Source organism: Arthrobacter arnarulunnguaqae (genome assembly GCF_051262515.1).
In the GTDB taxonomy this organism is placed as follows: domain Bacteria; phylum Actinomycetota; class Actinomycetes; order Actinomycetales; family Micrococcaceae; genus Arthrobacter_N.
The window spans coordinates 54,470-167,512 of sequence record NZ_JBIMER010000005.1; the positions used below are offsets into that span (position 1 = coordinate 54,470).

At 69.4% G+C, this 113,043-nt stretch carries 107 protein-coding genes, 1 tRNA gene, 1 pseudogene and 1 riboswitch (2 of these 110 only partly in view); of the genes and pseudogenes, 48 read left to right on the forward strand and 61 right to left on the reverse strand.

Annotated features, from left to right (window positions below; genetic code table 11):
- A protein-coding gene (locus ACHAAJ_RS06705) for a glycosyltransferase family 2 protein (RefSeq protein WP_435727221.1) crosses the window boundary here: on the forward strand, positions 1-430 show its 3' portion. The gene continues 1,907 nt to the left of window position 1, outside the view; 430 of the gene's 2,337 nt are visible here — the last part of the coding sequence; its start codon lies beyond the left edge, outside the window; it ends in the stop codon at positions 428-430.
- Positions 431-469: 39 nt separating this feature from the next.
- On the opposite strand, the gene gdhA is transcribed toward ACHAAJ_RS06705, so the two are convergent.
- The 3 genes from gdhA to ACHAAJ_RS06720 form a co-directional block, all read right to left on the reverse strand.
- Positions 470-1,810, reverse strand: coding sequence for an NADP-specific glutamate dehydrogenase (gdhA, locus tag ACHAAJ_RS06710; protein ID WP_435727222.1), 1,341 nt, complete (start codon positions 1,808-1,810; stop codon positions 470-472).
- A 168-nt stretch (positions 1,811-1,978) separates the two neighbouring features.
- Positions 1,979-2,491: an ArsR/SmtB family transcription factor gene (locus ACHAAJ_RS06715; protein WP_435727223.1), complete on the reverse strand. Its 513-nt coding sequence runs from the start codon at positions 2,489-2,491 to the stop codon at positions 1,979-1,981.
- A 70-nt stretch (positions 2,492-2,561) separates the two neighbouring features.
- Positions 2,562-3,764 (reverse strand): acetoin utilization protein AcuC, encoded by a 1,203-nt coding sequence (locus tag ACHAAJ_RS06720; protein WP_435727224.1) that lies wholly within the window; start codon positions 3,762-3,764, stop codon positions 2,562-2,564.
- Between the two features lie 157 nt (positions 3,765-3,921).
- On the opposite strand from ACHAAJ_RS06720, the gene ACHAAJ_RS06725 reads away from it, so the two are divergent.
- Positions 3,922-5,340, forward strand: coding sequence for a TrkH family potassium uptake protein (locus tag ACHAAJ_RS06725; protein WP_435727225.1), 1,419 nt, complete (start codon positions 3,922-3,924; stop codon positions 5,338-5,340).
- A gap of 25 nt (positions 5,341-5,365) precedes the next feature.
- Positions 5,366-6,004 (forward strand): potassium channel family protein, encoded by a 639-nt coding sequence (locus tag ACHAAJ_RS06730; RefSeq protein ID WP_435727347.1) that lies wholly within the window; start codon positions 5,366-5,368, stop codon positions 6,002-6,004.
- A gap of 36 nt (positions 6,005-6,040) precedes the next feature.
- On the opposite strand, the gene proC is transcribed toward ACHAAJ_RS06730, so the two are convergent.
- The 6 genes from proC to ACHAAJ_RS06760 all read right to left on the reverse strand — a co-directional run bounded on the left by proC (position 6,041) and on the right by ACHAAJ_RS06760 (position 14,024).
- Positions 6,041-6,910 (reverse strand): pyrroline-5-carboxylate reductase, encoded by an 870-nt coding sequence (gene proC, locus ACHAAJ_RS06735; RefSeq protein ID WP_435727226.1) that lies wholly within the window; start codon positions 6,908-6,910, stop codon positions 6,041-6,043.
- Positions 6,911-6,937: 27 nt separating this feature from the next.
- Positions 6,938-7,810, reverse strand: coding sequence for a sugar phosphate isomerase/epimerase family protein (locus ACHAAJ_RS06740; RefSeq protein WP_435727227.1), 873 nt, complete (start codon positions 7,808-7,810; stop codon positions 6,938-6,940).
- Between the two features lie 16 nt (positions 7,811-7,826).
- The gene (locus tag ACHAAJ_RS06745) at positions 7,827-8,846 is read right to left on the reverse strand and encodes a Ppx/GppA phosphatase family protein (RefSeq protein ID WP_435727228.1); all 1,020 of its coding nucleotides are present in this window, start codon (positions 8,844-8,846) and stop codon (positions 7,827-7,829) included.
- A gap of 18 nt (positions 8,847-8,864) precedes the next feature.
- Positions 8,865-11,606 carry a type I DNA topoisomerase gene (topA, locus tag ACHAAJ_RS06750; RefSeq protein WP_435727229.1) on the reverse strand — a complete coding sequence of 914 codons (2,742 nt, stop codon included), beginning with the start codon at positions 11,604-11,606 and terminating at the stop codon, positions 8,865-8,867.
- A 154-nt stretch (positions 11,607-11,760) separates the two neighbouring features.
- On the reverse strand, positions 11,761-12,396 hold the full coding sequence (locus ACHAAJ_RS06755; RefSeq protein ID WP_435727230.1) for an ArsR/SmtB family transcription factor: 636 nt from the start codon (positions 12,394-12,396) through the stop codon (positions 11,761-11,763).
- A gap of 11 nt (positions 12,397-12,407) precedes the next feature.
- A complete protein-coding gene (locus ACHAAJ_RS06760; RefSeq protein ID WP_435727231.1) occupies positions 12,408-14,024 on the reverse strand; it encodes a DUF7059 domain-containing protein in 1,617 nt (538 codons plus the stop codon).
- Between the two features lie 66 nt (positions 14,025-14,090).
- On the opposite strand from ACHAAJ_RS06760, the gene ACHAAJ_RS06765 reads away from it, so the two are divergent.
- Both ACHAAJ_RS06765 and ACHAAJ_RS06770 read left to right on the forward strand, forming a co-directional pair.
- A complete protein-coding gene (locus ACHAAJ_RS06765; RefSeq protein WP_435727232.1) occupies positions 14,091-14,645 on the forward strand; it encodes a hypothetical protein in 555 nt (184 codons plus the stop codon).
- 19 nt (positions 14,646-14,664) lie between these two features.
- The gene (locus tag ACHAAJ_RS06770; protein ID WP_435727233.1) at positions 14,665-15,321 is read left to right on the forward strand and encodes a GNAT family N-acetyltransferase; all 657 of its coding nucleotides are present in this window, start codon (positions 14,665-14,667) and stop codon (positions 15,319-15,321) included.
- Here the strand turns inward: ACHAAJ_RS06770 and trhO are convergent.
- Complete coding sequence (trhO, locus tag ACHAAJ_RS06775; protein WP_435727234.1) at positions 15,318-16,226, reverse strand: oxygen-dependent tRNA uridine(34) hydroxylase TrhO; 909 nt, start codon at positions 16,224-16,226, stop codon at positions 15,318-15,320. The two genes, ACHAAJ_RS06770 and trhO, sit on opposite strands and share 4 nt — an antisense overlap.
- 126 nt (positions 16,227-16,352) lie before the next feature.
- Between trhO and ACHAAJ_RS06780 the strand changes: the two genes are divergently transcribed.
- Positions 16,353-17,018, forward strand: a complete 666-nt coding sequence (locus ACHAAJ_RS06780; RefSeq protein ID WP_435727235.1) for a GNAT family N-acetyltransferase — start codon at positions 16,353-16,355, stop codon at positions 17,016-17,018.
- A 30-nt stretch (positions 17,019-17,048) separates the two neighbouring features.
- A complete protein-coding gene (locus tag ACHAAJ_RS06785) occupies positions 17,049-19,409 on the forward strand; it encodes a DEAD/DEAH box helicase (RefSeq protein WP_435727236.1) in 2,361 nt (786 codons plus the stop codon).
- On the opposite strand, the gene ACHAAJ_RS06790 is transcribed toward ACHAAJ_RS06785, so the two are convergent.
- From ACHAAJ_RS06790 to ssd, 7 genes are all read right to left on the reverse strand, one after another.
- Positions 19,406-19,870 (reverse strand): Rv3654c family TadE-like protein, encoded by a 465-nt coding sequence (locus tag ACHAAJ_RS06790; RefSeq protein ID WP_435727237.1) that lies wholly within the window; start codon positions 19,868-19,870, stop codon positions 19,406-19,408. The two genes, ACHAAJ_RS06785 and ACHAAJ_RS06790, sit on opposite strands and share 4 nt — an antisense overlap.
- The gene (locus ACHAAJ_RS06795) at positions 19,857-20,258 is read right to left on the reverse strand and encodes a TadE family type IV pilus minor pilin (RefSeq protein WP_435727238.1); all 402 of its coding nucleotides are present in this window, start codon (positions 20,256-20,258) and stop codon (positions 19,857-19,859) included. The genes ACHAAJ_RS06790 and ACHAAJ_RS06795 overlap by 14 nt, the downstream gene beginning before the upstream one ends.
- Positions 20,259-20,269: 11 nt before the next feature.
- Complete coding sequence (locus tag ACHAAJ_RS06800; RefSeq protein WP_435727239.1) at positions 20,270-20,464, reverse strand: DUF4244 domain-containing protein; 195 nt, start codon at positions 20,462-20,464, stop codon at positions 20,270-20,272.
- Positions 20,465-20,605: 141 nt separating this feature from the next.
- Positions 20,606-21,205, reverse strand: a complete 600-nt coding sequence (locus tag ACHAAJ_RS06805) for a type II secretion system F family protein (RefSeq protein WP_435727348.1) — start codon at positions 21,203-21,205, stop codon at positions 20,606-20,608.
- Positions 21,205-21,525, reverse strand: coding sequence for a type II secretion system F family protein (locus tag ACHAAJ_RS06810; protein ID WP_435727240.1), 321 nt, complete (start codon positions 21,523-21,525; stop codon positions 21,205-21,207). The genes ACHAAJ_RS06805 and ACHAAJ_RS06810 overlap by 1 nt, the downstream gene beginning before the upstream one ends.
- 488 nt (positions 21,526-22,013) lie before the next feature.
- Positions 22,014-23,273: a TadA family conjugal transfer-associated ATPase gene (locus tag ACHAAJ_RS06815; RefSeq protein WP_435727241.1), complete on the reverse strand. Its 1,260-nt coding sequence runs from the start codon at positions 23,271-23,273 to the stop codon at positions 22,014-22,016.
- Positions 23,270-24,535: a septum site-determining protein Ssd gene (gene ssd / locus ACHAAJ_RS06820; RefSeq protein ID WP_435727242.1), complete on the reverse strand. Its 1,266-nt coding sequence runs from the start codon at positions 24,533-24,535 to the stop codon at positions 23,270-23,272. The genes ACHAAJ_RS06815 and ssd overlap by 4 nt, the downstream gene beginning before the upstream one ends.
- A gap of 137 nt (positions 24,536-24,672) precedes the next feature.
- Here ssd and ACHAAJ_RS06825 point away from each other — a divergent pair, with 137 nt between their 5' ends.
- On the forward strand, positions 24,673-26,385 hold the full coding sequence (locus tag ACHAAJ_RS06825; protein ID WP_435727243.1) for a bifunctional 3'-5' exonuclease/DNA polymerase: 1,713 nt from the start codon (positions 24,673-24,675) through the stop codon (positions 26,383-26,385).
- Positions 26,386-26,615: 230 nt separating this feature from the next.
- Positions 26,616-27,245, forward strand: a pseudogene (locus ACHAAJ_RS15665) (WXG100-like domain-containing protein); the annotation flags it as partial.
- Positions 27,246-27,529: 284 nt separating this feature from the next.
- Here ACHAAJ_RS15665 and ACHAAJ_RS06830 read toward each other — a convergent pair.
- Genes ACHAAJ_RS06830 through ACHAAJ_RS06840 form a run of 3 tightly spaced genes read right to left on the reverse strand, consistent with a single transcriptional unit; the run spans position 27,530 to position 29,980 of the window.
- Positions 27,530-28,231 carry an NUDIX hydrolase gene (locus ACHAAJ_RS06830; RefSeq protein ID WP_435727244.1) on the reverse strand — a complete coding sequence of 234 codons (702 nt, stop codon included), beginning with the start codon at positions 28,229-28,231 and terminating at the stop codon, positions 27,530-27,532.
- The gene (gene nth, locus ACHAAJ_RS06835) at positions 28,228-29,055 is read right to left on the reverse strand and encodes an endonuclease III (RefSeq protein ID WP_435727245.1); all 828 of its coding nucleotides are present in this window, start codon (positions 29,053-29,055) and stop codon (positions 28,228-28,230) included. Before nth ends, ACHAAJ_RS06830 begins: the two co-directional genes overlap by 4 nt.
- Complete coding sequence (locus ACHAAJ_RS06840; protein ID WP_435727246.1) at positions 29,006-29,980, reverse strand: hypothetical protein; 975 nt, start codon at positions 29,978-29,980, stop codon at positions 29,006-29,008. Before ACHAAJ_RS06840 ends, nth begins: the two co-directional genes overlap by 50 nt.
- Before the next feature lie 243 nt (positions 29,981-30,223).
- Between ACHAAJ_RS06840 and acs the strand changes: the two genes are divergently transcribed.
- Entirely contained in the window at positions 30,224-32,209 is a 1,986-nt protein-coding gene (acs, locus tag ACHAAJ_RS06845) for an acetate--CoA ligase (protein WP_435727247.1), read from the forward strand.
- A 64-nt stretch (positions 32,210-32,273) separates the two neighbouring features.
- Positions 32,274-32,726 carry a type II 3-dehydroquinate dehydratase gene (gene aroQ, locus ACHAAJ_RS06850; RefSeq protein ID WP_435727248.1) on the forward strand — a complete coding sequence of 151 codons (453 nt, stop codon included), beginning with the start codon at positions 32,274-32,276 and terminating at the stop codon, positions 32,724-32,726.
- Here aroQ and ACHAAJ_RS06855 read toward each other — a convergent pair.
- Entirely contained in the window at positions 32,716-33,903 is a 1,188-nt protein-coding gene (locus tag ACHAAJ_RS06855; RefSeq protein WP_435727249.1) for a MarP family serine protease, read from the reverse strand. The two genes, aroQ and ACHAAJ_RS06855, sit on opposite strands and share 11 nt — an antisense overlap.
- A gap of 208 nt (positions 33,904-34,111) precedes the next feature.
- On the opposite strand from ACHAAJ_RS06855, the gene ACHAAJ_RS06860 reads away from it, so the two are divergent.
- Positions 34,112-34,789, forward strand: coding sequence for a Crp/Fnr family transcriptional regulator (locus tag ACHAAJ_RS06860; protein WP_435727250.1), 678 nt, complete (start codon positions 34,112-34,114; stop codon positions 34,787-34,789).
- A gap of 100 nt (positions 34,790-34,889) precedes the next feature.
- Here the strand turns inward: ACHAAJ_RS06860 and ACHAAJ_RS06865 are convergent, their stop codons facing one another.
- From ACHAAJ_RS06865 to sp36, 3 genes are read right to left on the reverse strand one after another with little or no spacing between them, the layout of a single operon-like run.
- On the reverse strand, positions 34,890-35,834 hold the full coding sequence (locus ACHAAJ_RS06865; protein ID WP_435727251.1) for an NUDIX hydrolase: 945 nt from the start codon (positions 35,832-35,834) through the stop codon (positions 34,890-34,892).
- On the reverse strand, positions 35,818-36,294 hold the full coding sequence (locus ACHAAJ_RS06870; protein ID WP_435727252.1) for a RidA family protein: 477 nt from the start codon (positions 36,292-36,294) through the stop codon (positions 35,818-35,820). Before ACHAAJ_RS06870 ends, ACHAAJ_RS06865 begins: the two co-directional genes overlap by 17 nt.
- A gap of 22 nt (positions 36,295-36,316) precedes the next feature.
- On the reverse strand, positions 36,317-36,472 hold the full coding sequence (gene sp36 / locus ACHAAJ_RS06875) for a Sp36 family protein (protein ID WP_435727253.1): 156 nt from the start codon (positions 36,470-36,472) through the stop codon (positions 36,317-36,319).
- A 37-nt stretch (positions 36,473-36,509) separates the two neighbouring features.
- On the opposite strand from sp36, the gene ACHAAJ_RS06880 reads away from it, so the two are divergent.
- The 4 genes from ACHAAJ_RS06880 (at position 36,510) to ACHAAJ_RS06895 (ending at position 43,605) form a co-directional block, all read left to right on the forward strand.
- Complete coding sequence (locus ACHAAJ_RS06880; RefSeq protein ID WP_435727254.1) at positions 36,510-38,870, forward strand: transglycosylase domain-containing protein; 2,361 nt, start codon at positions 36,510-36,512, stop codon at positions 38,868-38,870.
- Between the two features lies 1 nt (position 38,871).
- Positions 38,872-39,834 carry a metallophosphoesterase gene (locus ACHAAJ_RS06885; RefSeq protein ID WP_435727255.1) on the forward strand — a complete coding sequence of 321 codons (963 nt, stop codon included), beginning with the start codon at positions 38,872-38,874 and terminating at the stop codon, positions 39,832-39,834.
- Between the two features lie 100 nt (positions 39,835-39,934).
- Positions 39,935-41,800 (forward strand): ABC transporter ATP-binding protein, encoded by a 1,866-nt coding sequence (locus ACHAAJ_RS06890; RefSeq protein WP_435727256.1) that lies wholly within the window; start codon positions 39,935-39,937, stop codon positions 41,798-41,800.
- A complete protein-coding gene (locus ACHAAJ_RS06895) occupies positions 41,797-43,605 on the forward strand; it encodes an ABC transporter ATP-binding protein (protein ID WP_435727257.1) in 1,809 nt (602 codons plus the stop codon). The genes ACHAAJ_RS06890 and ACHAAJ_RS06895 overlap by 4 nt, the downstream gene beginning before the upstream one ends.
- A 96-nt stretch (positions 43,606-43,701) precedes the next feature.
- On the opposite strand, the gene ACHAAJ_RS06900 is transcribed toward ACHAAJ_RS06895, so the two are convergent.
- A complete protein-coding gene (locus tag ACHAAJ_RS06900; protein WP_435727258.1) occupies positions 43,702-43,848 on the reverse strand; it encodes a hypothetical protein in 147 nt (48 codons plus the stop codon).
- A gap of 158 nt (positions 43,849-44,006) precedes the next feature.
- On the opposite strand from ACHAAJ_RS06900, the gene ACHAAJ_RS06905 reads away from it, so the two are divergent.
- On the forward strand, positions 44,007-45,245 hold the full coding sequence (locus ACHAAJ_RS06905; protein ID WP_435727259.1) for a helix-turn-helix domain-containing protein: 1,239 nt from the start codon (positions 44,007-44,009) through the stop codon (positions 45,243-45,245).
- A gap of 27 nt (positions 45,246-45,272) precedes the next feature.
- Here the strand turns inward: ACHAAJ_RS06905 and ACHAAJ_RS06910 are convergent, their stop codons facing one another.
- Together ACHAAJ_RS06910 and purD are read right to left on the reverse strand one after the other, a co-directional pair.
- Positions 45,273-46,178, reverse strand: a complete 906-nt coding sequence (locus ACHAAJ_RS06910; protein ID WP_435727260.1) for a phosphoribosylaminoimidazolesuccinocarboxamide synthase — start codon at positions 46,176-46,178, stop codon at positions 45,273-45,275.
- Positions 46,178-47,446, reverse strand: coding sequence for a phosphoribosylamine--glycine ligase (gene purD, locus ACHAAJ_RS06915; RefSeq protein ID WP_435727261.1), 1,269 nt, complete (start codon positions 47,444-47,446; stop codon positions 46,178-46,180). The genes ACHAAJ_RS06910 and purD overlap by 1 nt, the downstream gene beginning before the upstream one ends.
- Positions 47,447-47,501: 55 nt before the next feature.
- Between purD and ACHAAJ_RS06920 the strand changes: the two genes are divergently transcribed.
- The 6 genes from ACHAAJ_RS06920 to purM are packed head-to-tail and all read left to right on the forward strand — an operon-like array spanning position 47,502 to position 52,691.
- Complete coding sequence (locus tag ACHAAJ_RS06920) at positions 47,502-48,182, forward strand: class I SAM-dependent methyltransferase (protein ID WP_435727262.1); 681 nt, start codon at positions 47,502-47,504, stop codon at positions 48,180-48,182.
- A 10-nt stretch (positions 48,183-48,192) separates the two neighbouring features.
- Positions 48,193-49,197 carry an asparaginase gene (locus ACHAAJ_RS06925; protein WP_435727263.1) on the forward strand — a complete coding sequence of 335 codons (1,005 nt, stop codon included), beginning with the start codon at positions 48,193-48,195 and terminating at the stop codon, positions 49,195-49,197.
- A gap of 17 nt (positions 49,198-49,214) precedes the next feature.
- Positions 49,215-49,598 carry a sterol carrier family protein gene (locus ACHAAJ_RS06930; RefSeq protein ID WP_435727264.1) on the forward strand — a complete coding sequence of 128 codons (384 nt, stop codon included), beginning with the start codon at positions 49,215-49,217 and terminating at the stop codon, positions 49,596-49,598.
- A 2-nt stretch (positions 49,599-49,600) separates the two neighbouring features.
- Entirely contained in the window at positions 49,601-49,930 is a 330-nt protein-coding gene (locus tag ACHAAJ_RS06935) for an adenosylcobinamide-GDP ribazoletransferase (RefSeq protein WP_435727265.1), read from the forward strand.
- Between the two features lie 50 nt (positions 49,931-49,980).
- Complete coding sequence (purF, locus tag ACHAAJ_RS06940; RefSeq protein ID WP_435727266.1) at positions 49,981-51,531, forward strand: amidophosphoribosyltransferase; 1,551 nt, start codon at positions 49,981-49,983, stop codon at positions 51,529-51,531.
- Between the two features lie 14 nt (positions 51,532-51,545).
- Complete coding sequence (gene purM / locus ACHAAJ_RS06945; RefSeq protein WP_435727267.1) at positions 51,546-52,691, forward strand: phosphoribosylformylglycinamidine cyclo-ligase; 1,146 nt, start codon at positions 51,546-51,548, stop codon at positions 52,689-52,691.
- A 417-nt stretch (positions 52,692-53,108) separates the two neighbouring features.
- Here the strand turns inward: purM and ACHAAJ_RS06950 are convergent, their stop codons facing one another.
- Together ACHAAJ_RS06950 and ACHAAJ_RS06955 are read right to left on the reverse strand one after the other, a co-directional pair.
- Complete coding sequence (locus tag ACHAAJ_RS06950) at positions 53,109-54,062, reverse strand: Sir2 family NAD-dependent protein deacetylase (RefSeq protein WP_435727268.1); 954 nt, start codon at positions 54,060-54,062, stop codon at positions 53,109-53,111.
- 21 nt (positions 54,063-54,083) lie between these two features.
- On the reverse strand, positions 54,084-54,311 hold the full coding sequence (locus ACHAAJ_RS06955) for a DUF3073 domain-containing protein (protein ID WP_435727269.1): 228 nt from the start codon (positions 54,309-54,311) through the stop codon (positions 54,084-54,086).
- A 206-nt stretch (positions 54,312-54,517) separates the two neighbouring features.
- On the opposite strand from ACHAAJ_RS06955, the gene ACHAAJ_RS06960 reads away from it, so the two are divergent.
- The gene (locus ACHAAJ_RS06960; protein WP_435727270.1) at positions 54,518-55,111 is read left to right on the forward strand and encodes a septum formation family protein; all 594 of its coding nucleotides are present in this window, start codon (positions 54,518-54,520) and stop codon (positions 55,109-55,111) included.
- A 27-nt stretch (positions 55,112-55,138) separates the two neighbouring features.
- On the opposite strand, the gene clpB is transcribed toward ACHAAJ_RS06960, so the two are convergent.
- From clpB to ACHAAJ_RS06980, 4 genes are all read right to left on the reverse strand, one after another.
- Complete coding sequence (clpB, locus tag ACHAAJ_RS06965) at positions 55,139-57,721, reverse strand: ATP-dependent chaperone ClpB (protein WP_435727271.1); 2,583 nt, start codon at positions 57,719-57,721, stop codon at positions 55,139-55,141.
- Between the two features lie 106 nt (positions 57,722-57,827).
- Positions 57,828-57,956 carry a hypothetical protein gene (locus ACHAAJ_RS06970; RefSeq protein ID WP_435727272.1) on the reverse strand — a complete coding sequence of 43 codons (129 nt, stop codon included), beginning with the start codon at positions 57,954-57,956 and terminating at the stop codon, positions 57,828-57,830.
- Positions 57,957-58,022, reverse strand: a complete 66-nt coding sequence (locus tag ACHAAJ_RS06975; protein ID WP_435727350.1) for a VOC family protein — start codon at positions 58,020-58,022, stop codon at positions 57,957-57,959.
- Between the two features lie 66 nt (positions 58,023-58,088).
- Positions 58,089-58,517, reverse strand: a complete 429-nt coding sequence (locus tag ACHAAJ_RS06980) for a YccF domain-containing protein (protein ID WP_435727273.1) — start codon at positions 58,515-58,517, stop codon at positions 58,089-58,091.
- Between the two features lie 71 nt (positions 58,518-58,588).
- Here ACHAAJ_RS06980 and ACHAAJ_RS06985 point away from each other — a divergent pair, with 71 nt between their 5' ends.
- On the forward strand, positions 58,589-60,586 hold the full coding sequence (locus tag ACHAAJ_RS06985) for a penicillin-binding transpeptidase domain-containing protein (RefSeq protein WP_435727274.1): 1,998 nt from the start codon (positions 58,589-58,591) through the stop codon (positions 60,584-60,586).
- A gap of 10 nt (positions 60,587-60,596) precedes the next feature.
- The gene (trmB, locus tag ACHAAJ_RS06990) at positions 60,597-61,451 is read left to right on the forward strand and encodes a tRNA (guanosine(46)-N7)-methyltransferase TrmB (RefSeq protein WP_435727275.1); all 855 of its coding nucleotides are present in this window, start codon (positions 60,597-60,599) and stop codon (positions 61,449-61,451) included.
- A 28-nt stretch (positions 61,452-61,479) separates the two neighbouring features.
- On the opposite strand, the gene ACHAAJ_RS06995 is transcribed toward trmB, so the two are convergent.
- The 6 genes from ACHAAJ_RS06995 to dnaK form a co-directional block, all read right to left on the reverse strand.
- The gene (locus ACHAAJ_RS06995) at positions 61,480-62,007 is read right to left on the reverse strand and encodes an SRPBCC domain-containing protein (RefSeq protein ID WP_435727276.1); all 528 of its coding nucleotides are present in this window, start codon (positions 62,005-62,007) and stop codon (positions 61,480-61,482) included.
- Positions 62,004-62,963, reverse strand: coding sequence for an alpha/beta hydrolase (locus tag ACHAAJ_RS07000; protein ID WP_435727277.1), 960 nt, complete (start codon positions 62,961-62,963; stop codon positions 62,004-62,006). Before ACHAAJ_RS07000 ends, ACHAAJ_RS06995 begins: the two co-directional genes overlap by 4 nt.
- An 11-nt stretch (positions 62,964-62,974) precedes the next feature.
- Complete coding sequence (locus ACHAAJ_RS07005; protein WP_435727278.1) at positions 62,975-63,403, reverse strand: heat shock protein transcriptional repressor HspR; 429 nt, start codon at positions 63,401-63,403, stop codon at positions 62,975-62,977.
- A 5-nt stretch (positions 63,404-63,408) separates the two neighbouring features.
- Positions 63,409-64,413 carry a DnaJ C-terminal domain-containing protein gene (locus ACHAAJ_RS07010; RefSeq protein WP_435727279.1) on the reverse strand — a complete coding sequence of 335 codons (1,005 nt, stop codon included), beginning with the start codon at positions 64,411-64,413 and terminating at the stop codon, positions 63,409-63,411.
- A gap of 100 nt (positions 64,414-64,513) precedes the next feature.
- Positions 64,514-65,197: a nucleotide exchange factor GrpE gene (locus tag ACHAAJ_RS07015; RefSeq protein WP_435727280.1), complete on the reverse strand. Its 684-nt coding sequence runs from the start codon at positions 65,195-65,197 to the stop codon at positions 64,514-64,516.
- Between the two features lie 13 nt (positions 65,198-65,210).
- Entirely contained in the window at positions 65,211-67,073 is a 1,863-nt protein-coding gene (gene dnaK, locus ACHAAJ_RS07020; RefSeq protein ID WP_435727281.1) for a molecular chaperone DnaK, read from the reverse strand.
- Positions 67,074-67,396: 323 nt separating this feature from the next.
- On the opposite strand from dnaK, the gene ACHAAJ_RS07025 reads away from it, so the two are divergent.
- Positions 67,397-68,374 (forward strand): trypsin-like serine peptidase, encoded by a 978-nt coding sequence (locus tag ACHAAJ_RS07025; RefSeq protein ID WP_435727282.1) that lies wholly within the window; start codon positions 67,397-67,399, stop codon positions 68,372-68,374.
- A 186-nt stretch (positions 68,375-68,560) separates the two neighbouring features.
- Here ACHAAJ_RS07025 and ACHAAJ_RS07030 read toward each other — a convergent pair whose 3' ends face one another.
- Positions 68,561-70,210, reverse strand: coding sequence for a DEAD/DEAH box helicase (locus ACHAAJ_RS07030; protein ID WP_435727283.1), 1,650 nt, complete (start codon positions 70,208-70,210; stop codon positions 68,561-68,563).
- A 265-nt stretch (positions 70,211-70,475) separates the two neighbouring features.
- A complete protein-coding gene (locus ACHAAJ_RS07035; protein WP_435727284.1) occupies positions 70,476-72,593 on the reverse strand; it encodes an MMPL family transporter in 2,118 nt (705 codons plus the stop codon).
- A gap of 92 nt (positions 72,594-72,685) precedes the next feature.
- On the opposite strand from ACHAAJ_RS07035, the gene ACHAAJ_RS07040 reads away from it, so the two are divergent.
- Genes ACHAAJ_RS07040 through ACHAAJ_RS07060 form a run of 5 tightly spaced genes read left to right on the forward strand, consistent with a single transcriptional unit; the run spans position 72,686 to position 78,012 of the window.
- A complete protein-coding gene (locus ACHAAJ_RS07040) occupies positions 72,686-73,147 on the forward strand; it encodes a MarR family winged helix-turn-helix transcriptional regulator (protein ID WP_435727285.1) in 462 nt (153 codons plus the stop codon).
- A gap of 12 nt (positions 73,148-73,159) precedes the next feature.
- Complete coding sequence (locus ACHAAJ_RS07045; RefSeq protein ID WP_435727286.1) at positions 73,160-74,773, forward strand: phytoene desaturase family protein; 1,614 nt, start codon at positions 73,160-73,162, stop codon at positions 74,771-74,773.
- Positions 74,774-74,792: 19 nt separating this feature from the next.
- Entirely contained in the window at positions 74,793-75,416 is a 624-nt protein-coding gene (locus ACHAAJ_RS07050; protein WP_435727287.1) for a LysE family transporter, read from the forward strand.
- Positions 75,417-75,437: 21 nt separating this feature from the next.
- Positions 75,438-75,941 carry a low molecular weight protein-tyrosine-phosphatase gene (locus tag ACHAAJ_RS07055; RefSeq protein ID WP_435727288.1) on the forward strand — a complete coding sequence of 168 codons (504 nt, stop codon included), beginning with the start codon at positions 75,438-75,440 and terminating at the stop codon, positions 75,939-75,941.
- Positions 75,931-78,012: a chorismate-binding protein gene (locus tag ACHAAJ_RS07060; protein WP_435727289.1), complete on the forward strand. Its 2,082-nt coding sequence runs from the start codon at positions 75,931-75,933 to the stop codon at positions 78,010-78,012. Before ACHAAJ_RS07055 ends, ACHAAJ_RS07060 begins: the two co-directional genes overlap by 11 nt.
- Positions 78,013-78,052: 40 nt before the next feature.
- Here ACHAAJ_RS07060 and cls read toward each other — a convergent pair whose 3' ends face one another.
- Positions 78,053-79,534 carry a cardiolipin synthase gene (cls, locus tag ACHAAJ_RS07065; RefSeq protein WP_435727290.1) on the reverse strand — a complete coding sequence of 494 codons (1,482 nt, stop codon included), beginning with the start codon at positions 79,532-79,534 and terminating at the stop codon, positions 78,053-78,055.
- Between the two features lie 75 nt (positions 79,535-79,609).
- Between cls and ACHAAJ_RS07070 the strand changes: the two genes are divergently transcribed.
- Positions 79,610-80,512: an aminodeoxychorismate lyase gene (locus ACHAAJ_RS07070; protein WP_435727291.1), complete on the forward strand. Its 903-nt coding sequence runs from the start codon at positions 79,610-79,612 to the stop codon at positions 80,510-80,512.
- Positions 80,513-80,536: 24 nt separating this feature from the next.
- On the opposite strand, the gene ACHAAJ_RS07075 is transcribed toward ACHAAJ_RS07070, so the two are convergent.
- Positions 80,537-83,011, reverse strand: a complete 2,475-nt coding sequence (locus ACHAAJ_RS07075) for an ATP-binding cassette domain-containing protein (protein ID WP_435727292.1) — start codon at positions 83,009-83,011, stop codon at positions 80,537-80,539.
- 15 nt (positions 83,012-83,026) lie between these two features.
- Entirely contained in the window at positions 83,027-83,644 is a 618-nt protein-coding gene (locus ACHAAJ_RS07080) for an ECF transporter S component (protein ID WP_435727293.1), read from the reverse strand.
- A 50-nt stretch (positions 83,645-83,694) separates the two neighbouring features.
- A riboswitch (TPP riboswitch) is annotated at positions 83,695-83,824 on the reverse strand.
- A gap of 70 nt (positions 83,825-83,894) precedes the next feature.
- Between ACHAAJ_RS07080 and ACHAAJ_RS07085 the strand changes: the two genes are divergently transcribed.
- On the forward strand, positions 83,895-84,164 hold the full coding sequence (locus ACHAAJ_RS07085) for a DUF4235 domain-containing protein (RefSeq protein WP_435727294.1): 270 nt from the start codon (positions 83,895-83,897) through the stop codon (positions 84,162-84,164).
- Between the two features lie 7 nt (positions 84,165-84,171).
- On the opposite strand, the gene mnhG is transcribed toward ACHAAJ_RS07085, so the two are convergent.
- Genes mnhG through ACHAAJ_RS07115 form a run of 6 tightly spaced genes read right to left on the reverse strand, consistent with a single transcriptional unit; the run spans position 84,172 to position 90,637 of the window.
- A complete protein-coding gene (gene mnhG / locus ACHAAJ_RS07090; protein WP_435727295.1) occupies positions 84,172-84,573 on the reverse strand; it encodes a monovalent cation/H(+) antiporter subunit G in 402 nt (133 codons plus the stop codon).
- Complete coding sequence (locus ACHAAJ_RS07095) at positions 84,573-84,842, reverse strand: MrpF/PhaF family protein (RefSeq protein WP_435727296.1); 270 nt, start codon at positions 84,840-84,842, stop codon at positions 84,573-84,575. Before ACHAAJ_RS07095 ends, mnhG begins: the two co-directional genes overlap by 1 nt.
- Positions 84,839-85,438, reverse strand: coding sequence for a Na+/H+ antiporter subunit E (locus tag ACHAAJ_RS07100; RefSeq protein ID WP_435727351.1), 600 nt, complete (start codon positions 85,436-85,438; stop codon positions 84,839-84,841). Before ACHAAJ_RS07100 ends, ACHAAJ_RS07095 begins: the two co-directional genes overlap by 4 nt.
- Before the next feature lie 26 nt (positions 85,439-85,464).
- A complete protein-coding gene (locus ACHAAJ_RS07105; RefSeq protein ID WP_435727297.1) occupies positions 85,465-87,114 on the reverse strand; it encodes a Na+/H+ antiporter subunit D in 1,650 nt (549 codons plus the stop codon).
- Positions 87,111-87,656, reverse strand: a complete 546-nt coding sequence (locus ACHAAJ_RS07110; protein WP_435727298.1) for a Na(+)/H(+) antiporter subunit C — start codon at positions 87,654-87,656, stop codon at positions 87,111-87,113. The genes ACHAAJ_RS07105 and ACHAAJ_RS07110 overlap by 4 nt, the downstream gene beginning before the upstream one ends.
- The gene (locus ACHAAJ_RS07115; RefSeq protein WP_435727299.1) at positions 87,653-90,637 is read right to left on the reverse strand and encodes a Na+/H+ antiporter subunit A; all 2,985 of its coding nucleotides are present in this window, start codon (positions 90,635-90,637) and stop codon (positions 87,653-87,655) included. The genes ACHAAJ_RS07110 and ACHAAJ_RS07115 overlap by 4 nt, the downstream gene beginning before the upstream one ends.
- 164 nt (positions 90,638-90,801) lie before the next feature.
- Here ACHAAJ_RS07115 and ACHAAJ_RS07120 point away from each other — a divergent pair, with 164 nt between their 5' ends.
- Positions 90,802-92,130, forward strand: coding sequence for an MFS transporter (locus ACHAAJ_RS07120; RefSeq protein ID WP_435727300.1), 1,329 nt, complete (start codon positions 90,802-90,804; stop codon positions 92,128-92,130).
- Between the two features lie 12 nt (positions 92,131-92,142).
- Here the strand turns inward: ACHAAJ_RS07120 and dcd are convergent, their stop codons facing one another.
- Positions 92,143-92,724, reverse strand: a complete 582-nt coding sequence (dcd, locus tag ACHAAJ_RS07125) for a dCTP deaminase (RefSeq protein ID WP_435727301.1) — start codon at positions 92,722-92,724, stop codon at positions 92,143-92,145.
- A gap of 186 nt (positions 92,725-92,910) precedes the next feature.
- Between dcd and ACHAAJ_RS07130 the strand changes: the two genes are divergently transcribed.
- Positions 92,911-93,729, forward strand: coding sequence for a M15 family metallopeptidase (locus ACHAAJ_RS07130; RefSeq protein WP_435727302.1), 819 nt, complete (start codon positions 92,911-92,913; stop codon positions 93,727-93,729).
- Positions 93,730-93,731: 2 nt separating this feature from the next.
- Here the strand turns inward: ACHAAJ_RS07130 and kynA are convergent, their stop codons facing one another.
- Entirely contained in the window at positions 93,732-94,586 is an 855-nt protein-coding gene (gene kynA / locus ACHAAJ_RS07135; RefSeq protein WP_435727303.1) for a tryptophan 2,3-dioxygenase, read from the reverse strand.
- A gap of 8 nt (positions 94,587-94,594) precedes the next feature.
- Positions 94,595-96,301 carry a fumarate hydratase gene (locus ACHAAJ_RS07140; RefSeq protein WP_435727304.1) on the reverse strand — a complete coding sequence of 569 codons (1,707 nt, stop codon included), beginning with the start codon at positions 96,299-96,301 and terminating at the stop codon, positions 94,595-94,597.
- 145 nt (positions 96,302-96,446) lie between these two features.
- Between ACHAAJ_RS07140 and ACHAAJ_RS07145 the strand changes: the two genes are divergently transcribed.
- Positions 96,447-96,917, forward strand: a complete 471-nt coding sequence (locus tag ACHAAJ_RS07145) for an SseB family protein (RefSeq protein WP_435727305.1) — start codon at positions 96,447-96,449, stop codon at positions 96,915-96,917.
- Between the two features lie 89 nt (positions 96,918-97,006).
- Here ACHAAJ_RS07145 and ACHAAJ_RS07150 read toward each other — a convergent pair whose 3' ends face one another.
- Positions 97,007-97,708 (reverse strand): type 1 glutamine amidotransferase domain-containing protein, encoded by a 702-nt coding sequence (locus ACHAAJ_RS07150; RefSeq protein WP_435727306.1) that lies wholly within the window; start codon positions 97,706-97,708, stop codon positions 97,007-97,009.
- Between the two features lie 104 nt (positions 97,709-97,812).
- Between ACHAAJ_RS07150 and ACHAAJ_RS07155 the strand changes: the two genes are divergently transcribed.
- The gene (locus tag ACHAAJ_RS07155) at positions 97,813-99,057 is read left to right on the forward strand and encodes a multidrug effflux MFS transporter (RefSeq protein WP_435727307.1); all 1,245 of its coding nucleotides are present in this window, start codon (positions 97,813-97,815) and stop codon (positions 99,055-99,057) included.
- A gap of 46 nt (positions 99,058-99,103) precedes the next feature.
- Here ACHAAJ_RS07155 and ACHAAJ_RS07160 read toward each other — a convergent pair whose 3' ends face one another.
- The 3 genes from ACHAAJ_RS07160 to ACHAAJ_RS07170 all read right to left on the reverse strand — a co-directional run bounded on the left by ACHAAJ_RS07160 (position 99,104) and on the right by ACHAAJ_RS07170 (position 100,942).
- Positions 99,104-99,286, reverse strand: coding sequence for a PspC domain-containing protein (locus ACHAAJ_RS07160; protein ID WP_435727308.1), 183 nt, complete (start codon positions 99,284-99,286; stop codon positions 99,104-99,106).
- Positions 99,287-99,408: 122 nt separating this feature from the next.
- Complete coding sequence (locus tag ACHAAJ_RS07165) at positions 99,409-100,185, reverse strand: SDR family NAD(P)-dependent oxidoreductase (protein WP_435727309.1); 777 nt, start codon at positions 100,183-100,185, stop codon at positions 99,409-99,411.
- 1 nt (position 100,186) lies between these two features.
- A complete protein-coding gene (locus ACHAAJ_RS07170; RefSeq protein ID WP_435727310.1) occupies positions 100,187-100,942 on the reverse strand; it encodes a FadR/GntR family transcriptional regulator in 756 nt (251 codons plus the stop codon).
- Between the two features lie 169 nt (positions 100,943-101,111).
- Here ACHAAJ_RS07170 and ACHAAJ_RS07175 point away from each other — a divergent pair, with 169 nt between their 5' ends.
- The gene (locus tag ACHAAJ_RS07175; protein WP_435727311.1) at positions 101,112-102,635 is read left to right on the forward strand and encodes a GntP family permease; all 1,524 of its coding nucleotides are present in this window, start codon (positions 101,112-101,114) and stop codon (positions 102,633-102,635) included.
- A 345-nt stretch (positions 102,636-102,980) separates the two neighbouring features.
- On the opposite strand, the gene ACHAAJ_RS07180 is transcribed toward ACHAAJ_RS07175, so the two are convergent.
- The 3 genes from ACHAAJ_RS07180 to ACHAAJ_RS07190 all read right to left on the reverse strand — a co-directional run bounded on the left by ACHAAJ_RS07180 (position 102,981) and on the right by ACHAAJ_RS07190 (position 105,031).
- Positions 102,981-103,766: a hypothetical protein gene (locus tag ACHAAJ_RS07180; RefSeq protein ID WP_435727312.1), complete on the reverse strand. Its 786-nt coding sequence runs from the start codon at positions 103,764-103,766 to the stop codon at positions 102,981-102,983.
- Entirely contained in the window at positions 103,763-104,014 is a 252-nt protein-coding gene (locus ACHAAJ_RS07185; RefSeq protein ID WP_435727313.1) for a hypothetical protein, read from the reverse strand. The genes ACHAAJ_RS07180 and ACHAAJ_RS07185 overlap by 4 nt, the downstream gene beginning before the upstream one ends.
- Positions 104,015-104,842: 828 nt before the next feature.
- A complete protein-coding gene (locus ACHAAJ_RS07190) occupies positions 104,843-105,031 on the reverse strand; it encodes a hypothetical protein (RefSeq protein WP_435727314.1) in 189 nt (62 codons plus the stop codon).
- Between the two features lie 601 nt (positions 105,032-105,632).
- Here ACHAAJ_RS07190 and ACHAAJ_RS07195 point away from each other — a divergent pair.
- The 9 genes from ACHAAJ_RS07195 (at position 105,633) to ACHAAJ_RS07235 (ending at position 111,968) form a co-directional block, all read left to right on the forward strand.
- Complete coding sequence (locus tag ACHAAJ_RS07195; RefSeq protein ID WP_435727315.1) at positions 105,633-106,115, forward strand: cation:proton antiporter regulatory subunit; 483 nt, start codon at positions 105,633-105,635, stop codon at positions 106,113-106,115.
- Positions 106,116-106,124: 9 nt separating this feature from the next.
- Complete coding sequence (locus ACHAAJ_RS07200) at positions 106,125-107,327, forward strand: cation:proton antiporter (RefSeq protein WP_435727316.1); 1,203 nt, start codon at positions 106,125-106,127, stop codon at positions 107,325-107,327.
- Between the two features lie 111 nt (positions 107,328-107,438).
- A tRNA-Gly gene (locus ACHAAJ_RS07205) sits at positions 107,439-107,509 on the forward strand.
- Between the two features lie 57 nt (positions 107,510-107,566).
- Positions 107,567-107,998: an aspartate 1-decarboxylase gene (gene panD / locus ACHAAJ_RS07210; RefSeq protein ID WP_435727317.1), complete on the forward strand. Its 432-nt coding sequence runs from the start codon at positions 107,567-107,569 to the stop codon at positions 107,996-107,998.
- A 3-nt stretch (positions 107,999-108,001) separates the two neighbouring features.
- Positions 108,002-108,928, forward strand: coding sequence for an AEC family transporter (locus ACHAAJ_RS07215; protein WP_435727318.1), 927 nt, complete (start codon positions 108,002-108,004; stop codon positions 108,926-108,928).
- Between the two features lie 93 nt (positions 108,929-109,021).
- The gene (locus ACHAAJ_RS07220) at positions 109,022-109,855 is read left to right on the forward strand and encodes an amino acid ABC transporter substrate-binding protein (RefSeq protein ID WP_435727319.1); all 834 of its coding nucleotides are present in this window, start codon (positions 109,022-109,024) and stop codon (positions 109,853-109,855) included.
- A gap of 38 nt (positions 109,856-109,893) precedes the next feature.
- Positions 109,894-110,559, forward strand: a complete 666-nt coding sequence (locus ACHAAJ_RS07225) for an amino acid ABC transporter permease (RefSeq protein ID WP_435727320.1) — start codon at positions 109,894-109,896, stop codon at positions 110,557-110,559.
- A complete protein-coding gene (locus tag ACHAAJ_RS07230; protein WP_435727321.1) occupies positions 110,546-111,310 on the forward strand; it encodes an amino acid ABC transporter ATP-binding protein in 765 nt (254 codons plus the stop codon). The genes ACHAAJ_RS07225 and ACHAAJ_RS07230 overlap by 14 nt, the downstream gene beginning before the upstream one ends.
- 394 nt (positions 111,311-111,704) lie before the next feature.
- Positions 111,705-111,968, forward strand: coding sequence for a CopG family transcriptional regulator (locus tag ACHAAJ_RS07235; protein WP_435727322.1), 264 nt, complete (start codon positions 111,705-111,707; stop codon positions 111,966-111,968).
- 17 nt (positions 111,969-111,985) lie between these two features.
- Here the strand turns inward: ACHAAJ_RS07235 and ACHAAJ_RS07240 are convergent, their stop codons facing one another.
- A protein-coding gene (locus ACHAAJ_RS07240) for a cystathionine gamma-synthase (RefSeq protein ID WP_435727323.1) crosses the window boundary here: on the reverse strand, positions 111,986-113,043 show its 3' portion. 163 nt of this gene lie beyond the right edge of the window; 1,058 of the gene's 1,221 nt are visible here — the last part of the coding sequence; its start codon lies off the right edge, out of view; it ends in the stop codon at positions 111,986-111,988.

A 113,043-nucleotide genomic window follows, 5' to 3' on the forward strand; every position in this document is an offset into this window, starting at 1 on the left:
GTCCATCCAGCAGGCCTTCACCGGCGCCAAAATCCCCTTCGCGCGCACGCCCAAGGTCCGCGACCGCACGGCGGCCCCCGGCGTCTACGTCTTGGTCCCGTACCTGATCGTCGCGTTCTCGCTACTCACGCTGTGGCGCGACATCGAGGGAGAAAACTGGGGCAACGCCGCCTTCGCGGGGATCAACGCGCTACTGGCCGCCTTCGCGATCCGCGCCTACATCGGCATCAAGAACTCCATCGCGGACATGTCGCTCGGACTCGTGTCCTGGCTCTTCGTGGCACCGCGGAAAAGGAGCGCCCCGGCGGCCGAGCGGCCCGAGGCCACACCGGAGACCGCGGATTGGACCACCATCCTGTATCAGGGCGACCGGCGGCTCAACCGCGACCTCCGCAGGAGGGGTGACCGCCGACGGCGGATCGGCGTGTAGTTCCGGCGCCGTCCCACGCCGCGGCGTCGGACGGCGCCGCTAAACGACGCCGAGGGCCAGCATCGCGTCGGCGACCTTGACGAAGCCGGCGATATTGGCTCCGGCGACGTAGTTGCCCGGCATGCCGTATTCCTCGGCCGTCTCGGCACAGCGAGCGTGGATGTCGACCATGATGTTGGCCAGCCGCTGCTCCGTGTAGTCGAAGCTCCACGAGTCCCTGCTGGCGTTCTGCTGCATCTCCAACGCCGAGGTTGCCACGCCTCCTGCGTTGGCGGCCTTGCCCGGGCCGAAGAGCACGCCGGCCTCCTGGAAGATCGCGGTGGCCGAGGCGGTGCACGGCATGTTGGCGCCCTCGGCAACGGCCACGACGCCGCGTTCGACCAGACGCTTGGCGGCGACGTCGTCGAGCTCGTTCTGCGTCGCCGACGGCAGTGCCACGGTTCCGTCGACGTCCCAGACGCTGCCGCCTTCGACGTACTTCACGGAGGCGCCGCGGCGTGCGGCGTATTCGCTGACGCGTCCGCGCTCGACCTCCTTGATTTCCCGCAACAGGGTCAAGTCGATCCCGGCCTCGTCGACGATGTAGCCGGAGGAGTCCGAGGCGGTGATGGCACGGGCGCCCAACTGCTGGGCCTTCGCGATGGCGTTCAGCGCGACGTTGCCCGATCCGGAGACCAGCACGGTCTGTCCGTCGAAGCTCGCCCCGCGGGTCTTGAGCATCTCCTCGGCGAAGAGCACGGCGCCGAAGCCCGTTGCCTCGGGTCGGACCAGGGATCCGCCCCAGCCGGTTCCCTTGCCGGTGAGCACGCCGGACTCGTAGCGGTTGGTGATGCGTTTGTACTGGCCGAAGAGATAGCCGATCTCGCGTCCGCCCACGCCGATGTCGCCGGCTGGGACGTCCGTGTACTCGCCGATGTGGCGGTAGAGCTCGGTCATGAACGACTGGCAGAAGCGCATGACCTCCGCGTCGGACTTGCCGCGGGGGTCGAAGTCGGATCCGCCCTTGCCGCCGCCGATCGGCATGCCGGTCAACGCGTTCTTGAAGATCTGCTCGAAGCCGAGGAACTTCACGATCCCCAGATACACGGAGGGGTGGAAGCGCAGTCCGCCCTTGAACGGCCCCAGCGCGGAGTTGAACTCGACGCGGAATCCGCGGTTGATCCGCACCCGACCGTTGTCGTCGGTCCACGCGACGCGGAAGATGATCTGGCGTTCCGGCTCGCACATGCGCTGGAGGACGGCGGCGTCGGCGTATTCGGGATGGCGTGCCACCACCGGGTCCAGACTCTCGAACACCTCGGTGACCGCCTGGTGGAACTCGGCTTCCCCCGGGTTGCGGAAGAAAACCTCTTCGCGGATCTTCGCTAGGTGCTGTTCCATGTGGTTCTCCCGACGTTGTGGGTCCCGACGCAATCTGTGCGTCTGCGCGTTTCTTTCGCCACGACACCCTTCCACGGAAGGCACCGGCGCGGCCAACGGGCGGCAACAAACGCCGGATCGACGCGTAACTCTGAGTCCACCGTCACATGGCGCGGAAGATGTTCGCCGCTAGCGCCTCCGCCCGAACTTGGGTTTCGGAAGCCGGTCCAGGAGGTCCTGCGCCCTGCCGGTGACCTGCTCCACAGTGCGGCCAACGGTCCGCCCAAGTTGCTGGCCGGGCTGGCCCGGCAGCGCCGGAACCGTGGCCAGTTCCGCGTGTACGCCCGGCGCCGATGCAACCATGGGTACGCGCGCGGTCCCGGGACGCGCCCGGGGCGCCGCGAACGGCACGGCGGGAACGACGTCGGCCGCGGCGTCCGCTACCGGAACAAACGACGTCAGCCAGGCCGCCGCATCCTGGAACACTCCGGGATCCACGGCGTAGAACCGACGTTGGCCGTCCGCACGGGTCGTCACCAGTCCGGCCTCGCGCAGCACTTTCAGGTGCTTCGAAACCGTCGGTTGGCTGACGCCCAGGGTGTCAACCAGTTCCCCTACCGAGCGGTCCCCCGGCCGCAGCGCGTCCAGGATGCGGCGCCGCGTGGGTTCCGCGATAACAGGGAAAAAATCGTCGATGGCCATCCCATCACCTTATCCGCATATACGCTGGCAAGCATTTTGCCGCGGGGGCAACAGGCATCCGGCCCAAGGGTCAGTCAAACCAGGGATCCAGCCCGTGCAGCGGGAAGATTTCCTTCCGGGTGGCCATGATCGTCCGGTCCACCGGATCGGCGGGATCGTAGCCGACCTCCCACGAACGCCACCAGACGTCGGCGTCGTCGCCCATGGTCACCGGCGCGGCGAGGCCATAGCGATCGGTAACGTACTCGCGCCAGGGTTCGGGAACCCGCATCGTCAGCGGCACGGGCTTGCCCGCCGCGATGGCCACCAGATGGCTCCAGGCCCTGGGAACGACGTGCGTGAGGTTGTACCCGCCGCCGCCGGTGGCGATCCAGCGACCGCCGCAGAAACGGTCCGCGAGGTCCCGGATGTCCAGCATGTTCTGGCGCTGCCCGTCGACGCTCAGCCGGAGGTTGCTCAGCATGTCCTCCCGGTGGCCGTCGCATCCGTGTTGGCTGACAATCACCTCCGGCGCAAAGGCCGCGGTCAGCTGCGGGACCACGGCGTGGAAGGCCCGCAACCACGCCGCGTCGGTCGTGCGGGCCGGCAACGCCACGTTCACGGCCGTGCCCGGCGCCCCGGGACCACCGGTCTCATTGGCGAATCCGGTACCCGGGAACAAGGACATTCCCGATTCGTGCAGCGACACGGTCATGACCCTCGGGTCGTTCCAGAAAAGGCTCTGCGTCCCGTCGCCGTGGTGCGCGTCGACATCGACATAGAGGACGCGCGACACCCCGGAATCGAGCAGCCGTGTGATGGCGACCGCCGTGTCGTTGTAGATGCAGAATCCGCTGGCCCGCCCGCGGGCGGCGTGGTGCATGCCGCCCCCGAAGTTGACCGCGTGCACGGCCGTTTCGTCGAGAATCGATTCGGCCGCCGCCAGCGATCCGCCGGCCAACCTCGCGCTGGCCTCGTGGATCCCCGCGAACAGCGGATTGTCGTCGGTCCCGAGTCCGCGTTCCTCGTTCGGCTCGTCGGGGTGTTCGCTGACATGGCGGACCGCTTGGATGTAGTCGCGGTCGTGGACGCCGGCCAGGATGTCGTCGCCCGCAACCCGGGGCTCGATGAGGCCGATGTTTGGCAAATCGATGAGTCCCAATGACCGCGAGAGCCGCATCGTCAGGTCCAGTCGCGCCGGGTGCATGGGATGGCCGTCCCCGAAGTGATAGGCCATCATGTCCGCACTCCAGACGATCCGCGTGGGCGGTGCCGGCACCGTGTTGTTGCTCATCACACCTCAGGCTACGCGAATGCGGCCCCCGGGCGCCCAGTGAGACGTGGCCGTCGTCACGGGCGGACTCCCGCCGGGGCGGCGTCGAGGTGGTTTACTGAGAACTGGCGACAGGAGGGTCCTGCGCCCGAGCACGCCACGGAGCCGACCGGTACCCATGCCCGCACCGCAACAGACGTCACGCCCCACGGGCCTCGGCGTGTTCGCGCGCGCCCTGACCGGCGTGCGGGACTTCGTCGATACGCTCGCGGCCGCGTCGCCGGCCCGTTTGGCACTCGCGGTGTTCTTCCTCGTCATCACGGTCTTCACGCTGCTGCTGTCTTTGCCGGCGTCCGCAGCCGACGGCGACATGACGCCGCTCCACGATGCGCTATTCACGGCGGTCTCCGCCGTCTGCGTCACGGGCCTGACCGTGGTCTCGACCGCGGACCACTGGTCCTTCTTCGGCCAGGTGGTCATCCTGGTGGGCATCTTCGTCGGCGGCCTGGGCATCATGACGCTGGCGTCGCTGCTGTCCCTGGCGGTCAGCAGGCGCCTGGGCGTGCGCGGCAAACTGTTGGCGCAGCAGTCGATGAACACGCAAAACGTCGGCCGCCTGGGCGAGGTCGGCACGCTCTTGCGCATCGTCATCACCACCTCCGTGGTGATCGAGCTTTTGCTGGCCGCCATGCTCACCCCGCGCTTCATGGTCCTCGGCGAACCGTTTGGACAGGCCCTGTGGCACGGAACCTTCTATGCCATCTCGGCCTTCAACAACGGCGGATTCACGCCACACAGCGACGGACTGATCCCCTACGAGACGGACCTGTGGATCCTGGTCCCGCTGATGATCGGCGTGCTGATCGGCAGCCTCGGCTTCCCCGTGCTGATGGTGTTGGTGACGTTCGGCCCCAAGATCCGGCAATGGACCCTGCACACCAAGCTGACGCTGACGGTCACCGGCATCCTCTTCGCCGCCGGTGCCCTGGTCTGGGGCATTCTCGAGTGGCAGAACGCGTCGACCATCGGGGGGATGAACGACGGCGACAAAGTCATCAACGCCGTTTTCGCCTCGGTGATGACCCGCTCGGGGGGCTTCAACCTCGTGGACCAGAACCAGCTCGAATCCTCCACCATGCTCTTCACCGATGCACTGATGTTCGCCGGCGGCGGTTCCGCGTCCACGGCGGGCGGCATCAAGGTCACGACCATCGCCGTCATGTTCCTGGCGATCGCCGCGGAGGCGCGAGGCGACACGGACGTCAAGGCGTTCGGCCGCCGCATTCCGGAGGGCACCATGCGCGTGGCGATCTCGGTGGTGGCGTTGGGCGCCACGCTCGTCAGCGTCGCGGCGGGCTTGCTCCTCGGCATCACCGACGAGCCGCTGGACCGCGTCCTGTTCGAGACCATCTCCGCGTTCGCCACCGTGGGACTCAGCACCAACCTCAGCGCGGAGCTCCCGCCGTCGGGCAAGTACGTGCTCTCCGCCCTGATGTTCGCCGGGCGCGTCGGCACCATTACACTGGCCGCGGCGCTCACGCTGCGCCAGCGCGACCAGCTGTACCACTTCCCCGACGAGAGGCCGATCATTGGCTGAGAACAAGACGAACCACAACGCCCCGGTGCTGGTGATCGGCCTGGGCCGGTTCGGTTCCGCCGTCGCGGAGCAGCTGGTTCGCCAGGGCCGCGAGGTGTTGGCCATCGAGCGCAACGCCGAACTGGTCCAGAAGTGGGCGGGGACCCTGACGCACGTGGTGGAGGCGGACGCGACGAACGTCGACGCCCTGCGCCAGCTCGGCGCCCAGGACTTCACCTCCGCCGTCGTCGGCGTGGGCACCTCGATCGAATCGTCGGTGCTGATCACCGTCAACCTCGTGGATCTGGGGATCGAGCACCTTTGGGTCAAGGCCATCACGCCTTCCCACGGCAAGATCCTCAGCCGGATCGGTGCCAACCACGTCATCTACCCCGAGGCCGACGCCGGTGTCCGAGCTGCCCACCTGGTCGGCGGCCGGATGCTGGACTTCATCGAGTTCGACGATGGCTTCGCGATCGTGAAGATGTACCCGCCCAAGGAAACGCAGGGGTTCACGCTGGGCGAATCGCAGGTGCGTTCCAAATACGGCGTCACGGTGGTTGGGGTCAAGAGTCCGGGCGAGGACTTCACCTACGCGCAGCCCGACACCAAGGTGACCCGGCGCGACATCCTGATCGTCTCCGGCCACGTGGACTTGCTCGAGCGCTTCGCGTCACGTCCGTAGGGGCGTTGGCCGGGCCGACAGTCCGGCCCGGCCGGCTTAGCCGGCCAGTTCGCGGCTGATCTCCGCCGCGCGCTCGGACGCCGCGCGGGCCCCGCGCGAGACGATCGCCGGCAGACCCTCCGCTTCGAACGTCGCGATGGCCTTTTCCGTGGTTCCGTTGGGGCTGGTGACGCTCTTGCGCAGCGCCGCGGGGTCGGCGGACTCGTCGTCGAGCATCAGTCCGGCCCCGGCCACCGTGGCGCGCGCCAGGTCCCGCGCCAAGTCCGCGTCGAGCCCCAGGTCCACGCCCGCCTTCGCCATGGCCTCGGCCAGGTAGAAGACGTAGGCGGGCCCGGAGCCGCTGACGGCGGAAACGGCATCCAACTGGGATTCGGGAACCACACGCACCAGCCCGGTGCCTTTCAGGAGCCCCACGACGGCCTCGACGTGTTCGTCGGTGGCGCTGGTGCCCCCGCTGAGGCCCACCGCGCCGCGGCCGACCGTCATGGGCGTGTTCGGCATGCTGCGGACCACCGGCTGTCCCGGGGCGAGCGACCCCTCGATCAGGTCGATGGTCACCGCGGCGGCGACGCTGACCACGACCGCGCCGGGGCGCAGGGCGCCCGAGATCTCTCGGCAGAGGTCCTGGATGCCCACGGGCTTCACCCCGAGGAAGACGACGTCGGCGCCCAGGACGGCGTTGGTGTTGGCGTCGGGGTCCTCGGACGTGGCCAGGGTGTGGACCCCGGTGTCCGCGGCAAGGGCCCGGGCCTTCTCCGCGCCCCGCACCGTGGCGACCACGCGGGTGGGATCCACTCCGGATGCGAGGATGCCGCGGAGGATGGCGCCGTTCATCGAGCCGGTGCCCAGGAAGGCAATGCGGTGAGGGAAGGTCTCTGTGGGGTACTCGTGGTTCGTGGCAGACATGGCGCCATTGTTCCACGGGTTGCGGCGCTAGGGTGCCCGCGGCACCTGGTCCGCGTCGGCGACCTGGCCACCCGGAACCGCGTCGGCCCCTTCCGCGTCGGACGCGGCGTCGTCGTTCGGCGCGAGGTGGCGGCGCGCGAACTCCAGGGTCTCGCCCAGCCATTCCTCGCGTTCGCCGGCGCCCTTGGCCCGTCGGGTCGACACCTCCACGGCCACCACGCCCTGCCACCGGCTGTCCCGCAGGTGCGTCATGGCCTCCGCGACGGGCTGCGTTCCGCGGCCCGGCACGAGGTGCTCGTCCTTGCTGTTGTTGCGGCCGTCGCACAGGTGTACGTGGCTCAGCCGCTCCCCCAGCTCGACCATCGCCCGGTGCGAGTCCATGTCAGCGATGGCCGCATGCGAGAAGTCCCACGTGACGTAGTCGTACGGCTGCGGAACGGGGTCCCAGTGCGGCAGGTACATCAGCGCCTCGCGGCCCCTGGCGCGCCAGGGGTACATGTTCTCGACGGCGATCTTCACACCGTGTTCCTCCATGATCCGCGCCACGCCCTCGGCGAAGCCCGTCGCATAGGTACCCTGCCAACGGAACGGCGGGTGCACCACAACCACGTCGCAGCCGACCTCCTCGGCCATCGCGGCGGACATCTCGATCTTGTTCCAGGCGTTGCCCCACACCTGCTGGGTCAACAGCAGGGTTGGGGCGTGGATGGCCATGATCGGCTGGTCGTAGCGGGCGCTGAGGTCCATGAGCTTCCCCGGGTGCTGGGAGATCTGGTTGCCCGTGACGAGCACCTCCACCCCGTCGTAGCCCAGATCGCTGGCGAGGGCGAACGCGTCGTGCACGTTCAGGGGGTAGACGGACGCGCTGGAAAGCGCCACTGGGATGTTGTCCTGGGTCATTCCTCGGCTTCCCGTCTCACTGGTGGGCATCCTTTTGGGGCAGGCCCGGCTGTTGCCCGAGCTCCACATGGCCGACTCCCACGCTACTACGCGGCGGCTCGGGACTGTCGAACATCAATTGGTCGAAGCGGCGGAGAATCAGTCCCTCGCGCAGCGCCCACGGGCAGATGCGCAGGCTCTTGATCCCGAAGGCCTTCATGGCCTCCTCCGCCACGACCGCGCCGGCAAGCAGCTGCGGCGCCCGGACCTCGGAAACCCCCGGCAGTTCGCTGCGCTGGTCCGCGCTCATGGCACCCAACCGGTGGCGCCACAGCTTCAGGTCCGCCAGCCGGAGCACGCGCTTGACGTAGGGTCCGTCGGCGCTCGGCGCCGCGCCGGTGACGCGGGCCAGCGAGCGGAACGTTTTCGACGTGCCGGCCACGAGCGTGGGGCGCCCGAAGGCGACCAGCTCCCCGACCGGCTCGGCCAGCGTCTCGGCCACGTGGGCCGACAGTGCCTTGACGGACTTCACGCCGGGCGGGTCGCCGGACAGCCGGTCCCGCGTGAGGCGGCCGGCGCCGAGGGGAACGGATCGCGCCACGGCCGGCAACTCGTCCGAACCGATCGCCATTTCAAACGATCCACCACCGATGTCCAGGTCCAGGATCGTCTCGTGCGACCAGCCGTACCAGCGGCGGACGGCCGAATACGTCATTCCGGCCTCCTGCTCTCCGGTCAACTCGGTCAGGCGGACGCCGGTCTCCGCCACGACCCGGTCCAGCACCTCCTGGCCGTTCGCGGCCTCGCGGATGGCCGACGTGCAGAAAGCCAAGAGGTCCTGGGCGTTGTGCCGCACCGCGAAGCGCGAGGCCTCGTGGACGAAGTCCAACAGTTCCCGCTGGCCCGCCTCCGTAATGGCTCCGTCCCCGTCGAGGTAGGCGACGAGGGACAGCGGCCGCTTGTGCGTGGCGAACGCCGCGGGACGGGCGCCCGGGTACGCGTCCACCAACAGCAAGTGGACCGTGTTCGAACCGATGTCCAGGACGCCCAGTCTCATCCGTTGTCCGCGCTCCCGCTACTTCTTCTTGGCCGGAGCGCGCCGAGCCGGGGTCTTGCCGGCACCGCGCTTGACCGGACCCTTGGCGCGCTTCTCCGCGAGAAGCTCCACGGCGCGTTCGCGGGTGAGTTCCTCGATCGCGGTGTCGCGCGGGACGGTGATGTTGGTGATGCCGTCCGTGATGTAGGGACCGAACCGGCCCTCCTTCACGACGATCGCCTTCTCCGAGACCGGGTCCGCGCCGAACTCGGCCAGCGGCGGGGCGGCCGTCCGCCCGCCACGCTGCTTCGGCTGCGAGTAGATTTCCAGTGCCTGCTCGAGGGTGATCGTGAAGATCTCCTCTTCGGTGCCGATCGAGCGGGAGTCCGTCCCCTTCTTCAGGTAGGGGCCGAAGCGTCCGTTCTGAACGGTGATCTCCACACCCTCGGCATCCTGCCCGAGGACCCGCGGCAGGCGGATCAGCCGCAGGGCCTCCTCCAGCGTGACCGTTTCCACGGACATCGATTTGAAGAGCGATCCGGTGCGGGGGCGCACCTTGGCGGGCTTCTTCGGCGGCTTCGGCTTTCCGTTCTTGTAGTACTCGACGGGCTGGGCGGCGAGTTCCTCCGGCGTCGGATCCGTGATGACCTCGGTGACGTAGGCGCCGTAGCGCCCATCCTTCGCCACGATCTCGCGTCCGGTCTCAGGATCCGTCCCGAGCACGCGCTCCTCGGGGCCCGGCGCCTCCATCAGCTCGAGTGCCTTCTCGGCGGTGAGCTCGTCCGGGGCCAGGTCCTCGGGGACGTTGGCCCGCTGCGGCTCCGTGCCCTCCGGCGCGTCCGTGGGCAGCGGCTTCTCCAGGTACGGGCCGAACTTGCCCACGCGCAGGACGATGCCGGGCGCAATCTCCACCGAGTTGATGGCCCGGGCGTCGATGTCGCCCAGGTTCTCCACGACACCCTGCAGGCCGTCCGCCTCCTGGCCCTCGCCGAAGTAGAACTTCCTCAGCCACGTCGTGCGGGCCAGGTGTCCCTTGGCGATCTCGTCGAGGTCGTCCTCGAGACGGGCGGTGAAGCCGTAGTCGACGTACTGGCCGAAGTGCTGCTCGAGCAGCCGGACCACGGAGAAGGCGACCCAGCTGGGAACCAGGGCGCCGCCCCGCTTCGTCACGTAGCCGCGGTCCATGATCGTGGAGATCGTCGGCGCGTAGGTCGACGGCCGGCCGATCTCGCGCGCCTCGAGCTCCGCGACGATCGAGGCCTCGGTGTAGCGCGGTGGCGGGGACGTCTCGTGGCCCTGGGCCTCGATCTGGCGACCCTGCAACGGGTCGGCGACTTTGAGGACGGGGAGCCGGCGCTCGGCGTCGTTCTCCGCCTCTTGCTCCGGCGAGATGTCCTTGCCCTCCTCGTAGGCGGCGAGGAAGCCGCGGAAGGTGATGACGGTGCCAGAGGCCGAGAACTCGGCGGTGCGGCCGTCGGTCGCGTCGCCGGTGAGGCGGACGGACGCCGTCGAACCCTTGGCGTCGGCCATCTGGGAGGCGACCGTGCGCTTCCAGATCAGTTCGTACAGCTTGAATTCGTCCGCGCCGAGCTGGCTGCGCACGTCGACCGGTCGGCGGAACGAATCGCCCGCGGGGCGGATGGCCTCGTGGGCCTCCTGCGCGTTGTCGTTCTTGGACTTGTAGACGCGCATCTTCTCCGGGATGGAGTCCGCTCCGTAGAGCTCGGCCGCCTGCTTCCGCGCCGCGTTGACGGCCTCGCCGGAGAGGAACACCGAGTCGGTACGCATATAGGTGATGTACCCGTTTTCGTACAGTCGCTGGGCCACCTGCATGGTCGACTTGGACGACCAGCGCAGCTTGCGGGAGGCCTCCTGCTGCAGCGTCGAGGTCGTGAACGGGGCCGCGGGGCGGCGGGTGTACGGCTTGGTGTCGACGCTCGCGACGGCGAACGCCGAGTCGGCGAGCCCCTCGGCCAGCGACGTGGCGGATTTTTGGTCCAGGGGCACGACGCCGGCGCCGGACTTGGGCGTCTTGACCTGGCCGAGATCGTCGAAGTCGCGTCCCGTGGCGACGCGAGAGCCGTCGACAGAGACGAGCTTGGCGCGGAAGGAATCGCCGGCGTCGGTCGCGAACTCGCCGGTCAGGTCCCAGTAGGAGGCGCTGCGGAAGGCCATGCGCTCGCGCTCGCGCTCGACCACGAGCCGCGTGGCCACGGACTGCACGCGTCCGGCGGACAGGCCGGGACCGACCTTGCGCCATAAGACCGGCGAAAGCTCGTAGCCGAAGAGGCGGTCCAGCACGCGCCGCGTCTCCTGCGCGTCCACCAGATCGGTGTCCAGGTCGCGGATGTTCTCCAGCGCCCGGGCGATGCCTTCCTTGGTGATCTCGGTGAACGCCATGCGATACACCGGGACCTTGGGCTTCAGGACCTGCAACAGGTGCCACGCTATGGCCTCGCCCTCGCGGTCCGCATCGGTTGCGAGGTAGAGGGCGTCCGCGTCCTTGAGCTGCGCCTTGAGGTCGGCGACCCGTTTCTTTTTGTCCGGGTAGACGACGTAATAGGGCTCGAAGTCGTTGTCCAGATCGATGGCGAACTTGCCGACCGAGGTCTTCTTGAGCTCCGCGGGGAGCTCCTTCGGCTGCGGCAGGTCGCGGATGTGACCGACCGACGCGTCCACCACAAAGCCCTCGCCAAGGTACTTGGCGATCGACTTGCTCTTAGCAGGAGACTCCACGATCACGAGTTTCTTGCCGGTCTTTTCCTTGGCCTTCGGGGGCACAACACTCCTATTTGCAACCGGTGGCGCGCCACAACGACGGCCTGCTCATACCTGCTCTAGGGTAGCCGCATCCGGGACCCCACCAGCAAGTGGGGCCGAAAGGAGTGGGGAATGCCGCGCCGACGACGGCCGTGCGTCGCGGTGCGCGGACGGATCAGTGGGCCCGGATCTCGGGCAGGAACGACAGCATGTAGTAGACGCGTTCCCCGTCGATGCCCCGGTCTTCGGGCACCGCCAACGCCTCGTACTCGTCGACCAGCGCGTAGACGCGTTGGACGAACTCCTCGCGCTGGTCCTCCTTCAGGAACACCATCCCCGTGGTGAGCACGGGCGCGCGGCCCGGGGCCGGCTCGATGCCGGCCTTGCGCTCGATGTCCCGGCGTTCGATCTCGGCGCTGAGACGCTCGCGGAAGGCGTTGAGTTGGACATTAAGGAACGCGTTTTTCGCCGCGCTCGAGCCGCTCAGGGAGCCGACCACGAGCTGGTCGCCGGCGGCTTTCCAGCGGCGTTCGCGGCCGTCGCCCTCGTTGGCGGCGCGCTCCACGTAGCCGTACTTCTCGAGGGCGCGCAGGTGGTAGCTCATGGCGCTGGGGGTGAGGTTGCAGCGCGAGGCCAACTCGGTGGCCGTGCGGGTGGATTGGGAGGCGAACAGCTCCTCCAGGACCTCCAGCCGAGCCTCGTGCGCCAGCGCCCGGATGGCCTGTGGATCGCTGATGACCACGGGGTTGGCCGTCTGCCGCCGAACTGCCCGCGGTTCCGCCGACTCTTGTGGGACTGTGTTCTGCGTCATGTCGAAAAACTTTAGCCGTTGTTTCGCATCTCGCACAGAAAGCCACCGGTAACAAGTCGGACAACACTGGCACTCAGGTCCCGCAGCGTCTCGTCGGGGTCGCGGTCCAGCAGCGCCGCGATGGCCAGCGCGATCTGCCGGACCGTCAGTTGGCCGTCGCAGGCCGAGACGAACCCGGCCTCCTCCGTACTCAAAAGCGTGGTCCGCCGCAGACCCGCCCCCTGTCGCAGCAGGATGACGCCGGGGTGCTCCGCGCCGGGACGCTGGTGGCGCTCCTCCGTCACGTCCTCGGCACAGACCAGCAGGAGGTCCGCGACCTCCGCTCCGGCCACGAACCCGGCCGCCTCGACGGCTGCGTCCAGGTGCGGACCGATCGGCTGTTCGATCGGATACCCGATCTCCTCGAAGCGCCGTCCCACGGGCATCCGGCCCGGATCCCGCGCCCGCCGCAGCCAGACCATGCCGAAGCCGACGGCGAGCACCGAGCGCGAGGCGAAGTCCTCCAGGTACTCGACGTACCGTCGCCGGTAACGATCCGGGTCACGCGCTTCAGACGAATCGCGGAGCCACGTCTCGGCGTATTCCTCGGGCGAGGCCGTCTCCCGCTGGATGAACCACGCCTCCGTCCCCTCGGGCACCCACGAGCGCGGCCGCCGCGCCCAATCCGGGTCGCCGGCGTCGTCCGCCGTAATCTCCCAGTTGGCCAGCAACTGCGCGGTGCCACCGGGCGCCAGCACCGCGGGAAGCCCGGCGACAAGCCCGGCCACCAAACGATCCCCCGGCAGGCCGCCGTCGCGGTAGGTGTAGCGCTCGGCGTCGAATTCGCCGGCCGGATGCGGCGTAATGACGAAGGGCGGGTTGGACACCACGAGATCGAACTGTTCCCCGGCCACCGGATCCAGCAGACTGCCGAGCCGGAGGTCCACCCGGTCCCCGGGGGCGGCGGGATCCACGTCCAGCGCGCGGTGGTTCAGCAGCAAGTTGAAGCGGGTGAACGCCAGCGCGCGTTCGGAGACGTCCGTGGCCACGACGCTGTCCGCGTGCGAGAGGAGGTGGAACGCCTGGATGCCGCAGCCGGTGCCGAGGTCCAGCGCCCGCCGGACATCGCGCCGGATGGTCGTCTGGGCGAGCGTCAGCGACGCGCGTCCGATGCCAAGCACGTGGTCGTGTCGCAGCGGACCGGGACGCTGGTGGGCGCCGAGGTCGCTCGCGACCCAGATCTCGGCGTCGGCGTCCGACGCGTGCGGGCGCAGGTCCGCGGTGGCCCGCATCAGGTCGGCGCCCTCCACCGGTGCGGCGAGCCCGAGTGCGACGAGACCGGCGGCGCCACACCGGGGGAACGCCCGGTCCACGGCCGCGGTCGGCTGTTCCAGGCCCAGCATCCACAGCCCCACGACCACGGCCAGGGACGGCGGCGCGGGCAGGGCGAGTTTTCGCTGGACCGCCACGAGCGCCGGAACCACCTGGTCGCGGTTCAACGCCGCATGGGCCTCCTCCCCGACGAGTTCCGTCACGGCGTCGTGGAGGTATCCGGCGGCCAAGAGGTCCCCGGCGAGCGCGTCAAGCACTGTCTGGTCGTGGCTCTGCGGGGCATCCGGAACGCGGGAGAAGTCGTCGGTGGGGTTCACCCGAGGATTCTACCGAGGCGTCGTCATGGGGAGCACCGTCCGGGGGCACCGTCATAGGATTGGCTCATGCCACACACCCGCCGTCCGGCCCACCTCCGCCCCGCCGCGCCCAGGGCATTCGCCACAGCCACTGCCCTGGCATGCTGCGTGGTGCTGGCGAGCGCCTGCACCCCGACCCCGCAGCCGGGTGTGGCGACAGTTGACGGCGAAGCGGCCCCGGCACCGAGCTTTTCGAGGGCCTCCGTCGAACCCGTGGAGCCCGCGCCGCCCATCGCATCCTCTTTCTCGGCCGGCGGTCCGTTGCTGGTCGGCGCCAACGACCTGACGGGGCCGACGTCGACGTCGACATCGCTGACGATGGACAGCCCGGCGCTCCAGGGCGGCCAATACACCCTGACCTTCGCCTGCTCCTCGCCGGACAAGACCGCGGTGGTGACGGCGCTGGTGCAGGATCCGCAGCTGAACGTGGTGGCGGTGCAGGAGGGCGAATGCGCGGTCCACCCCGAATCCAGCGAACACGCCGTGGACTTCATCCTCGACGCCGAGGGCGTGAACATCATGCTCGATTCCTCCAGCCCGGGCCTGGCGCTGGCGGGCCGCGTGGATTCGTCCGTCAAGTAATCAGGGAGAGCGAAACCACATGACCCGCGCGGACGAAACGCGAACGCACTCCCTGTCGGCTCCCGTGGCCCCGGCGGTATGCGTCACCACGACCCACCTGCAGCAGCTGGATCCGGGCGATCTGGTCCCCGCGTCGCGGTCGCTGCCTCCGGGTTGCCGGATCGAACGGGCCCGGGGCATCACCGCGGATTTCAGCAGGTTCCTGTACCGGAGCGTCGGCAGCGGCTGGAACTGGACGGACCGCCTCGGGCTCGCCAGGACCGAGTGGGACGCGCTGTTGCGCGAGCGCGGCTCGGAGACGTGGGTGCTCTACGCCGGCGGTGCCCCGGCGGGGTACGCCGAGTTGGCCGGACGCGCGCGGCAGGCTGGGTCGACGCCGGATGCGACAGCGGGCACGGAGGTGGAGATCGTGTACTTCGGCCTCTTCCCGGAGCGCATCGGCCAGGGACTGGGCGCTCCGCTGCTGGAGGAGGCCACGAGGCGCGCCTGGGACCTGGCGTCCCGTTGGGCCGGGCTCGCGCCGGTCGAGCGCGTGTGGGTCCACACGTGTTCCCTGGACGGGCCCGCCGCGCTGGCCAACTACCGGGCTCGCGGCTTCAGCATCCAGCGGACGGAATCCGAGGTCCTGACGCCCGGGGACGCGGCCGCCGGCCTGTGGCCGTCGCCGAACCCCTAGACCGCCGTCGCGCCGGCCGACGCGCAGTCCGGACAGACGCGCAGGGCCTCGTCCGCCGCACAACCGGCGCAGAACAGGCGCAGGTTGCGGCAGGCGAGGTTGGAGCAATTCTCGAACTTGTTGGTGGCGGCGTCGCAGGCCACGCAGCGGCCGAGGCTTTTGGACTCCGGGCTGAATTCGACGTGCATCCGCTGGTCGAAGACGTAGAGCGAGCCGTCCCACAGGCCCTTGTCGCGGTATTTCTCCCCATAGCGCGCAATCCCGCCCTGCAACTGGTAGACCTCGCTGAACCCGCGGTTCACCATCAGCGACGAGAGGACCTCGCAGCGGATCCCGCCGGTGCAGTACGTCACGATCGGCTTGTCCTTGAGGTCGTCGTACTTTCCGGAATCGAGTTCGCGGATGAAATCGTGGGTGGTGGCTACGTCCGGCACGATGGCGTCGCGGAACCTTCCGATCTGGGCCTCGAATGCGTTGCGGCCGTCGAAGAACACGACGTCCTGACCGTCGCGCGCCTTCGCGTCCACGAGTTCGTGCACCTGCTCGGGCCTGAGATGCGTTCCGCCGCCCACCACTCCATCGGAGTCCACGCGGAGTTCGCCGGGCGCGCCGAAGGAGACCAGTTCGTCCCTGACGCGGACGGAAACCTTCGGGAAGTCCTCGGCTCCGCCGTCGCTCCATTTGATGTCCATCTTGTGGAACGCGGGATACTCGCGGGTGGCCTTCACGTAGGCCTTGACGTTCTTGATGTCGCCACCCGCGGTGCCGTTGATTCCGTCCTTGGAGACGATGATCCGGCCGCGCAGGTCCCAGCGTTCCAAGAGGGTGCGCTGCCAGAGTCGCACGGCCTCCGGATCGGTCAGTGGCGTGAAGGCGTAGAAGAGTACGATGCGGTTTTGGGACACCGCTTAAGGGTACGTGCAGCGCGGCCGCGGGTCCGCGTGTCGGCCGTGTTAACGGATTCTTTCGGAACGGCAACGGTTGCCCCATGGCACTCCACACCCTCCGTGACTTGGGGGTAGTGTCGTGCCATGGGATCCTCAGCGAGCGATGAACTGATCGGCAACTGGGTCACCGGCTGGGCCGGCGCCCGCGGTTACGAGTGCCGCCACGAGGGTCGCGTGCACGCCGCCCTGCGCCATGACACCACCGGCGATTGGGAATACGTCATCTACGAGCCGACCTCGGAGGAGCTCGTGGCCGTGGGCGAGACCCTGGGCAAGCATCCGGCACGGAGGTTGACGGCCTTCGCCGAAGATTCGCAGGCCCTCGCGGACGCCGCCGTCGCCGCCGGGCTGTCCGTCGTGTTCGCCGAGGAGGCCCTCATGGTCGCCGAGATGGACGGCCAGGACGTGGAGGACCCGCGCGCGCCCGAAGGCTTCACGATCGACGTTCAGCGGGACGCGAAACACGCGTTCGTCTCGGTCCACACGGAGGACGATCCCGACGTGGTCGCCGCCAGCGGACACGTCTCCGTCGTCGGCGACTACGCCGTGTTCGACCGGATCGTCACCGCCACCGAGTTCCGCCGTCGCGGGCTCGGCAGCCTGGTGATGCGGGCGCTGGTGGCCGCCGCGCTCGAGCACGAGGTGGACGAGGGGCTGCTGATCGCCTCCATCGACGGTCAGGCGCTCTACCAGTACCTCGGATGGACACCGCTGGGCACCGTCGTCACGCTGGAGGGCAAGCGGTCCTAGAGCGTCCGTACCGGGTGCCAGAATGATGCGGTGACAGATTTCCGCACGCTGGTCCCGCTGCTCGGCCACGGCTCCGATCCCGAGGCCCTGCGCCACCTGCGGATTCTGCCTGCCCGCGACGCCGTCCACGGCCCCTGGCCCGAGTGGGTGCATCCGGACGTGGTGGAGGCCTACGGCCGTCTGGGCGTCCAGGAGCCGTGGCTCCACCAGGTCCAGGCCGCGATGTCGGCGCACGACGGGCACCACACGATCGTCTCGACCGGCACGGCCTCCGGGAAGTCGCTGGCCTACCAGCTCCCCGCGGTCGACGCCATCCACCGCTCCGTGTTGGAGGGATCGGTCACGCTGGAGGCCAGCGGCGCCGTCGTCCTGTATCTGTCGCCGACCAAGGCGCTCGCGGCGGACCAACTGACCGCGCTCAACGCGCTGGGGCTGAAAAGCGTCAGGGCTTCGACGTACGACGGCGACACCGAAGCCGGCGAGCGCCGGTGGATCCGGGACAACGCGAACTTCGTGCTCGCGAACCCGGACATGCTCCACTTCGGCATCCTTCCCAACCATCCGTGGTGGGCGCGCTTTTTCCGCCGGCTTTCCTACGTGGTGATCGACGAGGCGCACAGCTACCGCGGCGTCTTCGGCGCCCATGTGGCGAACCTGCTCCGCAGGCTGCGCCGTATCTGCACGCACTACGGAGCGGATCCGGTGTTCATCGGAGCCTCGGCGACGAGCGCCGATCCGGAGGAGTCGTTCGGCCGTTTGATCGGTGCGCCGGTACGGGCAGTGACCACCGACTTCTCGCCGCACGGCGAGACGGCCGTCGCCCTGTGGGAGCCGCCGCTGACGGAGGCCCGCGGCGAAAACGGTGCGCCGCGCCGGCGTACGGCCATCGCCGAGACCTCGAACCTGCTGGCCAACCTGGTGTGCTCGCAGGTGCGCACCATCGCCTTCATCAAGTCGCGCCGGGGCGCCGAAACGATCTCCACCATGGCTCAGCGCCATGTCGACGAGGTCCACCCGAGCCTGCCGGGACGCATCGCGGCCTACCGTTCCGGTTACCTGCCCGAGGAACGCCGCGAACTGGAGCGGCGGCTGCGCAACGGCGAGCTTCTCGGCATCGCCTCGACGTCGGCACTGGAACTCGGCATCGACATCGCGGGCCTCGACGCGGTTCTGGTGGCCGGCTGGCCGGGCACGCGCGCATCCTTCTTCCAACAGATCGGACGGGCCGGTCGGGCCGGGCAGAACGCTCTCGCGGCGTTCGTGGCCAGCGACGACCCGCTGGACACGTACCTCGTCAACCATCCCGAGGCGATCTTCGATATCAGCGTCGAGGCGACGGTGCTGGATCCCGCCAATCCGTATGTGCTGGGGCCGCACCTGTGCGCGGCGGCGGCGGAGCAACCGCTGCGGCCCGAAGAGGCCGCGCTGTTCGGCCCGACCGCCGCGGGGTTGCTGGATTCCCTGGTCGAGCGGGGCTACCTGCGGCGCAGGCCCTCCGGCTGGTTCTGGACCCATCCGGAGAGCGCCGCGTCCATGGTGAACCTGCGCGCCGATGGCGGCGGGCCGATGAGCATCATCGATTCGGAAACGGGATCGCTGCTGGGGACCATGGACTCCCCCCAAACCCACTACCAGGCCCACACCGGGGCCATTTACGTGCACCAGGGAGCCAGCTATCTGGTGGACGAGCTGAACGAGGAGGACCACTGCGTCCTGGTCCACCGCGCGGCCCCGGACTTCTACACGCAGGCCCGGGACATCACCACCGTCGAGGTCCTGGAGACGCTCCGGACTCAAGGGTGGGGAGAGGTGACCGCGCACTTCGGCGAGGTCCGGGTGACGACGCAGGTGGTCTCCTTCCAGCGGAAGGCACTGATCAGCAACGAGATCCTGGGCGAGGAGCCGCTCGATCTCGGCGCCCGCGACCTGTTCACTAAGGCGGTGTGGTTCACGGTCCCCGAAAGGAGGCTGGTTTCGGCCGGGATCGTCCCCGGCTCGATCCCCGGCGCCCTTCATGCGGCCGAACACGCGGCGATCGGCCTGTTGCCGCTGGTCGCGTCCAGCGACCGCTGGGACATCGGCGGCGTGTCCACGGCCCTGCACGCCGACACGGAGATGCCCACCATCTTCGTGTACGACGGCCACGCCGGCGGTGCGGGATTCGTCGAGCGCGGATACGAGCGCGCCACCACGTGGCTGGGTGCGACACGCGACGCGATCTCGGCATGCGAGTGCGACGCCGGCTGTCCGTCCTGTGTGCAGTCGCCGAAATGCGGAAACAAGAACAACCCGCTGGACAAGAACGGGGCCGTGTCGCTGATCGGATCCCTGCTCAGGAACGCGCCACGCGCCCGAAGCCTTGGGGCACGGCGGGACCGCAACCCGCATTAGCTGGCGGGAGGACGCCAGGGCTGCGGTGGCGGGCCGGCCCGCGACCTCCCCTCTGCGCGCACACCCAGCCGCTCCATCCATCCCCAGCCGGCGGCCGGTTCGACCCGCGTGCGGATGTCGACGATGTCGCCCGTCGGCCCCGTGCGCTGGCACAGGATCAGAAGCGCCCCGTTCCGCGCCGCCGTCTGCGCGGCGACGGCGCAAGGATCGCCCGTGGTGAGTCCGCGGGCGGCGTCGGCCGCAGCGAGCGCGGCCAGGTCCGACGCCGTCGCGGCCCGACCCGCCGCCGCGGCAGCCTGGGTGACGGCCAAGATCGCGACGAGTCCGAGGCAGAGCGCGGCCACCAGAGCGAGCACCAGGGCGGTGCCCGCGCCCCTCTCGCCAGGGCCGTCCGCGCTGTCCGCCGCGTCCGTCCGGGCATGCGGGCGGACGGGTCCCTCGGGCGCGCTACGGGAGCACATGCCCCGCACCCTGTCCTCCCTCGGCGTCCCCGCCCGTTTCGGCTCGGGCTTCCGCCTCGGCGGTCAGAACGAGGAGTCCCGAGACTCCGCCTCCGCCGAGCACGGGCAGCCACGAATCCGCGGACACCCGAACCCGGCGGAACTCGGTGCCACCGCCGACGGTGACGGCCGCACCGTCTCCGGCCAGCCGTCTGGCAGTCCGGACGGCGGTCGCGTCGCTTTCCCCTCGTGCCAATTCACGCGCAGCGGCGCGGGCCGCCTGTTCGATGCGCACCTGCGTGGCACCGGCGGCTCCGACGCCCAGCGAAACCACCAACAGGCCGGCGACCGCGGGCAGCAGCACGGCGACCTCCGCCGTGCTGCTCCCGCGTTGCCTCCAGTGGTCCACCGGGCCGGCCCCTAGTACGACAGTGCCTGGCGGACCAGGCCCATCAGGAGTTCGCGGACGTCGCCGCTGCTCAGAATGGTGACAAGCAGGCCGGCGAACCCGACCGCCGCCAATGTGACGATGGCGAACTCGGCCGTGGCAATACCTTCCTCATTCGCCTCGGCGGCATGCGGCCGCTGGTCGTGTTCCTGGCTAATGTGCTCCATGTGCGTGCTCCTCGTCGTTCGTCACGGTCCCGCACCGGGACCTTCCTCCAGCATCCGCGGGCGTGCGCCGGCATTTCGGTCCATCCGCCAAATTCTGGATGAGCAGGGAGGTCGCGGGCATGTTGGGGGGAAGTCGGTTCGCTACCCGAGGTCCGGGAGCAGGGAAATGACCACTGGAACGATGCCCAGGCAGATGAAGGCCGGAAGCGCGCACACACCCAGCGGCAGAACGAGTCGAACGCCGAGCTCGGCAGCGCGACGTTCCGCTTCGCGGATGTCGGAGCGGCGTCGCTGATCGGCGGCGGCGTTCAAAAGCGCCGCGGTGGCCGCGCCCGTCAGGTGCGAGAACGCGAGCGCGTCCCCCAACGACGCCAGCGGCTCCGGTACCTGTGCCCATGCCCTTCCCCACGGCAAGGACAGGTCCAGCGAGCGCACGACAGTGTGGAGGGCTCCACAGCCCGGCACCTCGCGGGCGAGCACCGCCAGCACGCCAGTGACGGGCAGCCCCGCCTGGAGCAGCATGGCGCTCAAATCCAGGACGAGGGCTGTGTCGTCCTCCGCCAAAACCTCTTCGCCCGGGGCGCTCTGCCGGCCTCCGCGAACGCCCGTCCCCGATGGACCGCCGACTCCGCCGGCGAGAGGATGGGCCGGCGCCTCATTTCTGTGGCGACGCCGAGCAATCCCGTTGGCCAGCACCAGCCACACCGCGAGTGCGGCGGTGAGCGACGCGACCAGGACCATCACCTGCGGCCCCCGGAGACCGCTGCGCCCGCGACCAGGCGCCGGCCCCAGGCGCGGTTTGCCCACCACAGTGCCATGCCCGCAACCAGACAGAGGCGACCGGCCGGATGCAGCGTGAGAACCGCCAACGGTTCCGCGCCGACCAGCTGTGCGAGTCCCAATCCGAACACCGGCAGCCAGGCCAGCATGCGCTGCGTCGCGCGCGGTCCGGCCAGGGCCGATTCCAGGGCCAGACGCCGGTCCTCGCTCGATTCGAGTTGGCCCGCAAGACGCTCGAGCAGGTCCGAAAGCGCGGCCCCCGTCGTCTCCGAGAGGCGCACGCACCAAAGCAGTCGAACCCAGATGCGCGAGTGTCCCCCGGGTTGCGCCCGGACGTGCCGTTCTATTCCGGAGGACGGGGCCAAACCCATCTCATGGGCGCTGCGTGCCGCGCGGCAGGCGGCGAGTATGTCCCCGGCCGGACCGGCCTCCGCCGCTGGTCGCGGATCCGGGTACAGTCCACCCCACGTCTCCCCGAGGAGCGCCCATGCTTCGGCGGGCGTGCGGCCGGAACGCAGTAAGGACGCCAACTGGCGCAGAGCACGAACATGCTGGTCGGCCGGCATCGCCGGCGTTCGCCAACGACCGCGACCGTCGACGACCGCGCGGACAACCCTCCGCCAACGCGCCGCTTCCCCGTCTCCCCCGGTGCGGTGAACGTGCGTGTGCCCGGTGCCCACTCCGCGCGCTCGCGGCCCTCCCTCGAAACGCCGCGTCGCGGTTGGCAACGCGCACCAGACGCCCACGCCGGACAGCAGCGCGGCCACGATCACCACTTCCACGGAACGGACCTCGCGATCAGCTCGTCGCGGAGCCAGGGCGCAGCCGGACCGTAGCGGATGCCGCAGGCGTCATCCGCCTCCGCCACCACTTCGGTGTCCAGGGACGGCCCCGGCGCCGGCTTTATGCGGCTCAGGCGGACCGGTCCCCGCTGCCCGTCGGCGCGGGCCACGTGCACCACCAGGTCCAGCGCGCTTGATGCCTGCACCGCCACCGCCTCGGCGCTCATGCCGGCGAGCGCTCCCATGGCCGCGAGCCGCGCCGGAACCGCTGCCGTGGAGCTGGCATGGATGGTTCCGCCCGCCCCGTCGTGACCCGTGTTCATGGCGGCAAGAAAGTCGCGGATCTCCGAGCCCCGGCACTCGCCAACGACCAACCGGTCCGGCCGCATGCGCAGGGCGTGGCGCACCAGGTCCCCCATGCCGACTTCGCCCGCTCCCTCGATGTTCCCCGCCCGACATTGCAGACCCACCACATGCGGATGGGCCGGTGCGAGCTCCTGCGAATCCTCGACGATCAACAGGCGCTCGGCCGGATCGGCCTCCGCGAGCATGGCACCGAGCAGTGTGGTCTTGCCGGACCCGGTGCCGCCGCTGACCAGGAAGTTGAGCCGCGCGGCGACGATCGCGCGCAGCACGGGGATCCAAGCGTCCGCCCGCGTCCCCGACATCAGCGCGTCCAGCCGCGGCGAAACGGAACTGCGGATGCGCACGGACAACAGCGGTCCTCCGGTGGACACGGGGGGCAGTACCGCATGGATCCTGTACCGCCCCACCACGACGTCGGCAAAAGGCTGGGCATCGTCCAGTCGCCGGCCCCCGGCTGCGGCCAGGCGCACCGCCAGCCGCCGGACATCGTCCGCCTCGGCGAAGCGCATGCCCGTCGCAGCCAGGCCGTTGGTGCCGTCGGACCAGACGAGTCCTTGGGCATCGACCAGGACGTCGGTGGTCCCATCCTCGTCGGCGGCCTCCTGAAGCGGCCCGAGTCCACGGAGGTCCTCCTGCAGGAGCTGGATGACCCTCGCCGCGCTACCGCTGCCGACCACCAGCCCGGAGGCCCGGACCGCCCCGGCCAAGTCGGCGCCGGAGAGCTCGCCCGGTGCCCGCAGTGCACGGTTCCTGACCTCCTCCAAGACGCGTGCGTCTACGGCTTCCGTGGCGGCGTGCGGCCCCGCGGACCAACTCCGGCGGCCATGCCGGCGCGGCCCGCCGGCGGGTTTCGGCGAGTCGGCGGATCCGTCGGGGATCACGCCGCCAGTCCCCTTCGCGGCGCGACCGCCGATGCACGGCATGCGGCCACCAGCGGCCGGAGCATGGCGCGCACATTCCGTCGTCCGAGGCACGACAACAACCGGCCGTCCGCGGCTGCGTTGCGGATCGCCCTCAGGTCGGGAAGGAAACCCGCCGCTTCGAGTCCGGACGCCGAGGCAATGCGCGCCGCGTCGGCCCCCGCCGGGAGCCTACCCGTGACGACCGCCTGCCACCGCAGCGCGTCGACGGCCGGGTCGGGGAACCAACCCGGGGACGCGACCGAGCGGCTCGGCACCACGGCAAGCGCGAGGTCGGCCACGGCCACGAGGGAGGCGTCCAGGCCGGCCACGCGTCCGGCGTCGACCACCACCGCGTCGAAGATTCGCCGCGAGGCGGCCACCACCTCCCCCAGCACGCGGCCGGGAAGCTCACCGCTGGGGCTGCGGTCGGCCCAGGTCAGCACCGCCATGCCCTGGACAACGGGGAGGATCTCGGCCAACTGCGAAGGGGCCACCTGGCCGCGCGACAGCGCGAGGTCCTCCCACCCCACCGTGCCCGACGCAGCGGGCCGGAGCATGGGCCACAGACCGGGGCTGTGTGGATCGGCGTCGATGAGCAGCGTGCGCTGTCCCTCGAGCGTGGCGGCGGCCGCGGTCAGCGCCGCGATTGTGGTCGTGCCCGCCCCGCCGGCAGTTCCGGCCACCAGCAACACGCGACCGGGACCCCGACGTAGGCCAAGTTCGCCCAGGAACTCACCCAGCCACGCCGCTGCCCTCGGCAGGACGGCCACGCGTGCCCCGGGCCGGCGCGCCGCCGCTTTCCACAGACCGTCCTCAGATTCCGCATAACCCACCAGGATGACGGTCCCGGCCCCTCGCTGAGCCGTCTCAGCGTCCGCGGCATCCGGACCCAGAAGGATGACGCCCCCGGGATCCGGCCGGCCCAAGGAAGGACCGCGCGCGACGTGCAGGACTGCGCCGGCCGCCGCGGCGACGAGTGCCACATGGTCCGCCAGTGCCTCGTCACGGGTCACGAGCAGGCAGTCCCCGGCCGTCCGCGTGCCCGAACCGGAGGTGTCCGCGGGGGGCTGATCCGCGCTGCCGGCATCGGGTTCGGGAAACGGACCAACGGTTGCGCCGTGTCCGGTTCCGTGTCTGGATCCGGCCCCAGGGCCCGGGCCCGTCGTCGACGCCGATGCGCCGGCCTGCGCTCCGCCTCCGCGCGGGTGCGGATTGGCCACGAATCTCATCGGTTCCCTCATGGATCCAGCCTTGCCCGGTTTGCCTGGCCCGGAGGTTCGTCTTCGCGCATTGTGGATAACGCGCGTCCGGCAGGGTTCCGCCGTGTTCCTGTGGAGGCCGGGTCGGGGTCCCGTGGCGATGCTGACAGAATGGGCCGGTGCCCCGATACGCCCTCCTGGCGACCCATTCCACCGGCCAGCCCGCCCCCGAGGCCGGTGCGGCCACCGCCGTCGTGCAGTTCGTCGACGCTCAGGCGGAGCCGGAAGGGCCCGCCATATTGGTTTTCCGCGACCAGCTCCCGGCGGTCGTGGCCGACATCGAGGCACGTGGCGTGCGCTGGGTCTGGGAAAGCACCGTGGACTGGTACCCGCGGCTGCTCGCCGCGGGCAGCCGCGTGGAACGGGCCCACGACCTGACGCTCTGCCGCAACATCATCAGGCACTCCACCTCGACACTGGACACCGGCTATGTTCGCGCCTTGCGCCGGGAAGCGGCCCCCGCCACGGGCGCCGAGCCGCCGCAGGCCCTCCTGCCGCCCCGTCCGCCGGAAAACCAGGGCACGCTGTTCGAGGAGCCCAAAGCGGCCGGCGGGTCCGCAGAGACTCTCGCCCAAGAATTCGCGGACCAGCTGGCCGCGGTGCCGCGGAGTCTCCGGGGACGCCGGCTCCAACTGTTGCTTGCCGCGGAGTCCGCGGGCGCGCTGGCCGCGTCCGAGATGCAGCACCACGGCATCCCGTGGAGGCGCGACATCCACGAGGCTCTCCTGCTGGAGGCGCTGGGACCCCGGACCGCGCCCGGCATCCGGCCCGCGCGGCTCGAGGATGCTGCCCGCGAACTCAGGACCTCGCTCAACGCGCCGGCGCTGAATCCCGATTCGTCCCAGGAGCTGCTCCGCGCACTGCATCGGGCCGGCATCAATGCCAAGAGCACCAGCCAGTGGGAGCTTCAGGAGTTCAGCCATCCCGCGCTCGATCCGCTGGCGCGGTACAAGAAGCTGTCGCGGCTGCTCACGGCGAACGGATGGACGTGGCTGGACGCGTGGGTCGCCGACGGCCGGTTCCGGCCCGAGTACGTCGTCGGCGGCGTCGTGACCGGCCGCTGGTCATCGCGTGGCGGCGGTGCGATGCAGATACCGCACACCGTCCGCGACGCGGCCCGCGCGGACCCCTGCCACCGGTTGGTGGTGGCCGACGCCGCGCAGCTGGAACCGCGGATCCTGGCGGTCCTCGCCAACGACGACGCGCTCGCGGACGCGGCCCGCGGCCGGGACCTCTACCAGGGGATTGCCGACCTCGGGTTCGGCGGGGACCGGGCCAGCGCAAAAGTCGCCATGCTGGGTGCGATGTACGGTGCCACGACCGGAGAGGCCGGACGTCTGATGCCGCAGCTCACGCGCACGTTCCCCAAGGCGGTGGAGGTGGTCGAACACGCCGCCCGGGTGGGCGAGGCCGGAGGGACGGTCTGTACGTTTCTGGGCCGATGTTCCCCGCCGGCGTCCGAGGCGTGGCTGGCCGCCCAACGGACGTCCGACGCCGAAGAGCAGCGGCGTGCCGACCAAATGGCACGCACCCGCGGACGCTTCACCCGCAACTTCGTGGTCCAGGGCACCGCCGCGGAATGGGCCCTGTGCTGGCTGGGCGAGCTGCGCCGCCGCCTCCATGCCGAGCGCCTGTCGGGGAGGGACACCGGCGGGCTGGCCTTCTTCCTGCACGACGAAGTGGTCCTGCATGTTCCGACCGGTCGCGCCGAGGCCGCGGCCGGAATCGCCCAGGACGCCGCCACGGCCGCCGCGGAGTTGATGTTCGGCCGAACGCCCGTGGAGTTCCCGGTGGGCGTGGCCGTCGTCGAGTCCTACGCGAACGCCAAGTAGTGTCCCGCGCCGGGTTATCCACAATCCCGACGACCGGGGCGGCCACTCCCCACCGATGCGCCTAGGCTCGGTTCCGGGCCCACGGTGGGCGCGGTGGGGAGGAAGCATTGGCACAACTGGCGATCGATCCGGCGGCCTTGTACGACGCCGGCAAAACGACGGCGCGGCTGGTCGGCGAGCTCGACGCCGCGGCGTCGGCGTCCCTCGGCGGGCTTGGGGGCACCCTCGGCATGGCGGGTACCGACGAGACCGGCCGCGACTTTGCGACTTCCTACGACGACGCCGCGGCCGCCGTGTTCGCCGGTCTGGACTGCGCGGCGGCAACCCTCGCGGGATTGGCCGAGGCCCAATTCCTCTGCGCGGCGGTGTACTCCGCGGTCGAGGCCGCCAACGCCGGCGTCGAACCGGTCCCCCGGTCAGTGCCCGCCGTGGGGCGCCCCGCACCCCGACCCTCCCCGCCACCTCGTGCCGCCGGGGCGCCGGTGATCGGCGAAGCCGTACTGCACCAGTGGGTGCTGGACATGAGCGGCGTCGTGTGGCCCGGCGCCTCACCGGTCCTGCTGCGGGCAGCGGCCGATGTCTGGGAACACGCGGGCGGCCGGCTTCGGTCGCTGGCCTGCTCACACCCGCCCGGCGCCATCCGGCAGCTGTCCGGTTGCGCATCCGCCGATACGAGATTGATCGCCGATGCCCTGCGGCTCGGGGCCGAGGACATCCATACGCTCGCCGACGTCTGCCAGGCTCTCGGGGAGTCGTGCGCGGAATTCGCCGGGCACGTGGACGCGGCGCATCAGGAGGTCCGAAACGAAGTGCTGCAGGTGGCCGTCGCGAGCGCCGCCGTCGCGTGCGTATCTGCCCTCGCCGCATCACTGACCGTCGGCGTTTCGGTCGGCGTGGGCGCCGTGGTGTCGGCCGCGCGCCTCACATTCGTCGCCGCCCGGCTCGGAGCCATAGTGCAGCGTTTGGCGCGGCTCGGCGCAGCGGCGTCCGGGCGTCTGCGGCCGTTGGCCGCGCAATGCCGGTCTCTCGGCCGTCCGGCCACCCGGTCGGTCCGTGCCGTGGTTGGCGGCACGGCAACGCGCGTGCGCCACGCCCCGCCTCGGTGGGCCGGGGGGGCGCGCCTGCCGCCGGGAAACGCAGGCTTTCAGATGCGGGGAGGCGCTAGTTCCACGGTCTCGTCCCACGGTTGCGTCCAGCCGAGTTCGTCGAACAGCCGGGACAGCACGACGCCGGTGAACCCCCAGATCAGTTCGCCGTCCACGACGAACGCCGGCGACGAATGGCGCCGGCCGTCCCTCCTCAACACCACGGTCCCCCGCTTCCCCGGGTCGAGGAGGTCCGCGACGGGCACGCGGAACACCTTGGCCGACTCGCCGGGATCGACCACGAATACCTCGGACGGCCTGGCCCACCAGCCGACAACGGGCGTCACCAGGAAATTGGTGACGGGCAGCTCGGCATCGGGCAGGACCCCCAGAACCTCCACGCCCCCCGGATCAAGGCCCGTTTCCTCCTCGGCCTCACGGAGCGCCGCCGCGATCCGCGAGGCGTCGGTATCGTCCACGGCGCCGCCGGGGAAGGCAATCTGGCCGGGGTGCTGGCGCAGGGTGTCGGCCCGCTGGACGAACAGCACGTCGAGATCGGCGGGGACGGCCGTCGATCCGTGCCGGGCCGGCACGTCATCGAGGCGCCCGAACAGGATCAGCACGGCGGCCCGCCGAGCCTCGGCGACGTCCATCTCGCGGAATATCCAGGAGTCCGGCATCGCGGTGGTCCCTTCGGCGCCGGCATCCAGGGCCTGTCGGCGCCGTGCGACCACCGCTTCGAGCTCCGCGCGGGCGCTCACGCGTCCAGCCCGTGGCCCAGCGCGCGCAACTCCCGGCGCGTCTTGCCAGCCCTCATCAACTCGAGTAACTCGGTGCGGGCCGGCGACAGCTCGTATTTCAGCAATTTCGCGGCGGCGACGGGATCCGTTTCACCCTCGCCGTAGGAGGGGCAAAGGTTGGCGACGGGGCAGGCCCCACAGGCGGGTTTGCGCGCATGGCACACGCGGCGTCCGTGGAAGACCACCCGGTGGGACAGCATGGTCCAGTCCTTCGGTTCGAACAAGACCCCGACGGCGTGCTCGACCTTCACGGGATCGGTCTCCCGGGTCCATTCGAAGCGCCTGGCCAATCGGCCGAAGTGCGTGTCCACGGTGATCCCCGGAACACCGAAGGCGTTGCCAAGCACCACGTTCGCGGTCTTCCGGCCCACGCCCGCCAGCGTGACCAGGTCCTCGAGGCGTCCCGGGACGACGCCGTCGTACTCGTCCACGACCCGGCGGGCGAGCGCCCGGAGGTTCTCGGACTTGGCCCGGAAGAATCCCGTCGGCCGGATGAGGTCCTGGAGCTCCGCCGAATCAGCCTCCGCCAGTGCGCGGGCATCCGGATAGCGGGCGAAGAGCTCCGGCGTCGTGGCGTTGACGCGGACGTCCGTGGTCTGTGCCGAGAGGACGGTCGCCACGAGAAGTTCGAAGGCGTTGTCGAAGTCCAGCTCGGGAACGGCGTACGGATAGGCGTCCGCCAGAAGACGGTTGATCCGCCGTGCCCGCCGTTTGAGCGCGAGGGTGGATTCCGCGCTAGGCACGTTCGACGTTCGCGAGATCCCGCAGCACGCCGATCCTGCCATCGGTGTCTTGGATCAGATACTCGTGGCCGCGGTCTTCCAGGGCCAGGATCCACGACCCGGGTTCGGCCGTGAAGACCGTTCTGCCGGTGTCCTCGTCGACGACCTCCCGCGGCCGCGGGACGGCGAACCAGAACGCCTGGTAGGAGTGTTCCTCGTCCGCACCACGGCTGGCCTCGAACGGCTCGTCGTCGTCAGGGGAAGCGGCCGCGTCGGGGGCGGATGCGAGCGCCGCTTCGTCGGGGGACGTCGCCACCTCCTCGCGGCGCGGTTGGGCCGACGCCGGAACCGCCTCGTGCTGGCCGGTAGCCGCGGACGGCCCGACGGGCTCGGTCGCGGTGCCCACGGTGGAGTCGACCGTGGGCGGCCAGGTGGCGGCTGCCGCCTTCGGATCGGATGCACCTATCGCCGGCGCATCCGCGCGGCCCGCCCGGGGTGTCACCGGGCTCGCCGCGCGGACCGGGCGCGTCAGCAGTGGGCCGTCGCCCGGCTCGAAGTCGGCTGCGAACCCGGGAATCACCGGCGCCGTCGTCGTTCCGGCCAGAAGCGCCAAGGCCCCGACCAGGCCGAGCAGGAATCCCGCGTTCATCGACATCACGGTGCCGAGAAAAAAGTAGACGACCGTCAATACGGCCACGACGGAGCCGAGCTGGTCCAGCGTCAGCGATCCCACCACCACGCGCCGGCGTCCACTCAGACGCCTCCAAGCGAACGCGCCGGCGATCAGCATCGGCAGGGCCAGGGAGAGGAATTGATTGAAGACCATGGAGCTGAATAGCCACAGGTTCACGAAAGTGCCCGCCACCTGGAAGGGCAGGACGGACCCGAGCAACAGCAGGACGCCGCCGGCCATCACCACCACCTCGCGCAGCGTGAACGGCCCGGCGAGCGCAGTGGCGGACGCGTGGTCCTGGTCGGTTTGGTACACGATGGTGACTCCTTCTCCCGCCTCACGGCGGTCCACATAAGGGCTTCTCGCCCCAGCTTAACGGCGCTGGCGCGCCCCGGCACCACCGCCGCCGCCCGTGGCGTCCGCCCGAGGGGCCCCGTCCGACCGCTTACCGCAGAATCGGTGCGCTTCACGGCCGTGCCTGTGAGCGACGACACCACACGCCACGGGACGCCTGTAACCTGAATCACAGCACAAGATTCCGTTCCGAAAGGACCCCCCGTGTCTGAAACACATGCCTCAGCCCTGGACAACCTGCTGCACGAGGAACGCCGGTTCGCGCCCAGCGCCGACTTCGCAGGCAACGCGGTCGCCAGCGCCTCCCTCTATGAGCGTGCTGCAGCCGACCGGCTCGGCTATTGGGCGGACCGAGCCCGCGAAATGCTCACCTGGGACACCGAATTCACGGAGGCCCTCGACTGGTCCGGCGCACCCGTGGCCAAGTGGTTCGTCGGCGGGACGGTCAACGCCGCGTACAACGCCCTGGACCGCCACGTCGAGGCCGGGAACGGCGACCGCGTGGCCATCCATTTCGAAGGCGCCATGGGAGACACCCGCAGCTACACATACGCGGAGCTGACGGACGAGGTGAAAAAGGCAGCCAACGCGTTCGAATCACTCGGCGTCTCCAAGGGAGACCGTGTGGCCGTCTACCTTCCGATGATTCCGGAGGCGGTCATCACGATGCTGGCCTGCGCCCGCATCGGCGCCGTCCACTCCGTGGTGTTCGGCGGGTTCTCCGCCGACGCCCTGCGCTCCCGCATCGACGACGCCGAGGCGAAGCTGGTCGTCACCGCCGACGGCACTTGGCGCCGCGGCAAGCCGAGCCCGCTGAAGCCGGCCGTGGACGAATCCCTCGCCGCGGACGGCCACAGCGTGGACAACGTCCTGGTGGTCAAGCGCAACGGCGAGGACGTCGCCTGGAACGACGGGCTGGACAAGTGGTGGGACGACGTCGTGGGGTCCGCCTCGAGAGAGCACACAGCGGTGGCCCACGATTCCGAGCACCCGCTCTTTGTCCTCTACACCTCAGGCACCACGGGCAAGCCCAAGGGCATCGTGCACACGACGGGCGGGTTCCTGACGCAGACGGCGGCCACCCACAAGGACACCTTCGACCTGCACGCCGAGACGGACGTCTACTGGTGCACGGCGGACATCGGCTGGGTCACCGGCCATTCGTACGTCGCCTACGCCCCCCTGGTCAACGGTTCCACCCAGGTCATCTTCGAGGGAACCCCGGACGCGCCGCACCGCGGCCGCTGGTGGGAGATCGTGGAGAAGTACGGCGTCACCATCCTCTACACGGCGCCCACCGCCATCCGCACCATGATGAAGTGGGGACGCGAGATACCGGACGGCTACGATCTCTCCTCGCTGCGGGTGCTCGGTTCCGTCGGGGAACCCATCAACCCCGAGGCATGGATGTGGTACCGCGACGTCATCGGCACCAACGGCGGGAAGAACGGCGAGCGCAAGGAACACCCCACCCCTATCGTGGACACGTGGTGGCAAACCGAAACCGGCGCACACATGATCGCCCCGTTGCCGGGCGTCACCGAGACGAAGCCGGGCTCCGCGCAGGTTGCCGTCCCCGGTATCACGGTGGACGTCGTCGACGAGGCCGGGGCGTCGGTCGGCAACGGCGAGGGCGGCTACCTGGTCATCCGCGACCCGTGGCCGTCGATGCTGCGCGGCATCTGGGGCGACATGGACCGCTACCGCGAGACGTACTGGTCGCGCTTCGAGAACATGTACTTCGCCGGCGACGGCGCCAAGAAGGACGAGGACGGCGACATCTGGCTCCTCGGCCGCGTCGACGATGTCATGAACGTCTCCGGGCACCGCCTCTCCACCACGGAAATCGAATCCGCGCTCGTGTCCCACCCGCTCGTGGCCGAGTCCGCCGTCGTCGGCGCCAAGGACGAGACGACCGGCGAGGCGATCGTCGCGTTCGTGATCCTGCGCGGAGAACCGGCCGAGGGTCCCGACGTCGTGCAGATCCTGCGCGACCACGTCGCCAAGGAGATCGGCCCCATCGCCAAACCGAAGGTCGTGCTCGTCGTCCCCGAGCTGCCGAAGACCCGCTCGGGTAAGATCATGCGCCGCCTGCTCAAGGACGTCGCCGAGGGACGCGACGTCGGCGACGCGTCCACGTTGGCCGACAACACCGTGATGGCCCAGATCGCCGAGTCGCTGCGCAAGTAGCGCGGGCGACCCCGGGAGGGCCCCGGCACCATGGTGCGGGGCCCTCCCGGGGTTTAATGGGGGCATGACTGAAGCCAACGCCGCTCCCCGCAAACTCCTGGTCCTCAACGGGCCCAACCTCAACCTGCTTGGCACGCGCGAGCCGGAGGTTTACGGGCACCAGACGCTCGCCGACGTCGAGGACCTGTGCCGGGCGTCAGCCGCGGACGCGGGGTTCGCGATCGACTTCCTGCAGTCCAACCACGAGGGCGTGCTCATCGACGCGCTCCACGCCGCGCGCGGCCAGGTCGCCGGCGTCGTCTTCAACCCTGGCGCGTTCACACACACCTCGATCGCGCTCGCCGACGCGGTTTCCGGCGTCGAGCTGCCGGTCGTGGAGGTGCACATCTCCAACGTGCACAAGCGCGAGGCCTTCCGCCACCACTCCTACATCTCTCCGGTCGCCGCCGCCGTCATCGTGGGTGCGGGCACCAACGGCTACCGGCTGGCCATCGCCCACCTTGCCGCTAGCTGCTAGAGCACGCCCCGGTGGAAACCGTGTCGATGTAGCCGGCCGCGCCGTCGACCACGGGTTCGACCTCGGTCAGCGACAGCGCGTAGCCCACGTCGAGGTCGCCCTTCGCCTTGGCGAAGACGACGCCGGACAGCCCGCCGTCCTCGTCCAGCAGCGGACCGCCCGAGTTGCCCTGTTCGACGTCGGCGCCCAGCTGGTAGATCTCCAGCGGCGAGGGATCCGCGCCGTAGATGTTGTGGACCATGACCTCGCGCAGCGACTGGACGGTGGCGCCCTGGCTGCTGAAGGGCCCACCGGCCGGATAGCCGAGGAACGCGCCCGTGTCGCCCGTGGACAGGTCCTCGCCGACCGGGATCGGGTTCAGTTCCAGCTCGTCCACCGCCAGCACCGCAAGGTCCGCGACGGAGTCGAAGTAGACGACCCGGGCCGGGAGCGCGCGGCCGTCACGCGTGTTGACGACGGGCTCGCTGATGCCCGAGACGACGTGGGCGTTGGTCACGACCCGGTTGTCGGCCGCGGCGAAACCCGTGCCGGTCTGGTTGACACCGCAGGCGAAAGCCGTGCCGGTGATCTTCACGACGGAATCACCGGCTGACTCCAGCGCGGCGGAATCGGGGGCCGCCTCCGGGGCGACGTCCCGGTCCGTCGGCGCGAAGGGCTCGAGCAGTTCGGGGATGGTCTGTCCCATGACAGTGGAACGGGCCTGGGCCATCAGTGCGGCGACCGGATCCGGCGTCCACGTGCGGATGCTACGGATCACGCCGGACGAGGCGATTGCCTGGGACAGCACCGACACGCCCATCGTGGCCGCGGAAAAGGCGATGGCGGAGACCACGAGCGCCGCGACGGCCGCGTTGGCGATGCCGCCCAGAAGGCGGTCGAAGGATCTGAGGACCTGGAAGTTGAGGCCGAGGCGGATGCGCGCGCCGATGGCGACGCCTATTCCCTGGCCCATCAACATGAGGACGACGGCGGTGGTGACGACCCAGAACAGCCGCCAGCCCGTCTCCGGGACCCAACCGGATACCAGCGGAATGGCGAAGAAGGTGGCCACGCCCCCGGCAAGCAGTCCCGCGATGCCGCCGAGCGTGACGAAAAACCCCTTGCGGAGGCCGGAGACGAAGAAGGTCACGAGGGACACCGCCAGGAGGATATCCAACCCACTGATCCCGTAAAACACGCTCAGACTCCAAACCCGCCGCGGCCGCGATTTCCCTCCGGCCGGTCACGTGCCGGCGCGGTCGCCACGGCTTCAGTCTATGCGGAAACGCCTTCCCCGCCCCGCCCCGATCGCACAAAACCCGCCGTTCACCGTGTGGAAGGTGTCACATGACCTCTGACTACGGCACAATAAGTAAAAGCGCCAACGACACTTGACAGGAGATTTCATGGACATCGAGGTACTTCGCCGGGCCCCACTTTTCACGACGTTGGGCGACGAGGTGTTCTCGGCACTGACCGAGGAACTGACCGAGGTCGACTTGTCCCGCGGGGCGTCCGTCTTCCGCGAGGGCGATCAGGGGGACCAGCTGTACTTCATCGTCTCCGGCAAGATCAAGCTGGGGCGCACCGCCCCGGACGGCCGCGAGAACCTCTTGGCCGTGCTCGGCCCGGGCGAGCTTTTCGGCGAGATGGCGCTGTTCGATCCGAGCCCGCGCAACGCCACGGCGACCGCCGTTTCAGAGACGCGGCTCGCCGGACTGCGCCACGAGAACCTGCGCAAGGTCATTCAGTCCAGCCCCGAGGTGTCCGTGCAGCTGCTGCAGGCGTTGGCGAGGCGCCTGCGCCGCACCAACGAATCCCTGGCCGACCTGGTGTTCTCCGACGTTCCCGGACGCGTGGCCAAGGCACTGCTGGACCTCGCCGACCGTTTCGGACGCCCGGCGACGGACGGCATCCTCGTGGCACACGAGCTCACGCAGGAGGAGCTGGCACAACTGGTCGGCGCGTCCCGTGAAACCGTGAACAAGGCGCTGGCCGAGTTCGTGCAGCGCGGGTGGCTGCGCCTTGAGGCGCGTGCCGTGGTGATCCTCGACATCCAGCGCCTTCGCCAGCGTTCCCGCTAGGCCGGAAACGGCCCCGCTGGCCCAGCACGACGGCGCCGCACCCTTCCGGGGGTGCGGCGCCGTCGTTTTCCGTCAGTTGGGCGGCGCCGTCCCGCCGGCCCTACCGGCCGCGCGGGGTCGCCCCGCCCTCGGCGGCGGTGTCGACCGTGACGTCCAGGAACTTTCCGTCGTCGGCCTCGAGGAGCGACGGGTGGTGGTATTTCAGTTCGCGCCGGTGGGACAGGTAGGCGACAGTGCCCCGGGTGGTGGCGAGCTTCTCGAGGATGCATTCGACGGCGGGAGTCGTCAGCTCGCTCAGGGTGAGTCCGACGGTGTCCGGCTGGCCGACCCTGTCTCCGAGCGTCGTCGCGTCGCGACCCGCGAGCACCTCCGCCGCAGGCATCCACTCGGCCCACCGGCCCTTCCCGCGCAGGAGGCTGACCCGCTGGTTCACCGGGACCGCCGCGGCGAAGTACCACGTGTCGAACCGTCGGTGCGCGAAGTCGGGACTCACCCAGTGGGACAGCGGACGCAACAGGTCGGTGCGGAGGCCGAGCCCGCGCTTGGCCAGCACGCTGGTGAAGGACTTGTCCTGCACCGCCACCGCCTCGCGCACGTCCATCCACTCCTGGGTGGAGCAGTTCTCCACGATGGAGAGCTCGTCCGCCCCGGCCAGCAGCACGCCGGTTTCCTCGAAGAGTTCCCGCACCGCGCACATCAGGTGGCTGCGGACCAGCCGGTGGTCGAGGATGCCCAGGCGTCTGGCCCAGAAGCCGACGTCGGGTCCGAACCACTGCACCGCGTCCTCGTCGCCGGGCTCGACGCTTCCGCCGGGAAAGGCGACGGCTCCCAGCGGGGAGCCCCCCGGCCGGTATCCGAGGTACGTCTCGGTGCCGCGGGGGCTATCCCGCACCAGGACGACCGACGAGGCCCGCCGGGCGCCGCGCGGGGTGCGTTCGCCGTAGGCGACCCAACTCTCGGCGGCGCCTAGCTGCCCCGGCGGCACCGGGAAGAGCCGACGGCGCTGTCCCGCCACGGGGCGTCCGGCGTCAGCTGAATTCGGCAACCAGTTCAACCTCGACGGGGGAATCCAACGGGAGAACGGCCACGCCGACGGCGGAGCGGGAGTGGACGCCGGCGTCGCCGAAGACCTTGCCCAGGAGCTCCGACGCGCCGTTGATGACGCCCGGCTGTCCGGTGAAGGCCGGATCCGAGGCGACGAAGCCCACGACCTTGACGATCCGGGTTACCCGATCGAGATCGCCGATGACGCTCTTGACGGCTGCCAGCGCATTGACGGCGCAGGTGGCCGCCAGCGCCGCGGCGTCCTCGGCGGCAACACCCGCGCCGACCTTTCCGGTTGCTGGGAGTTCGCCGTTAATAAACGGCAGCTGTCCCGAAGTGTAAACGTGGTTGCCCGAGACGACGGCCGGGACGTATGCGGCCACCGGTGCGGCCACCGGCGGCAGGTCGATCCCGAGTTCCGCGAGGCGACGCTCTACTGCTGATGTTGGCTGGTTATCCACGGTTTCTCCGGTATCTGTGCGGCTAGGACTTGGGACGCTTGAGATAGGCCACGGGCGCGTTGCCGTCGGGGCCGGAAATGACGGTGACAAGCTCCCAGCCGTCCTCGCCCCATTGGTCGAGAATCTGCTTCGTGGCGTGGATGATGAGCGGTAAGGTGGCGTACTCCCATTTGGTCATAACCGATAGGCTATCCGCTCCGGCTAAACTGGTGTGCATGGCAGGTCGAAAGTCACCCTTTTTTGATACAGCAACCACCCTGGGCAAGATCGTCGCCTTCTTCGGGGTGAGTTCCGTCTGTGGCGTCCTCGCCGCCGGGCTCTTGGTCCCCGCGGCCGCTTTCGCCGGCTCGAGCGCCACGGCGGGCATCGAATTCTTCGAGGCGCTGCCGGCGGAGCTGAGGGAGGAGCCGCTGTCGGTGCCCTCCCGAATCCAGGCGAAGGACGGCTCGACCATCGCCTCGTTCTATGCCGAGAACCGCGTTCCCGTGACGCTGGACAAGGTCTCGGAGAACATGCGGAACGCCATCGTCTCGATTGAGGACGAACGTTTCTTCCAACACAACGGCGTCGACATGCGGGGCATTACCCGGGCCGCCATGCACAACCTGACCAGTTCCACGCAGCAGGGCGCGTCGACGCTGACCCAGCAGTATGTGAACAACACCCTGATCAACGCCGACAGCCTCCGCGGGGTGGACAAGAGCGACCTGACCATCTCCGGCTCCAAGTCCATCGGCGACAAGCTCCGGGAAGCCAAGCTCGCCATCGCCGTCGAGAAGGAGTTCAGCAAGGAGGAGATCCTCCAGGGCTACCTCAATATCGTGCTTTTCTCCGGAACCACCTACGGCGTGGAAGCCGCGGCGCAGCGCTTCTACTCGGTGCCGGCGTCCGAGCTGGACATCCAGCAGTCGGCGATGCTGGCCGGCATGGTCCAGCTGCCGAACGTGTTCAACCCCAGCACCAACCCCGAGGCCAGCACCAAACGCCGCAACGTGGTCCTCGGTGCGATGAAAAAGACCGGAGCCATTACCGACGCGGAGTACCGGGAAGCCGTCAAATCGGGCCTGAACCTCAAGGAGAAGCAGCTCAAGTCCGGCTGCATCTCAGCCAATAGCGCCGCGTACTTCTGCGACTACGTGACGCATCTGGTGCTTTCCGACCCGGCTTACGGCAAGACCCCCGAGGATCGCACGGCCTTGCTGTACCGCGGCGGCCTCACCATCAAGACCACCCTCGATCCGCGCCTCCAGAAGGAAGCCGAAAAGGAAACGTCCGCCGCGATCCCGGGCAAGGACAAATCCAACCTCGGGACGTCCATCGTTTCCGTGCAACCCGGCACGGGACAGATCCTGGCCATGGCGCAGAACAAGACCTACGGTCCGCAGGACGGGACGCAATACACCGAATACAACTTCAACGTCGAGTCCGGCATGGGCGGCTCCGGCGGTTTCCAGGGCGGCTCGACCATGAAGCCGTTCACCACGTTGGCGTGGCTCGAGTCCGGCAAGAACATGTGGGACAACGTCGACGCCCGGCGCGATTCCTACCCGGACGACTATCGCTGGCAGGCCTCGTGCCTGCCCAAGGGATACACGCGGGCGGTGACGGACGACGGCCAGTGGGAGGTCAACAACGCCACCGACGGCTTCAAGCGGACCATGTCCGTCGACTACGGACTGTACTGGTCCATCAACACGGCGACCGTCGCCCAGGCCGCGCAACTGGACCTGTGCGACATCGTCGACGCGACAGAGCGGCTGCGCCTGGTCGACGGCCGGACCGGCGAGACCCAGACGCCGACCCCCGCCTTCGTGCTCGGCACCACCAGCGTGACGCCGCTGGCCCAAGCCGCCGCGTTCGCGGCCTTCGCCAACAAGGGCGAATGGTGCGCCCCCCGCGCCCTGACGTCGGTCTCCGACGCCGCCGGCAACAGCTACAAGGTTCCGGCCGAGGCCTGCTCGCAGGAGATCGACCCGCAGGTCGTGGCCAACCTCAACGGAACGCTGTCCAAGATCGCCGGTGAACGCATCGCCAAGGGAACCATGGACATGCCGATCGCCGGCAAGACCGGCACCAACAACGGGGCATCGTCCACCTGGTTCGTCGGCTACAGCACCGGCGTCTCCACGGCCGCATGGGTGGGCCGCAACACCGGCAACAAGGCCATCTTCGGCGAACGCATCAACGGCGAGATCTACGACTACGCGGACTCAGCGACGTTCGCCTCCCCCATGTGGCTCGCCTACATGCAGGACGTTTCGCAGTACTACCCCGGCGAGGACTTCGGGACCCCGGATTCCCGCCCGTCCGCCCCGGCACCCGCGCCGGCACCGGAAAACAACGACCAGAACAACGAGCGAAACGACAACCGGAACGACGACGCCGGCGACGCCGAGGAGGACAACAGGGAGGCTGCCGCCCCGGTCGAGACCTCCGCTCCGACCGCAGCCACCGCACCGGCCGAGGCCTCCGCTCCGGCGGACGACAATTCCGGACCGGGCAACGGCCGCGGCAACGGCAACGGCGGACAGGGATCGACGCCCGAACCGCCCCGCCAGGACGGCGAGGACAACTAGCATGCCGGCCGCGCGGGAGATCGGATCGTACGTGGGCGCCCTGGCTCAACGGGCCGCATGGGGAGCCGGAGCGGCGGCCGCCGCAGGCGGTCTCGTCGCCGGCTACGGCTTGCTGGAGCGCAACCGCTTCGGAGTCCGCCACGAATCCGTCGCTGTCCTCCCCCCGGGGATGTCGGACCTGCGCGTGCTCCACCTCTCCGACATCCACATGGTGCCGGGCCAGGAGGCAAAACGCCGCTGGCTCCGCTCCCTGGCCGACATGGAGCCGGATCTGGTGGTCAACACCGGGGACAACCTCAGCCACCGGACCGCCGTGGCACCCCTGCTCGAGGCCCTAGAGCCCCTGATGAAGTTCCCCGGCGTCTACGTTCCGGGTTCGAACTGCTATTTCGCCCCCCGCCCGAAGAATCCCTTGCGCTACCTGCGTGGCCCGTCCAAGCCGCCGTCGGACAACCCGAACATCGAACTGCCGTGGCGGGACATGCATGCCGCGTTCGGCGCCGCCGGGTGGCTGAACCTCGCCAACCGCAACCTGTCCCTTCCATGGGGGCCCCTCCGGCTGGACTTCTCCGGCGTCGACGACCCGCACCTCGAACTCGACAGCTATGCCGGGTGGCCCCATGGGTCGGCCACCTCCGCGCTGGCGCCGCACGTGCGCATCGCGCTCGCGCACGCCCCGTACCAACGGGTCCTCGACACGTTCACCGCGGACGGCGCGGATATCATCTTCGCCGGACACACGCACGGGGGCCAGGTCTGCATACCCGGCTATGGCGCGCTGGTCAGCAATTGCGACCTGCCGACTTGGCGTGCGCGCGGCCTGACGCGGTGGGAGTTCGACGGACGTTCGGTCCCCCTGAACGTCTCCGCCGGGATCGGAACCTCGCGGTTCGCGCCGGTGCGCGTCGCCTGCCCGCCCGAGGCCGTCATCGTGACGCTGACTGCGCGCGAATCCCGGGCCTAGTTCCCCGCCCCGTTCCTGCGCCCCGCACGTCGATTGATGAACGTCAACCAGTCGGGGTAATCTTGAAATGATTGCTGCAGGCAAATAAGACGAATCGGGGATGCCACTCGTGGTGCAACACCAGGTGGGCCATGCCGCCCACTCCAGCCAGTCTTCGCTCTTGAGTACCTTTCGCCGGTTGGGACCGCAGCTGAAACCGATACTGCCGCGCCTGGTCCTGGGATTCCTCTGCGCCCTCACCGCGGGACTGGTCGCCCTAGCCATCCCACAGGTCCTCCGTGAACTCGTGAACTCGGTGCTGCACAGCGGCGGCTCCGGACGTGCCGTGTGGATCAGCGCGCTGGTCGTCACGGGACTGGGACTGCTGGAGGCGGGCCTGCTTTTCCTTAGGCGGGTCTTCGTCATCACTCCGGCGGCCCGGATCGAATCGTCGCTGCGCATCGGGTTCTTCCGGCACCTGCAGCAGCTGCCCGTCTCCTTCCACGACAAGTGGGGTTCCGGCCAGCTCCTGTCCCGCTCGATGGCGGATCTCAGCCTCCTGCGGCGCTGGCTCGCGTTCGGCTCCATCATGCTGGTCGTCGCGACCGTCACGGTGGTCGTGGGCGTGGCGCTGATGTTCAGCAGCCACTGGCTTCTGGGGTTGATCTACCTTGCCGGGGCCCTCCCCATCACCATCCGGGCCTTCCACTTCCGCAACGTGTTCCGGGACGCCAGCCGCCTCAGCCAGGACCAGGCGGGAGATCTGGCGACCGCCGTCGAGGAATCCGTGCACGGCATCCGCGTGATCAAGGCCTTCGGCCGCGGCAGGCAGTCCCTCGAGGGGTTCAGCACCCAGGCCCAACGGCTTCGGGACACGGAAATCCGGAAGGCCCGCTCGCTCTCCGGCTTCCTCATGTTCGTGGTGTCCGTTCCGGAGCTGACGCTCGGGGCCGGGTTGTTAGTCGGGATCTGGCTGACGGCCCAGGATCAGCTGTCGGTCGGGGAACTCGTGGCGTTCTTCGCCACGGCCGCGGTCCTCGCCCAGCCGGTCGAAGGCATCGGCATGCTGCTGGGCATGACCCTGACCACCAAGACCGCGTTGGACCGGCACTTCGAGGTCATCGACACCCGGAGCGACATCGTTGCCCCCGCGCGGCCCACCACGCCGCGGAACCCGCGTGGGCATGTTCGGCTTAGCGGGGTCGAATTCAGGTACCCGGACGCGAAACCGGGCACGGCTCCCGTTCTGGCTGGCATCGACCTCGAGATCCGCCCCGGCGAAACCATGGCCCTGGTGGGCGCCACCGGAAGCGGCAAATCGACGCTCCTGCAGCTCGTTCCGCGGCTCTACGATGCCACCGCCGGCTCGGTGGAGATCGACGACGTCGACGTGCGGGACTACGACCTCGACGTCCTGCGGACCGCCGTCTCCGTCGCCTTCGAGGACACCACGCTCTTTTCGGCATCGATCCGGGACAACGTCCTCCTGGGCGCGCGCCCCGTCCCGGGACAGACCGCGGACGAGGCGCTGGCGGAGGCCATCGACGTCGCTCAGGCGGGATTCACCCGCGACCTGCCCCTGGGCGTCGAAACCGTCATCGGCGAGGAGGGACTCTCCCTCTCGGGCGGCCAACGCCAACGCATCGCCCTGGCGCGGGCGATTGCTTCCCGCCCGCTGGTCCTCGTGCTCGATGATCCGCTCTCCGCCCTGGACGTACGCACGGAGGAGAAGGTGACCGAGGCCCTGCGGTTGGTCCTGGCGGGCACCACGACGCTCATCGTCGCCCACCGACCCTCCACGGTGATGCTGGCGGACCGGGTCGCCCTGCTGGAGAACGGCCGGATCCTCGACGTCGGAACCCACTCGGAACTCCTCGATCGCAGCGACCACTACAGGTACGTCATCGCGAGCCTCGACGAACCGCCCACCGTCGAGGACGTGCTCGACGAATCCATCGACAGCGACGAAGAGGAGGCCTCCCGATGAGCAAGCCCGTCGGCGTCGCCAACGAGGACCGGATCGACTTGGACAAGACGGACCGCCTGCGCGTGCGGTCCCGTTCGTGGGCCCTGCTGAGGCTCCTTGCCTCGCCCCTGCGCCGGATGCTGGTCCTGACGGTCGCCCTGGTCGTCGTGTCCAACGCGGCCCGTGCCTCGTTCCCCATCATCATCGCCTGGGCCATCAACTGGGCGCTGCCCGAACTTCTCGCGGACCGTCCCCTGGCCCTGGGCGTCACGGGCGGGATGTACCTGGTCTCGGCCGTGCTCGCGGGCGTCCTGCTGGGCTGGTACAACCTCTGCACGGCCAAGGTCAGCCAGGCGATGCTGCTGGACCTGCGCCTGCGCGTATTCCGGCATACGCAGCGGCTCAGTCTCGAGTTCCACGAAAAGTACACGTCCGGCAGGATCATCTCGCGCCAGACCTCGGACCTCGAAACACTGCGCGAGCTGTTGGACCAGGGGGTGTCCCAACTCGTATCCGGGATCGTCTTCGTCGTCTTCACCGCCGCGAGCGTGTTCCTGTTGGACTGGCGCAGCGGAATCGTGGTGCTCTGCGCCGCCGTGCCGATCTCCGTCATCTTCAACTGGTACCAACGGCGTTCGGAGCTCGTCTACCGGGAGTCGCGTGTCGTGTCGGCAAGGCTCATCACGTCGTTCGTGGAGACCATGACGGGCATCCGCGCCGTCAAGGCCTTCCGCCGCGAGCCGGCCAACGACGCCGCCTACACCACGGTGGCCCAGGAGTACCGGGACAACTCGATCCGCTCCATCAACCTCTTCGGCATCCTGCAGCCGTGTCTGGTGCTGATCGGCAACCTCACGGTCGCGGCGGTGCTGCTCCTGGGTGGGTTCCGGGTCATCGACGGCACACTCGCGGTCGGGACTCTGGTGGCGCTGCTACTCGCGTCCAAGCGGGTCTTCCAGCCCGTCGAGTCCATCGCCATGTTCTACAGCTCGCTGCAGGCCGCGACGGCGGCGCTGGAGAAGGTTTCGGGCCTGCTCGAGGAGGAACCGACAGTCGTCGAGCCCCAGCGGCCGGTGCCGCTCGCGACGGCGAGCGGCCACATCGAATTCTCCGACGCCGCGTTCGGCTACGGCGACGGACCGCTCGTCATGCATCGGTTCAGCCTGGACATCCCCGCCGGCCAGACGGTCGCCGTCGTCGGGCAGACGGGCGCGGGTAAGTCGACGCTCGCCAAGCTGATCGCGCGCTTCTACGACCTCAGCTCCGGATCGCTGACGCTTGACGGCGTCGAGTTGCGCGACGTCTCCAACGCCGACCTCCGCCGCGCCGTGGTGATGGTAACGCAGGAGGCGTTCCTGTTTTCGGGATCGGTCGCGGACAACATCGCGCTCGGGGAGCCGGAGGCGTCGCGCGAGGAGATCATACTGGCCGCCCGCGCGGTCGGGGCCCACGAATTCATCCTGGCCCTGCCCGACGGCTACGACACCGACGTCAACAAGCGCGGCGGCCGCGTGTCCGCGGGACAGCGCCAGCTCATCTCCTTCGCCCGCGCTTTCCTCGCCGATCCGGCGGTGCTCATCCTCGACGAGGCGACGTCCTCGCTGGACATCCCCAGCGAGCGGATGGTGCAGGACGGGCTGCACCGGCTGCTCGGGGAAAGGACGGCCGTGATCATCGCGCACCGCCTGTCCACCGTGGAGATCGCCGACCGCGTGCTGGTGGTGCACGACGGGCGCATCGTCGAGGACGGCACCCCGGACGCGCTCGTTGCCGCAGGTGGACGGTTCGCCGCCCTCCACGCCGCGTGGCGCGAGAGCCTGGTGTAACGCAAGACGCGGAGAACCTCCCCTGACCGCGTGGTCCGGGGAGGTTCTCGTTGGTTGATCCGGTGCCCGGTGCCCGCTGGCACCGATCCGGTTTGCCTACTTGTGCGGCCAGTCCCCCACCGACTGAACCGTATGCGGCCAGTCCCCCACGGCCTGCGCGTCGTGTGGCCAGTCCCCAACGGCCATGATGCCCACCCCGGCCAAGGCGGTTGCGGCGGCAAGCGCTGCGATGAACTTTTTCATGGTTCTCCTTCTGGAGCTCAGAGTTTCGGTCGATCAAGTGGCGAAGCACTTCACATTCATTGTAAATTGACCCGAACACGTTTCGTCAAGGGCTGGTAGGGTCGGCTTTCAGCGAAGATGGATTTGACTGGAAATCCACATGAATCAAGGGGGAACCATTGGGCATCAAATTCGGAGAGAAACTCCGCCACGCGCGTCTGAAACAGAAGCTGACGCAGGCGCAGCTGGGCGCGGGCAAGTACTCGACGAGTTACATTTCCCTTCTGGAAACCGGTAGCCGCGAACCGACCGCGGACATCATCACGGAGCTGTCCGGCCGGCTGGAGATCGACCGCGAGGTCATGGAGTCCTGGAACACGCCGGTCTCCGCCGACGAGGCCGAATTCGTGCTGCTGGAGCACCGCGCGCGGCAGTCCTGGACGGCCCGCGAATACACCGACGCCGAGGCCACGGCCACGGAGGCGGCCGCCGTCGCCCTGCGCCTGAAGAACTCCAGCGCGTGGTGGAACATGATGTTCCTCCGCGCCGAGTCGCTCCGCGACCAGGGCCGCCACGACGAATACCGCGCCGCCGCGGAGGAGGTCTTGGCGCACCCGCTGACGGACGAGTCGCTGGCCCTGAAGGTCCGGGCCGAGACGCTGGTCGCCAACGCCTACCTGGGCCTGGGCAAGCTGCACATCGCCGTCGACCACGCGCTCACCGCCGTCGCACTGGGGAAGGACCTCCCCGGCGACTCGCTCATCTACATCGGCGGCCTCTTCTCGCTCATCGCCTCGCTGGCGGAATCGGGCCAACTGGACGAGGCCTGGAAGACCTGCGAAACGCTCTCCGAGGCGGTAGCGTCCGGCTCGCCGAGCCAGACGGCCGGCAACGCGTACTGGGCCATCGGCAACGTGGCGTTCAAGCGCCAGGACATCGCCTCCGGACTGGCGAACCACCAACTCGCGGCGCAGCGGCTGCTGCCGGCCAGCGACATCGAACTGTGGGCCCGGTTCAACAAGGCGTCCGCCTCCATGCGGCTGTCCGCGGGCGTGGTGGAGGCGGAAACGCTGGAGTGCATCGAGAAGGCCGAACTCGCCCTCAGCGTCATCGGCGGCAACCCGGCGGAAGCTTTGGAGCTGCGCCTGATCCGCGCCCGCTGGCTGCACCTGAACGGGCAACCCACCGAGGCGCTGGAGCAGCTCGGCCCGGTGGACGAGGAACGCGGGGCCCTCTCGCAGCACCTGCAGGGCGAAGTCGACCTGCTCACGGCCCGCTGCCTCGTCGCCACCGGCAAGGGCAAGGACGCGCTGGCGCACCTGGCGACCGCCCAGACGGCCTTCGCCTCCGCGGGGTCCCCGGACCGCGCCTCGCTGGCGATCGAGCTCGCGACCGAGATCCGCTCGGCGAACCGCTAGGAACCGCCGGCTGCGCCTCTCCTGGCGTTAGGCCGTGAAGCGCTCCCCGGTGATGCGTTCGTACGCCTCCACGTAGCGCGCTCGGGTGCGCCGGACGACGTCGGGGGGCAGAGCCGGCGGCTCCTGGCCGGAGGCCTTGTCCCAACCGGACTCGGGACCCGTCAACCAGTCGCGAACGTACTGCTTGTCGAAGGACGGCTGCGCGCGGCCCGGCGCGTAGGCCTCCGCGTCCCAGAACCGCGAGGAGTCCGGCGTCAGGACCTCGTCGCCGAGCGTGATCTTCCCGCTGTCCGGGTCGATCCCGAATTCCACCTTCGTGTCGGCGAGGATCACTCCGCGTTCGCGGGCGATCTCCTCGGCCCGTGTGTAGAGCGCCAGCGTGAGCCGCCGCAGTTCCCCGGCGGCGTCGGCGCCGATGCGCTCCTGAACTTGGGCGTAGGAGATGTTCTCGTCGTGCTCCCCCACCTCCGCCTTGGCCGAAGGGGTGAAAATCGCCGGCCGCAGGCGCGATCCGTCGACGAGGCCCTCGGGCAGCGGCAGGGAACACACGGTCCGGGACTCGCGGTACTCCAGCAAGCCCGTGCCGGTCAGGTAGCCGCGGGCGATGCATTCGATCGGGAACATGTCCAGCTTGCGGCACACCATCGCCCGGCCGGCGACGGCCTCGGGAACATCCGTGGAGATCACGTGGTTGGCGATCCCCTCCAGCTGGCGGAACCACCACAGGCTCAGCTGCGTCAGGACCTTGCCCTTGTCCGGGATCTCGGAGGAGAGCACGTAATCGTAGGCACTGATCCGGTCGCTGGCGACCACCAGCACGCGATCCGCGTCCGCCTGCGTGGAGCCGGCCGGGACGTAGAGGTCGCGCACCTTGCCGGAGTAGACGTGGGTCCAACCCGGCAACTCGCGCGTCTGCGTGTCGAGACCGGCCATCAGAGCGCCCCGCCCCGCGCTGCCTTGAGCGCGATGTCACCGCGGTGCTGGCCACCCTCGAGGGTGATCAGGTCCATCCCCGCGTAGGCCGCGTCCCGCGCGGCTTTCAGGTCCGTGCCCAGGCCGACGACGGCGAGGACACGACCGCCCGCCGAGACGACCTCTCCGGCGTCGTTCCTTGCCGTTCCGGCGTGCAGGACGCTGACGCCCTCCAACGCGGCGGCGTCCTCGAGCCCGGAGATCGGGTCCCCGACCACGGGCTTGTCCGGGTAGTTCGCGGACGCGAGGACGACGCCGACGGCGGACTCGGTCCGCCAGCGCAACGTCTCGGCGTCGTCGAGCGACCCCGTTGACGCGGCCATCAGCAGGCCGCCGAGCGGGGTCTTGAGCCGGGCCAGGACGGCCTGCGTCTCCGGGTCCCCGAAGCGCGCGTTGAATTCGATGACGCGAATGCCGCGACCGGTGATCGCCAGGCCGCAGTAGAGCACGCCCACGAACGGAGTCCCGCGGGACTCCATTTCACGGATGGTCGGGTACGCGACGCGTTGCATGACCTCGTCGACGAATCCCTCCGGCAGCCACGGAAGCGGAGTGTAGGCGCCCATGCCGCCGGTGTTCGGGCCGGCGTCGCCGTCGTGGATGCGCTTGAAGTCCTGCGCGGGAGCAAGCGGGACGGCGTGCTTGCCGTCCGAGATGACGAACAGCGACACCTCCGGTCCGTCGAGGAACTCCTCGATCACCACCGTGCCGCCGGCGGCGAAACAGGCCTGGGCGTGGGCGAGCGCCTCGGCGCGGTCCTTCGTGACGACCACGCCCTTTCCGGCGGCCAGGCCGTCGTCCTTCACGACGTAGGGGGGCCCGAAGGCATCCAGCGCGTCGGCGGCCTCCCCCGCGTTCTCGGCGACACGGGCCATGGCGGTGGGCACGCCTGCCTCGGCCATGACCTCCTTGGCGAACGCCTTCGAGGCCTCCAGCTGCGCGGCCGCCCGGGACGGACCGAACACCGGGATATCCGCCGCCCGCACCGCGTCGGCGACGCCCGCGGCCAGCGGGGCCTCCGGGCCCACCACCACCAGGGAGGAACCGAGCCCGCGAGCCAACGCGACGACGGCCGCGGGGTCCTGGGCGTCGATGGCGTGCACGGGGACGTCGGCGGCGATCCCGGCGTTCCCGGGCGCGCAGTGCACCTCGGAGACGTAGGGGTCTGCCAGCAACGCACGGACAATTGCGTGTTCGCGGCCACCGGGGCCGATAACGAGTACCTTCACGATCCCCCAGCCTACCGGGGCGCACGGCCCGGCGCCGGGGCGTTACGCTGGTCCCGTGCGCAAGGAAACGTTGTGGGAAGCCAAGGTCCGTGAGAATCCCGGGCACTCCCAGTGGTACATCGACCGGTTTGCGGCCCTGCGCGACGAGGGCGCCGACCTGCACGGCGAAGCCCGGCTGATCGATGCGATGGCAGCCCGCGGGAGCCGCATCCTGGACGCCGGCTGCGGTCCCGGCCGCGTCGGCGGGGAGCTGGCACGGCGCGGGCACCGGGTGGTGGGCGTCGACGTCGACCCCACGCTGGTCGCCGCCGCCGAACGCGACCACCCCGACGGACGCTGGCTGGTCGGCGACCTCACCGAGCTGAACGCCGTGCTGGGCGCCGGCTCCCCCGCGGACCGCGCCGGCGAACCCGCCGTTGCGGATCCCCACGGCCCCTTCGACCTGATCGTCTGCGCCGGCAACGTCATGGCGTTCCTCGCCCCCGGGTCGGCCCCCGAAGTCCTCGCCGGCTTCGCCTCCCGTTTGGCGGTCGACGGGCGCGCAGTGGTGGCGTTCGGCGCCGGACGCGGCTACGACTTCGACGCGTTCCTGGACGACGCCGCCCGCGCCTCGCTGGCGGTGGACGCCACGTATTCGACGTGGGACTTGCGTCCGCTGGCCGCCGATTCCGATTTCCTGGTCGCGATACTGTCCCGGGGTCCCTCCGCCGAGCCCGTGGAGCCCGGAAGTCACTAGACTGGTCGGCATGCCAGAAACCTTTTCCTCGGCGGACGCCGTCGACCTTGCCATCGTCGAGCGCAACGGGTTCATCGAGTCGCGGCACCGCGGCTCCGCCGTCGTGCTGGACGGCGACGGCGACGTGGTCGCGGCCCTCGGGGACATCGACGCGCCGGTGATACCGCGCTCCTCGCTGAAGCCGTTCCAGGCGCTCGCCTCGATGCAGTCCGGTGTCCCGCTGCGCGGGGCCGAGGTGGCGCTGGCCTGCGCGAGCCACGTCGGCAGCCGCGAGCACATGGACCTAGCCGCGACCATGCTGGCCAAGGCCGGGCTGTCCGAGGCGGACCTTCAATGCCCCGAGGCGTGGCCCGGACGCGAGGAAACCCGCAACGAGCTGGTGCGCGGCGGGCACGGCAAGTCCCGCCTGGCCTTCAACTGCTCGGGCAAGCACGCGGCCTTCCTGTGGGCGTGCACCGAGAACGGCTGGGACACCACCACCTACCTGGATCCCGAGCACCCCCTGCAACGCCGCGTCGTCGAGGTCGTCGAGGACTACGCCGGCGAAAAGATCGCCCACTTGGCCGTCGACGGCTGTGGAGCCCCGGTCCCGGCGATCTCCCTGCGCGGCCTGGCGCGCGCCACCGGGCGGCTCGCGAAGTCCCCGGGCAACAAGCACGCGGATGCGCGCGCGGCGACGATCGCCACGGCCATGCTCGACTACCCGTGGGCCGTCCATGGCCACGGCGAGGAAAACACGGTGGTCATGGAGGAGCTCGGCGTCATCGCCAAGCTCGGCGCCGAGGGCGTGCTGATGCTGGGCACGGAGTCCGGCCACGCCTGCACCCTCAAGATGCTCGACGGCAACGGCCGCGGCGCCACGCTCGTCGGCCTGACCCTGCTGGCGAACGCCGGCGCCATCGACGTCGGTCGCGTCGCTCCGGTGCTCGAATCCGTCGTGAAGCCGATCCTCGGCGGCGGGGTGCGCGTGGGCAGCATCCGCCTGGCCGCCCCCGTGATGGAACTGCTGGACTAGCGGCGGGGAGACGCAGGATGGGTGTACGACGCCGGATCGCCGCCGAGGAGGGCCGTGGGGCGCTCCGCGTTTGGCTCGCGGCCGCGCCCGCGGACCGTCCGGCGCTTCCGCGGAACGTCACCGCGACGGCGGTCCGGTACGCGCTCGAGGAGCTCTCGGCCGTGGCCGAGGGGAATTCGGTGGAGGTCCGCGTGCCGCCGTTCGGCGTCGCCCAGTGCGTGGAGGGTCCGCGGCACACCCGCGGAACGCCGCCCAACGTCGTCGAGATGCCGGCCCAGACCTGGCTGGCGCTGGCGACGGGATCCGCGTCGTGGGACGACGCACGCGGATCCGGCGCGGTGGGCGCCTCCGGCCTCCGGGCGGACCTGTCCGCGCACCTGCCCCTGTTCGGTAAACTTTAGGCATGGATTCACCGCAGCAGGACCCCCAGCACACCCCCCGGCCGGTCCCGCCGAACGGCTCCGTCGAGGTCCGGCTGCGGCGCGCGCCGAAGTTCTGGCCGTTCGTCGGAATGGGCGCCGCACTCGGGATCCTGGTCGCCATCGTCTCCGCCTTCACGGGCCCCGAGAGCGCCGAGTTCACGCGCAACACGGTCGCCGCCTTCCTCTCCGTCTACTACGGGATCGCGGGCGTCCTGGTGGGATGCGTCACCTACCTCATCGTGGACCGCGTGACATCCAAGCGGGACCGACGCACCACCGCGGTGCCGGTGGACGAACCAGAGGAACGCTAGGCCCTACCCGAATGCGCCGCACCCCGTCGCCCCGTGAGAGAATGGACCCCATGGCGCGTGGTGACGGAATGCTTTCTCATGATCTCTTGCCCAACGAAAAGGGCCCGCAGGACGAATGCGGTGTCTTTGGCGTGTGGGCCCCCGGCGAGGACGTCGCCAAATTGGCGTACTACGGCCTCTATGCGCTGCAGCACCGCGGGCAGGAGTCCGCGGGCATCGCGACCTCCGACGGCCAGCGCATCAACGTCTACAAGGACATGGGCCTGGTCTCCCAGGTCTTCGACGAGAACACGCTGAACTCGATGACCGGCCACATCGCGGTTGGCCACTGCCGCTACTCGACCACCGGGGCGAGCCACTGGGCCAACGCCCAGCCGACCCTTGGCGCGACGTCCGAGGGAACGGTGGCCCTGGCCCACAACGGCAACCTGATCAACTCCGCCGAGCTCATGGACATGGTCGTCGCCGAGCAGGGCGCCAAGTTCCGCGGCGAGCTCGCGCAGGGCAACACCACGGACACCGCGTTGGTCACCGCGCTCATGCGCGGAGAGGAGGGCACGTCCCTCGAAGAGACCGCCATGGAACTGCTGCCCAAGCTCCAGGGCGCCTTCTGCTTCGTGTTCATGAACGAGGGAACGCTCTACGCGGCCCGCGACCCCCACGGCGTCCGTCCCCTGGTGCTCGGGCGGCTCTCGCGCGGCTGGGTGGTCGCCTCCGAGCAGTCCGGCCTCGCCACGGTCGGCGCCAGCTACATCCGCGAGATCGAGCCGGGCGAGCTCATCGCCATCGACGAAGACGGCATCCGCTCGCGCCACTTCGCTCCGGCGACCCCCGCGCACTGCGTCTTCGAATACGTCTATCTGGCCCGCCCGGACGCCTCCATCAACGGCAGATCCGTCTACGAGTCCCGCGTGGAGATGGGCCGCCAGCTGGCCCGCGAGAACAGCGCAGAGGCCGATATCGTCATCCCCGTCCCGGAGTCCGGGACCCCCGCCGCGATCGGCTACGCGGAGGAGTCTGGCATTCCCTTCGCCCACGGCTTCGTGAAGAACGCCTACGTGGGCCGCACGTTCATCCAGCCCTCGCAGACGCTCCGCCAGCTCGGCATCCGGCTGAAGCTCAACGCGTTGGAGCCCGTGATCAAGGGCAGGCGCGTGGTGGTCGTCGACGACTCGATTGTGCGCGGCAACACGCAGCGCGCCGTGGTGCGGATGCTGCGCGAGGCCGGCGCGGCCGAGGTACACGTCAAGATCTCCTCGCCGCCGATCAAGTGGCCGTGCTTCTACGGCATCGACTTCGCCTCCCGCGCGGAGCTGATCGCCAACGGTGCCGCCGTGCACGAGATCACCGCGTCGATCGGCGCCGATTCCCTGGCCTACATCTCCCAGGACGGCATGATCGAGGCCACCGAACAGCCGCGCGAGCGCTTGTGCACGGCGTGCTTCACCGGCGAGTACCCGATCAAGCTGCCCACGTCCGACCGGTTGGGAAAGAACCTGCTGGAGCGGTCGATGGACAGCAGCGACGGCTGCGACCCGGGACCGGACGCCGAATTCGAGGCATCGCTCACCCCCGCCGACAAGACCCCCAGCACCAAGTAAAGGACGCCTGCCTCATGACTTCCTCCACGCCCGAGCAACCGACCGGCATCACCTACGCGTCCGCCGGCGTCGACGTCGAAGCCGGGGACCGCGCCGTCGAACTCATGAAGGGTGCCATCAAGGCCACCCACAACGACTCGGTGCTCGGCGGCGTCGGCGGCTTCGCCGGCCTGTTCGACGCGTCCCGCCTGCTCACGTACACCAGGCCCCTGCTGGCCACCTCGACGGACGGCGTCGGCACCAAGGTCGCGATCGCGCAGGCCATGGACATCCACCACACCATCGGCCACGACCTGGTGGGCATGGTCGTGGACGACATCGTGGTCGTCGGCGCCGAACCGTTGTTCATGACCGACTACATCGCCTGCGGCAAGGTGGTTCCGGAGCGCATCGCGGACATCGTGCGCGGAATTGCCGAGGGGTGCACCATCGCGGGCACCGCGCTCGTCGGCGGCGAGACGGCCGAACACCCGGGCCTGCTCGGCGAACACGAGTACGACGTCGCCGGCGCCGCCACGGGCGTCGTCGAGGCCGACGCGCTGCTCGGCCCCGACCGCGTCCGCTCGGGGGACGTGGTCATCGCGATGGCTTCCTCGGGAATCCACTCCAACGGCTATTCGCTGGTCCGCCGCGTCATCAACCACGCCGGATGGGCACTTGACCGCGAGGTCTCCGAGTTCGGGCGCACGCTCGGCGAGGAACTGCTGGTGCCGACCAAGGTCTACGCCGCGGACTGCCTCGACCTGATCCGCGCCCTGAACGTCCCGGGCGCGGCCCCCCTGCACGGCTTCAGCCACGTTACCGGAGGCGGCCTGGCCGCCAACCTGGCGCGCGTTCTCCCGCAGGGTCTCATGGCCACGATCGACCGCTCCACGTGGGAGCTGCCCGCCATCTTCAAGCTCGTCGCCGAGCTCGGAGGGGTTCCGCAACCCGATCTGGAGCGCACGCTGAACCTGGGCGTGGGCATGGTCGCCATCGTCGAGGCGTCCGCCGCGGACGCCGCGCTGGCACGCCTGAACGAACGCGGAGTCGCCTCCTGGGTCATGGGCACGGTCGGCGCTGTCGATCCCTCCGGCGCCTCGGCCGGGCCGGACTTCGTCCAGGGCGCCAAGGGCGTCGACGGTGGCGCCGTGCTACTTCGGGGCGCCTACGCCTCCTAGTTACTCAAGCGCAGTCCCCCGCGGGCCCGGCATCCTGAATGGTGCCGGGCCCGCGGCCTGTCCTGCCGGAATCCGCCTCGGCAGACTGGGCACATGGGAAGCTACCTTCTGGTGGTCTTCATCTCCCGGCTCACGGAGGGAACGGCGTTTGAGCGCACCCGCTGGCCGTTGCACGCGACGATTTTGCGCTTCGACTCCGAAGAGGACACGGGGACGCTGTGCCGCCGGAGCGGCGCCTCGCTCTCCGGGCACCACGCTTTCACAGCGGACATCGGCGAGGACGCCGCGTTCGGACGAGATGGCATGGTGCCCGTGTTCCTGGTGGACGGCGATTCGGGGTTGGCGGACCTGCACGTGGCGATGCTCGGGACCCTCGGGGACGGCGCGTGGTTCTCTCGTGTGGGAGCTCGCCGCGGCCTAGCCGGCGGGATTCGCCGGACCGGCGTCGACGACGGAGAGCAATTGGTCCAGTGCGGGGCCGACTCGCGTGCGCCACAGCCACGTCGCCTTGGCGTCCCCGCGTGTGGGGCCGCCGTTGATGATGCCGATCTGCTTGCCGGACTTCTCCGCGTCCAACACCAGGCGGTAGCCGCTCATCACCGCGAGACTCGAGCCGACCACCAGCAGACCGGTGGACTTGTCTTCTAGTTCACGAACGTCGGCCTTCCGCTGAACCGGGACGCTCTCACCGAAATACACCACATCGGGTTTCAGTTCGACGCTCCCGCAGGACAGGCAGCCCACCATGGTGAATTCGTCCACGTGGGCCTGGTCCAGCGTGACGTCGCCGTCGGGGTTGACCAGCGCGGGATCCAGGCGGATGCGCTCGACGAAACCGGGATTCGCCACGGCCAGCCGGGTGTCGAGCTCCGCACGGTCCTCGACGAAACCGCAGCTCAGGCACATCACGGTGTCCAGGTCCCCGTGCAGCGGGACGACGACCCGGGAACCGCCGCGGACGTGCAATCCATCGACATTCTGCGTCACGACGCCGCTGAGCAGCCCCAAGCGCTCCAACTCGGCCACCGAATGGTGCGCGGTATTCGGCTCCGACTTGGCCATGTGCCGCCAGCCGACGAAGCTGCGCGCCCAATAGCGGTGCCGTGCCGCGGGATCGTGTTGGAACTCTTGGAACGTCATCGGCCGGTGTCGGCGCAGGGACCCGTTGGGTCCCCGGTAGTCCGGAATGCCCGAATCGGTGGAGACGCCGGCGCCGGTCAGGAGCAGCACCGGCCCGTTGGACAGCATCGATGCGATGCCGGCCAAGGCGGTGAGCGGGTCCTGTGGCGCCGCGGTCTCTCCCACCACGCGCTCGATGGAGCGAATGGCCGTGCGGTGCGCGTTGGCTATGGGAAGATCCGCGAAATCCACGCTCGGAGTGTCCGGGTGTGATCAGCCGATGCGGCGCTGATCGTCCTCGTCGTCGTCATCCGAGTATTTGTCGCCGTAGTCCGAATAATCCGGCTCGAACGGTTCTTCGACATGCGTCGCCTGGGTACCGGCGTGTCCGCGGGTGTTCCCAAGCTCGCGCTGGAGGGCAGACAAGTCAGTGGCCGGGGAATAGTACTTGATATCCCTGGCCTGCCGAGTTGCTTTTGCCTTCTGACGGCCGCGCCCCATGGCGTGACCCCCTTTTTCGGTAGATCCGGAGGTGGTCCACCTTTACAAGGTAGAGGCCCCGGAATTTGCGACTGATTCTTTCGTGCTTCTAGGTTAACATGATTCGGCCCCAATCGCCGTCTCGGCGCACTCCGCGGGCGGGGCTCCGCGGACGACTAGAGTTGAGGCAAATGCCCCCTACGAGACATCAAGGACAGGGAGCCGTTGTGGTCGACCCAGTGACGCCGGAGCCCTCCCCGTACCAGCCCGCACGATCGGCGAACACCGAGACCCGCCACCGCTTCGGCCTGTCCCCGGTGTGGATGGTCATCGGGGCGGTCGGCATTGTCCTGATGCTGGTCTATGGCACCGGAAAACTCATGGACGCTGCCACGCCGACGCCCGCACCGCCGTCGGAAGTCGTGCGGGACTCGGATCCGGGCATCGACGGAATCATCGCCCGCAACGCACCGGCGTCCCAGTTCGAGATCGGCGATTGCCTGACGGGCTTCACCGGCCCACTCGAACAGGCGACCATTGTCACGTGTCGCACTCCCCACGCCGCCCAGCTCATCGGCGTCGCGGAGCTCGACGACGCCCCCTACCCCGGCGACGAGCGCACCGCGACCAAGGCCGAGGCCGCCTGCAAGGCCATCACCCTGGACCCGGCCGCGCTCTCCGCCGGGGCATGGAACTACGAATTCAGCAGTCCGTCCCAGGGCACGTGGTCCGAGGGGGACCGGAGCGTCGCCTGTTTCCTGGCGCTGTCCGAGGGCACCGTCAGCCAGTCCCTGCTCCCGGACGGCGCCCGGAGCACCTAGCCGTCCGTCCGCAGCATCAGGCCGAACCTACTGCCGACTGACGGAGAGCCCTCCACCGTCCACGGCTTCCACTAGTACCCCGTCCCCGTCGGCAATCGTCCCCGCCAGCAGTTCCCTGGCCAGACGGTCGCCGATCTCGCGCTGCACCAGGCGACGCAGCGGCCGGGCACCGAAGGCGGGATCGTAGCCGGCCAACGCCAGCCACTCCCTGGCCGCCTCTGTGACGCTGAGCGTCAGGCGACGGGCAGCCAGCCGCCGGCCCAGCGCATCGACCTGGAGGTCCACGATGTTCCCCAGCTGGTCGAGGGACAGTGGATCGAACATCACCACGTCGTCGAGCCTGTTGAGGAACTCCGGCTTGAAAGAGGCGTTGACCAGGTTCATGACGGCGCTCCTCTTGTGTTCGGCCTCCAGCGCCGGATCCACCAGGAACTGCGAACCGAGGTTGGACGTCAGCACGAGGATGGCGTTGCGGAAGTCCACGGTGCGGCCCTGGCCGTCGGTGAGCCGGCCGTCGTCGAGCACCTGAAGCAGGATGTCGAAGACCTCCGGGTGCGCCTTCTCGACCTCGTCCAGCAACACCACGGAGTAGGGTCGGCGGCGGACGGCCTCGGTGAGCTGGCCGCCCTCCTCGTAGCCCACGTACCCGGGAGGGGCCCCGACCAACCGCGAAACCGAGTGCTTCTCGGAGTATTCGGACATGTCGATGCGGACCATCGCCCGGTCGTCGTCGAACAGGAAATCAGCGAGCGCCTTCGCCAGTTCCGTCTTTCCCACGCCGGTGGGCCCCAGGAACATGAACGAACCGGTGGGCCGGTCCGGATCCGAGATCCCGGCGCGGGCCCGGCGGACGGCGTCGGACACCGCGCCGACGGCCTTTTCCTGGCCGATCAACCGCTTGCCGAGGAACTCCTCCATGTGCAGCAGCTTCTGGCTTTCGCCCTGCAACATGCGACCGGCCGGAATGCCGGTCCACGCGGAGATCACTTCCGCGATGTCGTCGGCCGTGACCTCCTCCGAAACCATCAGCTCCGTGTCCCCACCCTGCTGTTCCGCGGCCTGCGCGGTCTCCAGCTCGCGCTGCAATTCGGGGATCTCTCCATACAACAAGCGGGAAGCCTGCTCCAGATGGCCGTCGCGCTGGAGGACCTCGGCATCGGAACGAAGCTCCTTGATACGCGACTTGAGGTCGCCAACGCGGTTGAGTCCCGCCTTCTCCGACTCCCAGCGGGCATTGAGGCCGTCAAGGGCCTCCGTCTTGTCCGCCATATCCGCCCGCAACGCCTCCAGCCGGTCGACCGATGCCTCGTCGGTGGCCTTCGCGAGCGCCAACTCCTCCATCTTCAACCGGTCGACCGACCGGCGGAGCTGGTCGATCTCCTCGGGTGCCGAGTCGATTTCCATGCGCAGCCGGGAGGCGGCCTCGTCGACGAGGTCGATCGCCTTGTCCGGCAGCTGGCGCCCGGCGATGTAGCGGTTGGACAGGGTCGCCGCGGCCACCAGCGCCGAGTCCCCGATGGAGACCTTGTGGTGTGCCTCGTACCGCTCCTTGAGCCCGCGCAGGATACCGATGGTGTCGTCGACCGACGGCTCGCCGACGTACACCTGTTGGAAGCGGCGCTCGAGGGCGGCGTCTTTTTCGATGTTCTTCCGGTACTCGTCCAAGGTCGTGGCGCCGATGAGCCGGAGCTCGCCGCGCGCCAACATGGGCTTGAGCATGTTCCCGGCGTCCATGGCCCCCTCGGAGGCCCCTGCGCCGACGACGGTGTGGATCTCGTCGATGAAGGTGACAATCTGGCCGTTGGATCCCTTGATCTCCTCCAGCACGGCCTTGAGCCGCTCCTCGAACTCGCCACGGTATTTGGCCCCGGCGATCATCGAGCCGAGGTCCAGAGCGATAAGAGTTTTCCCCCGCAGAGACTCCGGAACGTCGCCGGCGACCATCCTTTGGGCGAGCCCCTCCACCACGGCCGTCTTGCCGACGCCGGGCTCGCCGATGAGTACCGGGTTGTTCTTCGTGCGGCGGGAAAGCACCTGCACCACGCGGCGGATTTCGGCGTCGCGGCCGATCACCGGGTCCAACTTTCCTGAACGGGCGATCGCCGTGAGATCCGTGCCGTACTTCTCCAGCGCCTGGAACGTGTTTTCGGGATCCGGGTTGTCCACCTTGCGGTCTCCACGGATGCCGGGCAGGCCCGCACGGAGCGCCTCGGGACTGGCCGCGGACCCGCGGAGCGCGGAGCCCGCCGCCCCGGTGTCCGAGGCCAGGCCCAGGAGCAGGTGCTCGGTCGAGACATAGGTGTCGCCCAGCCGTTCCGCCTCCTGCTGGGCAGAAGCGATGACCTGCAGCATCCCACGCGAAAACTGCGCCTGTGCCACGGACGTACCCGACGACGCCGGCAGCGATTTGATGGCGGCGCTGGCCTGCGCGGAGACGACGTCGGGATCAACTCCGGCTGCCCGCAGGAGCGCCACGGCGATGGATTCGCGCTTGTCCATCAGCGCCTTGAGCAGGTGCGCCGGCTCGATCTGCGGATTTCCGGCCGTGGAGGCGTTCATTCCGGCGGCCGAAAGCGCCTCTTGGCTTTGGGTGGTGAATTTGGAGTCCACGACGGTTCCCTTTCTCTGCGCTAACAGTCGGTGTCAGACTTGAGTCTACATCGCTCAACTTTAGTGCAGCGCGGATTATTCCGCCGGCGAAGGGCCGCACGGTGGCTTATCCCGCCGCTGCGGTCTCGATGACTGCCAGATCCAGCTTGCGCATCGGCATGAACGCCTCGACGACCCGGCGGGACACCTCAGGATCCCCGCCGGCGAGCAGCTCGGTCAGCCGGCGCGGCACCACCTACCAGGACACACCGAAACGGTCCTTGAGCCAGCCGCACCGGCTCTCATCGCCACCGGATGTCAATTGACGATGTCCTGCATGGTGAAGCCCTTCCGGAACCCACGGAGACGTCGTGGCGGACGGCGTCGCTCAGCGGCGCCGTGCCATCGCCGACGTCCCGAAGGGACCTTGCGCCGAGGGAACGATCTCCTTGCCGAGAGGCACCAACGACACGGGGATCAGTTTGAGGTTGGCAATGCCCAGCGGAATGCCGATGATGCTCACAAACATCGGGATGGCGGTGACCACATGGCCGATGGCAATCCAGAGGCCCGCCACGAGGATCCAGATGACGTTGCCTATCGTCGAGAAGGCCCCGGTCCGGCCGCCACGGTCCACGATGGTCCGGCCGAACGGCCAGAGGGCGTAGCTCGCGATCCGGAACGAGGCGATCCCGAAAGGAATCGTCACGATCAGGAGGCAACACACGATGCCGGCGAGGAAGTACCCGAGGGCCAACCAGATTCCGCCGAACAGCAGCCAGATGACATTGAGGATGATGGCAAGCGGTCCGTTCATGGAACCATCCTCCCGCATGCGCCCCCGACCCGCCATCGGGAAGTCCCCCAATTAATGGACATAATGGGTGCATGACCCCCACCCCCCGGTCCATCGCCGCCGTCGTCCTCCTGCTCCTCGCCTCGTCGCTGGCCGCATGCAGCGAGCAGGCGCCGGATCCCGCGCCCGCCGCAGCGGCACTGGCACAGGGTCTGGCCGAAGCGGAACTGTCGGCTGTTCCGGTCGTGGGCGGGGACGGCGCGGGTGCGACCGACGCGCTCGAGCTCGCCTACGGCCCACTGACCGACGTGCCCCGGACGGTAACGGTGGAATCGGTGGCGATCGACGGGCGGCCCGACGACGACGGGCCGGCCACCGCGACGGCGACTTTGCGCAGCGTGTGGGATGTCGACGATTCGGACGAGGACTGGTCCTACACCACGGAGGCCACGCTGGAATACAACACGGAGGCGGAAGCCTGGGAGACGCGCTTCGCCCCGGACGTGGCCGTGAAGGGGCTCCGCGACGGCGAGACGCTCCGGCTGCGCACGGCGACCGCCGAACGCGGCGACATCCTCGGCGCCGACGACGACGTCCTGGTCACCAACCGCCCGGTGTTGCGCCTGGGCATCGACAAGAGCCGGCTCGACGGCGGCTCGGCCGCCACCAGCGCCCAGGCCCTGGCCGGGCTCGTGGACATCGACGCGCAGGACTTCGCCCAGCGCGTGGAGGCCGCTGGCGACAGGGCGTTCGTCGAAGGCATTGTGCTCCGGGATGACGACTCCCTGGCGATCACCGAAGCCGACGTCGCGGAGATCCCGGGGGGCCGGGCCATTCCGGACGAACTGCCACTCGCACCGAGCCGGACGTTCGCCCGCGCCATTCTGGGCACGGTCGGCCCGGCGTCGGCCGAGCTCGTCGAGAAGTCCGAGGGCAGGCTGTCCGCCGGGGACGCGGCCGGGCTGTCGGGAATCCAATCGACCTACGACGAGCGTCTGGCCGGGACACCGGGCCTGTCAGTGTGGACGGCCCCGGCGCCTTCGGGGGACTCCGGGGGCGACACCAGCGCGGAGCCGAATGCGGCCGAGGGCGCCGACGCGGCCGGGGAACCGCGCCAGCTGTTCAGCCGACCGGCGGTGGACGGCGAGGCCATCAAGACAACGCTCGACCCGTCCCTCCAGAGCGTGGCGGAGGACATCGTCTCCGCGCCGGACTCGCCCAGCGGGATCGTCGCACTGCGGCCGTCGGACGGCTCCGTGCTGGCCGCCGCCAGCGGACCCCAGAGCAACTCCTACAACACGGCCATGATCGGCCGGTATGCCCCCGGGTCCACGTTCAAGGTGGTTTCCGCGCTGGCGATGCTGCGTTCCGGCTACACGCCCCAAAGCGAGGTCGAATGCCCGCAGACCACCGTCCTGGATGGCCGGAGCTTCAAGAACTACACGGGATACCCGGAGGCGGGCTTGGGCACCATCACCCTGTCCGAGGCCATTGCGCAGTCCTGCAACACCGTGTTCATCCAGGCCAGCGACAAGGTGGACATGGCAACAGTCGCCGAGGCGGCCGGATCGCTGGGCCTCGCGGAGGAACCCAGCGCGGGCGCACCGGCCTTCCTCGGGTCCGTACCGACGGACTCCACAGGCACCACGCACGCCGCCAACATGATCGGGCAGGGCGTGGTGGAGTCCTCCGTGCTGGGCATGGCCACGGTGGCGGCCTCGGTCGCGAACGGAGCAACCGTCTCCCCGCGGATCGTGGAGGACCCCGCCCCCGCGGCCGCCAGGCAACCGTCCACCCCCCTGACCGAGGACGAGGCCGCCCAACTGCTGGACATGATGGGCGGAACCGTAGACCACGGCACCGTCACCGAACTCCAGGACGTGCCAGGGCCGGCGGTCGCCGCCAAGACCGGAACGGCCGAATACGGCGACGGGACCGAGGACCTCCGGCACACCTGGGTCATCGCCGTCCAGGGCGATCTGGCCGTCGCCGCCTTCGTCGAGACGGGAACCTCCGGGGCCGAAACCGGCGGCCCGTTGATCAAGGAGTTCCTCACCCGGGCGCACGTCCTCGCCGCCGCGGACGGCTAATCTTGATCCAATGGACACCCACGACCCCAAGCCGCCGCAAAGCGGGCGCGCCGTCGACGACCTGAGCTACTACCGCACCGAACCGGTCTCGTTCGTGCGCCGCGGAACGCGCCTGCACGGCAGGCGCCAGGAGGCCTGGGAGCGCCAGTCCGGCCGATTCCTGCTGGAGGTCCCGCGCCACCACGCCGACACCTCGGTCCACGCGAACTTCGGCTTCGACGCCGCCGCGGCGTTCGGACGGGTTGCGCCGCTGACCGTGGAGATCGGTTCCGGGCTCGGGGAGGCCGTGGCCGACGCCGCCGAACGGCATCCCGAACGCGACTTCCTGGCCGTCGAGGTGTACCGCCCCGGCCTCGCGCAACTGATGGTGCGGATCGAGCAAAAGGGCCTGACCAACGTCCGGGCCGTTCAGGCCAACGCCCCGGAGGTCCTGGACGTGATGCTGCGCCCCGGCTCCGTTGACGAACTGTGGGTGTTCTTCCCCGACCCGTGGCACAAGGTGCGGCACCACAAGCGTCGTCTGGTGAAGGCGTCGTTCGCGGACAAGGCTGCGCGTGTCTTGGCGCCCGGCGGCACGTGGCGCCTGGCCACCGACTGGTCCAACTACGCCGAACAGATGCGCGAAACGCTGGATTCCTCCGCGGATTTCAAGAACCTCCACCCGGGCGGCGACGCCGGCCCGGAAGGAACCCTGACGCGGGTGCGCCGCGGCGGACTCGAAGGGCACGAGGGCGAATCAGAGTTCACGGACGAACGCGGCGGCTGGGCTCCGCGCTTCGACGAACGCGTCCTCACCAGCTTCGAGGGGAAGGCGCTGAAGGCCGGACGGCTGGTCTTCGACCTGGCCTACCGGCGAACGGCCTAGGTCCTCCGCTCGTCGGCCTCGCGCGGGGTTAGCCGGCCGCTTGCGGGGGCAACGCCGTGGCGGCCTCCGGGCCGAATTTGGCCGCGTACGCGTCGAACAACGGCTTCCAGTCCTTGTCGGCGTCCTCGACGTATCCGCCGACCGATTCGCGCAGGTTGGCCAGGCAGACGTGCCATCCCGCGCCGTCGCGCGCGCCCCGTCCCCGATCGTCGAGCGAGGCGGCGAACACGAGGCGCGTTCCGGCGTCGTACTCCTGAAGCGCGATGCGCAGGGAATCGCTCTCCCACCGGAAGGCCAGGCTGCAGCCGGATTCGACGTCGACGACCTCGCCGCGCATCGGCTCCGCGTCGGGTTCGGCGGGGAACGTGAAAACGAGGTCGCGCCCCGGCGTCCACTCGCCCACGATGGCGGCCGGAAACCAGTCTCGCAGCCCGTCCCGGGTGGTCACCGCGATCCAGGCGTCCCAGCGGTTGACCGGCAGGTCGATTCCGTAGGTCAACACCCAGCGCTGTCCCGCCGGCGCGAAGGTGGCCAAGTCCATTGCGTACCCCGTCATGGCCACAGTCTACGGCTGGCCGGCCGCGCGCCCACCGGTTCGCGGCCCGTGGTGACCAGGGCCAGGTTCCGCAGCGACTGCGTTCCCGGGTCGCGGTAACCATGGCTGGCCCGGCGCGCCCCGGGCACGAACCGCGACGTGTTGTGGCCGGTGACCGGCAACAGGCCAAGGTCCGCCGCGCCGTCGACGCCGAAACCGCGGCCCGGCACGAGGGTCCGTCCGCTCAAAGCGCGCCCGGCGCGCGCCAGCCAGTCGTCTGCCGCGACGCCTTCGAACACGGCATCGCCGGCGAGCCCCATCAGGGACGGTTCCAGGGCCAGCTGCCGCGGCACTCCGGCGGAGCCGGTCGTCGCCAGGACGTCCACGCGGATCCGGGGCGTGCCGGGGCCGTCCGGCTGCGCGGCCAGACGCTCCAGGGCGTGGGCGGCGAGGGTGGCCCCGTAGGAGTGTGCCTCGATGGCGGTGCGCGGCGCGTCGGGCCGCAGCCGGGCGTAGCGACGCAGATCGTGGGCCAAACGTTCGACGGCGGCGCGGGCCGTCCGGTTGAAAACCGCCCGCAGCAGGCCCGGGGCGGGATAGGCGAGCCAGGCGACGACCGCCGGGTCCGGTTCCCCCACCAACCGCTGTTCGAGCAGGAGCTGCCCGGCCTCGCGCGTGGTGCCCCACATCGCCGTCGTCGCCCGGATCCCCGCGCCGGAGAGTTGCCAGGTCACATGGGTGGCCGTGTCCAAGTTGCCGACCGCGACGGCGGCCAGCGGCTCTGGCCCCGCGAGGTCCAGGTAGAGCAGCCGGCGGCGCGGAATCGCGGCGTCCATGGACGAGGGCCGCAACGCGTGGACCACCCCGTCGATGGCGGCCTTGTGCCGTTGCGGCAGGCTGTCCCGCCGCCCCTTGAGGACGTCCAGGCGCGCCTCCGCCGCGTCGCACAGCTCCGCGTAGCCCGTGGGCACCGGCACGGCCGGACCCCCTACTGCTGGGGCCGCCAGACCACCACGGCCTGGCTGCGTCCGCGGGGGCGCTTGCCGCGCGCCAGGGGGACGACGTCGCCGCCCGCGCCCGCCGCGAACACCCGGAAGAGTTCGGCGTTGCGCCGGCCGGACCGCGTGGCGTCCAGTTCCTGGGTCAGCTCGGTCACGCGGGCCCGCAGGGCCGCGACCTGGTTCTCGAGCTCGAGGACGCGGCGGATGCCCTCCAACGAGACGCCGTCCTTGGAAAGGCGCTGCACCTCGCGGAGGAGGTCGACGTCGTGCTGGCTGTAACGACGCTGCTTGCCGCGCTGCCGCGACGGGGAGACCAGGCCCATCCTGTCGTACTGGCGGAGGGTCTGCGGGTGCATCTCGGCGAGCTCCGCGGCAACGGAGATGACGAAAATGGGCACAAACCGGTCCGGCATCATGGGCGCTACAGCACCGCCTTGGCGGCCAGACCGGCCCGTGGATCGGCGTCCGCGGTGGCCTCGGCGAACGCCTTGACGGCCGCCTCGGCTTCGCCGCCGAGCTTTTGCGGTACGACGACGTCGATCGTCACCAGCAGGTCGCCGGTGGCCTTGGACGTCTTGATCCCGCGTCCCTTGAGGCGCAGCGTGCGCCCGGAGGCGGACCCGGCGGGAACCTTGACCTTGACCGTCTCGCCGGTCAGTGTCGGCACCTCGATCTGGCCGCCCAGTGCGGCCTCGGGGAACGTCACCGGCACGTGGATGCGGATGTTGGCGTCCTCGCGGATGAAGAACGGGTGCGGCCTGACGGAGACCTTCACCATGAGGTCGCCGTAGCCGGCCTGTCCGCGCTGGCCCTTGCCCTTGACCCGGACCGTCTGTCCGTCCTTGATCCCCGCGGGAACCCGGACGTCGATCACCTCGCCGCTCGGTTCGCGCAGCCCGATCGTGGTCCCGTTGACGGAGCCGGCGAAGGAGATGGTCGTGCTCGCCGTGCGGTCCGCGCCCTTGCGGGGGGCCTGCTGGTACCCGCCGGCGCCGCCGAAACCGCCGCCGCCGAAGAGGTCCGCGAACTCCGGCGGCACCTGTCCGGACTGAAAACCGCCCTGCGGGAATCCACCGCGACCGCGGGCCCCCGCGGGTCCGCCCGGTCCCCCGAAGAGGTTGCCGAACATGTCGTCGAATCCCGCACCCTGCCCGTGCCCGCCGGGACCGCCCGCCGTGAAGCGGGCTCCGGATCCCATGGCTCGGATCGCGTCGTACTGCTGGCGCTCCTCGGGGTCGGAGAGCACCGAGTGCGCCTCCGTGATGTCCTTGAACCGCAGTTCGGACGCCGCCTCCCCCGAGTTCGTGTCCGGGTGGTGCTGGCGCGCCAGCTTGCGGTACGCCTTCTTGATGTCGGCGTCGCTCGCGTCCTTGGAGACGCCGAGAATGGCGTAGAAGTCCTTGTCGGCCCAATCCTGACTTGCCATCGGGCGCCTCCTCTCAAAATCCTTCGTGCATTTCTGCCGGTTCGGGTGGGCCGGGGCATGTGCCCCGGCCCACCCGGGCCCTATCTGTTGTCCGCCGTCGCTACTCGCCGGTGGACACGACCACCTGGGCTGCGCGGATCACGCGGTCGCCCTTGCGGTAGCCGGGACGCAGGACCATGCCGACGTGCTCGGCAGGGATCTCCGCGTTCGGCTGCTGCATCAGCGCCTCGTGGATCTGCGGGTCGAACGCCACGCCGGCCTCGGCGATGCGCTCCAGCCCCTGGGCGGCGAGGATGCCGTCCAGCTTGTTCGCGATCGACGCGAACGGGCCGTCCGCGAGGTCGCCGTGCTGCCGTGCCGCGTCCAGGTCGTCCAGCACGGGCAACAGCCCGGACAGGACGGACTGGACCGCGAGTTCGCGAACCGCTTCCCGGTCGCGTTCGACGCGCTTGCGGTAGTTCACGTACTCGGCCTGCAGCCGCAGCAGGTCGTTGCGCAACTCGGCCTCGAGGCCGCCGGACTCGGCGGGGGCCTCCGCGTCCTCCGCGGACACCTCGTTCAGGATCCTTTCGGCCTGCGCGAGCGCGTCCTCGGAGTCGTGGGCCTCGTCGGTCGGCGTGAGGTCCTCGTGGTGGCCCCCGACGGGTGCCTCGGCACCCTCCTGAGGCGAACCGGCGTCGTCCTGGCCGCGGACCTGGCCGGTCTCGGGGTCGATCTTTCGCTTGTCGGTGAAGCGCACGGGTTCTTCGGTGCCGTGCTCCTCCTCGTTGCCGTGGTGCGGCATGGGCACTACCGCCTTACTTCTTCTCTTCTTCGTCGACCACTTCGGCGTCGACGATGTCCTCGTCCGCGGCGTCGGACGCCCCGGCCCCGGACTCGGCTCCGGGCTCGCCGGCGGGCGACTCGGACTGGGCCTGGGCGTAGATGGCTTCGCCCAGCTTGGTCTGCGAGGCCTGCAGCTTCTCGTACGCCACCTTGACCTCGTCGTCGTTGTCCTGGCTTTCGAGGGCGGCCTTCAGCGCGTCGACGTCGGCCTGGACCTCGGTCTTGACGTCCTCGGGCAGCTTGTCCTCGTTGTCCTTGATCAGCTTGTCCACGGAGTACGCGGTCTGCTCCGCATGGTTGCGGGTCTCCGCCGCCTCGCGGCGCTGCTTGTCCTCGGCCGCGTGCTCCTCGGCCTCGCGCACCATGCGGTCGATGTCCTCCTTGGACAGGCTCGAGCCGCCGGTGATAGTCATGGACTGCTCGGTGCCGGTGCCCTTGTCCTTGGCGGACACGTGGACGATGCCGTTGGCGTCGATGTCGAACGTGACCTCGACCTGCGGGATGCCGCGCGGGGCCGGCGCGATGCCGGTGAGCTCGAACGTGCCCAGCGGCTTGTTGTCGCGGGTGAACTCGCGCTCGCCCTGAAACACCTGGATGGACACCGACGGCTGGTTGTCGTCGGCCGTGGTGAACGTCTCGCTGCGCTTGGTCGGGATGGCCGTGTTGCGCTCGATGAGCTTGGTCATCACGCCGCCCTTGGTCTCGATGCCGAGGGACAGCGGGGTGACGTCGATGAGCAGGACGTCCTTGCGCTCGCCCTTGAGGACGCCGGCCTGGAGCGCCGCGCCGACGGCGACGACCTCGTCCGGGTTGACGCCCTTGTTGGGCTCCTTGCCGGCGAGCTCCTTGACCAGTTCGACGACGGCGGGCATGCGGGTCGAGCCGCCGACGAGAACCACGTGGTGGATGTCGGAGACGTTGATGCCGGCCTCGGCGATGACGTCCTTGAACGGCTTGCGGGTGCGCTCCAGCAGGTCCTTGGTCAGGTCCTGGAACTTGGCGCGGGAGAGGTGCTCGTCCAGGTGGACCGGGCCGTCCGCGGTGACGGAGAGGTACTGCAGCGAGATGTTGGTGCTGGTCGCGGAGGACAGCTCCTTCTTCGCCTGCTCGGCGGCCTCCTTGAGGCGCTGGAGGGCGATCTTGTCCTTGGACAGGTCGGCACCCTTGGACTTGGCCTGCGCGAGCAGCCAGTCGACGACGCGCTGGTCCCAGTCGTCGCCGCCGAGGCGGTTGTCGCCGGAGGTGGAGCGGACCTGGATGGTGGAGAACTCGTCCTCGTCCTTGCCCACCTCGAGGAGGGAAACGTCGAACGTGCCGCCGCCGAGGTCGAACACGAGGATGAGCTCGTCTTCCTTGCCCTTGTCCAGGCCGTAGGCCAAGGCGGCCGCGGTCGGCTCGTTGACGATGCGCAGCACGTTCAGGCCCGCGATCTCGCCGGCCTCCTTGGTGGCCTGGCGCTCGGCGTCGTTGAAGTAGGCCGGGACGGTGACGACGGCGTCGGTGACCTTCTCGCCGAGGTACGACTCGGCGTCGTGCTTGAGCTTCATCAGTGTGCGCGCGGAGATTTCCTGCGCGGTGTACTTCTTCTCGTCGATCTCGACGGACCAGTCGGTGCCCATGTGGCGCTTGACCGAGGCGATGGTGCGGTCGATGTTGTTGACGGCCTGGCGCTTGGCGATTTCGCCGACCAGAACCTCGCCGGACTTGGAGAACGCGACCACCGAGGGGGTGGTGCGCGCGCCCTCCGCGTTGGCGATGACGGTGGGCTCGCCGCCTTCCAGAACGGACACGACGGAGTTGGTGGTTCCGAGGTCGATGCCTACGGCACGTGACATGGTGTTTCCTTCTTTCCTTGGAAAACTTGCTGGTATCCGCCCGGCCAACCTCTGGCTTGAGCGTTCTGCACTCAAGTCTACGCATGCCGCATTCGATGTCAATTCACACTTGAGCGAACCCGACTCAAGTACGTTTATGCCCCGGCGCCCATGCGGCCTACCGGGCTTGGAGGGCCGAGTTTTCCCGGGCGGCTATTTCACAAGAACCGGCGGAATGTTGACTGTCAAGCAAGGCCTTTACAACACATGTCCCACTGGGTAGGTTCTTCACCACACACGGCGATGGAACCTCCGTCGCCGCCTGCATACGAGAAGGGCTTCCCATGGGAAAGCAACACATGGGCCTCGGCATCGCCGCCGTGGCCGCGCTCGTCACCTCGCTGGCCGCCGGCATTCCGGCGCAAGCCGCACCGTCCGGCGGGTCCGACGTCGTCAGCCACACGGTCGCCGCCTCCGAGAAGGCCGGCGGGTACTGGACCGCGGAGCGCATGCGCAACGCCATTCCGGCCGACGTCCTTGCACAGAAGTCCCTCGGCAAGGCCGCGACCGCGGCCGAGCACGTCGCCAAGGGCCTGGAGGAGCGCGTGGGCGGCCTCAAGGCCAAGGGTGGCCCCGGCAACGGAAACGGGAAGGGCAAGCAAAGCCTGCACGCCGACGAAACCCCCGTTAGCCACATCGGCAAGGTCTTCTTCACGCTCGACGGACAGAACTACGTCTGCTCCGGCAACTCCGTGGTCTCCGCCAACGAAGGCACCGTCTCCACCGCGGGTCACTGCCTGAACTCCGGACCGGGCGAGTTCGCCACCAAGTTCACGTTCGTTCCCGCCTACGAGGACGGCCGCGCACCCTACGGCCAGTGGGCCGCGGAATCGCTGCACGCCCCGAGCCAGTGGAGCGGCTCCGGGGACATGACGTACGACACCGGTTTCGCCGTGGTCTCCCCCGTCAACGGCGCCAGCCTGACGGACACGGTCGGCGCCTCCGGCGTGCAGTTCAACGCCGACCGAGGCCTCACGTACAAGGCATTCGGCTACCCGGCCGCCAACCCGTTCGACGGCCAGTCACTGGTCTCCTGCACCGGCGCGGCCAGCAACGACCCATACAACCCGCAATTCAACTCGCAGGGCATTTCCTGCGACATGACCGGCGGATCCTCCGGCGGTCCGTGGTTCATCGGCACCGGTTCGGACGGCTACCAGAACTCCGTGAACAGCTACGGCTACAGCATCTCCAACGTCATGTACGGGCCCTACTGGGGCTCCGTGATCCAGTCGACGTACCAGACCGCGTCCTCCAGCTAACCTAAGGCACCCTCCGCACGCGAAAACGGCGGGCGGCACCATCTTCATGGTGTCGCCCGCCGTCGCGTGCGGGTCCGTTCCGGCTAGTCGCGGACTCCCTCGGGAGCCGTGCGATGGCTTTCGGCCGGATGGATCGGACCCTGCGTTGCCGGAGCCGCGGAGGGGTCGCCCCCTCCGCGGGGACTGCTAGTCCTTCTGGTTGGACTGCGGCGCGGTGGCGCGGCGGCCGCCGCGCGAGCGGCCCGAACGTGCGGCGCCGGTCGCGGCGGCCGCACCGTTCTGCCCCAGCGCGTCCCCGATGGTGTTGCCCAGGCCGCGGCTCGGGCCCGCACCGGCGGGACGGTGCGTTGCGGCCCCCTGCGAGGCCGTCGTGTGGCGGGTGCCCGCCGGGCGTCCGCCCGTTGCCCCGGCCGACTTCTGTCCCCCGCGGTTGCCCGCGGGGCCGGACTTCGGCGCTCCCTGGCGGCGGGCGACGTCGCGGTCCCCACGCCCCTCGGAGCGTCCGCCGGAACGGACGTCGGAGCGTCCACCCGCGCCCTCGGCGGCACCCTGGCGGGCACGGCCGCCGCGTCCGCGGCCCGAGCGCTCGCCCGAGGCGCCGGCGCCGGCGTCGTTCCCGCCACGGGTGCGGCGCTGCTGCACGGGTGCCTGCGGCGCCACGTAGGCGACCTCGGCCGCACGGTTGCCGACGACGGCGGCGACGGCCTCGGAATCCGGGGTCACCGACTCGAACGGAACCTTGAGGCCGGCGGCCTTCAGGAGCGAACGCACGTCGCCCTGCTGGTCCGGCGTCGCGATGGTCACGACGGTGCCGTCGCTGCCCGCGCGGGCCGTGCGGCCCGAACGGTGCAGGTACGCCTTGTGCTCGGCCGGCGGGTCGACGTGGACGACCAGCTCCACGCCGTCGACGTGCACGCCGCGGGCGGCGACGTCCGTGGCGACGAGGACGCGCGCCGTTCCCCCGGAGAAGGCCGCGAGGTTGCGGTCGCGGGCGTTCTGCGACAGGTTGCCGTGGAGGTCGACCGCGGGCACGCCCGACTTGGACAGCCACACGGCCATCTTCTTGGCGTGGTGCTTGGTGCGCATGAACATGATGCGGCGTCCGCTGCCCGAGGCGAGCTCGCGGACGAGCTCCTTCTTCAGGTCGTTGTCGACGAGGAACACGTGGTGCTCCATGGTGTTCACGGCCGCCTGCGGGGCGTCCACCGAGTGCGTCACGGGCTTGTCGAGGTAGCGCTGGACCAGCTTGTCGACGCCGTTGTCCAGGGTCGCGGAGAAGAGCATGTGCTGGATGCCGCGCGGGGTCTTGTCCAGGATGCGCTTGACCACCGGCAGGAAGCCGAGGTCGGCCATGTGATCGGCCTCGTCCAGGACGGAGACCTCGACCTGCGAGAGGTCGACGCAGCGCTGGTTCATCAGGTCCTCGAGGCGGCCGGGGCACGCGATGAGGATGTCGACGCCGGCGTTGAGTTCCTTTTCCTGGCGCGACTGGGAGACTCCGCCAAACACGACTGCGGTGCGGAGCTTCGCGGATTCGGCGAGCGGGATGACCACTCGGCTGATCTGTGTGGCGAGCTCTCGCGTCGGCGCCATGATGAGGGCGCGGGGGAAGCGGGCACGGCGCTGCTTCGGGTTGGCAACGAGCCGAGCGACCAGCGGAAGCGAGAACGCGAGGGTCTTGCCGGATCCGGTCTGGCCGCGTCCGAGGACGTCCTTGCCGGCCAGCGTCGACGGGAGGGTCGCCTCCTGGATCGGGAAAGCGGACTCGATGCCCTGGCTTGCGAGGACGTTGGCCAATTCGGCGGGCACGCCGAGGGAAGTGAAGGAAGCGCTCATGGCTGCTTTCGGTCGTTGCTGCGCGCAACCGGGTTCGGCGCGCGTTGTCGCCGAAGAAGAGGAATGCCTGGGCCCGTGTTCACAGGCTCCGCCGAACCGCCCCGAAGGCGTCCGGCCTTCCGCCGCGACGGCGGCGCACGATGGGGTGCGCTCCGCGGCGGGAAAAGGATCAAATCTGTCGACGCATGGTCCCGCTGGACCGACTCTTTGGCCGGTTTGGCGGTGCCACAATGTTCAACTGTACCAGCACGGGTCGCGGTCGACGTCATTTCGCTCCCAAACGCAGCCGTCCCGGCCACCAGATGTTTCTACCGATGTCCAAGGCCAGTGCCGGCACCAACAGCGACCGCACCACCAAGGTGTCCAGCAACACGCCGAACGCGACGATGAAGCCGAGCTGCACCAGGAACATGATGGGGATGACGCCCAAGGCGGCGAAGGTGGCCGCCAGCACGACCCCGGCGGACGTGATGACCCCACCGGTGACGGAAAGCCCACGCAGGACCCCTTCCCTCGTCCCATGGCGGCGCGATTCCTCACGAACCCGCGTCATCAAAAAGATGTTGTAGTCCACACCCAACGCAACCAGGAAGACGAATCCGAACAGCGGCACGGACGGATCAGCCCCGGGGAAGCCGAATATCCCGTTGAAAACCAACGCCGAGACGCCCAGCGCAGTTCCGTAGGAGAGCACCGTGGTGGCGATCAGCAACAGTGGCGCCACGACGGATCGCAGCACGAACATCAGGATCAGCAGGATGGCCCCAAGGATCAGCGGGATGATCTTCACCAGGTCCGCCTGGGCGGTGGCGTTGGTGTCGAGCGACGTGGCGGTGGTTCCGCCGACAAGGGCCTGGGCGTCGACGGCTTGCGCCGCCTCGCGCAGCCGCACCACGGTGGCCTCGGCCTCCGGAGAATCTGCCGCATCGGAGAGGGTAACGGAAATCAGGACCCTGCCATTGACCTCCACTGGCGGTCGCTCCGGACCCGGGGCGCCGACACCCGCGGGTCCGCCGTCCTCGGCCTGCACATAGGCGGAAGCGACACCGTCGACCGTATCGATGTCCGCCAGTACATCGTCCATGCCAGCGGCGGCCGTCACCACGAAGGCCGGGCTGCCTGTGCCAGCGTCGAAGTGCCGCGCGAGCGCCTGCTGGCCGGCTGCCGACTCGGTCTCACCCAGCACCAGTTCGCTCTGCGGCACGCCATTGGCCTTCAGTTGCGTGATGCCGAGGCAGCCGACGACGAGCACCAGCGCGGTCAGTGCCCATATGGGTCGGGGGTGCCTGCCGACGAATGCAGCGATGCCGCCCCACAGTCCCGCCCTCCTGACGGCGCGCCCTTCCATGTTCCCCCGCGCTCGCGGCGCGAACGGCCAATACGCCGTGCGGCCCAACAACAACAACGCGGCGGGGAGGAACGTCAGGGCAGCGATCACGGAGAAAACAATTCCGGCAGCACCGATGGGCCCCAGTGCCTTGTTGGAGTTCAGATCGGAGAACATGAGACACAGCAAGCCAACCGTCACCGTTCCGGCGGACGCCAGGATCGGCTCCGCCGACGCCCGCCACGCAGTGGTCACGGCACCGACGCGGCCTTGCCCCTCGGCCAGCCCCTCCCGGTGCCGAGCCACCAAGAGCAACGCGTAGTCGGTCGCGGCGCCGATCACCAGGATGGACAGGATCCCCTGCCCTTGCCCGTCCAGCTTGATCCAGCCCCATTTCGCCATGCCGTACACGGCCAGCACCGCGGCGCACAGCGCGGCAACGGATGTGAACAGCACAGTCAGTGGCAGCAGGACGGACTTGTAGACCAGCAACAGGATGAACAACACCGCGATCAGCGCGACACCCAGAAGAATGCCGTCGATGCCGCCGAATGCCTCCACCAGGTCCGCACTGAAGCCTGCCGGGCCGGTCACGTACACCTGGACGCCCTCGGGCACGACGCCCGATACCAGCGTCCGGAGCCCTTGCACCGATTCCTCTACGTCCGCCGCCGCATCGAGGGGCACCAGCAGTTCCAGCGCCAACCCGTCCTCCGAAACGAACGGGCCGGCGATATCCCCGGCAACCGGGACGCCCTTCCCGATGTCGGTCGCCAGCCCCGCCGCGTCGATCGATTGGATCGCCTCGGCGTCTCTAGCCTCGAACAGCACGACCGCGGGTATTGCGTCCGTGCCGACGAAGCGTAGTTGCCATTCGAGTGCCTGCGTGGCCTCGGCGGATGCGGGCAGGAACGACGCCTGCCCGCTGGTCTGAACGTCTCCAAGTTTACCGAAGACGGGTCCGCCCACGCCGGCGATCCCCAACCAAGCCAGAACCAACACGAAGGCCACCGATGTCCACCGCGTTGTCGACGCGCCCCTGCCCTGCCGGTCCATGCCGCTCCTTCGTCGTAAGTCGTGGGTGAACTAATTCCATTACAGACTAGTTCCACAATAGAGAAACACAAGCACTGAACTAGGATGTCGGCATGGAACAAACCGACGCCGACAGACTCGTCCAGGGACTTCAGCGGTTCGCGCTGGCATCGGACCGGTTCATCGACAGACTCGCCGGGCTCAACAGGATGCACCGCACCGACCTCAACGCGCTGTCCGCGGTGATGCGTCACGAACTCGCGGGCGGGGCCCCGACCGCCTCGCAGGTCGGCCGCGATCTGAGCCTGAGTTCGCCGGCGACCACGGCCATGCTGGACCGGCTCGAGCGGTCCGGCCACGTGGCGCGCGAGCGAACGGATGCGGACCGGCGCGTCGTCCGCGTGACGTCCACGCCGAAGGCTGCGGAGGATGGGCGCCTGATGTTCGGGCCCATGGCGCATCGGCTCGGGGCGGCGTTTGTCGGCTACGCCGCGGAGGAGGTCCAGACCATCGAACGCTTCCTAGCCGAAGCCGCCACGGCTATGGAGGCCGCGGCGAAAGATCTCACGGACTAGGGCATGGTCCGGATGGAAGCCCCCCGCGACGTGGTCGTCGTCGGCGGCGGACACAACGGGCTGGTCGCCGCGACCCTGCTGGCGCGGGCGGGCCGATCGGTCAGGGTGCTGGAGCGCGCGGACCACGTCGGCGGCGCCGCGGTCTCCGAGGAGGTCTTTCCGGGGGCGCGGATCTCGCGCTACTCCTACCTGGTCAGCCTCTTTCCCCAGGAGCTCCTGGACGAACTCGGCATCGAACTCGAGTTGGTGCCGCGCCGCTACTCCTCCTACACGCCGCTTCCCGGGACCTCGTCCGGCCTGCTGGTGGACAACCACGACGCCGGTGCGACGGCGTCGTCGTTCGCCTCCGTCGGCGCGGCGGAGGACGCCCAGGGGCTCGAGGGCTTCCAGCGCCGCACCGCGGCGTTGGCCGCGGGCCTGTGGCCCACGGTGATGGGCCCGCTCCCCCGCCGCTCCGAGGCGCGTGCGCTGGTGTCCGCCCAGCCCGATGGCGCCGCCGCGTGGGACGACTTCATCGAGCGTCCCCTCGGCGCCGCGATCGAGCGGACCCTCAGCTCGGACCTCGTGCGGGGCGTCGTGCTCACCGACGGCCTGATCGGAACGTTCGCCGGCGCGCTGGAGCCCTCGCTGGAACAGAACCGCTGCTTCCTCTACCACGTGATCGGCCGCGGAACCGGGGCTTGGGACGTGCCCCGCGGCGGCATGGGCGCCCTCTCCGAGGCCCTCGCCGATGCCGCGCGGCGGGCGGGCGCGGAGATCCTCACCGGTGCCGAGGCCACGGCCGTGGACCCCCGCGGGTCCGTTCGCTACCGCACGGCCCACGGCTCCCACGAGATCGAGGCGCGGACGGTTCTGGCGAACGTGGCCCCGGCGGTGCTCGACGCGCTGGTTGTTCCCGCGCGGAGCGGCGGCGGCGCGGACCGCCCCGGAGGCGCGGCCGCCGCGGGAGAGGTGCGGGTTCCGCCACCGGCAGGCGCGCAGGTGAAGGTCAACCTCCTGCTCACCCGGCTGCCGCGCCTGCCGGATCCCGCCGTGTCGCCGGAGGCGGCCTTCGGCGGAACGTTCCACGTCAACGAGGGCTACGGGCAGCTGGAGGCGGCGCGGGCGACGGCCGCCGCGGGCCGCATTCCCGAGCCGCTCCCCCTCGAGACGTACTGCCACTCGCTGGCGGACCCCACCATCCTCCGGCGGGACCTCCGGGATTCCGGCCACCACACCCTGACGGTGTTCTCCCTACACACGCCCCATTCGCTCATGGCCGGAACGGATCTGGCGGCCACCCGGGCAGCGATGCAGGCCGCCGTCTTGGCGTCCCTCAACTCCGTCTTGGCCGAACCCATCGAGGACTGCATCGCGCTCGGCCCCGATGGGGCCCCGCACATCGAGACGCGGACCACGGCCGATCTCGAGGAGTCGCTCAACATGCCCGGCGGCAACATCTTCCACGGGCCGCTCTCGTGGCCGTTCGCCGAGGACGATGAACCGCTCGCGTCCCCCGCCGCCCGGTGGGGCGTGGCCAGCGCGTGGGAGAACATCCTGGTTTGCGGTGCCGGTTCCCGGCGCGGCGGCGGGGTCAGCGGCCTGGGTGGCTGGGCCGCCGCACGGGCGGTCCTCGAGGGCGCGTGAGCCGCCCTACACTCTTCTGGTGACCCTCTCCCTGTGGCTGTCCCTTCTGGGCGCGTGCGTGCTGATCAGCTTCACGCCCGGCGCCGGGGCGATCAACACCATGACCAACTCGCTCAACGCCGGTTTCCGCCGCTCCTTCTGGGGTGTCCTCGGGCAGCAGGCGGCCCTGCTGGTGCACGTGGTCATCGTCGCCGCGGGCGTGGGACTGCTGGTGGCCAACTCGCCGGTGGCATTCGCCGCCATCCGCTACGCGGGCGCGGCCTACCTCGTCTACCTCGGCGTGCGGCTCATCCTGGCCAAGCCCGACGCCGACACCGCCGCGGTGGACGTCCGCGGCGGCGAACCCGCCTGGTCGATGTTCCGCCGGGGGGTGTGGGTGAACCTCCTGAACCCGAAGGCCATCGTCTTCTTCCTGGCCTTCACTCCGCAGTTCATCCGCCCCGACCAGACGCTGTTGCCGCAGTACCTGGTCTTCATCGGCACGGTGGTGGCCGTCGACATCATGGTCATGTGGTTCTTCTTCGCCGCCGCCGCCAAATCCTTCCGGCGTTTCACCCGTGGCGCGCGCGGGGCACGGATCCTGAATCTGGTGTTCGGCGTCCTGTTCATTTTCGTCGCCGTGCTGTTGCTGCTGATGCACTAGGCGCCAACCTAGACTGAACACATGTACCGGATCACCGCCGTCTGCACGGGCAACATCTGCCGCTCCCCCATGGCCGAATTCATGATCCGCCAGGCCCTGGAGGGCGCCGGGGTCACCGACGTGCAGGTGGATTCCTCCGGCATCAGCGACTGGGAAACCGGAAACCCGGTGGACCCACGCGCCGGCACCGTGCTGGCCTCGGACGGACTCGATGCGGCCGCGCACGTCGCCCGGAAGTTCGACCGCGAGTCCTTCGCGGCCACGGACCTGGTCCTCGCCCTGGATCTCGACCACTTCACGGAACTGCGGCGCCTGGCGCAGTCCCCCGCGGACCAGGCGAAGATCCACATGCTGCGGTCCTTCGACCCCGCTCTTTCCGGAGTTGGGCCGGCCGAACAGGGCATCTACGACCCCTGGTTCGGGGATGCGGCCGACTTCGAGGTGTGCCGCGACATGATCCGCGCCGCCCTCCCCGGACTCGTGGAGCACGTCCGCAAGGAGACGGCGGGGGCGCGTGGGGCGTAGCGCGCCGGTCATCATCGCCGTCGACGGCCGCTCCGGCGCCGGCAAGAGCACCCTGGGGCTGGAACTGGCCACCGCGTTGCGCCGCCACCGCCCCGTGTCGCTGTTCCACCTGGAGGACATCTACCCCGGGTGGGACGGACTCGACGCCGGCATCGACGCCTACCTGCGCGACGTCTTGGAGCCCCTGCACTGGGGCGAGGACGCCCGCTGGACCGCGTGGGACTGGGCCGCCAACGCCGGAGGCGAACGCCGCACGACGGCGGCGGCCCCCGTCGTCGTCGTCGAGGGAGTCGGAGCCGCGGCCGCCGCGGCCCGGGAACGCCTGGACGCCGTCGTCTGGGTGGAGGTGCCCGACGCCGAGCGGCGGCGGCGCGCCCTGGGCCGGGACGGCGAGACCTACGCGCCGCACTGGGAACGCTGGGCCCGGCAGGAGGACGCGTGGCTCGGCCGCGACGCCGTGCCGGAGGCGGCGGACGTCGTGGTGCGCAACGCCGCCGACGGCCGCGCGCCGACCGACACGCTGCGCGCGCTGTTGGCGCTCCCGGCGCTGCGGGCCGCCTTGCATCCCGAGATTGCGCAGGCCGCGTCCCCCACCCTGCTCTCCCGCGACCTGCCCCTCTCGAAGAACGCCACCGCGCCGGACGTCTTCGCGGCGCTCTACGGCGGTGCGACGCACGCGGTGTTGCTGGATTCCTCCAACACCGGAGACCCGGACCCCGGCGGCCGCAACCGCTTCAGCATCATGGCGGCGCCCGACGGCGAGGCCGGCGCCCTGGCCGAGCACCGGTCCGGCAGCACGCGGCTGGACTACGGCTGCGCGAGCGCGCGGGTCGACGGGTCCTTTTTCGCGTGGCTGGACATGGCGTGGGGCGCCCCCCGCCTTCGCGCGCCGGACGGGTTGGAGGCCGGGTTCTGCCTCGGCTGGCTCGGATGGCTGGGCTACGAGCTCAAGCGCGAGTGCGGCGGTTCGGACCTCGCTGCCTCCGCAGGGCACGACGAAGCCTCCGGCCCCGCCGACGCGGCGCTGATCCACGCCGGGCGCGCCGTGGTCCTGGACCACGAGGCGGGCACCGCCTGGCTGCTGGCCTTGGCCGCGCCCGACGCCGAGGACTGGCTGGGGTCCGCTGCATCCGCCATCGACGCTCTGGGATCTCCGGGGGCCCCGTCCTTTGGCGCTGTGTCCCCGGCCGCCCCCGCGGCACCCGTTTTCGTGGTCGCCGACACCCGCGGCGCCTACCTTGACAAGGTGCGGGCGGCCCAGCGCGAAATCCACGAGGGAAACAGCTACGAGGTCTGCCTGACGACGTCGTTGTCCGCCCGGACACCGGGCGCCGGTTGGGACCCCTGGGACGTGTATCGGCGCCTGCGCCTGCGCAACCCGGCGCCGTTCGCCAACTACGTCCGGTTCGGCCGCACCGCCGTCGCCGGAACGTCCCCGGAGCGCTTCCTGCGCGTGGGCGCCGACGGGTTCATGCGGGCCGAGCCGATCAAGGGGACCCGGCGACGCTCCGCGGACCCCGTCGAGGACCGGCGCCTGCAAGAGGACCTCGCGACCTCGCCCAAGGACCGCGCCGAGAACGTGATGATCGTCGACCTGCTGCGCAACGACCTGGTGCGGTCCGCGGACCCGTCGACGCTCTCGGTGCCGCGCTTGTGCGAGGTGGAATCCTACGCCACCGTCCACCAGCTCGTGTCCACGATCGACGCCCGTCTGCGCCCGGACGCCTCCCGCGCCGAGGCCGTGGCCGCGGCCTTCCCTCCGGGTTCGATGACGGGCGCCCCGAAGATCTCCACGATGGCCATCCTGGACCGGTTGGAGGACGGGCGGGCGCGCGGGGTGTACTCCGGCGCGGTCGGCTACTTCTCCCACACGGGCGCCGCGGACCTCTCGGTGGTCATCCGGACGCTGACCATGGAGCGGTGCCCGGGGCCCTCCGGAGGGTGGCGCCTGGCCCTGGGCGTGGGCGGCGCCGTCACGGCCGATTCCGTTCCGGCGGAGGAGTGGGACGAGGTCGTCGCCAAGGCCCACGGGGTCCTCAGCGCCTTGGGATCGACGTTCCCGGATCCGTAGGTGCGTGCCGCGGGGATTCCCTTCGGGGCCGCGGTTTCGGCTACTGCAGCGTGGCGGTCAGCCGGGCCGCGTTGTCCGCCCACCGGGCCAGCGGCGGACGCGCTTCCCATTCCTCGAGCGTGAGCAGCCTGGACGCGGCGCGGTAGACGTCCTGGACCTGCGTCACTTCGGCGACGGCCTCGGCGCCGATCAGCATCACGGAGACCTCCAGGTTCAGGGAGAACGAGCGCATGTCCATGTTCGACGAACCGAAGACGGCGACCTCGTCGTCGACGGTGAAGCACTTCGAATGCAGGACCATCGGCGCCGGGTAGCGGTAGATCTTCACGCCGGCGGACAGGAGTTGCTTGTAGTAGGACTGCTGGGCGTGGTGCACCAGCATCTGGTCCCCCGTTTCGGAGACGAACAGCTCGACGTCGACCCCGCGTTGCGCCGCCGTCGTCACGGCGTAGAGCAGCGAATCGTCCGGGACGAAGTACGGGCTGGTGATGGTCAGCTTCTCGGTCGCCGAGTAGATCAGCGTGGTGAAGAGCCGCAGGTTGTTCTCCAGCTTGAACCCGGGCCCGCTGGGGACAATCTGGCCCGTGATCGATCCGCGCGGCACTTCGGGAACGACCCGGGTGAGGTCCTCCATCAGGTTCTCGTCGGTCTCCTGCGACCAGTCGGTGGCGAACACCACGTCCAGGCCGGTCACCAGGGGGCCGCGGACGCGCGCCATCAGATCCACCCACTCGCGGCCGGCCGCGTGCGCGGACGCGCGCTTGTATCCGGGCTCGATCAGGTTCTGGCTGCCGGTGAACGCGACCTCCCCGTCGATGACCAGGATCTTCCGGTGGTTTCGGAGGTCGGGGCGGCGCCATCGCCTGCGCTGGAGCGAGACGGGCAACATGGCGCGCCACTCGATGCCGGCGTCGTTCAGGCGCTTCTTGAGCTTCGGGAATCCCTTGATCCGGGCGGTGCCCAGGTGGTCGAAGAGGAAGCGCACCTTCACGCCGCGGGCCGACGCCGCGTCCAGCGCGTCCAGCAGCGGACCCGCGAACTCCGGGTCGTCGCCGACGATGTAGAACTGGACATGCACGTAGCGCTCGGCGTCGTTGACCGCGGCGGTCATCGCCTCCAGCGACGCCCGGTAGCCGGTGATGAACTCCAGCGCGTTGCCCTCCTGCATCGGGAAGGCGCCGAGGTTGCGGTTCAGCTCGACGGCGGACCTGACCCAGTCGGGGGCGTCGAACTCGCTGTCGTCGATGTCCAGGTGCTGCGTGGCCGCCAGGACGCGGTCGTTGACGTCCTTCTGCCGCTGGATGCGTCGCTCCGACAGGCGGAAGTTGCCCAACAGGAGGAACAGGACCAGCCCGACGACCGGCATGAAGAAGATGGTCAAAAGCCAGGCCATCGCCGTGGTCGGCCGGCGGTTTCCGGGGACGATGCCGATCATGACCAACCGGATGCCCGCATCGATGACCCAGGCGGTCACGAGAAGCCATGCGGGAAGCGATTCCCACAATGCGAGCGCGTCGAACACGGAACCTCCCAGTCACGCCGAACAATGCCCTCAAGCCTAGCCGCATCCGGCGTGCGCCGGGCGTAGGGTTTATCCATGACTGTCTTGGTGTTTGTGGACCCCTCCCACCCGGCCGGCCGGGTGGCCGACGCGTCCGTTCCGCAGCTGTCCGCACTTGATCAGGGCGCCACCCGGGGCGACGGCGTGTTCGAGTCCGCGCTGTACACGGACGGCGCGGTGCGCAAGCTGGACGCGCATCTGTCCCGCATGGTCGTTTCGGCCGCGAGCTGCGATCTGCCGTTGCCCGCCGAGGACGCCTGGCGGGCCGCGATCGCGACGGCGGTTCAGGCCTACGAGGCCGAACGCGCAGCGGGCACCGGCGGACCGGACACCTCGGACGACGAGGCCGTGGTGAAGCTCGTCGCGACGCGCGGACCCGAGGGCGCCGGCCACGGAACCGCCTGGGTGGCCGTTTCGCCGGCCCCTGCGCTGGGACGCCGGCAGCGCTCGGAGGGCATCGCCGTCGTGCTCCTGGACCGCGGCTACGACTCCACGATCGCCGACCGCGCCCCCTGGCTGCTGATGGGCGCCAAGACGCTGTCCTACGCCGTCAACATGGCCGCCCTGCGGCATGCCCGCAAGCAGGGCGCAGACGACGTCATCTTCGTCTCGAGCGACGGCCGCGTGCTGGAGGGCCCGACGTCGACGGTGCTCCTGGCCGTGCGCGAGGGCGGACGCAAGCGCCTGATCACCCCGATGCTGGAAACGGGAATCCTGCCCGGCACCACGCAAGGGGCCATCTTCGCCGCGGCCGAGTCGGCGGGTTGGGAGCTCGGCTACGGTCCGCTGGAGCCGCAGCACCTGATCCAGGCCGACGCCGTCTGGCTGGTTTCCAGCGTCCGGCTCCTCGCGCCGGTGAACTCGCTCGACGGCGTCGAACTCTCCCGCGACCCGGAACTGCACGCGGAACTCACAGCGATGGTCAACGCCATCCGCTAGCCGCGCCGCCCGCGCGCCGGGCGGCTACGTCCAGACGAGGTTCCATTGGCCGGAGGCCACGGACGCCCAGACGGCCGCCGCGCCCAGGAGCGCACCACCGGCCACGACGCCGAGGTCCCGCCGTGCGAACACGGATTCGCGCGCCCAGGACCTTTCGGCGCCGCCGAAGCCCTTGGCCTCCATCGTGACGGCCAGCCGCGACGCGCGGCGGATGGCCTGAACCAAGAGGCCGAAAGCCTGGCCCAGGTTCGCCAGGATGCGCTGGCCCAGCGACCCGCGCGATCCCACGCCGCGCGCGCGGCGTGCCATGCCCAGGGTCGTCCACTCCTCGACGAGGAGTCCGAGCAGCCGCATGCCGGCCAGCGCCCCGAGGACGAATCGGTGCGGCAGCCGGGCCTTCTGCGCCAGGGCGTTCGCCAGGTCGGTCGGGTCCGTCGTGGAGAAGACGAGGACCGCCGGCACCGCGACGGCGAACGCGCGCAGCCCCGTCGCGAGACCCGCGACGAGCGACCCCTCCGTGACCGTGAACACTGCGAGGTCCAACAGCACGGCGCCCGAGTCGTTGCCCACCAGCGCGGTGCCCCATGCGCCGAACAGCCCGGCGACCAGCAGCGGCCAGGCCCGGGCGAGGAAGCGCGCTATGGTGATGCCGGCGAGCGGCAGCAGGCACAGCGTCACCAACACCACGAGTCCGGCGCTCACGAAATCCAGGGTCGCCACCAGCGGGATGGTCGCCAGCGCGACGGCGCCGAGCTTCGCCAGCGGATTGGAGCGGCCGAGGAGACTGGTCCGGCCGGACGCAGTGGGCTCCAGCAGGCCGGGCCGTCCGACGTCGGCGCCCCCCTCCGCCGCGGGCGGACCGGCGGCGAGGGTCTCCACGGCCAGCGTGCGTGCGCCGAGTGCCGCGGCGAAGTGTTCGTCGTGGGTCACGGCGACGACCGAGGCTCCCGCCTCCAGATGCTCGCGCAGCAACAGCGCGAGTTCGGTCCACGTGTTCATGTCCTGGCCGAACGTGGGTTCGTCCACGATCAACACCGACGGCCCCGCGGCGAGCACGGTGGCGACCGAGAGCCGGCGTTTTTCGCCGCCGGACAGGGTGAAGGGGTTCGCGTCGGCCAGGTGCCGCAGCCCGAGGCGGTCCAACAAGCCATCGACCCGTTCGGCGATCTGATCGTCGCCGAACAGCGGAATCCGGCTCCCCGACACCCGCGCCTGCCGCGGACCGAACGCCAGCTCCTCGCGCACCGTGGCCGCCACGAACTGGTGTTCCGGCTCCTGGAAGACGGTGCCGATGCGGCTGACCAAGTCGGCTGCCTTCCACCGGTGGGGACGCTCGGCGAGGACGGTGGAGTTGGCCCTCGCCGAACCCTCCGGCGGGTCGCCGGGCGAGGTGAGCGCCGGCGTCGCGACGACGCGTCCCGAGCGTTCGGGAAGGAGTCCCGCGAGCGTCAGGGCGAGTGTGGACTTGCCGGAGCCGTTCGCTCCGGTGATGCAAAGGGCCTCCGCGGCGCCCAGTCGCAGGTCCACTCCGGCCAGTGCCACGGGGGCGCCCGCGGTCCGGGCCACGGACAGCAGCTCGGTGCGCAGCAGCATCTCCCCGGCCGGGCGCGCGCCGGCGTCGTCCGCCATCGCCGGGAGCACCGGGAGGATCGGCACGTGGCCGGGAACCCACACGCCGGCGCGGATGAGATCCTCGCGCACGGGGCCGGGGGCGAACAGTTCGGCGGGAGTGCCCTGGTGCGCCACGCCTCCCCCGGGCTCGAGGACCACCACGCGGTCCACGTGCGGTGCCCAGGCATCCAGGCGGTGCTCGACGATGACGGCCGTCGCCCCGGTGAGTTCCAGTGCCGCCACCACGGCGTCGCGGACCTCGCGGACGCCCGCGGGATCCAGGTTGGCCGTGGGCTCGTCGAGCAGCACCAGACCGGGCCGCATAGCCAGGATCCCGGCGAGCGTCAGCCGCTGCTTCTGGCCGCCGGAGAGGGAGGACGACGGATGGTCGAGCCCGACCCGCAGCCCGACGGCGTCCAGCGCCTCGGCGACCCGGGGCCAGATCTCATCGCGCGGCACGGCGAGGTTTTCGGCCCCGAACGCCACGTCGTCGCCGACGCGCGCCTGGACGACCTGCGTCTCCGGGTCCTGCTGCATCAGTCCTGCGCGGCCCGTCGACGCGTGGGCCGGGCGACCGTCGACCAGCAGTTCCCCGGCGGATGCCGTGTCCTCGTCCGCGTGGAGCACGCCGGCGAGGGCGTGGAGCAGGGTGGATTTGCCCGCGCCCGACGGCCCGGCGAGCAGGATCCGCTCCCCCGGCCGGATGTCCAGGTCGAGGCCACGCAGGGCGTCTCGGGTGCGGTCGGCATGCCGCCAGCCCCACCCTCGGGCGCTCACCGAGGCGGGCGCGTGCCCGGCGACGGGCCGCGTGCCCGGCGCGGCGCCGTGTTCGCCACGCCGCTCCGCTCCGTGGCCGGCGGCACCGGCGTCGTGCATGTGGGTGGCCATGAGGGGACCTACCGGCTAGCCCCGGGCCGGTTCCTGTCCGGCCTTGCGGGAGGCGAGGGCGGACAGCGCACCGGTGCGGGCGAGTGCCCGGGTGGCCAGCCAGGACAACAGCCCGGCGATGACGATGCCGGAGACGGTCATGCAGCCCACGTAGACGAGCTTCATGGCGGCGGTGTATTCGGGGAACCAGTTGAAGACGAACGCGTCGTTGATTCCGCCGAAGAGGCCCGCCGCGGCGCCGGCGAGGAGCGCGGTCACCAGGCCCCAGCGCCGGTAGAGGAACGCGGCGAACACGAGTTCGGCGCCGAGGCCCTGGACAAGCCCGGACACCAGCACGGTCCAGCCGTATTCGGAGCCGAGGAACGCGGACACGACGGCGGCGACGGTCTCGCAGAACAGGGCCGCGCCCGGCTTGCGGATGATCAGCGCGCCCAGCACGGCCGGGAAGAGCCAGAATCCGGCCACGAGCGCCGAGGACGGCGGGAAGGCGACGAAGAGGAAGTCCAGCGCGTGGTGGATGGTGTTCCAGCCGAAGAAGATGACGCCGGAGGCGACGGCGATCACGGCCGCGACGACGATGTCGACGACGCGCCACGAGGCGCGCGCGTTGCGGGGGTTCTGCAGGGTGGTCATGGTTTTTCCTCCTTGAGGGCAAGGAGGGGAGGAAGAGTCGACGGCGCGCTCACCCTGAGATCTCGACTCCCTTCGCCGGTACTAGCCGGAGCAGGTTCGAGGGTCTGCGTCGAAGCGCACTCTCAGCATCAGTTGACCGGGCCGTTGGGCACCGATCGTGACGCTCCCCTGTCGTAGTTGTTCAGTGTCCCCAGTCTAGCCCCGCGTTATGCTGGGCAGGTAATCACGCCGAACGACGGGAGCACTGCACGTGAACATTCTGCTGAAGGTGGGCGGCACCATCATTTCGCTGGTCGCGGGGCTGGCCGGCGCCAAGGTCGTGGACGCGGTCTGGACGAAAGTCACCGGCAACGAGCCGCCCAAGCCGACGAACCCCAAGACGCAGGCGGAGGCGACGCTGCGCCAGGCACTGGGCTTCGCCGTGATGTCCTCCGTGGTCGCGGCCGTGATCCAGGTGGCGACCAACCGCGGGACGCAACGCGCCATCGCGCGGTTCAACCGCACCCTCGACGAGGTCTAGAAGGCGTCTAGGGGCTGCCCGGCGGGGTCTCGCGGCCGCCGGCGTTGCCGTCGGCGGCCCGGGCCACCACCTCGTCGAGGTCGTCCAGCACCAGCGTTTCCTTCTTCAGGTGCCTAGTCCGGTATCCGGATCGACCGACCATGTGTGCGCTGACTGGTGCCGTCAGCAGCTGGAGCATCCACGCCAGGAACAGCGCGGGGGCCACGGACCACGAGCCCATCTGCAGGCCCACGGCCGTGAGCATCAGCAACAGCCCCAGCACCTGCGGCTTCGTGGCTGCGTGCATCCTGGACAGCAGGTCGGGAAAGCGGAGCATGCCGATTCCGGCGGCGAACGACATCAGCGCGCCGACGACCAGGAAGACGGCGGACACCACGTCCACGGCGGTCCCCCACAGCGAATTGTCCATTAGGAGTTCCTCCGGTCCGTCACGTAGCGCGAGATCGTCACCGAGCCGATGAAGCCGATCACGCTGGCCGCCAGGACAAACGGCAGGTGGTCGATGTGGTGGTTCGCGGCCATGTCGATGCACAGGGCGGCGACGACGATGGTCAGGAGCACATCCAGGCCGATGACCCTCTCCAGGATGGAGGGGCCGCGGGCTATGCGGACGAGGGCCAGGGCCGCGGCGGCCGCGATCAGCAGTCCCGAGGCCCATACGGCGATGTCCATGATCATGCTGTCCTCCCGCGCTTCGCGCCGGCCTCGGCGCCGTTCTCCGCCTCGAGCGAGGCAAGTTCCTCGCGCGTCCCCATCACGCGAATCAGCCGGGCCTCGGTGGCGCGCACCTTGCGGCGGAAGTCCTCCGCCTCCTCCCGGGTGTTCACGTCCAGGACGTGGAGATACAGGGTCGCGTTGGGACGGTCCACCTCCACGGTGAACGATCCCGGTATCAGGGTGAGGACGTGGGAGACCGTGGTGATCATCAGGTCCTCGCGGCTGCGCAGGCCCACCCCGACGACGGCGCTGCGCACCTTGGGGCCCTTGACCAGCGCGGTGCCGAGGACCTGGAAACTCGCGACGGCGATGTCCCACACGAACCGCGCGGCGAAGAGCGCTGCGCGCCACACGTTGAACCGGCCGCTGAGCTCCACCGGCGGTAGCCGGAACGCGGACACGACGCCGAGGGAGATCAGGAACCCGAACACCAGGTTGCCGATGGCGAAGTCCCGCCAGAGCGCGCCCCAGACGAGCACCATCCACACCAGCAGCGGCAGCTCCACCATGAAGCGCGCACGCTTGCGGCGACGGGATGCGGCGCCGGGGGTGCGCATGCCCAGTGCGGACGGACGCGTGGGAGTCACGGTGCCACTCCCGTCACGGGTGCGTTGCGCTCCGAGGCGGTCCCCAGCACCGCCGAGATGTAGTCGTTGCGGTCCATCATGTTGCGCGCCGCCTGCTCGCTGAGTCCGAACAGCGGGCCGGCGAACACCGTCAGCGACAGGCCCAGGACCACCAGGGCGGCCGTCGAGCCGACCATGGCGCGGGGCAGGAGCTCGATGTCGCCGCGGTCGCTGAACCGGCTGGCGGGATGGTCGGCGACGTGGCGGTAGGTGGTCACGCGCCCGCCGTCGGCCGCGCCGACCAGGAGCAGCGGGTCCGGGTCCTCCGCGTCCTCCGCCTTCCGCCAGAACGCCCGGTTCCAGACCCGAGCGACGGCCAGCAGGGTCAGCAGCGACGTGGCCACGGCCCCGCCCAGGAGAACCCAGGCCAGCGGTGTCCCGAGTTCGATCCCGCCCTGCAGCAGCCCCAGCTTGCCCAGGAAGCCGGAGAACGGCGGGATGCCGGCCAGGTTCATGGCCGGGAGGAAGAACAGGACGGCCAGCACCGGGGAAAGCTTGGAGAGCGATCCGAGCCGGTCGGCGTTCGAGGTCCCGGCGCGGCGTTCGATCAGGCCCGTCACGAGGAACAGGGACGTCTGGACGATGATGTGGTGGGCGACGTAGTAGACCGTCGCGGCAAGCGCCGCCACGTTGCCGATGGCGAGCCCGAACACCATGAAACCGATGTGGCTGGTGAGCGTGAAGGAGAGCATGCGTTTGATGTCCGCCTGCGCGATGGCGCCGAGGATCCCCACGATCATCGTCAGCAGCGCGACCACCATCAGCACCGAGTTGATGCGGTCCCCGGGGAACAGCAGGGTCTCGGTGCGCACCATGGCGTAGATGCCGACCTTGGTCAGCAGTCCCGCGAACACCGCGGTCACGGGCGCGGGGGCCGTCGGGTAGGAGTCCGGGAGCCAGAACGAGAGCGGGAAGACCGCGGCCTTGATCCCGAACGCCACCAGGAGCATCAGGTGCAGGATCATCTGGGTGCCCGGATTGAGGTCGTTCAGCTTGAGCGCGAGGTCCGCCATGTTCACCGTTCCGGTCGCGGCGTAGATCATGCCGATCGCGATGAGGAACAACATGGAGGACACCACGGACACGACGACGTACGTCACGCCCGCGCGGATCCGCGCCGTCGTTCCGCCGAGGGTGAGCAGGACGTAGGACGCCGTCAGCAGTATCTCGAAGCCGACGTAGAGGTTGAAGAGGTCGCCGGCCAGAAACGCGTTGGAGACGCCGGCCACCAGAATCATGTAGGTCGGGTGGAAGACGGAGACGGGGCCGTCCTCGTCGCCGTCGGCCATGCCCTGCCCGGTCGCGTACACCAGCACGGCGAGGCTGACCGCCGTGGAGACCACGAGCATCAGGGAGGAGAACTCGTCGACCACCAGTGAGATGCCGAACGGCGGGGCCCATCCGCCGATCAGGACGGCCTGCGCTCCGTGGCCCCAGGCCGCGGTCAGCAGCCAGACCTCGAGCGCCAGGGTGATGACGAGCGTGGAAATCGTGGTGATGCGCTGGATCCGCGTATGGCGGCGCAACACGAAGGCCAGTGCCGCGCCCAGAATCGGAAGTGCTACGGCCAATGGCGCGAAGGCCACGGCGGCCAATGGTTCGGTCATCGTGCCTCCCTGTTTCTCCCGTGGTCGTCTGTTCCGGCGCTTTCCTCCGAGGAGGCCTGCCGCCGGTCGGATTCGTTTGCCGACCGGTTGGCGTCCGCGGTGGCCCGCGAGGCGGCCTCGTCGGTGTCCTCGCTGAACTCCGTGGTGTCCGCGGGGACCTCCGCGTCGTCCTCGAAGTCGAAGTGGGACTGCTCGGCGACGCGGCGGTCCTCGAGGTCGTCCACCACTTCGTCCCGCCGGGCGATGACCCAGGACCGGTAGATGATGGCGAGCATCAGGGCGGTCACGGCGAAGGTGATCACGATCGCCGTCAGGATCAGCGCCTGCGGCAGGGGGTCGGAATACGCGTCCGCGGGAGTCTCCGGGTCGTAAAGCGGGGCGAGCCCCGGCAACCCGCCGGCAATCAGGATCAACAGGTTCGCACCGTTGCCGATCAGCAGCAGGCCCAGCAGGACGCGCGTCAGGCTGCGCTCGAGCAGCAGGTAGATGCCGGCGGCGAACAGGACGCCCATGACCAGCAGTAGGGTGACGTTCGGTGTCATCGGGCCACCCCCTCCGTCTGCGGGGCCGCGGGGTTTTGGGGCTCTTCCGGGGTGGCGCCCTCGGAGCGTTCGTCGATCTCGGAGCCGAGGCTGCGCAACACGTCGACGACCAGGCCGACGACCACCAGGTACACGCCGACGTCGAAGATCGTCGACGTGACGAACTTGTGGTCCCCGAACACCGGCAGCGAGAACTCCAGGGCGGCGCTCTGGAACATCTGCCCGCCGAAGAACAAGGGCACGACGCCGGAAAGCGTCGCCGTCGCCAGCCCCATTCCCAGGAGGGTTCCGGGGCTGATCGGGGTCGACTCCGCGAGCTCGAACCGCCCGCCCGCGAGATAGCGGATGGTCAGGGCCAGCCCCGCGAGGAGGCCGCCGGCGAAGCCGCCACCCGGGGTGTTGTGCCCGGCGAGCAGCAGGTAGACCGAGAAGAGGATGAGGGAGTGGAAGATGAGCCGGGTCACCACCTCGAGGATGATCGACCGGCGTTCGGGGGCCAACGTGCGGCCCGCGACGATCCACGCGTCCTTGGCCGACTTGGCGAAGTGGCGGGCGATCGCCAGCGCGGCGGCGGATCGGTTCGGCGCGTGGATGTGCTCGGATCCGCGGTCCACGGATCCCGGCTCGACGTCCTCCACGGGGCGCTTGTCGTCGCCGCGTCCGCGGACGTAGATGAGGCTGGCGACGCCGGTGGCCGCGGCCGCCAGCACCGTGAGTTCGCCGAAGGTGTCCCAGACGCGGATGTCCACGAGGGTGACGTTGACGATGTTCTTTCCGGCGCCGCCGTAGTACGCGAGCTCCGGGAACGCCAGCGAGACGGGGTCCGCCGTGCGCGAGGCCATCGCGATCACCGCGATAGACATCATCACCAGGCCGAAGCCGATCCCGATGGCCGCCCGCAAGGCGCGGTGGCCCGCGGGGTTGGACGTCCACAGCGGGGCCGGAAGGGTGCGTAGCGCGAGGACCATGGCGACCAGGACGATGGTCTCGACGAGGAGCTGGGTCAGCGCCACGTCCGGGGCACCCTGCAACGCGAACAGGATGGCCATCCCGTAGCCGGTGACGCCAACCATCAGCACGGCAAGGAAGCGCTTGTTGGCCCGGATGGCCGCCAGGGCGCCCACCACCATGCACGCGCCGACCATGAGTTGGGCCGGGGTGTCGAACCACGTGATCTGTTGCGGAAGCGGCGTCTCGTAAACGAACACGGCGACCGCGGGGGTCAGCAACCCGACGGTGAGGATCACGGTCAGGTAGAATATCAGGGAGCCGCGCTGTGTCCGCCCGGTCACCCACACGGCGACCTCGTCGGTGGCCCCCAGCACGTTTTTGTAGGTTCGCTCGGCGTCGAACACCGGGTACAGGAGCTGCTGCGCGCGCGCCACCGGCCCGCGCAGGACAAACATCAGGGAGCCGGCGGCGACGATGACCGCCGACAGTCCGAGCCCCGGCGTGAGGCCGTGCCACAGCGCCAGGTGGATGGGGTGCTCCGCCTCCGGGAACAGCGCGGCGTACGGCTTGATCGCCTCCTCGAGCATTCCCGGCGCGAAGGCGAAGAACACCGTGGCGGCGGCCAGGACCAGCGGCGCGGCCAGGAACAGCCACGGCACGGGTTTGAAGTCCGTCGCGGCGACGCCGGGCTTCGTCGCGAAGCCGCCCCACACGAAGCGGGCGCTGTAGGCAAAGGTCAGGACGGACCCCAGCACGACTCCGGCGAGCAGCCACGTGCCCCCCGGACCGGCCGCGCCGTCGTCGAGCAGCGCCTCGAGGACGGCCTCCTTGGCGACGAAGCCGAACAGCGGCGGCAGGCCGGCCATCGACGCGGCGCCCACCACGGCGACGACGAACAGCTTCGGGGCGCTCCGCCACAGTCCGGAGAGCTTGCGCAGGTCGCGGGTGCCCGCCTGGTGGTCGATGATCCCGACGACCAGGAAGAGCGTGGCCTTGAAGAATCCGTGCGCAAGCATCATGGCGATGCCGGCCATGGCGGCGTTTGCCGTACCCACGCCGACCAGCAGGATCAGGAACCCGAGTTGCGATACGGTCCCGTAGGCGATGAGCAGCTTGATGTCGTCCTGCCGCAGCGCGCGCCAACCGCCGACCAGCATGGTGGCCAGACCCAGCCCGAGCACGACCGGGTGCCAGAACGCCGTCTCGGCGAAGCCCGGGGCCAGCCGCGCCACCAGGTACACGCCGGCCTTCACCATGGCCGCGGCGTGCAGATACGCGGACACGGGGGTGGGCGCGGCCATCGCCGCCGGCAACCAGAAGTGGAAAGGGACCAGCGCGGACTTGGACACCGCACCGACGAGGATCAGGAGGATCGCGACGTCGATCGCGGTCCCCTGGGCCACGAGGCCGCCCGCCCGCGCCATGATGCCCGAGAGCCGGTACGTTCCGGCCGCCTCCCCCAGCATGATCAGTCCGAGCAGCATGACCAGGCCGCCGAAGGTCGTCACGATGAGCGCCTGCAGGGCGGAGCGGCGGGCGAAGATACGGGTCCGCGAGTAGCCGATCAGCAGGTAGGACAGGACCGTGGTCATTTCCCAGAAGATGAACAGCAGGATCAGGTCGTCCGCCACGACCAGTCCGAACATGGCGCCGGCGAAGGCCAACAGTTGCGCGCCGAAGGGGCCGATGTTGGCGTCCTCGTTCTTGAAGTACCGCGCGCAGTAGAAGAGCACCAGCGCCCCGACGCCAAGCACCAGGAGGCTCATGACGGCGGACAGCGCGTCCATCCGGAACGCGGCCTCGAGCTGCAGCGGTTCGATCCACGCGAACGCGTCCGACGGCGGCGCGTTCGGTTCGCCGGTGGCGGCGGTCTGATCGGCCGAGGTGAAGGAGGCGAAGTTCGCCACCAGCCACACGAAGCCGGCCGCGGGCACGCCGCCGAGAACATAGAAGGTCGCCCTGCCGAGGCGGCGGAAAATCAAGGGCGCTACGAGGGCCACCGCGAAGAGGGCGATGAGCACGACGAGCACGATGATCTCCTGGGGGCGCAAACTGCGTGGACTCCCCGGCTCGGGTCCGGGGCATCGTGGCAGGTGGTCAAGGGCTGGTCCAACTTTAACAGTTCACGGGCGCGCCGCCGCGCCCCGGCCCCGGTTTCGGGCCCCGATTACGCGCAGGGCGTTACGCTTCACCCATGAGCCACCTGCCCGCGGCCGTCCCGGCCCCCGCACACCGGAAACCGACCAATCGGCAGGTGCTCGCGTGGGCGTCGTGGGACTGGGGGTCCGCGGCCATCAACGCGGTGATGACCACGTTCGTCTTCACGGTTTACCTGACCAGTTCCCTCTTCGGGGAGACGGACGCGAACTCGGCCGTGTTGGGCAACGCGCTGGCGATCGCCGGCGTCGCCATCGCACTCCTCGCGCCGGTCACGGGACAGCGCTCCGACGCCGGCGGACGCCGCCGCTTCTGGCTGGGCGTCAACACCGTCCTGGTGACCATCGCGACGGCGGCCTGCTTCTTCGTGCTCCCGGAACCGCGGTTCCTGCTCCTGGGCGTGACGCTGATTGCGGCGGCGAGCGTGTTCGCGGAGTTCGCCACGGTGAACTACAACGCGATGCTTCCGCAGGTGTCCACGCCCGCCACCATCGGCAAGGTCTCGGGCTTCGGTTGGGGCATGGGCTACCTCGGCGGCATCATCGCCCTGGCGATCGTGCTCTTCGGCTTCGTCCAGCCGCTCGTCGACTGGCCCGGCGCCTCCGACGACGGCTCGCTGAACCTGCGCCTGGTCGCGGTCTTCTCCGCGGCGTGGTTCCTGGTCTTCGGGCTGCCCGTCCTGTTCTTCGTCCCCGAGGTTCCCCGGCGCGTGGACACCTCCAAGGTGGGGTTCCTGGAGTCCTACCGGATTCTCGCCCGCCACGTCGCCAAGCTGGCCAAAACGGCACCGCACACGCTCTACTACCTGGTGGCCGCGGCCGTGTTCCGCGACGGGCTCGCGGCCATCTTCACGTTCGGCGGCATCATCGCCGCCGGCACCTTCGGGTTCTCGACGTCCCAGGTCATCGTGTTCGCGATCGCCGGCAACGTCGTGGCCGCCGTCGGCGCCATGGTCGGCGGCCTGCTGGATGACAGGATCGGCCCCAAGGCCGTGATCGTCGGCTCCCTCGTGGGGCTGCTGATCGCCGGGACCGGAGTGTTCCTCTCCCCCGGAGCGGCCGGCTTCTGGGCGTTCGGGCTGCTGCTGTGCCTGTTTGTCGGGCCCGCGCAGTCCTCGGCCCGGGCGTACGTGGCGCGCCTCGCCGACACCGGGAACGAGGGCCAGCTCTTCGGGCTGTACGCGACCACGGGACGGGCGGTCAGCTTCCTGGCCCCCGCACTCTTCTCGCTGGCGATCGTGCTCGCCACGCCGCACGTCGCGCCGGGCGGGGCCCAGCGGTTCGGCATCCTGGGGATCCTGGCCGTCCTGCTCGTCGGCCTGCTTCTCCTCTTGCCGGTGCGCAAACCGGCCCCGAAGGACGCCTGAGGCCGGCTGCGCCTACTCCGCCAGGCGGGTGCGGTGGAAGTTCAGGTGGCTGCGCGACGCCGTCGGGCCGCGCTGGCCCTGGTACCGGTTTCCGTACGCGCCCGAACCATAGGGGTGCTCGGCCGGCGAGGTCAGTTTGAAGAAGCACAGCTGGCCGATCTTCGATCCCGGCCAGAGTTTGATCGGCAGCGTCGCCATGTTGGACAGCTCCAGCGTGACGTGGCCGGAGAACCCGGGGTCGATGAACCCCGCCGTGGAGTGGGTCAGCAGGCCCAGCCGGCCGAGCGATGACTTCCCCTCGAGCCGGGCGGCGACGTCGTTCGGCAGGGTCACCGCCTCGTAGGTGGAGCCCAGCACGAACTCGCCGGGGTGCAGGATGAACGGCTCGTCGGGATCGACCTCCACCAGGCGCGTCAGTTCCGGCTGGTCGAGTTCCGGATCGATGTGCGCGTACTTGTGGTTGTCGAAAAGCCGGAAGAACCGGTCGATCCGCACGTCGACGCTGGAGGGCTGCACCATCGACGGGTCGTAGGGGTCCAGCACAATGCGGCCGGAGTCGAGTTCGGTCCGGATGTCGCGGTCTGAGATCAGCACCCGTCCAAAATATCCCATCGGCACGGTCGAAGCGCACCGCTCGCCCGGGTCGGAGCCACTTGGGTAGATTCACGGTCCATTACCGCGGCGAACAACGCGGGACTGTCCGCCCCGGCCAGGGAGCGATATCCTGAAATCCGCACGGCCGCCACGCCTCCGTGCGGCAGCCCTACAGATGGACACACCATGCACGAGTTCCCGAAGCCTCGGCTTCTGCCCACCGCGGTGGCCCTTTTGGCCACGGCGGTCTTGGCGTTGGCCGGGATCGCTCCCGCGGCGGCCAACGAACGTGCTGCGTACGACTTCACGGATCCCGCGTCGCCGACGGTCCTGGTCAACAAGACGACTCCGCTCAAGCCGGCGGACTACGTCCCGGACGGCCTGACGCCCGCCGGGGGCTCGGAGAACCTGATGGTGCCGGAGGCCGCCGTCGCGCTGGCGGTGCTGCTGGACCACGCGGCCAACGAGGGCCACCCGTTGATCGTCGAAAGCGCCTACCGCTCGCACGCCCGCCAGGCGCAGCTCTACCAGGGCTATGTGGCCCGCTACGGGGAGGCCTACGCGTCAACCATCTCCGCGAAGCCGGGCACGAGCGAGCACCAGCTGGGGCTCGCCGCCGACGTCGGACTCGCCACGGGCGAGTGCTCGCTGGAGCGCTGCTTCGGAGACACGCCCGCCGGAAAATGGGTCGCCAGCAATGCCGCGGAATTCGGTTTCGTCGTGCGCTACGCGCAGGGGCAGGAAAAGGTCACCGGCTTCGGCTACGAGCCGTGGCATCTGCGCTACCTCGGCGTCGACGTGGTGTCCGCCATGGAAGCGGCCGGGGCGGAGACGCTCGAGGAGTTCGCCGGAGCCGGGCCAGCCGCAAAGCCCGCTCGAACCGCGCCCGCCGCCGGCCCCGCTCCCCGGCGCAGCGCCGTTGGCCCCCCCGCCATGATTCGCAGGGTCGATCGCCCGCCGCTCGACTGGTATCCGACGTGGGGCGAGGGCGCGGCGGGTTCCTGAGCTCAGGCGCCCACTTCGGTCCGCACCGCGAGCAGTTCGGGAAAGAACGTCAGCTCGAGCGCCTTCTGCAGGAAGCCGACGCCGGAGGAGCCGCCCGTGCCGCGCTTGAAGCCGATGGTGCGCTCCACGGTCTTGAGGTGGCGGAAGCGCCACAGCTGGAAGTTCTCCTCGAGGTCCACCAGTTCCTCGCAGGCCTCGTAGAGGTCCCAATGCCCGTCGGCGTTTTCGTAGACCGTCTTGTAGACGGCGACGAGTCCCTCGTTGAACACGTGCGCCTCGGTGACGTCACGCTCCAACAGCTCGGTCGGAACGGGTAGCCCGCGGCGGGCCAGGAGCCGGATGAACTCGTCGTAGAGCGACGGGGCCCCCAACAGCTCCGTCAGCAGCGCGTGGGCCCGGGGATCGGCGTCGAACACGGAAACCATCCCGGCGTTCTTGTTGCCGAGCAGGAACTCGACGGCGCGGTACTGGAACGACTGGAAGCCGCTGGAGGAGCCCAGGTCGCCGCGGAACTGCGCGTACTCGGTCGGTGTCAGCGTGGCCAGCACGCTCCACTGTTCCGTCAGGGTCCGCTGGATGTGCTTGACGCGGGCGATGTGCTTCAGGGCGTAGCGCAGGTCGTCGGCCGCCAGTCGCGCCACGATCGCGCGCAGCTCGTGGAGCATCAACTTCAGCCACAGCTCGGACGTCTGGTGCTGGATGATGAACAGCAGTTCGTCGTGGTGCTCGGGTTTGCTCACCGGATGCTGCGAGGACAGGAGCGTGTCCAGGCCCAGATAGGACGCGTAGCTCATCTTGTCCCGGAAGTCGGTCTCGATGCCGTCCTCGAGCGCGCGCGTGTTCTTTTCGACGGACACCGCGTCCCCTAGCTCGCCCGGACGGGTATACCCGTGAACGTCGGCTTGAGGGTTTCGGCGAAGAAGTCGTTGCCCTTGTCGTCGACGACGATGAACGCCGGGAAGTCCTCGACCTCGATGCGCCAGATGGCCTCCATTCCCAGTTCCGCGTATTCGACCACCTCGACCTTCTTGATGCAGTCCTGGGCCAGGCGCGCCGCGGGGCCGCCGATCGAGCCGAGGTAGAAGCCGCCGTGGCTGTCGCAGGCCCGGGTCACCTGGGGCGAGCGGTTGCCCTTGGCCAGCATGACCTTGGAGCCTCCGGCGGCCTGGAACTGGTCGACGTAGGAGTCCATGCGGCCGGCCGTCGTGGGGCCGAAGGACCCGGATGCCATGCCTTCGGGGGTCTTCGCGGGCCCCGCGTAGTACACCGGGTGGTCCTTCAGGTACTGCGGCATCTCCTCGCCGGCGTCGAGGCGTTCCTTGATCTTGGCGTGCGCGATGTCGCGGGCGACCACCAGCGGTCCGCTGAGCGAAAGCCGCGTCTTGACCGGGTGCCGCGACAGTTCGGCGAGGATATCCTCCATCGGGCGGTTCAGGTCGATCTTCACGACGGAGCTGCCGCCCGTGCCGGAGACCCCGGCGGCGTCGTCGCCGTGTTCGGCGACCGCCGCATGGGTCTCGTCCGGCATGAAGCGCGCGGGGTCGGTCTCGAGCTGCTCGACGAACACGCCCTCGGGGGTTATCTTGGCGAGCATCTGGCGGTCGGCCGAACAGGAAACGGCGATGGCGACCGGGAGCGAGGCGCCGTGCCGGGGCAGGCGCACCACGCGCACGTCGTGGCAGAAGTACTTGCCGCCGAACTGCGCACCGATGCCGAAGTGCCGGGTCAGTTCCAGCACCTTCTTCTCCAGGTCGATGTCGCGGAACCCGCGGCCCGTCATGGCTCCGGTGGTGGGGAGGTTGTCCAGGTACTTCGCCGAACCGTACTTGGCCGTCTTCAGGGCGAACTCCGCGCTCGTGCCGCCGATGACGATGGACAGGTGGTACGGCGGGCAGGCCGCCGTGCCGAGGGAGCGCAGCTTCTCGTCCAGGAACCGCAGCATCGAGTTCTCGTTGAGGATGGCCTTGGTCTCCTGGTACAGGAAGGACTTGTTCGCCGAGCCGCCGCCCTTGGCCATGAACAGGAACTTGTACTGGTTCTCGTGGCCCTCCTCGGTGTCCGCGTAGAGCTCGATCTGCGCGGGGAGGTTGTTGCCGGTGCTCTTCTCCTCCCACGTGGTCAACGGCGCAAGCTGCGAGTAGCGGAGGTTGAGTTGGGTGTACGCGTCGTAGATTCCCTGCGACAACGCCTTCTCGTCGGGACCGCGGGTGATGACCTGCTGGCCGCGCTTGCCCATCACGATCGCCGTGCCGGTGTCCTGGCACATGGGCAGCACGCCGCCGGCCGCGATGTTGGCGTTCTTGAGCAGGTCCAGCGCGACGAATTTGTCGTTCGGGCTGGCCTCGTCGTCGTCGAGGATGTTGCGCAGTTGCTGGAGGTGCGCGGGACGGAGGTAGTGGGAGATGTCGTGCAGCGCCGTGCGGGACAGCAGCGCGAGGGTTTCCGGATCGATCTCGAGGTACGTCCGGTCCCCCGGACCCTCCACGGTCCGCACGCCTTCGGTGGTCAGTAGGCGGTAGGACGTCTCGTCCGGGCCGATCGGCAGCAGGTCCTCGTACTGGAATTCCGTCATGGTGCTTCCTCGCAGTGTGTCCATCTTGGGCGCTCCCACTCTAGTTCGCCGAGCGCGTTTGGGCGGAACCGGCTCCTGCCCATGACGCCAGGGACGGGCCCGGCCCGGGTTGCGGAACGTCCGCGGACGTGGTCGGGTGGAGGGCATGAGCGAACAGCCAACCTCAGCGTCCGAATCCGAAATCGACGGCGACGAGCCGCAGACCCACCTGGAGACGGTCCTCGTGGCCGGGCAGTCGGATCCCGCCATGGCCGGAACCGTCATCGGGACCTTCCTGCGCGAGGAGGTCTACTTCCTGAGCCGCGAAGAGGTCGGCGAGGCCACGGAGAACGTGCAGCCCCTCGTGGTGCAGAACCAGGACGGCAATCCCCTGATCGCCCTGTTCACGCACACCGACCGCATTCCCGCCCCCTACATCGAAGAGGCGCCGTTCGCCGTCCGGGTGGTCGGTGCCGCCGTGATCGACAACCTGCAGGGCGCCGGCATGGTCATCAACCCCGGCCACGAGATCGGTTTCGAGATCGGCCCGGAAGGCGTCGAATCGATCCGCAGGGATTTCGGCCCCGACGGCCAGCCCGCCCACCCGGACGCGCCGGCACCCACGGACCAGCCCTAGCGCCGCTCCCCTTCCCAAACACCGAACGGGCTGTCACCACGCGGGTGGCAGCCCGTTCGTGTGTCCCACCGGTTCGCGGCGGGCGGACCCTACTCGGCGAGTGCCTTGAGCACCTCGTCGGCGACGTCGCCGCTGGACTGCGGGTTCTGGCCCGAGATCAGGTTGCCGTCGCGCACGACGTGCGAGGCCCAGTCCCCGCCCAGCTCCAGCTGGGCGCCCTGCTCGCGCAGCACGGTCTCCACGAACCACGGCGTGTTCTCGCCGGTGCCACCGGAGAGTTCCTCCGCGTTGGTGAAGACGGTCAGGCGCCGTCCGGCGAAAACGAACCGGCCGTCCTGGTCCCTGGCGCTGAGCAGCCCGGCCGGACCGTGGCAGAACGGTGCGATGACCCGGCCCGCCGTATCGACCTCGCGCAGGATGCGGCCTAGGTCGGCGTCCTGGAAAAGGTCCGCCATGGGGCCGTGGCCGCCGGGGAGCACGACGGCGTCGTATTCGGCCGCCTCCACCTCGTTCAACGCCATCGGCGCCGAAAGCTCCGCGTCGATGGAGTCGATGTAGGCGCGGAACTCATCCGCCTTGTCCTGGCCTCCCGCCATCTCCGGGCTGAGGCTGACTTCGTCGAAGGTGGGACGCTTCCCGCCGGGGGATGCCAGCTCCACCGCGTGTCCGGCCTCGCGGAGCTTCCGGTGGGACACCACCAATTCCTCCGCCCAGACCCCGGTGGGGTGCTCGCTGCCGTCTTTCATGGTCAAGGATCCGGCCGCCGAAACGACCATCAGAATCTTCTTCATCGTTCTCTCCTTCGTTGCGGATTGTCCGGTTCGTGCACGCTAGCCTGTCTACCCCTCCCGAGGAAAACCGTGGCGCCGGCTGGGCGTTCGGTAGGGTTGCCGGTGTGACCGACGCCCCGTCTTCGTCCGCCCGCCCCCGCTATGTTCCCGGCATCAAGTACATCCTCATGCTCGGAGCGCTGGCGGCCTTGCCGGCCGTGACCACGGACATGTACCTACCCTCGCTGCCAGCGGTCGCCGACGACCTGCGGGCCAGCCAGGCGGCGGTCCAGTTCACGCTCTCGGCCCTCCTGATCGGCGGTGGTGTGGGGCAGCTGGTGATCGGCCCGTTCTCCGACCGGTTCGGCCGCCGTCTTCCCCTGCTCATCGGGATCACCATGCACGTGGTGCTGTCCGTGCTGTGTTCGCTGGCGCCCGATATCGCCACGCTCATCGGCCTGCGCCTCGCGCAGGGGTTCTTCAACGCCGCCGCGGCCGTCGTCGCCATCGCCGTGATCCGCGACCGCTTCGTGGGATCGGATGCCGCCCGCCTGCTCTCCCGGTTGATGCTGGTGGTCGGCGTCGCCCCGCTGTTCGCCCCGACCGTGGGGCATGCCATCGCCGGGCTGTGGCACTGGCGCGCCGTCTTCGTGGCGCTGGCCCTGATCGGCGCCGCCCTCCTGGTGGTCGTCTGGCGGTTCATGCCGGAGACGCTGACCGCTCAGCGCCGCCGCCCCGGCCGTCCCGGCCATGTCGCGGGCGCCTACTGGCAGCTGCTGCGGGATCGCCGGTTCATGGCGCTGGCGGTCATCCCCGGCCTCGGCATGGGCGTGATCATGAGCTACGTGGTGGGATCGCCGTTCGTGCTGCAGGACGAGTACGGTCTCACCCAGGGTCAATTCGCCCTCGTGTTCGCCCTGAACGGGGTGGCGATCGTCGCCTCGGCCCAGGTCAACGCGTCCCTGGTGCGCCGCGTGGCTCCCGCCCGCATCCTCCGTGCGGCGGTCCTCGCCCAAGTCCTGTTCGCCGTGTTCCTGGTGGGGGTGGTCGCCACGGGCTTCGGGGGCCTGTTCGGGCTCCTGGTCGGGCTCTGGCTGATGCTCGGGATGCAGGGCATGATTCCCGCCAACGCGTCCGTGGTGGCGTTGAACAACTACGGGCACATGGCCGGAACGGCCGCCGCCGTCATCGGCGCGCTCCAGTTCGGCGTCGCGGGCGTGATCAGCCCGCTGGTCGGCGTCCTGGGCGGCACGGCCCTCTCCATGGCCTCGGTCATGCTGGGCGCCGTGATCGTCACGCTCCTCGTGCTCCTCACGGCCACGTCCGCATTCCGGAAGGGCGGCTGGACCACATTGGACGCGCCCGGCTGATCGCGGAAACCACCGTCATTGGCCACCCCATCGAGGCCCGGGGAGGTCACCCGTCCCTGGGCAGGATGATCCACAGGACGATGTAGACCAGTTCCCCCACGCCCACCAGCCCGAAAATGACGAAACCGAGACGCACCAGCCACTTGGGCAAGCCGAATCCACCGGCCAGAGCCGCACAGACTCCAGCGATCATCTTGCCGCTGCGGGGACGAGTTAGTTTGCCAGTCATGTGGGAACCCTACGGCGGCAAGGGGTCCAATGGAACGCCTGGAGCTGAACGCAGGTGACACCGCACCCACGCGGCTCGGCGTGCGACGGCGTCTCGTGCCGGACAGCCGGCCGGCGCCGCCCCTAGGAAATCTGCAGGCCGCCGTTGATGTCGTAGGTCGCCGCCGTAATGAATCCGGCGTCCTCGCCCACAAGGAACGCGAGCAGCGCCGCCATCTCCTGCACGGTGCCCACCCGTCCCACGAGGATGTCCTTGGACATCTCCCGTTTCCGCTCCTCGCTGAGCGTGCCGCCCATGATGTCCGTGTCCACCGGACCCGGCGCAATGCAGTTCACGGTGATGTTGTGCTCGCCCATCTCACGGGCGAGCGCCCGGGTGAAGCCGATGATTCCGGCCTTGGAGGCGCTGTAGGCCACCTTGGAGTAGGTACCGCCTCCGCGCTGGGCCGAGATCGAGGAGATGCTGACCACGCGTCCCAGGCGGCGCTCGATCATGCCGCCAAGCACGCGCTGGGTCACGAGGAAGGTGCCGGTCATGTTGATCGCGAAGACACGCTCCCAGCGCTCCTTGGTCTCGCTCATGAACTCGGTGGGCGAGCTGATGCCGGCGATGTTCGCGAGCGCGACGACGGGCGGCAGCTCCGCCTCGACGCGTCCGACCGCGGTGTCCACCGAGTCCTCGTCGGAGACGTCCACGCTCAGTCCGAGCGCCGGAACGCCGTGGTCCTTGGCGATCTCCTCGGCCGCTTGGGCGGCGGCGTCGCCGTCGATATCGAGGATGGCCACCGCCCAGCCCTGGCTGGCGAGCAGCTCGGCGGTGGCCCGCCCAATGCCGCGGCGGGAGGCGGCTCCCGTCAGAATGGCGGTGCGTTCGGTCGGGAACGGTGCGTGCTGCGTCATGTCAGTTCTCTCCTGGTGTTGGGTTGCGTTCGGGGCGGCGCGGCTGGGGCGCCGACGCCTCGGGGGCGATGAATCTCTCGTAGTCGTCGTAGGTCTGCCGGATATGGGCCTCCATGGCCAGCCGGGCCGTCCCGGGATCGCCGGTGGCGATGGCGTCCCGCACCTTTTTGTGGTGTTCGATCGCGTGTCGCTGCACCTCGGGAAAGGCGGAGGTCTCGCGGCGCGTGGCGTAGAGCAGTTGCCCCAGCTGTCCCAGAAGCGCGGGGACAAACGGGTTCGCCGACGCCCGGAAGACGGCGTCGTGAAAGGCCAGGTCAGCCAGCGTCACCGCGTCCAGGTCCCCCACCGCGTGCGCGCGCTCGAGGGCGACGATGGCCTCGTCCATGGCCGAGAGGTCGGCGTCCGTGGCATTCCGGGCCGCGAACTCGGCCGCGCCAGTCTCCACCATGCCGCGCACGTCCAGAAGCCTCAGCGCGACCTGTTGGATTCCGACGCCCCGGGACGCCGCACGGAGGACCGCTTCCATGCCCGTCCAACGTTCCGGAGGGTTCACGTACGTCCCCATGCCCCGGCGGACGGTGACGATGTTCTGCGCCTGCAGGCTCTTCAGCGCCTCCCGCACCGTCAGCCGGCTGACGTCGGCCTCCCGCGCCAGCTCCGCCTCGGCGGGAAGCGCGTCGCCGGGGGCGAACTCGCCGGCGAGCACCCGTTCGAGGAGGTCCTCGACCACGCGGGCGGCGAGCGTCTTTCGATTCATCCCTGCCTCCAGGCTGCCGGTCTCTTGTCAGACGTCTTATCTCTGGTAGTGTGACCGGCGTCACTTGGTGATGTCAACTCCGTCCGGTTCGGATGGGCGGACACCGACCACGCCGAGTAGCGCCGGGCTCGTCCGCCCGGCACCTGTCCGTCACAAGGAGCACATCACCGTGGATCTACAATTACTTCTGGCCCTGGTCCTGGGCATCGCGACCATCGTCGTGCTCGTGCTGCGCACGCGCCTCGACGCCTTCGTTGCCCTGCTCATCGCCTCGCTCGTCACCGGCCTCGTCGCCGGCCAGTCCGCGCTGGACATCGTCGGCGCCATCACCACCGGGTTCGGCAACACCCTCGGTTCCATCGGCATCGTCATCGGCCTGGGCGTGGCCATCGGCAAGATCCTGGAGGTTTCCGGAGCGGCCAACGCCCTGGCCATGGCCTTCCTCCGCCTCTTCGGCAAGGGACGCGAGCCCTGGGCCATGGCCAGCGTCGGCTCACTGGTCTCCATCCCCGTCTTCTGCGATTCGGGCTACGTCATCATGAACCCGCTGGCGCGCTCGATCGCCCGCGTCAAGCGCGCCGGATACGTCACCCTGGCCCTGGCCCTGGGCGCCGGCATGACGCTGACGCACCACCTCGTGCCCCCGACCCCCGGCCCGCTGGCCGTGACCGGCCTGCTCGGCGCCGACCTCGGCGCGGTCATCCTCACGGGCCTCGCCTTCACCGTGGTCCTCCTGCCCGTCGTCGTCATGTACGCCAAGTGGATGGGCCCCAAGCTCGAGTCCTCCGTGACGGCCCCCGTCCGCGAGGCCGTCTACGGCGAAGCCGCCTTGGTCGGCACGGCCGCCGGCGCGCGCGGCGCCTCCGCCATCTCCGTCGTCGATTCGGACGGCGTCGACAAGGCTCGCGAGACCGTCCCCGGGGATTCCTCCGCCCAGTCGAACCTGCCCGAGGCCCCGGAGCTGGACCTGGGCACGCCGCCGGCCGGCGCCAAGCCGCACCGCGTGGGCGCGTTCCTCGCCTCGCTGCCGCTCGTCGTGCCGCTGCTGCTGATCGTGGTCAACACCGTCACCGGCGCCATCGACCAGAACGCCCAGGGCGTGATCGGTGGCGAGTACACGCCGTCGGACTGGGTGGTTCCGTTCGCGTTCGTCGGCAACCCGGTGGTGGCGTTGACCATCGGCGTCCTGCTGGCCGTCTACGTGCTCCTGCCGCGCTGGACGCCGAGGACCAAGGTGCAGAACTGGTTCGCCGACGCCGCGTCCTCCGCGGGACTGATCCTGCTGATCACCGGCGCCGGTGGCGCGCTCGGCCAGGTGCTGCGCACCTCGGGGGTCGGCGACGCGCTCGCCGAGGCCGTCGCGGCGACGGCGCTGCCCGCGTTCCTGGTGCCGTTCCTGGTCGCCACGCTGGTCCGCCTGGCCCAGGGTTCCGGTACGGTCGCCATGATCACCGCCGCCTCCGTGACCGCCCCGCTGGTGCCCGCGCTGGGGATCTCGCCGCTGGTCGCCGTCCTGGCCTGCACGGCCGGCTCCATGGTCCTGAGCTACTTCAACGACTCCTACTTCTGGGTCGTCACCCGGTTCACCGGGCTGGAGGGCACGGCCGCGCTGCGCGGGTGGTCCGGGATTACGACGGCGGTGTGGGTCGGCTCGATCCCGTTGCTGTTCATCCTGAACCTCATCGTCGGCTGACCGATGGCGGCCGTCCCGCGCGGGGCGGCCGCCAAGGCGCTCGTCATAACCTCACTGAAGATACGCCTGATCTGATTGAAGCTTTCAGGCTCCTTGGATTGCGATGGCGGGATCCCCTCGGCTAGAAGGACTGCCGCTACCAAGAACGGATATGCGCCGAATTGGTTCGCCGATGCCGCGTCCTCCGCGGGCCTGGCCTGCACGGCCGGCTCGATGGTCATGAGCTACTTCAACGACTTCTACTTCTGAATCGTCACCCGCTTCACCGGGCTGGAGGGCACGGCCGCCCCGCCCGGGGAGGCCGCGGACACTGTCACTCGCCGTGGTCCGACGCGCTGAACACACCTAGGCAATGTGTCGCAAGGTGAGCGCCGCGAACCGCAACCTATCCAGATAAGTCGGCGTCGGAAACCCTGCATTCTTTCTGGTGACCCTGCTTGCCAGGTCCTTCAGAATGCGGGCGGCGTCCTTCCGGAAACCGATTGGATCCGGATCACCCACGCTCCACTCGGCACTCGGGTGTGCGTCACGAATCTCGAGCAAGCTATGCAGATCGGCTAGGTCCTTCATCGATCGGCGGTATCGCCAGGAATGTGCCTTGAGGACCAAGGCAGCCTCCAGATTGGGAATTCGGGTTTGATACTCGATGGTTTCGGACTCGCTCAGAATCGCCTTGACGTTAAGAACCAATGCCGGAGCCATGAGCGCAAACTGCAACTCAGGCAACGAGTCGACCTGGCCAACTCCGGGCACCGACTGAGCCCGGATTCCAGTGGAAGCTCCCGTTCGGGCGAGGAACACATTGATTTCAATCTGTCGTCCGTCGTCGAGGGTCCTTATGAGGACGCTTCCCTTCACCTTCTCGAAGGTGTCGTCGCCCAGATTCTGGGTGACCGGCGCAACGACGTCGACGCTGCCCAGAACGGCATCCGCGTCCGACGTTGACCGAAGCACCGCATTCGAGGTCGGATAGACGTGGAGCAGCAAACGAACCATGTGACCGCCGATGATTCGATAATCGCCGTGGTCCGCCGCGGCTCTCGCAATGGCTTGCTGGCCTAGATAACCGAGCTCATCGGAGACGCTGAGCGCGTGCACCTGGACTGAGATTGGCTGAGCCTCGTCCATCATCGACGGCTGCTCACGATGAATGCCTTAAGGTGCTCGGCGGCTTCGACGCTGTCGATATCTCCGCTTGCAAGCACGTCCCAGTAGACGACCACGGCATCTGCCAACGCCGTTGCTCCCTCGCCCGGTGCCTGCATGTCTGTTACTAGCCGCCAAAGCGTGGGGTCCCGAGGAATGCACGTGATGAGCGTAGCTTGATCCACTGGCGCCGGGACGAATCCCTCATCGCCCAGGTCGATGGGACTCTTCACGTAAATTCGCCCTCGGGTGGGGAGCTTCCATGGCGCTAGGCGGTCGGCGGCCACATCACCGCTGATTAGCGGTTGGGTATCAAGTTGCTCAGCAACTCGTACCGCCTTGTGCGTCTGTTCGACAATCGGCTCAAAGGCGTACCACCCGAACTCCGCGCCCCCCCGGACCAGCGTAATCGTCCATCCAATGCGCCAGCAGCTGCTCTTTGTTGACGGCAGAAAGTCCGCTGCTCCTGCTTTCGACTAGGCGACCCAGTTGTCTAGCGGCTGTTGAGACGGATTGCTGGCTGGTGCCGAGCAGATCGGAGATCACTGACTGGCGGAGCGGTTCGGAAGCAATGATGAGGCACCGTGATACCGCGGAGCGAACCCACGCCACCCGCCCCGCTTGGCGTCGCCGTGCTGGAGCTTCAACGGAGTCCTCAGTTTCATACACAGACCCCCGCAGGACCAGCCGGAGTGGACGGTCAGTCAGGATGTCGAAATGTCCGGCCTTAGCTTCCCTGAGCATGTTGGGGGTGACCGTTCGGCCGACGATTAACGGACGGCCCTGGGAATGACGGGGGAAAGCAATACTCCGAACCGCATGTGCGCTGATGCGATCGAGAGGCACAGTCGGGGCAACCAGATAGGACTCTCCCTTCGGCAGACGCAGGAGCCAACTGCGATCGTCGACGCCGTCACTGATCACGACGTCAAGTTCGCGCAGAGCGGCGACCAGGTCCATACCCACACAGTCTTTCAACAAGCTATATCCTAAAATATGGGCTATTACTTGTTGGACAGTTCATCATGCATAGGGATATAATCCAACACTTTTATCCCGGATCACGTCCTTCCGATCACGTCCTCCCCACGGAACTTCTCGTACAGCCCCATCGTCCGCAGCACCTCGATGAGATCCGCGACCTTCTCCGAGGTCAGCACCCACTCGATCCCCTTGGAATGCTGCTCACCGGCCTCGATGATGGTGTCCTCCACCGTGCTGAGGATCCGCGGCGAGGAGTAGAAGTCCACCCATTCGGCATCGACCGGGCGGCACTCGAGACGGAAATCGAGGCGGGGCCCTACAGCCTCTAGCCTATCTTCGTGACCTTGCCTGAGCCCAAGTGCCGAGTGCGACTCACCGAAGACGCAACGGCGGATCTATATCGTCTGCAAAAAGGGGTCCACGGATCCTGCGGGCCGTATTCGCCAAAATGCTCCTCCTCGAGCGATCCCCCAGGTGCAGGTGAGCCGCTCGTCGGTTTTCGGAAGATCGTAGTTGGCGACAGGGGCTGGCGAATCGTCTGGCGGGAGGCGTCCGGCGATACTCACGAGCCAGTTCTAGAGATTGCTGAAGTCTGGGCAGCCGGCGCCAGGGCCGACAGTGAGATTTATGACGACCTGAAAGGCCGCCTGACGTCATCACGCAAATGGGACGCTTGTATGCGGGCATCAATGCCCACCCCGAACCAGCGCCACCCGTTGCTCTGCCGGAATGGCTAGCCCGTGGACTGGAGGAGGATCTTCACCTAACTCAGGAGGAGATCAGCCACCTGACGGAGGAGCAGGCCCAGAAGCTCGTGATGGAGCATTGGCAGAATCCCAAGCAGGGTCCCGGGTTTAGGGTTGAGCCATGAATCTCGAAGAGACGCCGCTCCCCGGAATCGGCGTGCGGCGTGAAGTGACCCTCTCGACGGGCCGCCGCGTGGGCGTCGTCATGCGCCGGGACGGTGAGTTGGAACTCATCGTTTCCCAGCGCGAGGACCCCGACGCGTGCCAGGCTTCGGTCAGGCTGACCAACGAGGAGGCCGCTGCCCTCGGCGGCATGCTCGGCTCCCCGCAACTGGTGGCGCACCTGTCCAGCCAGCACAGCGGCCTGCCCGGCGTGAACACCCAGCAGTTCGTGCTCAGCGACGAAAGCCCCTACGTGGAGGGTTCGCTGGGCGACACCCGGTTGCGGACCCGCACCGGCGCCTCGATCGTGGCCGTCTCCAGGGCAGGTCAGGTCGTCCCCTCGCCGCCTCCGGAGTTCCGGCTCTCCGCCGGCGACGTGCTGGTGGTCGTCGGCACGGCCGACGGACTGGACCGCGCCGCCGAGCTACTGGCCAACGGCTAGGAGCCGACCGTGGAGGACACCCACCTTGTCTTGATAGAACTGGGCGCAGTGTTCCTCGGACTCGGGCTGCTCGGCCGGCTGGCCGCGCGCATCGGCATGTCCCCCGTCCCCCTCTACCTCCTCGGCGGACTCATGGTCGGCCACGGCGGCCTGATCCCGCTCTCCGGCATCCAGGAGTTCGGGCACATCGCCAGCGAACTCGGCGTCGTGCTGCTCCTGTTGATGCTCGGGCTGGAATACACCGCCAAGGAGCTCGTGACGGGCCTGAAAAGGTCCTGGCTTGCGGGCTTCATGGACCTGGCACTGAATTTCACGCCCGGGGCGGGACTGGCCCTGCTGCTCGGCTGGGGCTTCACCGGCGCCATGGTCCTCGGCGGCGTCACGTACATCTCCTCCTCCGGGATCGCCGCCAAGGTCCTGACCGATCTGGGGCGCCTGGGCAACCGCGAGACGCCCGTGGTCCTGTCCATCCTGGTCCTCGAAGACCTCGCCATGGCCGTCTACCTTCCCTTCCTCACGGCCACGCTGGCGGGCCTGAGTTTCTGGGGAGGGCTCCGCACGGTGGGCATCGCGCTGCTCGCCGTGACGGTGGTGCTGCTGCTGGCGCTGCGCTTCGGCGGGGTAGTCTCCCGGCTGGTCCACTCCCACGACCGCGAGAACTTCCTGCTCAAGCTCATCGGAGCGGCGCTGCTCGTGGCCGGCATCGCGGCCGCGCTCCAGGTCTCCGCCGCGGTCGGCGCGTTCCTGCTGGGCATCGCGATCTCCGGGTCCACCGCGCACTCGGCGACGAAGGTGCTCGAGCCCCTGCGCGATCTCTTCGCCGCCATGTTCTTCGTGGTGTTCGGCATCAACACCGACCCTTCAACGATTCCGCCGGTGTTGCTCCTCGCCCTGGCCCTTGCGGTGTTGACCGCCGCCACGAAGGTGGTGACGGGTGCCTGGGCCGCGAAGCGAGCCGGCATCGCCCTTCCCGGCCGGATCCGGGCCGGCACCGCGCTGATCGCCCGCGGCGAGTTCTCGATCATCATCGCCGGGCTGGCCGTCGCCTCGGGCGCCGTCGGCACGGAGTTGGCCGCGCTCGCGACCACGTACGTGATGCTGCTGGCCGTCTTCGGGCCCATCGCCGCGCGCTACGCCGAGCCGCTGGTCCGGACGCTCACCGGCAGGCGCCGCGGCAAGGAGCCGACCCCAGAGGCCTCGCCCGCCGGATAGTCCCCCGGTGGCCGACGGCCCTCCGGTCGCGGGGTCCCGGTGGCACAAACCCGTCCCCGACGTGGGATATGATGGAATGCGCCCGCGGTACGAACGGACTTGCGGGCGTTTGCGGGCGTAGCTCAATGGTAGAGCGCCAGCTTCCCAAGCTGGACACGCGGGTTCGATTCCCGTCGCCCGCTCTCTTTGTGCCCAAACCGCCCCGCGGCCACCTGCCCCCGGCGTAGACTGGAGTCGCCATGAGACGAACCATGTTCAAGTCCAAGATCCACCGCGCCACGGTCACGCACGCCGATCTGCACTACGTCGGTTCCGTCACGGTCGACCTCGATCTGCTCGAGGCCGCGGACATCCTCCCCGGCGAACTCGTCAGCATCGTCGACGTCACCAACGGCGCCCGCCTGGAGACCTACACGATCGCCGGCGAGCGCGGCAGCGGCGTGATCGGCATCAACGGCGCGGCGGCGCACCTGGTGAAGCCCGGAGACACCGTCATCCTCATCAGCTACGCGGAAATGGACACGGCGGAGGCCCGCGAATACCTGCCGAGCATCGTCCACGTCGACGCCGAGAACCGCATGATCGAGCTCGGCAACGATCCGGCCGAGGCCGTCGGCGACGACCTCTCCAGCCCGCCCTTGTCGCTGGTCGACAACGGCCGCTTCGCCTAGCCCTTGATCGGGGTCCTTTCCGGTTTCGCCGTCGTCTGGACCGTGATCGCCGTCGGATACGGCGTGGGACGGTCCGGGATCCTGGGGCCGCACGGGCGCTTCGTCCTGAACCGGCTGACCTTCTTCGTCGCCAGCCCCGCGCTCCTCTTCACCACCGTCGCCGGCTCCGATCCCGCCGCCGTCCTCGGCCCCATGCTCGGGGTCGCCCTCTGCAGCGCCGTCGTCGTCGCCGCGCTCTACCTCCTCGCCACGGGCTGGTGGCTCAGGCGCGTCCGCTCCGAGGCGCTGATCGGCGCGATGAGCGCCTCGACCGTGAACTCGGCCAACCTCGGCATGCCGATCGCCGCGTACGTGCTCGGCGACATCTCCTACGCGGCGCCCGTGATCCTGTTCCAACTCGCGCTCTTCAGCCCCGTGCTCCTGGCCCTGCTCGACGCCTCGACCACCCGGCACCGCACCACGGTGGTCTCGATGGCCGTCCAGACGGCGCGCAACCCGATGATCATCGGCTCGCTCCTCGGGCTGGCGTTCGCGGTCTTCGGCTGGACGCTCCCGCAGCAGCTGGCGGAACCCGTGGAGCTCATCGCCGGGGCGTCCATTCCCGCCATGCTGATCGCGTTCGGCATCTCCCTCGTGGGGTCCCGGCCGTTGGAGCGCGTGTCAGCCCGCCGCGCCGACGTCCTGGTGGCCTCCGGCCTGAAGCTCTTCGTCCAGCCGGCGCTGGCGTGGGCCATCGGCACGTGGGTCTTCGGCTTGCAGGACGCGGAACTGTTCGCCGTCGTCGTGATGGCCGCCCTGCCGACCGCCCAAAACGTGTTCGTGACCGCGTCCCGCTACGAACGCGGCGTGGTGGTCGCCAAGGACACGGTCCTGGTCACCACCATCGTCGCCGTGCCCGCCATGATGCTGGTTCCCCTGCTGCTCGCCTGACGGAATAACGCGCCTCGGGACGGCGTTGATCCTGCTGGCTTGAACACTGTTGCCGGGCTCGCCCCGGTCCCGCACCGAACCGAAGGATCCCCCATGAAGCGACGCTCGCTCCCCCTCGCCGCCGCCGCACTCGCCGTCGTCCTCGCCGCCGCGGGATGCGGCTCCACGGCGCCGGACGCCGGTTCCGCCGGATCGGATGCCCCGTCCGGTTCCGCCACGGGCCTGACGCTGCAGCAGATCCAGGACGAGGGCGTGCTGACCGTCGGCACCGAGGGCACCTACAAGCCGTTTTCCTTCCACGAGGGCGGCACCGGCGCGCTGACCGGGTACGACGTCGAGGTCGTCACCGCCGTGGCGGACAAGCTCGGCGTAGAGGTCGAATTCCAGGAAACGCAGTGGGACGCGATCTTCGCCGGGCTGGAGTCCGGCCGCTTCGACACGATCGCGAACCAGGTGTCCATCACCGACGAGCGCAAGGAGGCGTACGACTTCTCCACGCCGTACACGGTGAGCACCGGCGTCGTCGTGACGGCGGCGGACAACAGCGAGATCGCCTCCTTCGAGGACCTCGACGGCAAGACCACCGCGCAGTCGCTCACCAGCAACTGGAAGGATCTGGCGGAGGAGAGCGGCGCCAAGGTCGAGGCCGTCGAGGGCTGGGCGCAGTCGGTGACGCTGCTGGAGCAGGGCCGCGTGGACGCCACGATCAACGACAAGCTCACGTACCTCGATTACCAGAACACCAGGAACAACGCGAACATCAAGATCGCCGCCGAGACGGAGGACCAGTCGCTGTCAGCGCTGGCCTTCCCGAAGGGTAGCGAGGACCTGGTCGCCGCCGTCGACTCGGCGCTGGAGGAACTCTCCGCGGACGGCGCCCTGGCGGAGATCTCCGAAAAGTACTTCGGCGCCGACGTGACCAAGTAGCGGATGGCCGCCTCCCGCCGCCCCGGTAGCCTGTGCCCATGAGTATCGACTGGCAGCTGTTCCTGGACTCGCTGTGGCCGATCGTGCTGGGTGGACTCACCGGGACCATTCCGCTCTCGCTGGTGAGCTTCGTGATCGGCCTGTCCATCGCGCTGGTCGTCGCGCTGATGCGGATCGGCCGGAACCCGGTGCTCTCGTGGATCGGGCGGGCCTACGTCTCCGTCATCCGAGGCACGCCGCTGCTGGTGCAGCTGTTCGTGATCTTCTACGGGTTGCCCTCCATCGGCGTGACGCTGGATCCCTGGCCCAGCGCGGTCATCGCGTTCTCGCTGAACGTGGGCGGCTACGCGGCGGAGATCATCCGCGCCGCGATCCTCTCCGTGCCGCGCGGCCAGTGGGAGGCCGGGTACACGATCGGCATGTCGCGGACGCTTTCGCTGCGGCGGCTGATCCTGCCTCAGGCCGCGCGCGTATCCGTTCCGCCGCTGTCAAACACGTTCATCTCGCTGGTCAAGGACACGTCCCTGGCGTCGTTGATCCTGGTCACGGAGCTGTTCCGCCGGGCCCAGGAGGTGGCGGCGTTCAGCCAGGAGTTCATGCTGCTCTACGTCGAGGCCGCGCTGGTCTACTGGGTGTTCTGCCTGGTGCTCTCCGCGGGCCAGGCCAAGATCGAGGAAAGGCTGGACCGCTATGTCGCCCACTGAGCCGCTGCTCTCCGCGAGCGGAATCCGCAAGTCGTTCGGGGACAACGAGGTGCTGAGGTCCATAGACCTCTCGGTCGCCCAGGGCCAGGTGCTCGCGCTCATTGGTCCTTCCGGCTCCGGCAAGACCACGGTCCTGCGCTGCCTCAACGGCCTCGAAACGCCCGACGCCGGAACGGTCGCCTTCGCGGGCGGACCCTCCGTGGCGTTCGGTCCCAAGACCACCCGGGCCCAGGCGCAGGCGTTGCGGACCCGGAGCGCCATGGTCTTCCAGGGCTACAACCTGTTCCCCCACAAGACCGTGATCCAGAACGTGATCGAGGGGCCGGTGCAGGTCCAGCGCCGGCCCAAGGCGGAGGCCGTGTCCGACGCCGAGGCGCTCCTGGAGCGCGTCGGGCTCGCCGAGAAGCGCGACCAGTACCCGCACCAGCTTTCGGGCGGACAGCAGCAGCGCGTGGGAATCGTGCGCGCGCTGGCGCTGAAGCCGTCGCTGCTGCTTTTCGACGAGCCGACGTCGGCCCTGGACCCCGAGCTCGTCGGCGACGTGCTGACGGTGATCAAGGAACTCGCCGAGGAGGGCTGGACCATGGTGATGGTCACCCACGAGCTAGCGTTCGCGCGCGAGGTCGCGGACGAGGTGGTGTTCATGGACGGCGGCGTCGTGGTCGAGCGCGGGCACCCGGACCGGGTCCTGCGCGACCCCGCCCAGGAACGGACCCGGCAGTTCGTGCACCGCCTGCTCAACCCCTTCTGAGGCCAGCCCGTACCGCCGCACGCCCCATGAAGGACGGCTACTGTCCTGGGTCGGGAGAAGGTCGGGATTTCTCGCCGAATCGTTTATTTCGTACTACACTGTGAAGTACGAAATACGCAGAGGAGTGGTTTGTGCGGGTTCGGGTGCATCCTAGGGTCTCTGCCAAACGTCCTGAGATCACCAATGAAGACGTGGGAGCTGCGTTCGAGGGAGCGTTACGTTCCCGTGGGCGAGCTACAAATCCGATCCAGTGGGTCGGCGTGGGCGTGGACCGCCGGGGCCGTCTGTTGGAGTTCATTGCGGTGGAAGACGAGCCGGGCGGGTGGCTGGTCTTCCACGCGATGATCGCGACACAGAAGGTCCTCAACGAAGTTGGTTTGAGAAGGTGAACTAGATGAGCAAGCACACAGCGGTCGGCGGTAAGAACTTCACGGATGCGGACATCGAGGCTTGGGCTGCTGAAGCGGAGTCCGAGCAGGGTTACACCGGCGGTCATATCGGTCCGCCCACTCCCGGGCGGCCAGTCAGCGTGGGAGCCGAAGCTCGTCCCTTTACCTTGCGCTTGGATGCTCAAAGGCGAGCCAAGCTCACTAAAGCGGCAGAGGAACAGCACGTCACGGTTTCCCAACTCATGCGTGGGCTCATCGATTCCCTCTGAGTCCTGTGTGCGGCCAGTCAAGCCCCGATGCCGGCCACCACGGGACCGAGGACGCGCACCTTCTCCAGCGCGTCGGCCAGGTCCCGCCGGAGGTCCTCGACGTCCTCCACCCCAACGGAGAGCCGGACCAGGTCCGTGGGCACGGCCAGTTCGGTCCCCCGGACGGACGCGTGCGTCATCTCCGAGGAATAGCAGACCAGCGATTCGACCCCGCCCAGGCTCACGGACAGCCCGAACAGCCGGGTGGATTCCGCGAAGGCGCGCGCCTGGCGCTCCCCGCCGGCGAACCGCACCGAGACGATCCCGCCGAACCCCGACATCTGCCGCGCGGCGAGTTCGTGGCCGGGATGCCCGGGCAGGCCCGGGTAGAGCACCTCGGCGATGCCCGGCTGCTCCCCCAGCCACTCGGCGAGGTCCTGCGCGTTGGAGCAATGCCGTTCCATGCGCAGCCCCAGGGTCTTGAGTCCCCGGGCGGCCAGATAGCAGTCCTGCGGGCCGGCGACGGCGCCGGCGGCGAACTGCTGGTAGCCGATGCTCTCGGCGAGCGCCTTCCCGCGGTGGGACCTCTCGGCCACGACGACGGCGCCGCCCAGGACGTCGGAGTGCCCGCCGATGTACTTCGTGGTCGAATGCACCACGACGTCGGCGCCCAGGTCCAGCGGCCGCTGGAGGTAGGGGGACGCGAAGGTGTTGTCCACGACCAGGAGCGCCCCGGCGTCGTGGGCGATCCGCGCCCAGCCGGCGATGTCGGCGATGCCGAGCAGCGGGTTCGACGGCGTCTCCAGCCACAGGATGGCGGTCCTGCCCGGCCGGACGGCCCCCGCGACCGCCGCGAGATCCGTGGTGTCCACCGCCGTGTTGGCCACGCCCCAGGGCGCCAGGAGGTGGTTGATCAGACGGTTGGTTCCGCCGTAGCCGTCGCCCCCGAGCACGATGTGGTCGCCGGGCAGCAGCAGGGCGCGCAGGAGCGCGTCCTCGGCGGCCAGCCCGGAGGCGAACGCGAAGCCGGCCGCCCCGCGCTCGAGGGCCGCCAACTGGGTCTCGAAGCCGTTCCGGGTGGGGTTGGAGCCGCGGC

Bases quoted from the DNA above. Each gene is read 5' to 3' on its own strand.
- trmB (WP_435727275.1), top strand. From the start codon at position 60,597: ATGGACACCCACGACCCCAAGCCGCCGCAAAGCGGGCGCGCCGTCGAC.
- ACHAAJ_RS07130 (WP_435727302.1), top strand. From the start codon at position 92,911: ATGCACGAGTTCCCGAAGCCTCGGCTTCTGCCCACCGCGGTGGCCCTT.
- ACHAAJ_RS07170 (WP_435727310.1), bottom strand. From the start codon at position 100,942: ATGAATCGAAAGACGCTCGCCGCCCGCGTGGTCGAGGACCTCCTCGAA.
- ACHAAJ_RS07070 (WP_435727291.1), top strand. From the start codon at position 79,610: ATGACTGTCTTGGTGTTTGTGGACCCCTCCCACCCGGCCGGCCGGGTG.
- ACHAAJ_RS07235 (WP_435727322.1), top strand. From the start codon at position 111,705: ATGAGCAAGCACACAGCGGTCGGCGGTAAGAACTTCACGGATGCGGAC.
- ACHAAJ_RS06955 (WP_435727269.1), bottom strand. From the start codon at position 54,311: ATGGGGCGCGGCCGTCAGAAGGCAAAAGCAACTCGGCAGGCCAGGGAT.
- ACHAAJ_RS06895 (WP_435727257.1), top strand. From the start codon at position 41,797: ATGAGCAAGCCCGTCGGCGTCGCCAACGAGGACCGGATCGACTTGGAC.
- ACHAAJ_RS07075 (WP_435727292.1), bottom strand. From the start codon at position 83,011: ATGGCCACCCACATGCACGACGCCGGTGCCGCCGGCCACGGAGCGGAG.
- ACHAAJ_RS06900 (WP_435727258.1), bottom strand. From the start codon at position 43,848: ATGAAAAAGTTCATCGCAGCGCTTGCCGCCGCAACCGCCTTGGCCGGG.
- ACHAAJ_RS07055 (WP_435727288.1), top strand. From the start codon at position 75,438: ATGTACCGGATCACCGCCGTCTGCACGGGCAACATCTGCCGCTCCCCC.
- ACHAAJ_RS06860 (WP_435727250.1), top strand. From the start codon at position 34,112: ATGGACATCGAGGTACTTCGCCGGGCCCCACTTTTCACGACGTTGGGC.
- ACHAAJ_RS06930 (WP_435727264.1), top strand. From the start codon at position 49,215: ATGGGTGTACGACGCCGGATCGCCGCCGAGGAGGGCCGTGGGGCGCTC.
- ACHAAJ_RS07100 (WP_435727351.1), bottom strand. From the start codon at position 85,438: ATGCGCACCCCCGGCGCCGCATCCCGTCGCCGCAAGCGTGCGCGCTTC.
- ACHAAJ_RS06765 (WP_435727232.1), top strand. From the start codon at position 14,091: ATGCCACACACCCGCCGTCCGGCCCACCTCCGCCCCGCCGCGCCCAGG.
- ACHAAJ_RS07095 (WP_435727296.1), bottom strand. From the start codon at position 84,842: ATGATCATGGACATCGCCGTATGGGCCTCGGGACTGCTGATCGCGGCC.
- ACHAAJ_RS06745 (WP_435727228.1), bottom strand. From the start codon at position 8,846: ATGAGACTGGGCGTCCTGGACATCGGTTCGAACACGGTCCACTTGCTG.
- ACHAAJ_RS07010 (WP_435727279.1), bottom strand. From the start codon at position 64,413: ATGGCAAGTCAGGATTGGGCCGACAAGGACTTCTACGCCATTCTCGGC.
- ACHAAJ_RS07045 (WP_435727286.1), top strand. From the start codon at position 73,160: ATGGAAGCCCCCCGCGACGTGGTCGTCGTCGGCGGCGGACACAACGGG.
- ACHAAJ_RS07040 (WP_435727285.1), top strand. From the start codon at position 72,686: ATGGAACAAACCGACGCCGACAGACTCGTCCAGGGACTTCAGCGGTTC.
- ACHAAJ_RS07150 (WP_435727306.1), bottom strand. From the start codon at position 97,708: ATGAAGAAGATTCTGATGGTCGTTTCGGCGGCCGGATCCTTGACCATG.
- sp36 (WP_435727253.1), bottom strand. From the start codon at position 36,472: ATGACCAAATGGGAGTACGCCACCTTACCGCTCATCATCCACGCCACG.
- purF (WP_435727266.1), top strand. From the start codon at position 49,981: ATGGCGCGTGGTGACGGAATGCTTTCTCATGATCTCTTGCCCAACGAA.
- ACHAAJ_RS07015 (WP_435727280.1), bottom strand. From the start codon at position 65,197: ATGCCGCACCACGGCAACGAGGAGGAGCACGGCACCGAAGAACCCGTG.
- ACHAAJ_RS07105 (WP_435727297.1), bottom strand. From the start codon at position 87,114: ATGACCGAACCATTGGCCGCCGTGGCCTTCGCGCCATTGGCCGTAGCA.
- purM (WP_435727267.1), top strand. From the start codon at position 51,546: ATGACTTCCTCCACGCCCGAGCAACCGACCGGCATCACCTACGCGTCC.
- ACHAAJ_RS07080 (WP_435727293.1), bottom strand. From the start codon at position 83,644: ATGACCACCCTGCAGAACCCCCGCAACGCGCGCGCCTCGTGGCGCGTC.
- ACHAAJ_RS07220 (WP_435727319.1), top strand. From the start codon at position 109,022: ATGAAGCGACGCTCGCTCCCCCTCGCCGCCGCCGCACTCGCCGTCGTC.
- ACHAAJ_RS06925 (WP_435727263.1), top strand. From the start codon at position 48,193: ATGCCAGAAACCTTTTCCTCGGCGGACGCCGTCGACCTTGCCATCGTC.
- ACHAAJ_RS07025 (WP_435727282.1), top strand. From the start codon at position 67,397: ATGGGAAAGCAACACATGGGCCTCGGCATCGCCGCCGTGGCCGCGCTC.
- ACHAAJ_RS07180 (WP_435727312.1), bottom strand. From the start codon at position 103,766: ATGATGGACGAGGCTCAGCCAATCTCAGTCCAGGTGCACGCGCTCAGC.
- ACHAAJ_RS06770 (WP_435727233.1), top strand. From the start codon at position 14,665: ATGACCCGCGCGGACGAAACGCGAACGCACTCCCTGTCGGCTCCCGTG.
- ACHAAJ_RS06885 (WP_435727255.1), top strand. From the start codon at position 38,872: ATGCCGGCCGCGCGGGAGATCGGATCGTACGTGGGCGCCCTGGCTCAA.
- ACHAAJ_RS07110 (WP_435727298.1), bottom strand. From the start codon at position 87,656: ATGACACCGAACGTCACCCTACTGCTGGTCATGGGCGTCCTGTTCGCC.
- ACHAAJ_RS06985 (WP_435727274.1), top strand. From the start codon at position 58,589: ATGACCCCCACCCCCCGGTCCATCGCCGCCGTCGTCCTCCTGCTCCTC.
- dnaK (WP_435727281.1), bottom strand. From the start codon at position 67,073: ATGTCACGTGCCGTAGGCATCGACCTCGGAACCACCAACTCCGTCGTG.
- ACHAAJ_RS07120 (WP_435727300.1), top strand. From the start codon at position 90,802: ATGAGCCACCTGCCCGCGGCCGTCCCGGCCCCCGCACACCGGAAACCG.
- ACHAAJ_RS06755 (WP_435727230.1), bottom strand. From the start codon at position 12,396: ATGACGCAGAACACAGTCCCACAAGAGTCGGCGGAACCGCGGGCAGTT.
- ACHAAJ_RS06995 (WP_435727276.1), bottom strand. From the start codon at position 62,007: ATGACGGGGTACGCAATGGACTTGGCCACCTTCGCGCCGGCGGGACAG.
- ACHAAJ_RS06800 (WP_435727239.1), bottom strand. From the start codon at position 20,464: ATGGAGCACATTAGCCAGGAACACGACCAGCGGCCGCATGCCGCCGAG.
- panD (WP_435727317.1), top strand. From the start codon at position 107,567: ATGAGACGAACCATGTTCAAGTCCAAGATCCACCGCGCCACGGTCACG.
- ACHAAJ_RS06890 (WP_435727256.1), top strand. From the start codon at position 39,935: ATGCCACTCGTGGTGCAACACCAGGTGGGCCATGCCGCCCACTCCAGC.
- ACHAAJ_RS06725 (WP_435727225.1), top strand. From the start codon at position 3,922: ATGCCCGCACCGCAACAGACGTCACGCCCCACGGGCCTCGGCGTGTTC.
- proC (WP_435727226.1), bottom strand. From the start codon at position 6,910: ATGTCTGCCACGAACCACGAGTACCCCACAGAGACCTTCCCTCACCGC.
- aroQ (WP_435727248.1), top strand. From the start codon at position 32,274: ATGACTGAAGCCAACGCCGCTCCCCGCAAACTCCTGGTCCTCAACGGG.
- ACHAAJ_RS07145 (WP_435727305.1), top strand. From the start codon at position 96,447: ATGAGCGAACAGCCAACCTCAGCGTCCGAATCCGAAATCGACGGCGAC.
- ACHAAJ_RS07165 (WP_435727309.1), bottom strand. From the start codon at position 100,185: ATGACGCAGCACGCACCGTTCCCGACCGAACGCACCGCCATTCTGACG.
- gdhA (WP_435727222.1), bottom strand. From the start codon at position 1,810: ATGGAACAGCACCTAGCGAAGATCCGCGAAGAGGTTTTCTTCCGCAAC.
- ACHAAJ_RS07005 (WP_435727278.1), bottom strand. From the start codon at position 63,403: ATGATGCCGGACCGGTTTGTGCCCATTTTCGTCATCTCCGTTGCCGCG.
- ssd (WP_435727242.1), bottom strand. From the start codon at position 24,535: ATGAGGGAACCGATGAGATTCGTGGCCAATCCGCACCCGCGCGGAGGC.
- ACHAAJ_RS07230 (WP_435727321.1), top strand. From the start codon at position 110,546: ATGTCGCCCACTGAGCCGCTGCTCTCCGCGAGCGGAATCCGCAAGTCG.
- ACHAAJ_RS07035 (WP_435727284.1), bottom strand. From the start codon at position 72,593: ATGGACCGGCAGGGCAGGGGCGCGTCGACAACGCGGTGGACATCGGTG.
- ACHAAJ_RS06805 (WP_435727348.1), bottom strand. From the start codon at position 21,205: ATGGTCCTGGTCGCGTCGCTCACCGCCGCACTCGCGGTGTGGCTGGTG.
- nth (WP_435727245.1), bottom strand. From the start codon at position 29,055: ATGGCAGGATCGGCGTGCTGCGGGATCTCGCGAACGTCGAACGTGCCT.
- ACHAAJ_RS06980 (WP_435727273.1), bottom strand. From the start codon at position 58,517: ATGAACGGACCGCTTGCCATCATCCTCAATGTCATCTGGCTGCTGTTC.
- ACHAAJ_RS07225 (WP_435727320.1), top strand. From the start codon at position 109,894: ATGAGTATCGACTGGCAGCTGTTCCTGGACTCGCTGTGGCCGATCGTG.
- ACHAAJ_RS07140 (WP_435727304.1), bottom strand. From the start codon at position 96,301: ATGACGGAATTCCAGTACGAGGACCTGCTGCCGATCGGCCCGGACGAG.
- mnhG (WP_435727295.1), bottom strand. From the start codon at position 84,573: ATGGACAATTCGCTGTGGGGGACCGCCGTGGACGTGGTGTCCGCCGTC.
- ACHAAJ_RS06720 (WP_435727224.1), bottom strand. From the start codon at position 3,764: ATGAGCAACAACACGGTGCCGGCACCGCCCACGCGGATCGTCTGGAGT.
- ACHAAJ_RS07160 (WP_435727308.1), bottom strand. From the start codon at position 99,286: ATGACTGGCAAACTAACTCGTCCCCGCAGCGGCAAGATGATCGCTGGA.
- ACHAAJ_RS06880 (WP_435727254.1), top strand. From the start codon at position 36,510: ATGGCAGGTCGAAAGTCACCCTTTTTTGATACAGCAACCACCCTGGGC.
- ACHAAJ_RS06790 (WP_435727237.1), bottom strand. From the start codon at position 19,870: ATGTGCTCCCGTAGCGCGCCCGAGGGACCCGTCCGCCCGCATGCCCGG.
- ACHAAJ_RS06715 (WP_435727223.1), bottom strand. From the start codon at position 2,491: ATGGCCATCGACGATTTTTTCCCTGTTATCGCGGAACCCACGCGGCGC.
- ACHAAJ_RS07030 (WP_435727283.1), bottom strand. From the start codon at position 70,210: ATGAGCGCTTCCTTCACTTCCCTCGGCGTGCCCGCCGAATTGGCCAAC.
- ACHAAJ_RS06740 (WP_435727227.1), bottom strand. From the start codon at position 7,810: ATGACCCAGGACAACATCCCAGTGGCGCTTTCCAGCGCGTCCGTCTAC.
- ACHAAJ_RS06935 (WP_435727265.1), top strand. From the start codon at position 49,601: ATGGATTCACCGCAGCAGGACCCCCAGCACACCCCCCGGCCGGTCCCG.
- ACHAAJ_RS06910 (WP_435727260.1), bottom strand. From the start codon at position 46,178: ATGGCCGGTCTCGACACGCAGACGCGCGAGTTGCCGGGTTGGACCCAC.
- ACHAAJ_RS07195 (WP_435727315.1), top strand. From the start codon at position 105,633: ATGAATCTCGAAGAGACGCCGCTCCCCGGAATCGGCGTGCGGCGTGAA.
- ACHAAJ_RS06780 (WP_435727235.1), top strand. From the start codon at position 16,353: ATGGGATCCTCAGCGAGCGATGAACTGATCGGCAACTGGGTCACCGGC.